The following is a 115,343-nucleotide window of genomic DNA, read 5'->3' on the forward strand; positions in this document are numbered from 1 at the left end:
GCGGATGTGGCGGACGGTCGATCTCGACACGGTGTAACGGCGGACCCTCCCGGCATCCGCTGGGAGGGCGCAGGTCAGGACGGCAGATCCAACTCCACGCAGCAGGCACCGGGGCGGGGGGCCAGCCGGGCCTCGACATCGGCGGCGCCGAGCCCTTCGAGCAGGCCGGTGAGAAAGGCGTGGTTCAACCCACAGACCAGTGCGGTGTGCCGAGTGGCCAGGGCGTGGAACGGGCAGTTGTGCAGCAGCACCCGCCGCTGCTGCTGCGCGTCGGGCCGCGGCTCGAATCCGAGGCCGTTCAGCGCCGACAGGACGTCGCGCCCGTCCTCGGCCAGTCCAGCGCCGAAGCTGCGGCCACGCTGCCCGGCGAGCCGCCGTGCGGCGTCGTCGGCGTGGGCCGGGTCGTCGACGACCGCGTCGGCGAGGATCTCGGCGATCAGTTCGTAGCGGCGTTCCGGGATCGTGACGGCGAGGCCGTCGCCGGCCGGTTCGTACACCTTCGGGCTGCGGCCCCGGCCCCTGGGTTGGTCGGGTGGGGCTTGGTAGCGGGCGCGCAGCAGGCCGGCGTCGACGAGCTTGTCGAGGTGGAACGCGGCCAGCCCGCGGGAGATCCCGGCGGCGTCGGCGGCCTGCTCGCGGGTGACCGGGTGATCCTGGTGCCGCACGTGGTCGTACAGCGCCCGCCGGGACGGATCGGCGAGCGCGGCCACGGCTGTCCACCGGTCCTGCATCTCACCGAGATTATCACCAGCATCAGCTATTGAAATTTTGCTGCGCGAGGTACAGCATGATTAACAACAATGCTGATTGGCGAAAATGGTGGGTGGTTGCCGTGGAACCGATGAAGCAGGCCAAACGACCCGTCGCCGCCATCGCCGGCCCGTACGGGCACCCTCTTCACCCGGCACTGGTCACGATCCCGATCGGGGCATGGATCACCAGCCTCGTCTTCGACATCGCCTCCCACGTCGTCCGCGACGAAACGTTCCTCGCGGACGGTTCCCGATGGCTGATCGCTGTCGGCGTACTCGCGGCCACCACCCTCGTCCTCGTCCTGATCACCGCCCTCGGTATCGGTGAAGGCTGACATGGCAGTCAACCCGCTACAGGTCGTCCAGCGCAGACCCGGCCGGAACCTGGCCGCCGCCGAACAGGCCGCGGCCGCGTTCCTGGCAGCACTCGGCGTGGACCTCGACGCCGACGGGCTGGCCGACACGCCGGGCCGGATGGCCCGCGCCTACGCCGAACTGCTCACCCCGCGCGAGTTCCGGCTCACCACCTTCGACAACGACGAGGGCTACGACGAACTCGTCGTAGCCCGGGCCATTCCGATCCGCTCGGTGTGCGAGCACCACCTGCTGCCGTTCGTCGGCGTCGCCCACGTCGGTTACCTGCCCGCCGACCGGATCCTTGGGCTGTCCAAACTCGCCCGGGTGGCGGAACTCTTCGCCCACGGTCCACAGGTCCAGGAACGGCTGACCAAGCAGATCGCCGACTGGCTCACCGTCCACCTGCGCCCGAGAGGCGTCGGGGTGGTCGTCGAGGCCCAGCACCTGTGCATGACCCTACGAGGGGTGCAGGCGGTCGGCGCCACCACCATCACCTCCACACTGCTCGGCGCGCTACGCGACGACTCGCGCTCTCGCGCCGAGTTCTTCACCCTCACCGGAGTCGGCACCCGCGCCTGACACGTCCCGCTAGGAGAAACCGTGACCGAGCAACATCCGTTCGTGATCGTCGGGGCTGGCCTGGCCGGGGCCAAAGCCGCGCAGACGCTCCGCGAGGAGGGATTCGACGGCAAGATCGTCCTGTTCGGCGAGGAGACCGAGCGCCCGTACGAACGGCCCGCACTGTCCAAGGGTCTGCAGCTGCGCACCACCACACGCGACAGCGTCTTCGTCCACGACGCCAGTTGGTACGACGAACACGACGTCGACCTGCATAACGACACCCGCGTCACGGCCCTCGACCGACAGGCCCGGCAGGTCACGGTCGCCGATGGGCGACGCTTCGGCTACGACAGGCTGCTGCTGGCCACCGGGTCACGGGCCCGGACCCTGCCCGTCCCCGGCGCGCACCTCGACGGTGTGCTCCGACTGCGCACCCTCGCCGACAGCGACCGCATCTCCGATGCCCTCGTCGACGGGGCGAGCGTCGTCATCGTCGGCGCCGGCTGGATCGGCCTGGAGGTGGCAGCCGCCGCGCGCACCCGCGGCGCCGCCGTCACCGTCGTCGAGGCCGCCGACCTGCCCCTGCAGCGCGTCCTCGGCGACCAGCTCGCGACCGTCTTTGCCGACCTGCACCGCGACCACGGCGTCACTTTCCACTTCGGCGCCCAGGTCCAGATGTTCCAGGGGTCGAACCGGGTCAGCGCGGTGCTGCTCGCCGACGGCACGGTCCTGCCCGCCGACCTCGTCGTCGTCGCCGTCGGCGTCCTGCCCAACACCGAACTCGCCGAACAGGCCGGCCTCGCCGTCGACGACGGCGTCGTCGTCGATCAGACCCTGCGTACCAGCGACCCGCGCATCTGGGCCGCCGGCGACCTGGCCAACGCCCGCCACCCCCTGCTGAACGTCCGGGTGCGGGTCGAACACTGGGCCAACGCCCTGCACTCCGGACCGGCCGCCGCCCGCGGCATGCTCGGCCGAGCTGTCAGCTACGACCGGCTGCCCTACTTCTACACGGACCAGTACGAGCTGGGCATGGAGTACACCGGCCACGCTCCGCCCGGCTCCTACGACCGGATCGTCGTCCGCGGCGAACTCGCCAACGGCGAGTTCATCGCGTTCTGGACGGCACAGGGGCGGGTGCTGGCGGGCATGAACGTCAACGTGTGGGACGTGACCGGCCCGATCGGGCAGCTGGTTCGCTCCCGGCAGCCCGTCGACCTGGACCGCCTGGCCGATCCCACCGTCGTCCTCGAAAGTCTGGTGGGGCGGGGGTGAGCCGACCCCGGTGAGGTGGTCGGTGATGGTGCTGGGAGGAGGAACCGCGTTCACCGCCGGTAGGTGTACCAGCGATCCGAAGGGGTACCCGCGCCCAACGTCACGCCAGAGAGGGAGGCGCCGTGGAAAGTCGAGCCAAGGCGATGGGCCACGGGATCCACCCCATGCTGATCGTTTTCCGCTGGGGCTGCTCGCCGCGGCGGTGATCTTCGACATCCTGTATCTGATCACGGACCGGGCCGGATTCCAGATCTCCGCCCGTACATCGTCGGTGCCGGCATCATCGGCGGTCTCGTCGCCGCGGTCTTCGGGTTCACCGACTGGCGGGCCATTCCGTTCGGCACCCGCGCCAAGCGGATCGGCGCGATCCACGGCATCGGCAACGTCGTCGTCGTGCTGTTGTTCGCGGTGAGCTGGCTGGCGCGGGCCACCGCGGCGAACTGGGCGCCGAATGCCCTGGCCCTGATCTGCGGCTTCGCGGGCATCCTTTGTCCGGAATGACGGCCTGGCTCGGCGGCGAACTGGTTGAACGGGTCGGCATCAGTGTCAGCGACGGCGCCAGCGTCAACGCGCCGAGTTCCCTGTCCCGCCGCCCCGTGCGCCGCTCCCGCGCCTGACCGGACCGGGGCGGCCTACCACGACGCCACCGGCCCGTCGACCCCGCGTGCCGATGGAGGAACCCATGACCGGGTTGCGTACCGACCTGTACGAGCTGCGGATGGCGGCCAGCTACCTACGCCGGGACATGGTGGAGCGCGCCACGTTCAGCCTGTTCGTCCGCCGCCTGCCGCCGCAGCGCGGCTTCCTGGTGGCCGCCGGGCTGGCCGAAGCGCTGGCATTCCTGGAAGGCTTCGCGTTCGACGAGGACGACATCGGCTATCTACGCGACACGGTCGGGCTCGACCAACCGACCTTGGCGGCGTTGGCCAAGCTGCGGTTCACCGGTGACGTCTGGGCCGTACCGGAGGGTCGCGTGGTGTTCGCCGACGAGCCGCTGTTGGAGGTCACCGCGCCGATCGCGGAGGCGCAGCTGGTGGAGACCGGCGTGCTGAACCTGATCACCTTCCACACCACGGTGGCCAGCAAAGCGGCCCGATGCCGCCTCGCGGCCGGCGACGCGCAGTTGGTCGACTTCGCGTTCCGCCGGACGCACGGGATCGAGGCCGGGGCGGCCGTGGCGCGGGCGTCGGCGATCGCCGGCTTCGCCGCGACCAGCGACGTCGAGGCCGCGCGACGCTACGGGCTGCCGCCGTCCGGGACGATGGCCCACTCGTACGTCGAGGCGTTCCCCGACGAGCGTGCCGCGTTCCGCGCGTTCGCCACCGACTTTCCCACCAACCCGGTGTTCCTCGTCGACACCTACGACACGCCCGCCGGAGTGCGGGCCGCCGTCGAGGTCGTCGCCGAGTTGGGCCTGACCGGCCCGGTGGCCGTGCGGCTCGACTCCGGAGATCTCGCCGCGCTGGCCGTGCAGACCCGCGCGATCCTCGACGACGCCGGGCTGACCCGGGCCCAGATCGTTGCCAGCGGCAGCCTCGACGAGGACGTCATCGCGGCGCTCGTCGCCAAGGCCGTACCGATCGACGCCTACGGCGTCGGCACCCGCATGGGCGTCTCCTTCGACGCGCCCTCCCTGGACAGCGCCTACAAGCTGGTGTCCGTCGGCGACCGACCGGTGCTCAAGCTGTCGCCCGGCAAGGCCACCCTGCCCGGCCCCAAGCAGGTCTTCCGTGATCCCACCGGCGCCAGCGGCGACGTGGTGGGGCTGCGCGACGAACCGCCACCGGGCAATCGAGAGCCGCTGCTCGTGCCGGTCATGCGCGGCGGTCGTCGCCTCGACGCCGCCGACCCGGCCGGCGAGGTACGCGCCGCGCGTCGCCGATTCGACGCGGACCTCACCTGGCTACCGGAGACGGCGCGTCGGCTGGCGGACCCGACGCCGCTCACCGCCACCGTCAGCCCGGCCCTGACCGCGCTGCACGACCGGGTGGCGGCGCAGGTGGCGCGGGGCGCGACCTACTAGTTGTCTTCACCCTGAGCAGCGCTGTGCTCAAGCCGGTTGGAGTACGAGAATCGCGGCGAGCAGTGCCATGGCGGGGAGTGGTGGCAGTACAGCTTGTTCGGGATTTTCCAGGTCTTGAGGGTGGCGGTGGCGCGTCATCCTCGGCCGCTCCCTCGTTCTCCGATCGCGCGAATCTCGCGTGGGAGCGGTTGACCTCGCGCATGGGCTGGGGCAGGTCCGGCCGTAGAAGCACGTGTTGGCGGCCGGGCCAGAGTCCGGATACCGGCGGACCGGAGGGGATTTGACCCCGGTGGGGCATGGCCCGCCAGCGGCCCTCCACACCCTTCGAGTCGCCCCGTGCGTGCCCCGCGTACGACTCTGGGTGCTGCAACAACCCGGCTCTGTCACCGGTCCAGGCCGAGTATGGGTGTCATCCGGCTACCCGAGCAGCTGGTTTCCGAGCGGCGTCCGAGCCCGGTGTCAGCGGCAGACGCGGACGTCAAAGGCTGCGGCGGTCGGCTTCCGTGCGGCCGAGATGTCGGCTGGCTCAGCGCTTGCAGGCCCTCGTCCGTACAGAAATTCCCGTGCCGGTGCGGCATGGCGGTGGCTAGCGTACGTGGATGAGCACTGTCCCGATGGCCGGACTGCGGCTGCGGTTCTTCACCGATCCGGGCGAGTTCCTGGCCGTGGCGGGTGACTACCTGGTCGCCGACCCGGTCGTCAGCACGGTCGTGACCACCCTCGCGCACCGGCTGTTGTCGCGGCAGGCCGAGGGGATCTCGCAGCCCGACCGTAACTGGTGGCTGGTGGTCAGCGACGACTCCGGCGCCGTGGTCGGTGCCGGGATGCGCACGGCGCCGTACGCGCCTTATCCGCCTTTCCTGCTGCCGATGCCCAACGAGGCGGCCGTGGCCCTGGCCCACGCGTTGCACGACCGCGGGGAGGAGATACTCGCGGTCAACGGGGCCCTGCCTGCCGTTGAACTGTCCGCCGCCGAGCTGACCCGGCTCGGCGGGGGCCGAGTCCAGGTCAGCCAGCACACGCGGCTACACGAGCTCGGCGAGCTGGCGTGGCCGTCACCTGTGCCCGGCGGCTTGGTGGTCGCTACCGAGGACGACGTGGAACTGGTCATGAAGTGGTTCGCCGCGTTCATGGGCGACGCCGACGAACAGGCGGGCCGCCCGCGCGGTACCAGCGCGCACGAGATGCCCGACCGCGCGGAGATGCTGCGCCGGCTCCAGGCCGGACGGTTGTGGTTCTGGGTCGACGAGACTGGCGAGCCGGTGCACCTCACCGGTGCCAACCCGCCGTCGTTCGGGGTGGCCCGCGTGGGTCCGGTGTACACGCCGCCGGCCCAGCGCGGGCGTGGTTGGGCCAGCAACGCGGTCGCCGAGGTTTCCCGGCGGATCCAGGCCGGGGGTGCGCGGGTCTGCCTGTTCACCGACCAGGCCAACCCGACCTCGAACAAGATTTACGCCGCCCTCGGCTACCGTCCGGTCGTCGACATGGCCAACCTTGTCATCGTCCGCTGATGCCAAACGCATCCCCGGCAGATGCGGATGCGGCAGTGATCAAGGGTTGACAAGCTCAAGCCAGCTGCGACAACCTTGCAGCCGACCACGCAATCGGCGTGGGCACTCTGCATGAGGGAATGACGCCTGTGATCCGGGTAGGCCGAGCGGCCGCCTGAGTGTTGACGACGCGACGAATGATCGTCGCGCGGCTCCATCACGGATGAGCGGTCCAACGCTTTCTTTCCGCGCACCGTAACTTCTCGCATGCATCGAGGTTCACGTTGATCATGGATGTCCGCATCCAGCAGTCCGTCGTCGCCAACCTGTCCAACCGACCCGCGCCCGTAGAGGTGGGGCCCTTCGTGATTGGGATGGATCCGACAACGACCAGTCCCTACATCAACTACGCGACGCCGCGCCCCGGTACTGCCATCACCGCGGCCGATGTCACCGCCCTGGTCGCAGCCTTCCACGCGGCTGATCGCAAGCCCCGCCTGGAGTACGTCACCAGCTGCGCCCCAAGCCTGGAAGCACTGCTGACCGCCGCCGGCTTCACCGTGGAAGCCCGGCACACCTACCTGCTCTGTACGCCCGACACATTGGAGACACCACCCACGCTCGACCACGTCAGTCTGTACGAACCGAGCACCGACTCTCAGCGCGCCGCGCTGATCAGCGCGCAGAACGAAGCCTTCGGCGGCGACCCGGTGGCCTCCGAGGCTGACGTAGCTCGCCTCCGGCGCCAACAGGGTGCGGGAGGCGTGGCCGTCATGGCCGTCACTGACGACGGCACCTGCGCGGGAGGTGGCGGGGCGGTCCCGCCCACCGGCGCGGTGAGCGAGGTCGCCGGCATCGCCGTTCGCAAGCCCTACCGCCGCCAGGGACTGGCGGGCGCGATCACCGCCGAAACAACCCGACGGCTGTTCACCGCGGGCGCGGAGATCGCCTGGCTGGAGGCCTCGGGCGAGGAATCGTGGCGGATATACGAGCGCGCCGGCTACCGACCTGCCGGTCAACGGCTCTACATCGCCTTGAACTGAGGTCCGACGCAGAACCCGGGCTGAGGTCACCGACCAAGGCCCGGGCCACCTCCGCGGTTCACTTCACAGCACGGAGCAACCGCTCATCGGGATGTGCGTGTGCCTGCTCCTTCCCGTTGTGGTCGGCCGGCCCCTGCCACTCCGGCTGGCGGCGTTGTTGGTCGGTGCGGATCGCATCAACGGCTACCCGCGTCTACTCGATGGCGGGCTGGCGGGCGGCAGCGGAGGATGACCTGGTGGCACCACCCGAGATGGTTCTGTCCGATCTTCGTGACGCGTGGAGTCCTGCGCTGGCCGGCAGGCTTCTGGGCCTGTACGTGCACGGCTCGCTGGTGGCCGGCGACTTCGCCGCAGAGCGCAGTGATCTTGATCTGCTCGCGGTACTCGACACCGACCCGGACGAGAACCTCCTCGCCGTGCTCGCCGGACTGCACGCGGACCTGGACCGGCGGCACCCGCAGTGGGCCGGCAGGACCGAGGTGGAATACGTGTCACTGGCTGCCGCGCGCGACGCGGCGCAGGGTGGCACCGGTCGGGACCATGTTATTGCCCGGGTCAGCCCCGGTGAATCGCTGCACCTGTTACCCGCCACCACCCACCGCATCGTGACCTGGTCCGCCGTCCACGACCACGGCCGCAGCCTGCTGGGACCCCCGGCCGACATCCTGCTACCCGCCGTCGACCCCGACCGCGTCCGCTCGGCTCTGCTGGACCACGTCCGCGACTGGCCGACCTGGGTGACCCGGATGAAGACCCCCGGAGCCCAGTCCTACGCGGTGCTCACCCTCTGCCGAGCCCTCCAACGCCTCGAGAACGGCCGGCAACTGTCCAAGCGGCAGGCCGCCGACCAGACCATCACCGCCCTCCCCCGATGGGCGCGCCTCATCATCTGGGCACGCGACTGGTGGTACGACTCCGGCCAGGACACCGACCCCGGCAGCGCCGACGACGTCCAGGCATTCGTGAACGAACTCAGCGCCACCATCCTGGCCTCGGAACGCGCCAGACACGTCGGCCTCACCCGATGACTGCCGGTCAAGGAGCCTACTGTTTTCGGCAGTGACGCTCGGTCGGCGGGCGCGGGTTGATCTTGCGGGTTCGGTGCGCTGTTCCGCCATTGGGTGTGGCATGGTGACCGGGTGATCGACAGCCGTGGGGCCTTGGAAGCCGTGGTCCGGCACGCTGTGGAGCTTGAGGACGATTACGACGCCATCGCACCGACTCTCAGAGAGTTGGAGGCTTGCGGGGACATCACGTTGGTGCCTCGGCTGGCCCAGGCGCTCGACCGGTTCCTCGACGAAGGGAACTTCTACGGTCGTGACCTGGTTGCTGGCATCTTGGCCGGCATCCAGGGCGTGGCGGCGCTCCCGGCGCTGCTGCGCGCCTCGGCCCGCGAACTCGGGGACGACCAGGACAGCTTGCAGACCGAGATCATCGACCTGCTGCGCGGGGACCGGCCGGCCGCCCGGCGCGCGGTGCTCGAGTTGGTCACCGGTGACGCGCTCGAGTTGCGCCGCGAGGGGCTGTGGGCACTCGGGTTCGTGGCCGAAGCGCAGGACGTCGAGCTGCTGGCCGCTGCGGCGACCGACGCCGATCCGAGAATCAGATCCGTGGCGATCGGCTCGCTTCCTGACTCAGCCGCTGACGACCGGGCCTTCGAAGTGCTCGTCGAGGCGCTACGTGACCTGGACGAGCAGGTACGAGTGTCGGCGATTAGCAGACTTGGCTACAGCGGCAGGGCTGACGCGGTGATGCCGCTCGTTGACCTCGCCACCGACCTGGCGTCGCGGGTACGGTCCATGGTCGCGTACGCACTCGGGCGCCTCGGCAGCCGCGAGGCGACCCCGGCCCTGCTGCGGCTACTCGACGACCCCGATTCGCACGTCCGCGAGAACGCCCGCAACGCCCTCGGCTCCGTCGGCGGGCCGGCCGCGGTCGACGCCCTGCTCGCGCTCGCAGCTGACGAAGATCCGGAACTGCGGGTCGAGGCCGCCGAAGCGCTCGCGAAGGCGGTCGACTCCGATCCGCGCGTGGCACCGCAGCTCACGGCACTGGCGCGAGACGACCAGGCAGCGGTACGGGCGGCCACCGTCCATGGGCTCGCCAGCGCCGGTGGCAGGCCCACGCACTGGCGGAAACTCCTGGTTGAGCTCGCAACCGACCCGGCCCCCGACGTCCGTCAGCGGGTCGCGGTCGCGGCGCGACATCTCGCGCCTGACGCGGCCCCGGACATCCTCCACCGGTATGCCAGCGACCCGGACCCGATGGTACGCCGGCTGGCCGGCACCGAACTGTACCGACTGACCGACCCCACCGCCCGCTGATTCGGCAACCAACGGTCGGTAGAGCACGCCCAGGGCGGCAGATCCGGACGACGGTTCAGCTGACGATTCGCCCGATCCGCCCCGTACGACGCGCGAACGGTGCCACGATGCCGGCAGGGCGTGCCGGCGTTGGCCGCCCCCAGTCGAGAGGGGCCGACGTGAGCACCGTCCCGCCGGGCACGCCCTGCTGGGCCGACCTGGCCACCCCGGATCTCGCCGACGCGCGACGCTTCTACCCGGGAGTTGTTCGGCTGGACCGGGCGGATCACGCCGGAGCCCGAGGCGGGCGGCCACAGCGTCTTCCTCGTAGAGGGCAGGGTGGTGGCCGGGGCCGGCCCACCGACCATCCGGACCAGGTGCCGATTAAGTCGATGTACGTCGCGACCGACGACGCAGACCTGGTGGCCGGCCGGGTCGAGCGGGCCGGCGGACAGGTGGTGGTGCCCCCGTTCGAGGTCTTCGATCGGGGGCGGACGGCGGTCTTCGCCGACCCGGCCGGCGCGACGCTCAGCGCCTGGCAGCCGATGGCTATGCCCGGCGCCGAGGTGTTCAACATCCCCGGCGCGATGGCCTGGAACGAGTTGGTCACCTCCGACCCGAAGGGCGCGGAGGTCTTCTACGAGCTGGTCTTCGGCTGGCACCCGGACGACCAGCCGATGGGAACGGTCACCCACACCGGCTGGCGGCTCGGCGCGCAGATCGTGGCGGGGATGATGCCGCCGCTCGGCGACGACTCCCGGAGGACTCGCCCGCCTACTGGTCGGTGTACTTCGCGGTGGTCGACGCGGACGCGGCGGCCGCCCGTGCCGGCGAGCCGGGTGGCACCATCCTGGTCCCGCCTCGGGACATCCCGGCCGGCCGCTACGCCGGCCTCCGCGATCCGCAGGGCGCCTTCTTCAACGTCATCGCCCTCGCCCGCACCGGTACCGGCTGGCAGCCGTCGGCTGTCGGGCCCGCCCGCGCCGTCCCGCCGAGAGTTGCCCGAGCAGAGGAAGCGAAGCCGAAGCCATGACAGATATTCCACCGGGGGCACCCGCCTGGGTCGACCTGGTCACCACCGACCTCCCCGGCGCGGCGCGCTTCTACGCGCCCTTGTTCGGCTGGGCCGTCGCCGAGGCGGACCGGCAACCCGCGGATGACGGTCACCTCGTCTTTCATCAGCAGGGCAAGCCGGTGGCCGGTGCCGGGCTGGGGGCCGGCCCGCAGCGGCCGCCTGCCTGGATGCCCTACCTGGCGACCGACGACGCCGAGGGGGCGTGCCAGCGGGTGACCGCCGCCGGCGGCCGGATCCTGACCGAGCCCTTCGACGTCCCCGGCTCCCGGCGGACGGCGCTCTTGGCCGACCCGGCCGGGGCGCCGTTCGGGGTGTGGCAGTCGCTCGGTATGCCGGGGGCCGAGGTGTTCGACGTGCCCGGCTCGCTGACCTGGGCCGAGCTGACCACGCGGGAGTGGGACCGGGCTAAGGAGTTCTACGGGTCGGTGTTCGGCTGGACGGCGGACGATCAACCGATGGGCCCGATCACCTACACCACCTGGCAGCTGGATGGCCGCCCGGTCGCCGGGATGATGCCCATGATCGGCGAAGATTGGGGTGACCTCCCGTCGCACTGGATGGTTCACTTCGCGGTGTCGGACACCGACGCCGTCGCCGACGAGGCGCAACGGTTGGACGGGCTGGTGTCCGTGCCGCCGACCGATCTGACGCGGGGCCGGTTCGCGGTGCTCACCGATCCGCAGGGGGCGTTCTTCTCGATCCTCGGGGCTACTTCGCCGGCCTGACCGTCTGCGGCTCCGGCGTACCCGCCGGCGGCGGAGAGGTCGTGCATCGTGGCGGGCAACCCCAGCCGACCGGCCTACAGCTGCTCCGCTCGCAACCCGTCCCGGTCGACGTTGTCATGAACGTCTACGCACCCGACCAGCAATGGTCGCGGGCTGAACCGCAAGGTCCGGTGCCGGCCGGTTGCTGCCGGTGCGGACATCCCGACCGACGCAAGCACTATCCCCGAGACGTTCGTTCATCGGCAGAGTCGGATGCGCTCCGCCGACGCGGGGGGCGCTGCGTGGTCGCGTGCAGGGATCCAGAACCTCTTGATCACGCGGCATGCCGTCCGGTGGCCGGAGCGATCAGCGGGCGGGCACCGGCTCGCGGGATCGGACCGCGCCGGTCGACCGAATGACCGCGCCTCAGGGTCGATGTAAAACTTTCTAGACACAAAGTCAAAGATTCGCTACCTTCGTGATGTCAAAGATTTCAGACATCCGAAGGGCTTGTCATGACACACGTAGAGAAACGCGCGTGGATCAGGCTGGTCGTCGCGGTGCTCGGCTACTCCGCCTACGTGGCCCTCGTTGTCAGCCGCGCCGATGGTCGTTCGCTCCCCGACGTGCCGTACGCGAGCGCCCTGTTGTGGACGGTCGGCGCGGCCATCGTCGCGTCGATTGTGGCGGAAGCTGGCATGGCCGTCGTGAATCCGGGCGCGCCGCGGGTCAAGGACGTGCGGGACCGCGAGATCGGTCGGCTCGGCGACCACGTCGGCCAGTCGTTCGTGGTCATCGGCGCGGTCGCTGCGATGTTCATGGCGATGGCGGACTGGGACCGGTTCTGGATCGCCAACGTCATCTACCTGTGCTTCGTGCTGTCGGCGATCCTCGGCGGCATCACCAAGGTCATCGTGTACCGCAGGAGCTTCCCGCAGTGGTGAAGCCAACGCAGGTCACCAACCGCATCCGCGCGCTGCGCTTCGCGCACGGCGAGATGACCCAGGCCGAGCTCGCCGAGCGCATCGGCCTGACCCGGCAGACCCTCATCGCCATCGAGCAGGGCCGCTATTCGCCATCCCTGGAAATGGCCTTCCGGATCGCCCGGGTGTTCGGCGTTCCGCTCGACGACGTGTTCCAGTACCCCGACTCCCCCGAGGAGAAGTCATGAAGGCGATCGCCCGCGACATCTACGGCCCGGCCGACGTGCTCGAGCTCCGCGAGGTCGACAAACCCTCGGCCGGAGACGACGAGGTGCTGATCGAGGTACGCGCCGCCGGCCTGGACCCAGGCGTATGGATCTTCATGACCGGCCGGCCCATGGCGGTGCGGCTCGCGGCCGGGCTGCGCCGGCCCAAGGTCGCGGTGCTCGGTCGGGCCGTCGCTGGTGTGGTGGTGACGGTCGGCGCCGGCGTGACCCGCCTGCGTCCCGGCGACGAGGTGTACGGCACCTGTCAGAGCGGCTCGTTCGCCCAGTACGCGATGGCGCGGCAGCACCGGCTGGCACCAAAGCCGGCCAACCTCACCTTCGAGCAGGCGGCGGCGATGCCCATCTCCGCGGTGACCGCGCTACAGAGCATCCGTGACGCACAAGTGCAGCCCGGACAGCGGGTGCTGATCACTGGCGCGGCCGGGGGCGTCGGGTCGTTCGCCGTCCAACTGGCCAAGGTGCATGGGGCAAGCGTGACCGGCGTCTGCAGCACCTCGAAGATCAAGCTGGTGCGTTCCATCGGTGCCGAGGACGTCATCGACTACACCCAGCACGAGATCGACCGTGGCGGCGCGCGATACGACATCATCGTCGACACCGCCGGCAACCGGCCGTTGTCGCTGCTCCGGCGCGCGACCACGCCGCGCGGGACGATCGCCCTCGTCGGTGGCGGCCACGCCACAGGCTGGCTGCTCGGCGGCTTCCAACGCCAGATGGCCGCGCCGTTGCTCTCACTGGTCGGCAGCCAGCGAGTGCGCGGTGTGACCGCTCGGGAGCGCTACGAAGATCTCGAGGAACTGACCACCCTCACCGAGGCGGGCTCGGTCACGCCGGTCATCGACCGCACCTACGCTCTCGCCGACGCGCCCGACGCGATGCGCTACCTCGCCCAGGGCCATCCCGCGGGGAAGATCGTCGTCACGGTGTAACCCAGCCGGGAACGGCACAGCACGACCCCCGCGACCGCGGATACCACCAGCCCAACCTCGACGGTGGTGACGACGGCACTGGACCCCCTGCAACGGCCCGCGGCATGAGCGCACGTGCCCTCGGATCAGAACCCGATCGAGTTGAAAGGCTCGGGATCGGTGCGGAAGAGTCGTGAAAGGGTGGCCAGGGCATCCGCTTCATGTGGGCGGATCTTGCCGGCGCGAGCCAGGGCGGCGGCGGACATCCCCCCGAGGTAGAGCGATCCGAGTGCCTGCATGTCCAGGGTCAGGTCCGCGGCGCCATCAACGCGCCGACATTCGCCCACCTGCTCGCCCAGCGCATCGGTTGCCCGGCGATCTGCCGGGACGAGATCAAGGAGGGCATGGTCCGCGTGGCCGGGGTGAGGTGCCGACTCGGCAGACGGCGCCGGATCACCTGCGAAGAGAAACCAGAGCCGCGTCGATGGCGTCGAGCAGTTCTTCTTGGCACTCGGGTTGGTCAGCACGGTTTACGTCGACACCGCACTCCAACTGCCGTGCACGGAGCAAATCCTTGTGGGAGTACTGCGAGATGTCCACGGGGAAGGCGAAGGGGTCGAGGCCTCGTTCCAGGAGCACGTCGACCGGGTCGCGCTCGCCGTCACCGACGTGAAGCCAACTGTCGTACGGTGAGCGGAAGTACACGTTTGCCGCGAGTCCGCTGGTCCATTCGGTGAACAGCGCAGCCAGGCTTGGGGAGGCGCGAACCGGGTTCCAGTCGTCGGCGCCGATCTGGTAGCGCCAGATCTCCCCCTCGTTGTCGCCGGCCAGCACGAACGTGAAAACGATGTGCTCGTACATGAACATCGGCAGCTGATGCCGCCAGTGGAAGGGGATCCCGACCGCGAAGGACAGGTAACCCAACAAGTCGTCGGCCTTGTCGAACACCAGCGGAAACGCGCCGCTGGGCAGGACCCGCCCATACGGCAAGCCCTGGGTGTTGAGCCAGATCGGTTGTTCGGCGACGCGGTCCACGTCGAAGACCCGGCAAAGCACATCGACAGGCATCCCGTCGATCCGGTCGTCCTCATCGACCCAGGGGACACCGGCGGCAGCCGCCGCCGCTCGGTAGTCCTCCACCGCACTGCGCAGCACGCGCATGTCGTCCAGCATCATGGCCTTCCCTTGGTCGAGACCAGGCACAGGTTAGCCCCGCCGCCGGAACGACCCGCAGCAGATGAGCGTTGCAGGGGACGACGTTGAAGGCGAGCAACCTCGGCGCGGGTTCGGCAACTCCCCTGCTACCAGCGATCACCTGTCGTAGCGCTCGGTCTGCGCATGAGCGGATGCTCGCTAAAGAAGCGGGGCGGTTGCCGTGGTCGGAACATCGAGCGTGACGAGGTGGCCTTCGCCGATTGCGTGTACCGGACCGTTGTCTGCGGGAACCAGCCGGTCAACCCGCGCCAATAGCCGTTCGCGGGCGACGGCGTTGCCGACGCGGTCGATGGTAGCCAGCGAACCGTCCGTGAAGGCGAACAGCGCGCCGCCGGGCACCAGGGCCGAGGCGCGGACAACGCCGTGCGGTAGATGCCGTACGTCGATGACGGCATTATGAATCAGGTCGATGACCGCGACACCGGCGTCTTCGACGAGCCACAGCGTGTCACCGTGAAGGATCGGCGTTTGTGGGCGGAGATCACGCTCGTGGTGCCACAACACCTGCACACCGCTCACCGGATGAAAAGTCATGACCGTGCGTCGACCGCTGAGGAACGTGACATGGCCATCGTTGCTGACTCCGTAGCTGCCGCCGGCATCGGAGATGACCACCGGCTCCGGCAGTGACCACTGCCTCAGAACGTCCCCGGAGGCGGCCATCACCAGTAGTTTCGGCAGACCGCCTGCAAGAAATCACCGACCAGGCCGATGCGGACTATCGACGGTATTGGCTTGCCGAGTCGCGGGTATCCCTCCTCGTGGCCACCACCCAGGAGGTGATCGATGCCGGTGACGTCTGGTCGATCAGCGCACCCCATCCGCCCGAACTTGTGGCCGCGCGGAGACTCGGCGGGCAACGCCAGGCCGTCAAGGACGGATTGATCCATCTACTTCACCTCGATGAGCATCAGCGCCGGCAGTGGCTGGACGGCCGCCAGCCAGCGCCTCGCGAGCGCGCTAACTGGTGGTTGTGCCTGCTGCTGGTCATCGATCAACACTTGAGGGACCGGTCGGCCCGGCGGCCGGACTGGGCGGAGCTGAAGCTCTGGCTGCTGCGGCAGGGACGGGCCCGGGGTGTGTTCACCGGAGCCGACAGCGCCGAGAAGCTGGCGTACTTCGCGGCGGACATGCGCCGTGCGGGGGTCGAGTTGGCGGCACTGCCGTCGGCTGACGAGATCGTCCGGGCCTGCCTGGACGCCCTCCCAGTCGGTCTGAACGAGGTGGCCACGCTCGCCGACCGGCAAGACCTCGGCGGTCTTGAGCTCACACAGATGCGCCACTCCCGGCAGGCGAAGAATCTCATCAGCGCAGCCCAGTGGCACCTGGACGAAGTCCACGACACGCACCTCGCCGCCCAGCTGCGCGAGTGGATCGACATCAAGCCGCGCCTCGTGTAGCAGCCGGCCCTACCCAACAAACAGAGGCAACGCCCGCCTCGGCCAATGCATCCTCATCGACGCAACGCGGTTATGCCTGGAAACAGCAGACGCACGGTCGGCGGCAGATCAGTGCACCGGCGGCGGCAAACGATCTGGCTCTTGGTCAATTGAGCGATTTACGCATCTGTTGTGTCACGACACGATAGCCGGAAGTCTCATACAGCCGGATCGCCCGGGCATTGTCGCGGAAGACGTTGAGCTCCAGGCGACCCACGCCACGGGAGCGCACTGCGTCCTCGGCAGCAGCCAGGAGCGCGCGTCCGTAGCCGGCTCCGCGGTACGCCTCATCGATCTCGATGTCGTAGATGAACGCGCAGTCGGGCGCACCGCGCGGGTGCGTCAAGCCCAGCCACAACACGCCAACGTAGGCGCCGTCGGGAAGCACGGCCCTCAAGAACAGCATTCCGGCAGTCGCAAAGCCCTCCGGCAACAGGACGTCGTTTGCCTTGGTGGCCAACTCGAGGGCCTCGTCCACCGCCAGTTACCGGCAGCTACCTGCTCATCCGCGAATGATCGGATGGTGCGGTCACGCCACTCCTCGAACTCGTTCCTCGTCATGTCCCGTACGATCAACTCAGGCACAGCGTGATGGTCCCACGCCAATCGGTGGACGGCTGCCCCCATTGTCCGCGCGAGCATCAGGTCGGCCGCATACACGGATCTGCGCATAATCGTGCGCATGCCGCTGCGCGCGTTCAGTTATCTGCGGCGCCTGGCAATCGTTGCCGCTAACCGCCGCGGGTACGGGGCACCGCAAAGGGATCCGCAGGAAGGAAGCAGCCATAGTCCTGCAGCGGCTGCGGATCATCGAGTACCACCTGTTGCAGCCAACCGGCGGGCGACAGACCGTCCGGCCGGTCGCTGACCCGAGTGCCAGGCAAGAGTCCACCAATGCCGACCGCCTCGCCGTCCACGGCGTCGGCGGCGAGCGCTCCGTCCCGATCGAGCAGGGCGTGTACGGCGTCGTGGACGTCGGCCACCGCCTCGGCTGCCTCGGCGCCGGTCAGACCCGGGTGACGGTCGCGCAGCGCCTGCCGTGCCGCGGCCAGAAACCGGTCCGGGTCTACCACGACGACATCGCGTCGTGTCCGGATGCTGATCGTCATGCCCACCTTCGGTGCCACGGCGCCCGTCATGTTGGGAGGGTAGGCCCAAGGGGCTGGCGGCCGAAGACAGCGACACCACATTGATCGATGTCCGCTCATCGGCTTCTCATCTACTGGTGTTACGACCGCAGCCCGGCCAGCCTGGGTCGAGGTGCGGCTCGGCCGTCGGCTGCGCGCTGGAGAAGTCGAGCGGGCACCTGAGCCTGGCCCGCCCGGACCCCGCCGGGTTCCTCGGGTTCGCGGCGGTCTTCCAGCACGCCCGTGGCACCGGCGCCGGACGGTCTCTCGGCACAGCCGTCATCAACTCGGCCGTGTCGGCCGGGTTCGACAGCGTGGTCACGGACTGGCGGGTGACCAACTGCTCTCCTCGCGGGCCTGGCCGGCGCTCGGCTTCAGCGAGACGTTCGTACGGCTGCACCGGCTGATCCGCTACTGACCAGCCGTGACCGTACGCCCGTCAGCGGCTGCGGGCTCGGCGCACGGAAAGCGGTATGTGCGGATCTTCACTGTCGCGCGACTGGAACTGTTCCGTAGCGCGCGGATCGCGGTAAATCAGGACGTCTCCGGGCAGTCGTGAACAGGCTCCTGGGATCATGGCAGCGTGGCCGGGTTCAGTTATAAGACGTCGTGGCTGGCTGTCCGAGACCGGACCCCTGGGGAGGTCGCCGATGCGCTTGAGCTGCACGACCGGGAGGTCCTCGACTGGGCCACCGGCACCGACCGGGCCTACCGGTACGGCGTGTACGTGGCCGCACCGGTGCCAGGCTGGACCCTCGCCCACAGCCGGCTGCATATGCCGACGGGTTTCGACGCGACCGAGCCGCCCTTCCCCGACTGGCTCAGGAAGCTGAGCCGACACCTGGGCGAGGTGCAGTTCTTCGTCAACGAGCGTGTCCCGGACTATCGCGCCTGGGCCCGGGCACTGGATGGTGAGCTGTTGCGCGCCTACTGCTTCATCGGCGAGCGAGGCGAGGTGCCGCTGTTCGTCGGTGATCCAACAGCCGACGAGATCGGGTTGGGCATCGGCATTCGCGGTACAGAGCCCGGGTGGGAACACTGGTCGGACGAGGAGTGGACAGCCTGGTACGCGACGACGCCGTCCGAGTCCGACGTGATGGCGATGGCCGGTCGCTGGAGCATCGATCCGAGCACGATCGACGATGCCACCGTGACTGCGACCGGCATTTACGGGCTACCGCCATCGGTCCCCCACACGTCTCCCAATGACAACCCACGTTGAGGGCATACCGCCCTTCCCCCCAGCCCGATCAGAGTCAGGCATCGCCGGTGGTACAACTTCGCGTTGCCCCACCCGGTGGGCATTCTCATCGGCACCACCGGACGTACGTCCAGTGCAAGCAGGCTCAGCGACAGTGGGCGTCGGGCTCGCGACGGGTAACGGCGAAGTCGTCGTTGCCGAGGGACAGCAAACACGTCGGTGGTGTGCGAGACGGCGTGGGTTCGACGCGAGTTCTCCCCCGCGGGCCAGCCGCTGTCAGGGCGCGTCACGCACCGTAGCCACAGCGGGCTAGCTTCGGCATCCGGTCTGCCGAATTGGGTGCGGTCAGTGTGTTTGGGTCTCCCAGGCCGGCTGCTGGGGCTCGTCGTTGTGCACGATGATGTTGGCGTGATGGGTCGGGCGGACCGTTGCGAAGTAGAGCTGTTGGGAGGGGATGTAACGCTCGCGCCAGCGCCGTTCGACGTCGGCTCGAGATAACACCCGGCGCTCCCGGATGGCGGCACGATCCACGGTCTTCTCGAGTGCCGTCGACACGAAGATGCGCAGGTCCCACCGATCAATCAGTTCCGGGCGCATGAGGAAGACGCCGTCGAAGACCAGCACGGCGTCGGCGGGGGCAGTCATGACCGGCGGGGACAGGGCAGTGTCCGCGGTGCGGTCGTACACCGCGTGTTGGAAGCGTCGATCTCCGCCTGGGCCGAGCGGATCGAGCAGAACCCGGTTCAACGCGTCGTAGTCGTGGGTGTCGAAGTAGCAGCCTTCGGCTGAGTACTCGCCGCGCGGATAGCGCTGCGCCCGGGGGAAGAGGAAATCGTCGATCGTCGCGCGGATGACGTTGCGGCCCTGTCCGCGCAAGAGGACGGCCAGCTCGTCGGCGAGGGTGGTCTTGCCTGCGGCTGGCGGTCCGTCGATGGCAACCCGCGTCGGATGTGCGACTGTGACGGACCCGACTGCCTCAGCCAGGCGGCCGAGCAACTCGTCGCGGGTGCCCTGGTCCATGTCCTGCCCCGTCCTAGTCTCGCGAAGGTCGCCATGTCGGGCCGACCTTATGCGCGCCAGCCCTTTCGCGCCTGCCAATGCCGGAGTGAGCGAGATTGCCGCATGTGGAAGTGACTGCGGTCGTGGCGCAAACGCACTGTCATGCCGGCGCTGGTTGCTCGGCATTGCGTGACTGTTCTGCCGCCGGTGGTGCGTCACGTTGAGTGATGGGCCGGCCGGCCCTCGACGCGCGGTCCTGTCGAGGATCGGGCACCGGACAAAATGGGGATGGCGTACCGCGTAGGCCCTCTGACATCGACCGTAGGCGTCGGACCGAGGCAGAATGTCGAAGGTGGTGAGCAGGCTGTGCCCTTTCGGCAACCTCGATTACCGATGCCTTTCCGCCTACCTCACCGATGGGCGAAGACGAAACCACCCTCGACGTTCGGGGCCGAGCGATGCAACATCTCCGCCTCGACAGTGAAGCCGGCAGCGTCCAGCCAGGTCGCGACCCGGGCCGGTGACCGACGGTGCACGTAGACATTCATTGGGTGTCCGCCGTAGCCCTCCGTCTTGAGCTTGCTGCCGTCGCCGGCATGGAAGCCCAGCAGCAGGGCCCCGCCAGGCCGCAGCACCCGAAAGAACTCGGCGATGACCGTGGGGACCTCGTTGTCGGGAACGTGGATCAAGGAGAACCACGCGAGCAAGCCGGTCAGAGAACCATCGGCCAGGTCGAGACCCGTCATGGAGCCGACCTCGAACCGCAGGCCGGGATGGTCCCGCCGGGCCACGTCGATCATCGCGGGCGACAGGTCGACACCGAACGCGTCCAGGCCGATGCCTCGCAGATATGCGGTGATCCGGCCCGGACCGCAGCCGACATCGGCGACCGGCCCGTTCCCCTGAGCGTGCACCAGCTCGGCGAAGAGCGCCAGGATGCCCCGCTCGAACGGCTCGCGGGCGAGGGCGTCCCGCAGCAGGTCGGCGTAGCTGACCGCCACGGTGTCGTAGGAGGTCCGGGTGTCGTCGAGCCAACCGGGAACGCGCATGCGGAGCACGATAGCCCCGACTCACGCGGTCGCGTCGTCTCGGGCAATGCCACCACCGATCCGCGCGAGTGCGACGGCCGTGGCCGTCATGTATATGCAGACCAGCGAGGTGTCAGGGTAGTGGGGTGTGGTCGCCGGCAGCGTGCACTGTGGCCGGCTCGCATCGAACCTCTCTGCGGGGTTTCCAGTCCCGCCAGGGTCATCCAGATCGCGCCAAACACCTTCACCGTGTCTGGGGCCACGTTCGGTCACAACTCCGCTGCGCCGGGCGCTACCGCCTGCCCACGCACTCCGCGACTTTCGATCAGTCACCCACCCGAATCTCCGGGAAGGCCCGGCGGCACATGGCCTCAACGTCGCGCAACCCTTCATCCTCCTCGTAGATACAGGCCGCGCAGATGGACAGGGCCTGACCATCCGGCCTCGGATGGATCCGCGGCGCATGCCCGCATTCAAGGCACGGCCAACCTTCGTCAAGGGCCATACGCGATCCTGGCACGTGCACTCTCCGCTTGGAATCGGACAAGATTGGCTCGGGGTACGCGTTTTTCCTCATCGACAGGGGTTGCCGATGGCCTGGGTTCGACCCCGGTAGACACCGGCCTGTAGCCCGCCAATGGCCCGTCGGCCGGACACATAGAACGCGTTTGTGTAGCCTGCATCCGACACGGGGAGGTTCGCAGGTGCCGAAGAGACCGCCGATGCCTGAGCACCCTAAGAGTCTCGGCGACCGGCCGACCAACGACCTGGCCGCGGGCCACTGGCCGGGTCCGGCGGAGATCGACGCCTGGGCCCGGCGCCGCACCCGACGCGCCGGCTTCGCCGTCCCCTTGGCGGTGCTGCTGGTCGTGGCCGTCGTATGGGGGGTGACGGTCGCCGCTGGTCGCGAGGGTGGCGAACGGCCGACGGCCGCTAGAGCACCGGCATCCGCCGGTGGCGGGACGGCGCCTCCGGCGATCGTGGTGCCCGGCGATCCGGCCCAGATCCCGCCCGAGGCGCTGCTCCAGCCGGACGACCTTGGCCCGGGTTACCAGGTGCACAACGAGGACACCTTCGAAGCGGGGACCTATCCGACCTGGACCTTCAACCACGGCGACAGCTGTCCCGCGTATCCCGACCTGAACGTGACCGCCTACCAGCGGTACCGGTACATGCGTATCAACATGGTGGGCAAGGACGTCGAGCACGACGGTGGCCAGGCCGTGCACGAGGAGGTCATGCGATATCCCGGCGCTACCGGGACGCAGGTGCTCGTCGACGTGCGTCGGGTGGTCCAGGCGTGCCCGCAAATCACCGGGGCGTCCGAGGCCTCGACGGAACAGCGTCCGGCCGTAGCGGTGCACCGGTGGACCCTGCTCGACGACAGCTTCGCCGGCGACGAGTCGCTCCTGCTGAGCCAGGAGGTCGTCGCCAGAGAGAAAGCCACCGGACGGCAGATCGGCGACGCGCTCGTCACCCGCTACGCCGTCGTGCGGGTCGGCGACCTGGTCGCCGTGCTGCAGACGGACGACTACACCGTGGAACGCATACGGCAGCTTGCCGGCCGGGCCGCCGCCCGGCTGTGCACGGCGGCGACCAGCCAGTGTTGAGCTACAGCGGGATGCTGCCGTGTTCCTTCAGCGGCAGCGTCTCCCGCTTCGTCCGCCGCAAGAGGGTCGACGGGTGTCGCGCTGTGCAGATCGAAAGCAGGCAAGGCGACACGTAGGCGCTCGCAGGCTGGGATTGATGTGCACGAGTAGCAGGTCACGGTGGCGGCCCGGACGGCTGGCGAGAAGAGCGTTGGGCGGCTTCTGCGACGGCGGTCGCGGACCAGGTGGCGAGGATTTTCAACCGCTCTTCGTGGATGGTTCCAGGTTCGGCGGTGTACACGCTCAGTTCGTGTACGGCGCGCGATGGTGTCGGCAGTGCGAGGGGCTGATAGGTCAATTCCAGTGCGCCGACGACAGGGTGCTGCAGACGTTTGACTCCTTCGTGCCGGATGCGGATGTCGTGCGCCGCCCACATTGTCCGAAACTCGGTGCTGAGGGTGCAGAGTTCGCCGACGAGTTCCCGCAGCAGCCGGTCTTCGGGGTGTCGACCGGCCTCGGCGCGTAGCAGGGCGACGGTCGCGGCGGCGCCGGACTCCCAGTCCACGAAAAAGTCTTGTGATGCCGGGTCGAGGAAGTGGTAGCGGGCGAAGTTCGCCCTGCCGTTGGCTGTGGTGGTGTCGCTGCTGAACATGGGTTCGTGCAGCGCGCGGGCGAGCGCATTGCTGGCCACCACGTCGAGGCGTCCGTTGCGCAGAAATGCTGCCGACATCGTGATGGAATCGATCAGCCACTGCAGGTGGGGTTCGACCTTAGCTTCGGCGCGTCGGGGATTTCGGCGGGCTTTCGGCCGGGCGGCATGGGCGAGGTCGAACAGGTAGGTGCGTTCTTCGTCGTCGAGGTGCAGTGCTCGGGCCACGGCGTCGAGGACGTCTTCGGAGATTCCGCTGATGTGGCCCTTCTCCAGTCTCGTGTACCACTCCGTGCTGACGCCGGCGAGGACGGCGACCTCTTCCCGCCGCAGGCCGGGCACACGGCGCCGGCTACCGGCGGGCAGCCCTGCCTGCTCGGGGCTGATCTTGGCGCGGCGGCTGATCAGGAAGTCACGAATAGTGGTGCGGTTGTCGTCCGAGTCGGGCATGTTCCCACGGTAAGCGGGGCCAAGCCTGCTTGAGGGGGGAGAAGTTGTACCCCCTATAAACGCCACCTTTCTCGTGCCCCGGTGCAGCGCTCAAATGGATGCGAAGACGCTTCCGAAGCTGCACAGGAGTTCATGTATGCAGGGAGAAACCACTCCCCTGAGCGGCGGTTCCCGGGCCGGCGCGAGCGCGGCCCGCCCCGCTGCGCTGCCCTTGTTGATCTACATCCTCGCTCTGGGGACGTTCCTGATGGGCACGACCGAGTTCATCGTGGCAGGTGTGTTGCCGGATATCGCCGGTGACCTGCAGGTCAGTGTCGCTCGGGCGGGCCTGCTGATCACGGTGTTCGCGATCGGGATGATCGTCGGTGCGCCGCTGATGGCAATGCTCACGCTGCGACTGCCGCAGCGCGTGACCCTGATCGTCGCGCTGGCCGTGTTCGCGGTGGGGCACGTCATCGTGGCAGTCGGTGACAGCTTTGCGGTGCTTCTGCTGGCGCGGTTGATCACCGCGTTCGCCACCGGCGCGTTCTGGGCGCTGTCCGCCGTGGTCGCGACCCGCGTCGCCGGGCCGGCGCGCGGAGCGCGGGCCATGGGTCTGGTGAACGCCGGAGGAATGCTCGCTACGGCGCTGGGCGTTCCGCTCGGCGCGTTCGCCGGGCAACTCATCGGGTGGCGGGGCACATTCTGGGCGCTCGCGGTGCTGGCGCTGGCCCCCACCGCCCTGATCGCCCGTCACGTCCCGCACGAGGAGGGACGCGCTCAGTCGGTGTCGGCGCGTTCCGAACTGTCCGGGCTGCGTTCCGGCCGGTTGTGGCTGGCCCTTGCCGGTTGCGCGGCGACCACCGGTGGTGTCCTCGCCGCGTACTCCTACATCTCGCCGCTGCTCACCGACCAGGCCGGTGTTCCGGCGAGGCTGGTGCCGCTGGCGCTGGTCGGGTTCGGCGTCGGAGCCCTGGTGGGGTCACTGGTCGCCGGCCGTCTCGGCGACGCTCACCCGCACGTGGTCACGCTTGTGGCGCCCGTTGCCACCGCGATTCTGCTGGTCATGATCTGCCTGGCATCGGGTATGCCGTGGCTGACCGCGGGTGTGGTCGTGCTGCTCGGGTTCTTCGGGCTGGGCGCGAACCCGGTGCTGATCGCCCTGGCCGTGCGTTTCGCCGGGCGGGCGCCCACGCTCGGGTCCTCGTTGACCGTGTCGGCGTTCAACGCCGGTACCGCCGTCGGCTCCTGGATCGCGGGCCTGGCGCTGGCCTCCACGCTCGGAGCCACCGGTCCCGCCGCGGTCGGCCTGGTCATCGTCGTCCTGGCGGTGATCCCCGCGGTGGCGTTGGCCCTCATCGCCCGCCGCTGCGCCGCCCGTACGCCCGGATCGGGCGACGCCACGACAACCAACGCGCTGGCCCGGGGCCAGCGCTGCCATCTCGGCAGGGTGCCGAACCTCCGAAATCAGGTGCCTGGAGTTCATCGTCCTCTGCGCATGTAGGCGCGGAGCGACAGCGGGACGAAGATCACCAGCAGCGCGGCCGACCAGAGCAAGACGGCGGTCACCGGATGCGCGAGTGGCCAGGCCACGTTTCCGGACGGGGCGCCCGGGTTGCCGAACAGCTCCCGGGTGGCGGCGGTGAGCGCGCTCACTGGGTTCCAATCGGCGAGGAAGCGCAGCCAGCCCGGCATGCCGTCGGTCGGGACGAACGCGTTGGACAGCATCGTGAACGGCAGGCCCAGCGGCACCATCGCGTCGGCGACCTGGTCGTTCTTCACCGCCAGGCCCACATAGACGCCCACCCAGCTCAGCGCGTACCGCAGCACGATCATCAGCAGTAACGCCTGGGCCGTGGGGATCAGGCCGCGGTGCGGCCGCCAGCCCACCAGCAGGCCCGCGCCCACCATGATGGCCAGCATCAGCAGGCCGGTCAGCAGGTCGGCGCCGGTCTGCCCGACCGGCACCGCCGAGCGCGCCATCGGCATGGAATGGAACCGGTCCATCACACCGCGGGAGGCGTCGGTGGCCACCCGCGTCATGACCCCCAACCACGCGGAGAAGGTCACCATCGCGAACAGGCCGGGCATGAGGTATTCGCGGTAGTCGCCGCCGTCCGGCACCTGGATCGCGCTGCCGAAGACGTACCCGAACAGCACCACCATGATGACCGGGAAGACCAGCGCGGCGACGATCTGCCCAGGCTCTTGCCGCAGCCGGCCCAGCTCGCGGCCGACCAGGGTCAGCCCGTCGGTGAGCGTCCAGCGCAGGCGGCCCAGTGGTGAGGTGACGACGGTCATCGCACGGTCTCCTTGCGGTCGGTGAGGCGCAGGAACACCTCGTCGAGGGTGGGGCGGCGCAGGCTCACGTCGGCGGCGGCGACTCCGGCGTGGTCGAGCTCGCGCACGACGTCGGCGAGCCGGAAGCTGCCGCCCGGCAGAGCGACGCTGAGCCGGTCGGCGCCCGTCGTCGTGGGATCGGTGCCGGTGAGGGTGTTCAGGACGGTCATCGCCGCAGGTAGCGCGGCGGAGTCTTCGAGGGTGACGTCGAGGCGGTCGCCGATCGTGGCCTTCAGCTCGTCGGGCGTGCCCGTGGCGATCACTTGCCCGTGGTCGATGACTGCGATGTCGTCGGCCAGGTGGTCGGCTTCGTCCAGGTACTGCGTGGTGAGCAGCACCGTGGTGCCGTCGGCCACCAGCTCGCGGATGCTGTCCCAGATCTCGCCGCGGCTGCGCGGGTCCAGGCCGGTGGTGGGCTCGTCCAGGAAGAGCACGTCGGGGCGCAGGATGAGGCTGGTGATCAGGTCGAGGCGGCGCCGCATGCCGCCGGAGTAGCCGGCGACCGGGCGGTCGGCAGCGTCCATCAGGCCGAAGCGCTCCAGCAGCTCGTCGGCCCGCCGGTGCGCCTCGCGGCGGGGCAGGTGGTAGAGGCGCCCGAACATGCGCAGGTTGCCGCGCCCGGTGAGCTTCTCGTCCACGGCGGCGTACTGGCCCGCGAGCCCGATCCGCTCGCGCACTTTGCCGGCCTCGCGGACGACGTCGTATCCGGCGATGCGGGCGTGCCCGGCATCGGGATCGGACAGGGTCGCCAGGATGCGCACCGCGGTCGTCTTCCCGGCGCCGTTCGGCCCGAGCACGCCGCAGACCGTCCCTGCCGGGACGCTCAGGTCCAGGCCTCGTAGTGCATGGGTGTCGCCGAAGGACTTGTGCAGCCCCTCGGCGACCACGATCGGGTCCGCCATGACCCCTCCACTGGGTACGTTGTACGCGGTTATGGCGGCCAGATTATGGGACTGGGTACTATGTACGCAACCAGAAGGGTGGAACGGTGGCCGACGCCGAGTACGTGAACATCTGGATGCGACCCGAGCGCCCGGCCTACGGGCCGAAGCCGGCCTACAGCCGCGCGCAGATCACCGAGGCGGCGATCCGGATCGCCGACGCCGAGGGGCTGGAGGCCGCCACCATGCGGCGGATCGCCGCCGAGATCGGCGCCGGCGCGATGTCCCTCTACCGGTACGTCCCAAGCCGCGACAACCTGGTCGAGCTCATGGCCGACCAACTGATGGGCGAGATCGACGTCACGGGCATGCCCTCGGGCGACTGGCGCGCCGATCTGACCCGCTACGCCGACGGGCTGCGGGCCATGTGGCTGAGGCACCCGTGGATCGCCACCGTGCAGCGGTCACTTCCCAGCTTCGGCCCCAACCAGCTCCTCTTGATCGAACGGCTGATGGGAGTGCTCGACGCCTTCGTCTCCATCGACGAAAACCTCGGCCTCGTAGCCATGCTGAACGGCTACATCGAGGGCACCGTCCGCGAGGAGATCAGCTCCGCCAAGGAATTCCGCCGCAGCGGGCTCAGCGAGTCGGAGTGGATGGCGCGGAGCTACCCGTACGTCGACCGGCTGGTGAAGAGCGGGAAGTACCCGATCTTCACCAAGATCGTGATGGAGGCGCGCCAGCCGCACCTGAGCCGCGACGACCAGTTCCGGTACGGGCTCCAGCGCGTGCTCGACTGCATCGCCGCCGCCCTCCCATCACGGCCGAGTATTCGACGTCAGCGCACGGAGAAGGGCGGGAAGGCGCTTGAGGACTAACGTTCGGGAAAGTCGCGCTAAGGGGTGATCTTGGCGTGGAGCGAGGGCGCCCCGGAACGCTCCTTCACGTCGCTGCCCATTGGTTTCGGGATCGGTAGCGGGGTGTCAGGGGCTTCCCGCCCCGAGCTGCCAACCCGGTCGTTTGTGGTCACCGCATTGATGACCTACGCAAGCAGCACCTCATCCGAGAGTCAGCGGATCGTCAGCGAACGCCGTACCGCGTGGCGACTCTCGATCATGCTCGACGGCACGACCGATGCGTCTGACCACGCGATACGGCACTTGATCACACTCGCTGCTACGTCAGGTCACTTTCCCCCCGACGGGGGTCGTCCATCCGCGAGCGTCTTCCGGCCCGGGTAAAGATCCGCCAAGTGCTACTCGGTCTTCCAGCCCTTGCGAGCAGGTTCACCCACTCAGCCCGCGCGCACGCCTGACACGCCGGTTGTCGAGCCAGAGCGCCAGCCCTTCGCGACAGCGGTACGCCGCGATGCCGGTCACCAGGACGGTGATGAGGATGGTCCAGAACCAGAATCGGGGGCCTACGCCGTGGGGCGGGTTTGCGTCACGGGTGCGACCGCTGCGGATCACGTCGTCGGAAACGTCGATGGCGACGACGTCTTTTGGGGCGGTGAGCAGGGTGGTGGGAGCGTCGGCGCCACGACCGAGGGCCAGCACCCGCACAGTGCCGACGTTGCCGTACGCCAGTCGCTGATCCATCTCGAGGGGCGCGTCGAACGCGGCCGGAGCGTGGGGTGCTGGTTGGTAAGCGACGACGCGCGCAGTCCCATCCACCGCCCACCCCAGCAGCCGAATGGCGGTCACACCGGGGACGGCCGGCGTGTCCATCGCGCCGAGGTCCCTGCCCGTGGTCGGGTCGACCCGCCGCAGGCTCCAGCTGCCGCCGTCCCGTCGGGTGACCGTCAGCGCCCGGCCGTCGGTGCTCCAAGCGCCCTTTCCCGCCAGCTCCGTCTCGGGCGCGAGGGTGAACGAGGAGAGCCGCCGGCCGTCGAGGTCGGCGACGGCAACCGTCCGCCCGGTTTGGAAGGCGAGCCGTGCACCGTCCGGGGCGAATGCGACCGGGGACCCGTTCCCCTCGTAATCGTCGGCCAGCCGGGTTCGGCGGTCGCCGTCCAGCCAGACGATGCTCAGCACCTGCCGGTAGGCGCTGCGCTCCGGGTTGATCGGCACAGTGTCGCGGACGACCAGCGCCCGACCGTCCGGCGACCAGCCCGCCGGTTCGACCATGACGGTGCCGGAGACCCCGCTGGCCACGGTACGGCTGTGCCCGGTCACCAGGTCGACGATCTCCACTCGGGTATGCGTGTAGCCGACTGATCTGAAGGCGACCCGGCGACCGTCGGGAGACAGCACCGTGTCCTCGCCGGCTTGCGCCTCGATTTCGCCTTTGATGATCCGGTAGCGGTCGGTGTCCGCACCGACGACCGCGATGATGCTGCCCTCGCCGCTGTACACCAGGCGCGGGGCCTGACCGGTGAAGATCACCGAGGCGGGACCGAGGCGCGGTCGATCGGTGGCGTGCAGGCTGCCGAAAGGCGGCACGCCGACCCGGTCGGGCAGCGCGGACTCAGCGCCGGCCGCCGCATCGACGGCGGGGGTACTCGCCAGCGGCAGCACCGCCCCGGCCAGGGCGACCAGCACCAGCGCCGCCACGGCCGCGAGCGCGGTACGGCGGCGGGATCGGCGGGCGGTGGCGAGCGACCGTTCGTAGACCGGGTACGCGGGAACGTCGGCCGCCGCAGTGTGCAGCGACTCGCGTAGTCGGGCGGTCATCGCGGGCTCCTCTCCGCCGCAAGGTCGACCAGGTCGGGGGCGACGGCGCGCAGCCGGCGTACCGCGTCGTGGCCGTGCCGCTTCACCGTGCCGACGGAGCAGCCCAACACCTCGGCGACCTGCGTCTCGGTCAGGTCCTCGTAGAACCGCAGCACGACCACGGCGCGTTGGCGCGGGGTGAGCTGGCGCAGCGCGGCCGCCAGGGTGAGCCGCAGGGCGGTCGCGTCCGAGTGGTCGTCGCCGGGCCGGTCGGTGGGCTCCGGGTCCAGTCGTTCGGCGAGGCGGCGGCGCCGCCACCAGGAGACCTGCTGGTGGTACATCACCCGCCGCACGTACGCATTCGCCGCCCAGAAGGTTGCCCGAACCGCCACGGACTATCCACGGACTGATCTTGGAGGAGTTGTCTTGGACTCGGCCCGTAGCAGCAGGTCATACGCCAAGCGCAGGCGTTAGCCGGTGAGGAGCGACGATGGCCGGGATGGTACGGCGACTGTCCCGAGTGTGGACGTGACTGGCGCGAGCACATCCCGCCGGAGCCGTGCAGCGAGTGTCTGACCGGGGTCCGTCATCGCGGCGCACAAGACGACGACATCGGCGGGCACATCCGGCGTGGGCCGGGTTGACAGGCAGCAGGAGATCCCCCGTCACGCCTCCCTGGCTGACGTCAAACCCGTAACCGGCTCGGGCGCGACGGCATTGGATCGCATCGGTTGAAGCTCGAACGGAGGGGGATCGACACTCACACGCCACCGCCGGCCTGCTGTCCGACCACCAACACACCGGCCGCAACGGACCCACCAAGCCCTTGAAGGCCCGACCAGCCCACACCCCGCCCCCGATGAAGCGGCCTATCCCCCGGGAGGCGACTCCAGCCAATCGCACACGAGGTCACTAATAGCAGGTCACGGAGATTCTCGTGGCCGCTGGCGCGCACGTTCACCTGCCAGACATGGGTGGTGTCGACGCGCTGCATCACGCACGCAGCCGCGGATACCCTGGGAACCTCGCCATCGTGTCACGCCGAGCACGGATAGGGCCAGCAGGCCATCTCCACCACGCGAGGCGACCGTTCCACACGATGCATGTTCAAGACCCGCGGTTTGACTCTGGGAGATTCTGTGGTTAGCGACACGGAGCTACGTCACCTCCGTCGGTGTGTCCAGCTGGCTGCCGAGGCTTTGGACAAGGGCGACGAGCCGTTCGGCTCGGTGCTGGTCGCTGCCGACGGAACCACTCTTGCCGAGGATCACAACCGCGTGGCGGGCGGCGACCAGACCCGCCACCCGGAGTTCGAACTGGCTCGCTGGGCCGCAGCGAACATGTCCGCTGACGAGCGTGCGCAGGCGACGGTCTTTACCTCGGGAGAGCACTGCCCGATGTGCGCCGCCGCGCACGGATGGGTCGGCCTCGGCAGGATCGTCTACGTGAGTTCTTCCGAGCAGCTGGCGGGCTGGCTGGCCGAGCTGGGTGTGCCTGCGCCGCCCGTCCGGCCTCTGCCCATCCGCGACATCGCTCCTGGTGTCGTGGTGGAGGGACCGGTGCTTGAACTCGCCGAGCAGGTGCACGACCTTCACCGCCGCTACCACGACGCACGCTGAGGAGCACGTTTCCCACCCGATGCCCGCGCAGCGGTCCGGGTGGCCGCTACGAGGGCGCGGGTGAATGGTGCTGGCGTCGCTCGCCGGCACACGTGCTCGGTCGAGGCCAAGACCCTGGAGGATTACCGCGTGGCGTTGCGGGCGTCGGTTGGGCAGCGCCTCATATGCCTGCGACCCGAAGGACGCCTTCAACCGGTGACTCAACGCCGGCCCCGCCGACGTGACCGACCAACTGGCCGCCCGCAGGTTGGCGGCCGAACCCGTCGCGCCAGTCGAGAGCGGACGTCGTTGAGAGGTCGAACAGTTCGTCCAGGACAATCTGGCACGCCGCGGTGAGAGCTGATCGGCTACGAACGGCCGCGTAGACGTGACGGGTCAACGGTCGGCGCAGCGGACGGGTGGCGACGTGGTAGCGACGGTCCACGGCCAGCTCGGGCAGGAGCGACACGGACAGGCCCGCCTCGATGTGCGCCAGCAGCAACTCGTAGCTGGCGAAGCGGCCAATCACGGTCGGCTCGAAGCCGGCCTGCCGGCAGGTGCTCGTCACGAGGTTGGACAGGTACGTGCCGGGCATATCGATGGACCAGGCCGCGTCGGCGAAGTCCGCCAGATCCGCCGGTGCGTCCGACGCAGCCTGCGACCGCGGCATCACGAGCACGATGGCGTCGGTAAGCAGGGGGATGGTGTGCACGTCAGGATGCAGCGGCAGGGACCCGTCGATGAAGTCCGCGGTCACGATGATGTCGTAGTCGCCGCGGCGTAGGGCCGGATGGCTGGCGTGCGGGTCGAGTTCGGAGACTTCCAGGTCGATCTTCGGATGCGCCTGCCGCAGCCGCGCGGCGAGCGGAATGACGACGGCGCGTATGGCACTGGAGAATGCCGCGAGCCGTACCGGCCCCGTCGGTTGTCCGGACAGGCCCTGCAAATCGGCCTCGGCGGCCTTGATCTGGTCGAGGATGATGCGGGCGTGCCGGGCGAGCGTGCGACCGGCGGTCGTGAGCTGTACGCGGCGGCCGGCGCGCCGCAGGAGCTCGGTGCGGGCCTCCGCCTCCAAGACCGCCAGTTGCGCTGACACCGCTGACGGACTCATCTGTAGGGCCGCGGCGACGGCCCGCACGGTGCCGAGGCTGTCCAACAGGCTGAGCATTTCCAGGCGCGCCGTGTGTAGCCGCATCGGAAGCTCCTTGTACGGAATTTCCGCACAGCCTAACCAGAAACTTCAGCTTTTCGCGCACAACGAACGGTCCTATCGTGAGCTCATGACGCTGACTGTTGATCAGATTTCCGCCGATCGGTTCTGGTCTGACGCGGACCGTCATCTGGTGCGCTACGGGGCTCCCTTCACGTCAGAGATCATCGAGCGCGCGGCCGGAAGCTTCGTATACACCGCCGACGGCCGGCAGATCCTGGACTTCACCTCAGGTCAGATGAGCGCCATCCTCGGCCACTGTCATCCCGCGATCGTTCAAACAGTGCAGCGGCAGATCGCCAGCCTGGACCACCTGTTCAGCGGCATGTTGTCGCGCCCGGTCGTCGACCTCGCGCGTCGGCTCGCCGAGTCGCTTCCCCCGCCGCTGGAAAAGGCGCTGCTGCTGACGACCGGCGCCGAGTCGAACGAAGCGGCCATCCGAATGGCCAAGCTCGTGACGGGCAAGCACGAGATCGTCGCCTTCGCCCAGTCGTGGCACGGCATGACGCACGCCGCGGCCGCCGCGACGTACAGCACCGGCCACAAGGGGTACGGGCCTACACCGCCGGGAAACTTCGTGATCCCCACGCCCAACCCGTACCGCCCCGACTTCACCACCCCGGACGGCGAATTGGACTGGCAGCGGCAGCTCGACTACGGCTTCGCGCTCGTCGACGCCCAGTCGTCGGGGAGCCTCGCGGCGTGCATCGTCGAGCCGATCCTCAGCTCTGGTGGCGTCATCGAGCCACCGCCGGGCTACTTCGCCGCCCTGGCACGCAAGTGCCACGAGCGCGGCATGCTGCTGATCATCGACGAAGCGCAGACCGGCCTGTGCCGCACTGGCACGTGGTACGCCTTCCAACGCGACGGCATCGTGCCCGACATCCTCACGCTCTCCAAGACGCTGGGCGCCGGCCTACCGCTCGCCGCGGTGGTCACGACCGAAGAGATCGAACAGAGGGCACACGAGCTGAACTACCTCTTCTACACCACACACGTGTCCGACCCTCTGGTCGCCGCCGTCGGCAACACCGTGCTCGACGTGCTCCAACAGGAACAGATGGACGTACGGACGCGAGAGCTCGGCGAGTTCCTGCGCGCCGGACTGCTCGACATACGAGACCGGCACGACGTGGTGGGAGACGTACGGGGACGCGGCCTGATGCAGGGGATCGAGCTGGTCGTCGACCGGGAGACGCGAGAAGGCTCTGACGCACTCGGCGCCCACGTCACCCGCCGCTGTCTGGAACTCGGCCTCCACATGAACGTCGTGCAACTGCCCGGCATGGGCGGCACCTTCCGGATCGCGCCACCCCTCACCACGACACGGGAGGAGCTGACCCTCGGTCTGGAAATCCTGGACCAGGCGATCGGCGAGGTGGCGCCGACCTAAGAGACCGATGAGCGTGTGTGCCCATCAGCGGCGGCTTGCACGATGAGGTAAAGGAGGCGGCGCACAGCGTCAGCCACCAGACACGGCTCCCACGGCGAGCTGAAGACGCTCGGCTCCGCTGGGATTGGCATCGCTCGTTTCTCCAGGTGGACGGTTGAACAGTGCCACGGTGGCGGCGGTCCGGGACGTCAGCGTCGACTCGACCATCGCGCGGGCGCATCAGCACGCCGCCGGCGCCCGTACCCGGCCTCGGTCGCTGCCCGCTACACGACCCTGACGACCGGCGCGCGCTGCGCCGGCCGAGCTGCGCGGGCGGCTCGGCAGGCATGGCTGGACACTCAACCCGGAACTGCGGTAGGTCGTCGAAGAGCCGTAACGGTCACGCCGCGGCTCCGGCTTGCCGGTACTCGCCAATTCCGCTGCCCTGATGCTGGGAACACAGCGAGCCATGACGTTGATGTGGCGAGAATTTGGCCTTTCGCTGGCCTACCCACTCGTCGTGCAGTAGCGGAAACGATCCTTTCGCCGCCCGCCCACCTGGCAACCCCGCGCCACTGATGCCGCACAAGCTTTCTAACTCTAACATTGCTTAGTGCGGTCTCCACGTGCTCGAAGCGTGGTCCAGGAGGGCCGTGGCCAGCAGTTCCCGAGATTCTTCTACGGATCTCTCCAGCGGGAGATGGGCGCCGTGGTCGGATGCCTCCCACACGTCCCTCATCAGCCTCCGGACTTCAGGAATTGCGTGCAGGTGCTCAAACCAGGCGTCGGCGACCCTGTTGACTCCGGTCGTGGAGTAGCGCTGCTCGCGTTTGCGCCAACCGAGCCGGTAGGCACTGCCTTGAGAAAAGGAGGAAACGCTCACCAGTTCATCTTCCACGTCGGCGATCTCCCTGCCGTCGCCGACGCTTCCGCGGATGAAGGAGTGTCGGCTCAGTCGCCTGTCTTCCCACATGGACCGCTCCGGGCCGATCGACGCGGCAGCGGTCCGCACACTCACGCCGGGGAGAATGCCTCGCCATCCGAGCCACGGATCGTATGTGGGCTGCCGAAATCCTGCGAAGCCCTGAAATGGGTCATCCTGGTGAAAGTCAGTCACGACGCAGTTGGTGCGAACGCCGAAGAGGAGGAGCGCCGGTGTATCGAAGACGTAGAAGACCGACCCCTGCTTCCGTCGCCGCTCGGCCGCGTCTCGAGCAGATCGCTGCTCCGAGAACATTGCAGCACTGCCCTCGTATGAGCGAATCCATGTGGAGTGCCACGCGTTTCGGCCCTCAAGGAGAAGAGTCACACGCTTGGGAGCAATTCCTATGAGTACGTCCCCTTCCTCGTCACCCTCGGGCCACGCGTATGGATTGATCCTCACCGCTTCCCCTTCGCTGTGGATCTTGAACGCAGATGGTACATACTGGGGGTGACCGATCGCGTCCTCGCGTGAGCGCGACTTTCGCTGCCTTGGTCAGCCAGGGTTCGGTGGCGCTTCCACGGTGACCGCTCCGCCGGCGACGCAAGTGTCGGGCTGCACCGCGAGCGGCAGGAGCGGTGGAGCCGTGTGCCGGGGTGGTGGCTGCTTTGTGGGTGCCTCCAGGCAGAATGACGCCGTGCCAGTCATCACCCCCGTTCTCGGTGACATCACGACGCAGGACGTCGACGCCATCGTCAACCCGGCGAACAAGGCTATGCGCGGAGGCAGCGGTGTGGATGGCGCCATCCATCGCAGCGGAGGCCCGGCGATCCTGAGTGACTGCATTGCCCGGTTTCCTAACGGCCTCGCCGCCGGCGACGCGGGATGGACAACAGCAGGCGACCTGCCCGCCCGGTGGGTCATCCACACGGTCGGCCCGAACTACAACGCCGGGCAGCGCGACCGCTCGGTGCTGGTGTCGTGTTACCGGCGCGCGCTGGAGGTCGCCGACGAAGTGGGCGCCCGCACCATCGCGTTCCCGTTGATTAGCACTGGCGTACGCGGCTGGCCACGCGCCGATGCCATCGCGGCGGCGATTGAGACCATCGCGGCTGCTGAGACGCGCGTTGACGAGGTGCGGCTCGTCGCATTCGACGAAGCCATGCACAAGCGAACCCGTGCGGCGGTTTGGGTTCGTTGTCCGGCGCCCGTCGGCAAAGACACCGTCGGCTCCTTGTTCGAGCGCGAGCCGATCCAGTACTCGCTGCGCGGCGATTTCTACCTGTGGCGAGAACTTCGCGCGCGGTTCGCCGACACGCCGCTGCCAGACGACTGGTTCCCCTTACGGACGCTCATCTTGAATACCATCGAGCAGGTTGTTGGCGAACCTCTCACCAGCCGCAGATCGGCACTGTGGCACGACCACGCCGGAGCGATATACGTCCCCGAGTTCGACCCAGGCCACGGCATGTCTGCCGGTGCCGTCCACGTTCCATGGTGGGTGCACACGGGAGTGCCGATCTTGCTCGACCGCTACGCTGCGGTACGCGAATCCAACGCATTCCAGGCTGACTGACACCGCGCGGTGCGGCCGGTCTGCGGCGGATACCACCGCCGCAGCCCAGCACGAGCGACGAAGGGCAGCAGCCTTTGCTATGCCTTCTTGCGCAACTGTTTCCCGACCGTGACGGCGACCGTGACGGCAGCCGACACGGCAACCGGGCTGTCCGCGCTCTTAGCAGCGACTTGCGCCACTGCGGACCCCGCCAATGCGGCAGCATCTGACCAACGCGTGGCCTTCCATGCCTGGCGGCTGTCGGAATCGATGCCGAGCTGGTCATGAAAGTCACGGGCAATAGCCGCGACATGGTTGCGGGAACGCACCACGGCCGGAGAGATCGCCGGGTGCAGCAGCACCTTGTCGTTGGCTGTGCGGGCAGCGGCATCCAAGCAGGCCAGAAGCGCCTCGGTACCGCGTGAGAGAAGGTCGAACCGCTCGGTTCGGGCTTCTGTGAGGGCGTGAAGATGCGCGCCCAGTTCCTCCGGCGACCCGTCCAAGACCCGGTCGAGGTAGAGCGAGTCGACCGCGTCCTGCAGGTATACGCAGAGAGCCAGAACCACCAGCCAGTCCACGACAAGCTGTTCTGCTTCTTCGGCCGCCTGGGCCAGATCGCGGACCGCACTCGCCTTATGCACTTTCTCTGTAATGGCGTTGAGCTGGCGCAGCGCGTAATCCTGGGTTGCCTGGATGATGGTCGGCGTGTGCTGCACTCTTGACCACGATTCCGATGAGAAGTGTCCGTCTAGCTTTTTCCGGATCGCCAGGGCCAGCTCGATCTCGTGGCGCACTCCGATCAGGTCCGACACCTTCGCGTCGTCCTGCTTCCGGAGGACGTCGTCGATCTTCACTTCTATCCTAGCGAGATAGGCGGTGATCTCGGCCATGGTTTGCTCCATGGCAACCTGGCCCATGATCCCCGCAATACCGGTCAGCGATGCCGGGCTCAGCAGCGACTGGGGACCCTTCAGGAACTCGACGAATCCGCCGATCTGGCCGGGCTTCTTCCCCTTGAACACTCCGGTGGGATTGCCTGACTTCGCGGCCTCCCTCAAGCCGGAAAGTTTCGTACGGCGCGCTGACTCTTTAGTCAGCAATACCCAACGAGCCGAGGTCGCTTGAATTTCAGAGCCGGCCTGCGCTGCCGCGGATCCCACACGAAGGAAGGGCTTGAGCCGCTGACCGAGGTCCTGCGACTTCGACCACAGGCCCTCCGCGACGAGGCGCTTCTCGACAGCCTCGGCCTCACCGATGACCATCAAGCCGTCACCGTCGCTGATCGGGTAGATCTCGCTGTCCATCGCCGGCTCCTCCTACTGGCTCCTGGCAGGAGAGAGTAGCCGGGGCGGTCGACGACTTTTCCTCGGCACGACAGATCAGAAGCGAGTTGGGCGGTTCGCGCATGAGTCGTCATCCATGGAGGAGCGAGGCACACTCCTTCATCCCATCAGGTCATGCAGTAGTAAGGCAGCCGCCGTTCGGGATCACGGCCGAAGTTCGAGGTTGAGTCGGCGGGTGCAGTCGGCTCGTTGGGCTCGGGCTTGATGCAGACGTCGCCAGCCTGACCAGTGCAGACGGTGGGCGAGTTCGCTGATCGGCCGGATGATGAAGAGGTTGATCAGGTGGCGGACGTCGTTGACCATGAGCTTGATCAGGCCGGTGGCGTCCTCGGTTGCGCGGGTGGCGGCCTCTGCGGCGCAGATCGTCGGGACGACGAGGGCGGCCAGGCCCAGAGTGGTGTAGCGGTGCCATGAGTGCCAGCGGCGGACCTGGCGCTGGTCGAGCCGACCTGGCTTCGGCGGCCTGGAAGCTCTCTTCGACTGTCCAGCGGATCCCGGCGACCCGCAGGAGTTGGGCGAGGGTGGCCGGTTGTGGGGTCCAGTAGCGGTAGAACGCCAGCTCACCGGTCGAGGCGTTCTTGCGGATCAGGAGGCTGTGCCGGCCTTCGATCAACCCAGTTGGGTCCGACACGGTCAGGTTGACTGCTCTGGGCGATGTCTTGCCCCTGAGACACCTCGAAGCCTCTGGAGAACCGTCCCGCTTCGGCTCGTGCACAAGGCCCGGACCTTCAGGCACCACGTCGACCAGTGCCGCGAGCATTGACGCGACTGGGCGGCGCAACACCGGCTCCGCTCCGGCGCCCGCCGGTGAGCGGGCGGGAGTCACCTCCAGCCCCCACCACGCCGGCCGCACGTTCCGCTCATCCTCCGCCACCCCCACGTCATCGTGGGAGACGCGGGCCGCCTCGGGCCCAGATCCGCGACAACGAATGGCGCCGGCGGATGGTCGTGGCGCGCGTGACGCTGGGCCGGGTGCCACGTGCAGGCGGAGGATCCTCGCCGCAGCTACCGACGGGCGATTCCTGGACGACGCGTTCAATCCGGAAGACCAGCCGCGGCCCGCAGCGCCGCCCGCTCCGGGGAGCAGAATCTCATGCGCCGCGTCGCGCGCTCAGGGTGGACGTACCGTCGAAGGGTGGACGTGCTGCTGCGCGGCGGGCCGGGTGACGGACAGGTGGTGCCCGGCGGCGGGGAAACCGTCGTGTGGCAGGCCTGCCTGTACGAGATCACGACCGAGTACGGCCACCGGCACGGCCGGGACCTGCGGGTCTACCGGCACCGCCCCGACTGCTGCGAGCCGTACGGCCGAGGTGCCGAAGACCGCTGCGAATGACCCACCCCCGATGGTTCGCTACCCCACCCCGCCGCGCCATCGAACATGCGTACGATCGCTGCGTGGATGCGGAGGTCCGCCGGGCGGGCGTCGGGACGTGGGCTCATCCGCCGCACGCGCTGGCCGGTGGTCGCCCCGGGCCGGGGACACCGGGAAAGGCTACGGTCGGAGTACGAGACGGAGCCGGAGGCGCTACGCATGGTGGATCGCCTGTTGCGCGCCGGCGGCGCCGGGCACAGGCGTGAACACGGGCGCGGAGGGTCTCCAGGTTCGCCGCGGGAGCGGCAGTCGGACCGGGAGGATCAGGAACGTAGCTTATGTGGTCGCGACCCGCCGCAACGACGACATGATCACCACGACGATGGGCATCGCCCGCTGCGCCGCCCCGCCGACGAGCACGTCCAGGAGCTGACCGTCGTTGACCGTCAACGACTGCTCGACTGAGCGACGGCGTGGGCGTCGCTGCCTCTGCCTGAAGCCCATCTCTGTCAGAGAACCCCCGCCGGAGGCATCGGTTCCGGGTACTTGGCGCAGTCTGCAAGGATCGGCCGGTTCGCCGGCCGATGCCAGCGCTCGCGCCGCCAGCAGGCCGAGCGCGGCCGCGCGCCCCGCTTGCGGGCCGCCTTGATTCGATAGGTAATTCGGCAACTCGCCCCAGAGCCCGTCTGGCCTGTCCCGGCTGATGCTTTACACCCGCGTCCCCCACCTGACGCTTGACATGATCGTGCGTTCGGCTCCGGTGCCGATGCTCTCGGAGGTGACGCTCGGCGATGCCCGTGCTTGCCCGCGGTCGTTACCATCCGGCGGTGGTTAACGCCCAGGCATATCGGCGGCTGGAGCCTCTGCACGTGGTGTTCGCGCTCATCTGGGGCTTGGGGATGTTGATTCCGGTACTCACCCAGTGGGCCAGGGGGCCTGGAATGGTGGCCTCCCTGCTCGCCTTGGACGCTGCCGGCCTCATTTGGGTCTACCTGGCTGCGCCGGCGGCTTCGATCGTCGTCACGTCGAGGCACGTGATCGTCAAGAATCCGTTCCGCCGGTATGTCGTTCCCCGTCACCTGGTCGGGGGCGTAGACGCCGAGACCCACCCGACCCCGCGCCTCGTGGTGCGCAACGCACCGTCGATTCGACTCGCGGCCCTCAACCTCAACTTGCCGCTGGGCTACCAGATGAACGCGGGCCGCCACCAGCGGAAGGGCGTGACGCCGATGCTCGACCAAATCCCAGAGGAACCGAACGACGGCCAGGTGGAACGCCGCATCCGCTACGGACACGTCGCGCTGGCCGCAGCAGCAGTGGGTGTGACAGTGGCAGCGGTTCGATACCAGCTGTCCATCAAGCAGCAGTGAGACGAGCAGGTGGCGCTAGTGCTGTGTCCATTAACGTTCACCGGGTTTCCGGTGGGGTGTTGTGGATCCTCGCTTGTTGGGCGAGCGACTCCCCACCAAACGGTTGGTGGGGCAGGCCACAGCGGGCCATCTGAACCCTCGCGCCGCCCGGGTGGGCGTGGCATCCCAGGACCCGGCTGGCTACCGACGTCTGACCGGAGACTTGACTTGCTCTATCGCCTTCGGGAGCGAGCCGTTGTCGATGCACAGGGACAGTGCGGGACGGAGGGACGCTCGTCGGGCGGGCAGCCACGCGTCCACATGGGACGAGAGCCAAGGAGCCTGACCTGCGTTTCCACAGGTCAGGCTCCTTGGATCTTGTGCGGCCGAAGGGGCTCGAATCCCTAGCCTTCTGATCCGTAGCAAAACGATCTGGCAGGGGGCTGTGTGGTCCGATGTGGTCCGGTGACGTCCAAACGAAGGCGGTCACGTCCTCGCAGGTGCGGCTGCACATCGCTCGGGCATGAGTTCTTGACTGCGCTGCCACGCAGGCCGATAGTCCGTCCCAATCCCGCCGCGTCCCTGTCAGTTCCCCGACATCCGAGCAGCCACGGAGCAACCGACTCTGACCATCTGACGCAAGCCCGGTTACGCGTCCCTCGAGCCCCCGTGCCGCCGCACCCGCACATACAACGTCCCACCTCGACCGACACCGCCGGCTCAGAACCCCGCACCGAATCCCGTCATCGATCTCGCCTCTAGGTGACTGGTGTTCAACGATGCTGCCACTGGCGCAGCGGCCATCGGCGGACCGGGTCGAGGGCTGCCTGTTCGGCAACGGCCAACACACCGACAACGTCGGCCTGGTGACCCTTCGCCCTTGGTGGCGGTTGACGTGCCCGAGTCAATGACCGCGGGCGATCCACTCGTCCAAGTGCGGGGCTTCGGCGGCGATCGTGGTGCCGTCACCGTGACCGGTGTAGACCCGGGTGTCGCCGGGCATGGTGAGTAGCCTTTCCCGGATCGAGGAGATGATCGTCGGGAAGTCCGAGAACGAGCGGCCGGTGGCGCCGGGGCCTCCGGAGAACAGGGTGTCGCCGGTGAACAGGACCCCGGCTTCGGGCAGGTGCAGGCAGATCGACCCGGGCGAGTGCCCCGGGGTGTGGATCACCCGCAGTTCCGTGCCCGCCACGGCGATCCGCTGCTCGTCGGTCGCCGGCCAGAACTTTTCGTCCGGGTGGCTCTGCCGCCACAGCTCCTCGTCGCCGGGGTGCAGCAGGACCGGCGCGTAGCACTCCTTGGCGAGACGCGGCGCGGCGGTGACGTGGTCGTTGTGCCCGTGAGTGCACATGACGGCGACGACGGCACGGGAGCCCACGGCCTCGGTGATCGACTCGGCGTCGTGAGCGGCATCGATGATGACGACTTCGTCGTCGTCGCCGACGAGCCAGACGTTGTTGTCCACCTCCCACGTGCCGCCGTCGAGCTGGAACACCCCGGAGGTGACCACGCGGTCGATCCGCAGCGTGCCACTCATAGCACCACGACCGATCGCAGCACCTCACCAGCGTGCATGGTGTGGAACGCCTTCTCGACCTCGTCGATCGCGATACGTTCGGTGACGAACTTGTCCAGCGGCAGCCTGCCTTGCAGGTACAGGTCGATCAGCATGGGGAAGTCCCGCTCAGGCAGGCAGTCGCCGTACCAGGAGGACTTCAGCGCGCCACCGCGGGAGAAGATGTCGAGCAGCGGCATCTCCAGGCGCATGTCCGGGGTCGGTACGCCGACGAGCACGACGGTGCCCGCGAGATCGCGGGCATAGAACGCCTGCTTCCAGGTCTCCGGCCGCCCTACCGCGTCGATCACGACGTCGGCGCCGAACCCGCCGGTCAGCTCCGCGATCGCGGCGACGGCGTCGGTGGCTGAGGCGTCGACGGTGTGGGTGGCTCCGAGGTCTCGGGCCCACTCGAGCTTGCGTGCGTCGCGGTCCACGGCGATGATCGTCGAGGCGCCGGCCAGACGAGCGCCGGCGACGGCGGCGTCGCCCACTCCCCCACAGCCGATGACGGCCACGGAATCCCCGCGCCCCACCGCACCGGTGTTGATCGCCGCGCCGACGCCGGCCATGACCCCGCAGCCGAGCAGGCCCGCGACGGCCGGGTCGACGGACGGGTCAACTTTCGTACACTGACCGGCGTGCACAAGCGTCTTGTCCGCAAATGCGCCGATACCCAAGGCGGGGGTGAGCTGCGTGCCGTCGGTCAGGGTCATCTTCCGCGTCGCGTTGAACGTGCTGAAGCAGTACTGCGGGCGGCCCCGCTTGCAGGCCCGGCACTGACCGCAGACCGCCCGCCAGTTCAGGATGACGAAGTCACCGGGTCGCACCGACTCGACGCCTTCGCCGACGCTCTCGACGGTGCCCGCGGCCTCGTGACCCAACAAGAACGGGTACTCGTCGTTGATCCCGCCATCGCGGTAGGTCAGATCCGTGTGACATACCCCGCAGGCAGCCACCGCGACCACGACCTCACCGGGACCGGGGTCAGGGATGACAATGTCCGTCAGCTCGACCGGCGCACCCTTGGAACGGGCGATGACACCGCGCACCTGCTGTGGCATGGAGATGGTTCCTCTTTCGATCGGCGGTTGTTGCGACAGCGACATTAGCTGCGCTTTCCCCGTACGCGACCTGGCTGGTGGACGAGAGAAACCTGGTCTTTCGGCTAGGGTGTTCGGATGGGAACGGAACTTGCCGGGCTGCGTGAGGTGATCGAGGGGCCGCTGCACGAGATCGCCGGGCGATTCTCCCGGTTCCTGGCCGACCGCTGGCCACATACCGCACTGATCATCTTCACCCGCGAGTGCACCGGCCGCCCTCGCAAGGTGGCCGGGGCGATCGAGACGATCAACAAGGTCACTCTCGCGGAACTGGAGGACCTCAAGGCGCGCATCGAACCCGGTCGTCCGCTCTGCACCACGGCGACGATAGCCGGGGAGTCCCGCGCGGTGTGGGTGGTGCGGGATCCGGTGGATACGCTGCTCGTCCTCGTCGCTCGCGGCGCGGCCAGGCGCTTTCCTCAGCCTGAGGTCCTGGCGGAGCTCTTCGGTATCGTCGCGACGTCGATCCGGCAGCAGGTTGCCCAGGCCAGTCCGGACTACCTCGCTGAATCGCGCGCGGCGTCGACCGAGCGGGCACGCACGATCGCGGAGATGGCCGCGGCCCACGAGACCGCGCTCGTCACCATTCTCACGACGCTGCGTTCCACCGGCCTCGACGATCGCCGCGCCCGTCTCGCCGCCACCGACTCCGCGTCCGCCGCGCTCGTGGCGTTGCGCACCGCTCAGGAGTCCGACCTGGCCTCGTCCGAGGAACCAGCGCCGGCCGTGTTCGCCAAGCTGCGCAAGGAGATCCGCCAGATGCTGCGCCACCACGACGCGCAGCTGGATTTCGTGCCACCGCCCAAGGACGTACGCCCAGTGCCCGGCGAGATTGCCCGCGCGGCGCACGCCATGACCCGTACGGTCGTGCTGGCCTTCACCGCCCAGCCGGGACTCGCACGGTTGCGTATCGCCTGGAACTGCGACGACACGTCGCTACGGGTCGATGTGCGCGACCAGGGCGCCGGCCGCCTTGACACCCACGCCTTGCGCCGCGAGCTCGACGGCCGTGCCCGTACGCTAGGCGCCGCCGTCGAGCTCGACGCCGTGCCCGACTGGGGCAGCCGCGCCACCATCGGCCTTCCACTCGCTCCAGCTCCCGATCGTTCCGACGGGAACAAGCTGAGCAGCCTGAACCGGCGGGAACTCGAGGTACTTCGCCTTGTCACCCAAGGGAAGCGCAACAAGGCCATCGGTATCGAGCTCGGCATTACCGAAAGCACCGTGAAGTTCCACGTCGCCGGCCTGCTGAAGAAGCTAGAAGTCAGCTCCCGCGGCGAGGCGACGGCACTGGCGCTCGACGCGGGCATCTAGCGCTATGTCCACCAGCGATCACCGGGTTTCCAATGGCTTGTTGTGGATCCTCGCTGTAGAGGCGAGCGACTCCCCACCGATGGTTGGTGGGGCGGGCCACAGCGGGCCAAACCGATCCTCGCGCGCCCGGTGAGCGGCGGGTCACGTCGGGACCGGCCGGTGCCGGGAAGGTGCCGGCCGGCTCGACGGTGCGTGACCGCCCCAGCCAGCACCACAGGTGTGGGGTGGTGCCAATGCCGACCCCCCACCACCCGCGCCCGAGCCCGGTACTGACGCCACCGGCGCGACCCGTGCGCACGTAGGGCCGCCCGCTCTTCGCCTGTTGGACGGCCTACGAAGGGTTCTCCTCCGGGCCTGCGGGCTCGTCGCCGTGGTCGGACACGCTGCCCAGCCAGGTTCGAACCGTCGTGATCTCGTCGTCAGTGAATGTGATCTCCGTAGCTTCAGCGCGGCTGAGAACGTTGCTGACGAAAGCCGCGCCGATCTCTGCGGCCGTCGGCGGCGGTTGACGGTGCAGCGGGCACCCGCCGAACGACGTGCCTCGCACGACGAACCCGACGGCGTTGCGGCTGACAGGCAGCCCCTGATCGCGAAGCTGATCTCGGGACCAGCTGGTGCACTGGGTCAGGTTGAACCAGTGGGAATGGGCGTAGTCGGACAGCGTCTGGTAGATCGGCGACCACCACGACTGGGGCAACCGCGGCAGGTCGAGCTGGACAACCAGGCGCTCGACGGGCTCCGGGAGCACGATGCGCTGCGGCGTGGCCGCGGCCGACTCCCGGGCCGAGTGGCGGCTGTCGTCCCACAGGAAGTGTTGCGACACCCGTAGGTTTGGCAACTTCAGGCTTGCCACGGCCCGGGCGAAACTGCCAAAGCCGAACCAGTTGCTGTCGCCAACCATCTGACCGAGCTGAGTACGTAGCCTGGCAGCAAGCGCAGCCATGTTCAACGGTTCGGACGCCTCGTTGTACTCACGGGTCATGACCGACCGGAATGCCTCGTACGCTTCGCTCTGATCAGAAGCAACGGCGTCGGCTCCGGCAACACGATCGTCAAACTCGGCGTCCACCTCGCTGTCCGTTTCGTCATCGAGATCAACCGACTCGCCTTGGACCAGTGCCAGCAACTGCTGGCTGTCAAGGACTTGGTCGGCGATCGCGGTGAAGGCCTCGGCCGCGTCGGCCGGTGACACGATCATGGTGCGTCGGTCAGAGCGGCGCAGTCGTTGCAGTAGCGGCGTCATGTCGGAGTCACCGGATGCGATGACGAACTCGTCGTACCGGGTGTCAGCCGACAGGGCGTCAAGGGCGTCGACGACAATCCTGATGTCAGCCGCGTTCTTCGTCCCGCTGTAGCGAGGACAGTCGATCACCTCGAAGCCAGCGCGAACAAACCAGGGTCGGAACCTCGAGAAGAACAACCGCGTCTGCTCTCCCGCCGAGTCGGTGTGATACACCCACCCGGCGGGATTGAGGTAGCAGCGTAGGAGCAACCAGCGCCGCTGAGCATCCGTCGTGGCCGTCGTCGACAACCGGCGCAGCCACGCACCCGGATCGCTTGCGAACTGGACCGCAACCTCCGGGTCCAGCTTGTAGAGCCCGCCAAACACGTTGTCGAAATCGAGGTAGAGCGCCGCTCGGACATGACTCACGGACGCAACCTACCAACGCCCGGCAAACACGCCGCTAAACCCTGCCGGTCCGGCAAGCCGAGCTTGCCATGACGATGGCGCCCCACGTCACGCGCAGTCCTCACGGACAGGGCGTCCCCCGACTCGGCCGTGGGCCTATGCGGAGGCCAGACCGCCGTCGGTTTTCGCCACGATCAGTTCACGTTGGAGCTCGGCCAGCGCGGACAGCATCCCAAACATCGTCCGACACTTCACTGTGGCGGTGTCGATGGGCTGCACAAGGCGTGCAGAGCGATCCCGCGCTCGCGCAGGTCGGTTCTCAATACCGCAGCGTCGGGACGAAGGGTGCCGCGCTGGACCCCCTGCCAATCCGTCCACACAGGAAGCTATAGTGCTAGGCAACTAGTTAAATGGAGGAACCGGTGATTGAGTTCCACCTGAACAGCCGGTCCGGTCTGTCCCCGTACCAGCAACTGGTCCAGCAGGTGCGACATGCCCTGCGCCTCGGCCTGCTGAAGGAAGGCGACAAGTTGCCGACGGTCAAGGACGTGGCGAAGCAGATGGCGGTCAACCCGAACACGGTGCTCAAGGCGTACCGCGAGCTGGAGCACGACGGCCTGGTGGCAGCCCGCCCCGGCGTCGGGACGTTCGTGACCCGGACGCTGGCCAACGCCACGCTCGCCGCGCACGGACCGCTCCGTAAGGACCTGCAGCGCTGGCTGACCAAGGCCCGCCTTGCCGGGCTCGACGAGGAGAGCATCGAGGCGCTGTTCATGAACACCTTTCGTAACGCCGCCGGAGAGGACGTAGCGTGAGCGCTGTCTTGCGCGCCCAGGGCCTGGGCAAGAAGTACAAACAACGCTGGGCGCTGCAGAACTGCGACCTGGATGTCCCAGCCGGGCGCGTGGTCGGTTTGGTCGGCCCCAACGGCGCCGGCAAGTCGACCTTGTTGAACCTGGCCTCCGGCATGCTGACCCCGACGGCCGGCACCATCGAGGTGTGCGGCGGCCGACCCGCTACGGGTGTGGAGCAGCTCGCCAAGGTCGGTTTCGTTGCCCAGGACACCCCGACCTACGCCGCGCTGAGCGTCGCCGACCACCTCGACTTCGGCAAGCGCCTCAACCCGAACTGGGACGACGCCGTGGCGCGGGAGCGGATCCGTCGCCTTGGCCTGGACCTCAAGCAGCGGGCCGGCAAGCTGTCCGGTGGCCAACGTGCGCAGCTCGCCCTCACCCTGGGCATCGCCAAGCGCCCGGAGCTGCTCATCCTGGACGAGCCGGTCGCGGCCCTCGACCCGCTCGCCCGACGGGAGTTCATGCAGGATCTGATGGAGGCCGTTGCCGAGTACGAGATGAGCGTCGTGCTCTCCTCCCATCTGGTCTCCGACGTGGAGCGGACCTGCGACTACGTCATCGTCCTGGTCGACTCCCAGGTGCAGGTGGCCGGCGACATCGATGACCTGGTCGCCTCGCATCACCGGCTCACCGGCCCGCGCCGTGCCCCGGACACGCTCCCCGCCGGTCAGCACGTCATCTCCGCCAGCCACACCGACCGCCAAACCACGCTGCTGGTCCGCACCCACACGGATGTCCACGATCCGTTCTGGACCGTCAGCCCCCTCGGCCTGGAGGACATCGTCCTGGCCTACATGACCCGCCCCGCAGACGCCGTCCGCGACTCCCGACCCGCCCTGAAGGTGCTGCGATGATCTGGCTGACCTGGCGCCAATTCCGTGCACAGGCCGCGGTGGTCTTCGCCGCGGTAGCGGCCCTCGCCGCACTCCTCGCGGTCACCGGCCCGCAGCTCGCCGACCTCTACAAGACCGCTGGAAGCGGCCTCGTAGACCGGCTCTCCAGTGCCGATCAGACCGTCTACTACGTCGGACTGACGGTCGTCCTTGCCGTGCCGGCCGTCATCGGCATGTTCTGGGGTGCGCCACTGCTCTCCTGTGAGCTGGAGACCGGCACCCACCGCCTCGTGTGGAACCAGAGCGTCACCCGCACGCGCTGGCTTACCACCAAACTCGGCTTCGCCGCGCTGGCCACCATGACCGCCGCCGGACTGGCCAGCCTCGCGGTGACCTGGTGGGGCGGGCCCATCGACCGAGCTGTCAACAGTGGCGGTGAGAGCAGCACCTACCTTCCACGACTCGATCCCGTGGCCTTCGCCGCACGTGGTGTCGCCCCCATCGGCTACGCCGCCTTCGCCTTCGTCCTCGGCGTCACCCTCGGCGTCCTCATCCGCCGCACCCTGCCCGCGATGGCCACCACACTCGCCATCTACACCGCCATACAGATCGCCGTGCCGATGTGGGTCCGACCCCACCTGGCCGCCCCGGACCAGACCACCGTGCCGATCGTTGCCGGCACCCGCCTCGGCATCCACGAGGACGGCAAGGAACTCGTCGTGCCACTCGACGAGCCCGGTGCCTGGCTCACCTCCGAACAGACGCTGAACGCTGCCGGCCAGCCGGCCCCCGTGCCGCCGTCCTTCGCCGACTGCCTGCGCACCGAGTCGGGCCTGCCCCCCATGGATCAGGTCGACCGCTGCGTTGCCGACCTCGGCAAACTCGGGTACCAGCAGCAGGCGACCTATCAGCCCGCCGGCAACTTCTGGGCCCTGCAATGGGCCGAGACCGGGCTCTACCTCGGCCTCGCCCTGGCCCTGACCGGGTTTTGCGTCTGGTGGATCCGCCACCGACTGAACTGACAGACGGCACCCAACACGGGACGACCCGCGACAGGGGCAGCCGGGTCCCGGCTGCCCCCTCGCGGCGCTGCTGCGGGTTGTGAGCGGTGTCGATGCTGGCCACCGCCCGATCTGTCGCGGATCTCCCGACACATTCACAGGCGGCGAATCCAGCGCAGCAGGGCGATGGTCCGCTCGACGACCCACCGTCGGGTGTGCGGAGCGCGCCCGACGGTGGGTCGGGCGATGACGCCGCACATGCGTACCCGCCGGGAAGTCGTCGCGGTCGCCCGCAAGGAAAAGGGTGCGGGTCAGCTCAGCCCGTCTCTGCTCGGATCGCCGACAGCATGACGTCACGGGCCGGTACGGGTGAGTCCTCGGTGATGCGGGTGAGCCCGGCGAGCCCGACCCCAAGCATGAGGATCCGCCAGGCGGCCGTTCGCGCGTGCGCGGCGTCGGAGTCCCCGGCCAAGACCGAGGCGAGGACGTCGGCCAGCCGCGTGAGCGTCTCGACGTAGCTCCTCGCGACGAGGGGACGCTGCTGCGCGTGTGCGTTCGCCTCGGCCCACCGCGCAAGCGCGTGCCCGTCCCCGTCGGCACTGACGAGGTCGGCGAAGAAGAGCACGAGCGCGTCGTGCGCATCGAGGCCGTCGACCTCGCGCTCGTACTCATCGATCTGCTGCGCGGCGTAGTGCCGCCAGGCCTCCCCGGCGAGTTCGTCGGTCGACGCGAAGTGGTGGTGGATCTGACCCTGCGACCCGCCGAGTTCGTCCGCCACGATTCTGGCCGTCACCGCGCTCAGGCCGTCGCGCTCGACCACGGCGGCCGCCGCCTCCACGATCGATCGGCGCCGCTCTGCACGCGACAGGTACGCCATCATCCCCTCCCTCGTACGGTTCGCGGAGTGCTCGACACCGAGCGTAGGAACGAGACGGTACGCGCCCGCAGCCCCTCCCTGCGCGCCTGAATGATCTCGTCGATCGGTGGGTCGAACGGCCCGAGGACAGGCGCGCTGTGCACCTTCGTGACGCAGTCGAGGTCGGTGCACACGAGGATGCCGAGCGTGCTCAGCCGCTGGCGCTTGTCCGCAGAGGGGCGCGGCGCGGCGAAGAGAGCGACCTCGTTGAAGCGGCGCATGAAGTGGCACAGCGAGCACATGACCGCTCGCCCGCCGAGCTCAGCCCGGCTCGGACTCTGGCGGAGCATTGCGCCCGACGCCGTGCCGTCGATGTCGGTGACCAGGTAGGCGCGCAGTGGCGCTCGGGGATCTCGCCACCCGAGGTAGTCGAGCTTGTCCCACGCGACCTCGTCGAACCAGGCCGGCAGACGCACCTTGCTCTCGACCGCGTCCAGGTTCGCGATCGCACCCCGCACCTCGTCCCGGCTCATGGCCCGCACGACGTCACCTCCTGGCCGATTCTGTACACGGTTACAAATTGTAAGTCGGTACAAGTTCCTCGTCCAACGGATTCCGGTGCGACCCACCGTCCGAACTCCTTTCACCCCGGCAGGAGCCGACCCATCGCCTCCTGCGCCCCGCTTGCACCCTCAACCTGGCCGCACGGCCTGAGGCGGCCGTCGACGCACCCGGACTCACCGAAAGGGTCGGTACCGCCGCGCCCCGATCCTCACCTCATCGATCGTCGACGGAACGCCGCGCTCACGACGGTGCCGGACCCGTCGCAGCGAAAGCACCCGACCTGATCGGCCGGAACATCGCAGCCCAGGCCCGAACCAACGCCACGTCGGCGACATCACCTACCTGCCGGCCGGTGAACGCGGATTCCTCTACCTGGCCACCGTCATCGATCTGGACGCGATCCGGGTCAACGATCCCGGGCCCGGCCGGCCCCGCAAGCGACCGGATGTGCTGATCGCGGACAAGGGGCTACGCATGGCTCGACTCGTCGAGCCTGCGGCAACGCGGGATCCGGCAGGTCATCCCGCCACGATTTGACCAAGTCACCCGCAGGGCCGCCAAGGGCAGCGCCTGATCGCCGCCACCATCCGGCTCCCGTGATCGACACCGACTGCCCTATGCGGCCACCTGACCAGAGCTGACGAACCAGGTATCCGATCCCACATCAATCGGCTCATCGATCCGAGGCCCGCACGATCGCGGCGATCTCTGCCGTCATCGGCCACATGTCCATGACCCAACCCTCAGGCCTCACGTCGACGGTTGCGCGCAGTGGCCCTACGACATCTGATGGCAGATCCCAGGACCGCTCCAGGAAGCCGTCCGCACCGAACTTCTCCACCATGTTGACCACGACCACGGCCAAACCCAAGCTCGCAGCCTCCCGCCACATGCCTCCCAAGATCGGCAGGACAGGCCTAGACGATCATGTTGCTGGCCTACTCGGGGGCTCGGAGCCAGGTAGTGTGCAGGCGCTTGTCCTCGGCCGAAGATCTGGAGGTGCGACGTGGGCGCGAAGACAGCCCTGCTAGCGTTCGCCGACGGAGATATCCGCCCCGCCTTGCTTGGTGCGACTCGCTCTAACCGAGCCGAGACCGAGGCGTTAGTACGTCAGGTCCACCCGGGCTACGTCGTCGAGCCCGCCGACGACGGCACGTTGTTCGAGGACATCTACCCGCCAGACGACGTCACGTACGCCACGGTGGTGGCTGGGGTCGAGCTGTACTGCGACCGGCGGCTCATGCTCGACCGCCCGTCTGAGCTGCCAGAACACCTGCGCCAAGCGGGAGCGGGCAGGCGAATCATCATGCACGGGATGCACTCGGTCGTGGACTGGCTCGGCTTCGCGGTCTGGGAAGACGGCGTGCTCATCAGATCGCTGAGCCTGTCGCCCGACGGCGGCATCCAGGAGAACATCGGCACGCCCTACGACTTCGAGCTGCCGTACTGGGCAGGCGAGCACCCCGTGAAGCCCGCACCAGGCTGGCCTAACCAGGGACCGTACCCGCTGCCGTTCCATCCCCTTGAACTGGGCGAGGAAGCCCTGCGCGCGCTGTTCGGTTTCGTCATCGAGGGTCGTCCCAAGTCGGACGACATCGACACGGAAGCTGTTCATCTACACGGCTTCCGCGTGACCGACCCGTCCGGCGAGGAACAGGCCGCGCGTGAAGCCATGTACGCGCAGGCACTACGCGCCATGGGCCCGCCGCAGAGGTTCCGAATGGGAGCGGACGGGACGTGGCACGAGGTCAGCCTCGACAGTTTCTGATTGCCTGTCCGTCGATCGGCAGAGTGTCACGTAGGTCCTGATACCGATCTATCGCGCAGGTCATGGGACCGGACAGCCGGCTGCCGGCGATGTCGGGTCTCAGGGGCCTGTGTGACAGATCAGTTCCGGGGCCCGAGTGACACGTGCGGCTTGACCGCCGCCTACTGGCAGCCGTAGGACAGGGTGGAGACGGCTAGGAGGGTGCGCGGGTCGAACCTGGTCGTCCAGGGCTCGCCGGCCTCGGTGCGAACCTCGATCTCGTGCTCGCTCAGGAATCGAGCCGTACCAAAGGTGTCCTCGGGGCCAACCGGATCGAACGGCGTGGCGAAGCATGCCAGGTCCTGGCTCGCTTCCCGGCTCCTCAGCCCGGCCCGTGACCGGATCCGTAGGACATCGAAGCCCGCCATGAACTCCGGGTAGTGCAGCAGGACAACCTCGAACGAACCTCCCGGGGAAACGCCTACAACCCGGGTGTTCCCGTCTGGCTCGTAACCGTAGAGCGATGCGCCCAGAGAAAACTGGACGCCGCCCCAAGCCATGACCAACGCCAGGACTGTCGCGACCACAGCCACCACCCGCGCCAGCACTCGCCGTAGCACAAGCCATGCCGCGACGCCGAGTAGCACCGGTACGGCGAACAGCACAGTCGCCACGACTGACGAGCGGCCGAACGGCATCAGGTGTACGTAGTGCCACGGATTGCGCGAGGCAACGAACACGGCCGACACCGCAACCACGACCAGGCCGGTGATCACCATTGCCAGCACGCGCCGATGGACGACGGTCATCGGTCGCTGCTCGAATCCCCGCTCGATCACTCGCTCATCGTGGTTGGCCGCCGAGGCCCCGGCTACCCCCAATCTGTGTCGTCAGCCTGCCGGTGTGCTGCCCTTGGCCCAGCGGCGCAGCCGACGCTACCGCCCACCCGGTCCTCACCGCCGCCCACCGCCCGCGCGAAAATCGGCAGGGAGACCCGCCGCAAGCCCCGACCCGCGCAGATGATTCAGCCCGGAAGGCGCTGCCGGCTTGGCCGGCTGGCGGCCTGACGTCGATCCCCATGCAGGACGGGGCGGCGGCGTGGTCGGTCACGGTCGGGCAGCCCTCAGGGACATCGGTGTCAGGATCCAGTCCTGGCCGGTTCGCTCGCTGCCTGGTTGGAAGGCGACGCCCTCGCAGGATGGCCGTTGCTGCTGTTGATCGTCGGCATCATTCCGGCCGTCATCGCAGTGCATCTGCTGTGGCGGCGCCACGCCGAGCGAAGCCGTTGACCGGACCGCGGGGCACAGGAAGCAGCCCCGCTCACGCTGACCAGAAGGAGATCCGCCGTGCTGGGCTGGCTGGAACGCACCGCGCTGGCCGAGGCGATCCGGAGCAGCATGTGGGCCTATCCCGCCCTGGAGATCGTCCACCTGCTGGGGCTGGCCCTGCTGGTCGGCACGGCCGTACTGTTCGATCTGCGGCTGCTTGGCGCGGACCGTACGCTGCCCGTTCGGCAGGCGGCCGCGCGGCTGCTGCCGCTGGCCCGGACCGGTTTCGGCGTCGCTGCCCTCTCGGGGGCGCTGATGTTCGTCACAGGCGCGAACGAATTCGTCGGCAACCCGGCCTTCCAGCTGAAGATCGTCCTGCTGGCGGTAGCCGGCGTGAACGTCCTCGTCTTCCACCTCGGGATCTACCGGAACGTGCGCCGCTGGGAGACCAGCGGCAGCCCGCTGGCGGCCCGCGCCGCCGCCGGGATCTTCCTCGCGGCCTGGACCGCCATCGTGGCCTGCGGGCGGCTCATCGCGTACGTATAGGCGAACGATCTGCTGCGATGCGCCCAGCAACTCCAGCGTCTCCGCGCCGGTGAGGTCCGGCCGCAGCGCCACATCGGCTGGCACGTACGCGGTCGCCGGTGCGCCACGCTCCATCACCCGAAAGACGAGTACGAGCAAGCCCTGCGCCCCCTGACCGTGGGCAAATTGGCGGGCACAACAGGCAACGCCTTCGGACACGCCGGGCCGTGACGCTCGCGTGACGGCCCGCACCCGTCATGGTCGGAGCGATCGACTGCCGCGCCGCCCCCGACCGCCCGAACCCGGCGGCAGGCAACCAGTCGCCTGAGCCGTGAAACAGGCGACGTGACTGTCAACGCCGAGCTGACCGGCCCGGACCCAGTGTGGGGTCATGTGGCTACCCGAGGAGCTGGGTCTCCGAGCGGCGTCCGAGCCCGATGTCAGCGGCGGATCCGGATGCCGGCCCGGTCAATTGGCTTGGTCACCGATGGGAGGATCGGCGGTGTGCTTGAACTGCCCGAAGGACCGTGGTGGGACTGGGACGTGCTGCACTTCGACGGCTCTCAGCTTCGGATGGCCGCGGGACTCGACCTGACCTACCACCACGGTCTCGAAGTGGTCTTCACCGACGTCGCATACCTGGCCTGCCCGACCCAGTTCTGGGATCCTCGGTTCCGAGAACCCACCCTCGACGAGCGTGCACTGGTGCGTCGGCATGTCGGTCAAGAATCACCAGTGATCGTTGCCTTCGACGTCGATGCACCGGACGGGGGCGATCCCCTTTCCTGTCTCGTCGCAGCAGAGTCGGTTGGCGTGGTACCCGGCCTGGTCTACCGCTACTGGCGTGACAACCTCGCTGCTGGAGAACGCCTGGCTCCGCACGTGCGGCCGTCGGAGACATCGTGAGGCCCGCACTTCTGCCGAACCTTCGCCTGCTCACAGCAACGCCCAAGTCCCAGTGGACCGAGGCTGTCGGTCGGCGCTTCTATGATCACGGCCATGTCGGCTGCCTTCACCAGTTGTGGACCCATGACGTCTGCCGCGAGCTCAAGAAACATCGCGTCGGCGAGCGGCCCCCGGTAGCGTTCAGCGGGGTGCAGCAGTCACTTCCCCGTTGGACCAGGGGGAAGTACAGCTCTCAATCGGGCGTGCCGAACTGCAGCCAGACGCGGATCCGCTCGGTGACCTTGTCGCGCCCTCCGAGGGCGTCACGGACCTCGGCGGTAAACGAGGCTCGGCCCTGCATCGAGGGCAGCCGGTCGGCCGACATGGCGGAGAAGACGCCGCCAACCATGTCATCGACGGTGAGCGGTGCGTCGTACTGCACCGACGACTCCGCGTATCGGTAGCCGGCACGAACGAGGGCGTCCTGGTTGCGTAGGCGGCCGGCCTCGTCGGTTTGGCAGGTCGCTGTGACGGGGTGCCCGAGCAGCCGTTCCAGACATTCGCGCAGTGCCCCGGACCACTCGGCGTCCTGCAGCCACAGCGGCGCTCCGTTAGTGACCACGGCGACGCCGCCGCCTGGACGCAGCAGCGGCCGGACAGCCCTGAACAGCGCGTCGCGGTCCATGAAGTGGATAGCGACAGCGACGGTCAGCGCGCCGACCGTCCGTTCGCCGAGTAGCCGACCCAGCGCCGGCAGGTCGCTGTCAGCGCCGAGCATCCACGTGGTGTTGACCGTTGCATCGTCGAGGGCGGCCCGGCGGGCCAAGGCCAGCATGTCCGGCTCCGGGTCCACGCCGATGACGGCCCCGACCCGGGCGGCGAGCGGCAGGCTCAACTGGCCGGTGCCGCAGCCGAGGTCGACCACAGTGTCTCCGGCGCCGAGGCCGAACGCTTCGACAAGGGCGTCGAGCACCTCGGGCGGGTAACCCCGCCGGTGCCTCGCATAGTACGTCGCCACCTCACCGCCGAAGCTCGCTCTCATGTCGACAGCCTGCCCGCAGCACAGCTCGGGAAGCGAGCGATTCTGCCTAGGGCATGGTCAACGTGTTGCTGCTTGCGCAACGCCACGGCGAGGTCCTCGGTTGGGGGAGCTGCAGCCATGAGGTTGTGCTCAAGCCGAGTGGCGCTGCTCTTCCACGGGCTGAAGGACGAAGATCGCGGCGAGCAGGGCGGTGGCGCGGCGTGGGCAGCAGCGCAGCTTGGTCAGGAGTTCCAGGTTTGGCAGAAGATCCGTTTGAGGGTCTTGTCGCCGCTGGCGGCCCGGCGTAGGAAGGGCCACTGTTCGCCCGTGTCGCGAGTGACAATGTGGGATCGCTCTGGTCGGCCTCGACGAGGAAGACTCGTCGACCTCGACGACGAGCTACGCGCGGCGTTCCGTGAGCTGGCGATCCCTTCACCTGTGGGCGTCGCCAGGGGTCTGCAGCAACTCTCCGACGCGCGCCGGTACGACGTGCCCGCCACCGTCGTCGCCTGCGAGTTCTCGAGCACGACCCTCAGAGATTGGATGGAGCAGGGGGACCCGAACCTGCAAGAGCTCGCAAAGCTGCGCGACGTCGACTACGTCGACCTGCCCACGGACCATTGGCCGCAGTTCACCCGGCCCGAGGATCTGGCGCGGGCGATCCTCGACGCGTCGGCCCCGCCTGATCGCCCGACTCGTGGATTCAGCTCACGCTGCCGGTAAGGGCTCATCACGCTCGTCAGCGCGAGCGCGTGGCGCAGCACGCCCGGCGACGTAGCGCCCGCTCGGCGGCAAAATGAGCACGTCTTGCTTCGGTCACTCGTTCGGGCCGTGCGCTGATGGAAAGTCAGTGGCTTGCCTTGGCACCTGACGGAAGGATCTTGGCATGACCATGCACCAGAACGAGGTCCCGGTCGACGAGGGAGTTGTCAGGTCGCTGCTGAATGAGCAGTGCCCGCAGTGGGCCGATCTGTCGCTGTCGCCAGCGGGCGCAGGCACCGACAACATCATGTACCGGCTGGGTAGTGATCTGCTCGTGAGGCTCCCGCGAACCGCTGACAGGGCGCGGTCCCTGCGCAAGGAGCAGGAATGGCTTCCTCGTCTGGCACCGCTGATGCCCTGTTCGGTCCCGGAGCCACTGCATGCCGGCATGCCTACCACCGCCTACCCGCTCCCTTGGTCGATCTACCGGTGGATCGACGGCGACGAAGCCCAGCCGGAAACCGTCCAGGACTGGTCGACCTTCGGCACCGATCTGGCGACCGTCGTACGCGAACTGCACGATGTCGACCTCATGGGCGCAGCCCGCACGGGTGACCTCAGTTGGTACCGCGGGGGACACCTGCGGGACTGCGACGAGTGGGTCAGCAGGTCTCTTACGGACTGCCGGGCCAGCGTCGGCGGCGAAATCGACGTCGAGACCCTGGAACGGTTGTGGCGCGAAGCGCTCGCCCTGCCCGAACCCTCAGGACCTCATGTGTGGCTCCACGGCGATCTCAAGCCCACCAACCTCCTTGTACAGGACGGCAGGTTGCACGCGGTCATCGACTTCGGCGGCCTGTCGATCGGCTTGCCCGACGCCGAGCACTCCACGGTGTGGGACCTGCCGCCCCAGGCGCGACACGCCTACTGGGACACCATCGAACTCGACGATCTGACCTGGACGCGCGCCCGCGCCTGGGCCATCGCGGTGGGTGCCAGCGGCATCTCGTACTACTGGCACACCTACCCGGCATTCGTCGCCGAGTGCCGAAGCCGCCTCCAGGCGATCCTCACCGACGCCGCCACACGCTAAGTGGTCGGCTACGGAAGTCCGTCGGGGGTTGGCTCCCGGAGGCGGTCGTGGGCGCGCCGCACCGGTCGCAGTGATGAGGATCGGTGATTTGGGTGCGGTTCGTTTCGAGTTGAGCCCGCGATCAAGTGCTGATGCCGCGCACGCCCGCTCCCTCTTCGCAATGTGACGCGGGTCATGTCAGCGCCCATGTTACGAACGGAACGGCAGCTTGCGTCTGCTGGTCGTCCGCACAGCGGAACGACCGACACGAAAGAGACAGCAGAGCGATGAACGCGACGACAACGCAGCAGGACGAGGTCCTGGTCCTGGGCGCCGGCTACGCCGGGCTCTCCGCCGCGATCCAACTCGCGGCCCGCACCAGGAAGCGTGGGAACCTGCGAGTGACGCTGGTCAACCCCTACGACACCTTCACCGAGCGGCTCCGACTGCACATGACTGCCACCGGCCAGGAGACCGCCGAGCTGAACATCCCGGAGCTGCTGGACGGCACCGGCGCCGGCTTCGTCCGCGGCTGGGTCACCGCCGTGGACGCCGAGGCGAAGACCGTCCGGATCGACGACAACCGGGTCCTGCGCTACGACACCCTGGTCTACGGCCTGGGCAGCATCGCGGACACCGTCGCGGTCCCCGGCGTGGACGACCACGCCTACACCCTTAACAGCCCGGAGGACGCCGCCCTCCTCGCCGACCGGCTGACCCGGCTCGACGGCGGGACCGTCGTGGTCGGCGGCGGCGGCCTCACCGGCGTCGAGGCCGCCGCGGAGATCGCCGAGCGGCACCCGGAGCTCCAGGTGGTGCTGCTGGGCCGGCAGGAGCCGGGCGCGAGCATGCACCCGAAGGCCAAGGCCTACCTGGACGCGGCGCTCGCCCGGCTCGGCGTGCGGGTGCGCAACGGCGTCGAGGTGACCAAGGTGCTGCCGGACAGCGTCGAGCTCGCGGACGGCTCCAGCATCCCGGCGGCCGCGGTGCTGTGGACCAGCGGCACCCGCGTCTCGCCGCTGGCTGCCGCCGCGGGCCTGACCGTCGACGAGCGCGGCCGGGTGGTCACCGACAGCGCGCTACGCTCGGTCTCCCACCCGGACGTCTACGCCGTGGGCGACGCGGCGGCGATCCGTCAGGGCTACGGCGTGATGCACGGGACCTGCCAGGGCGGCATGCCCACCGGCGTGCCCGCGGCCCTGTCGATCCTGCGGGTGCTGGCCGGCAAGGAGCCCAAGCCCTTCCGCTTCGGCTACTACCACACACCCGTCAGCCTGGGCCGCAACGACGCCGTCGTGCAGTTCACCCACCCCGACGACAGCCCGCGCCGGATCGTGCTGACCGGCAAGCGGGCCGCGAAGTACAAGGAGGCGGTCACTGCCGCCCCGTGGCCGACCTTCGCCCGCATGAAGAGGATGCCCGCCTCGGGCGCGTTCTGGCCGCACGGCGGCCGCTACACCCGGATCCGGAGCGCCAAGTGACCCAGCCGCAGCAGGCCAGCCCCGACCAGCTCGCCTTCCAGCAGTACCGCACCCTGCTCTTCTCCGTCGCCTACCGCATCCTCGGCACCGCCGCCGACGCCGAGGACCTGGTCCAGGACGCCTGGCTCAAGTGGTCGTCGGCCGACCGTTCCCAGGTCGCCGACCCCAAGGCCTATCTAACCCGGATCGTCTCCAACCTGGCGATGGAGCGGCTTCGTTCGACCCGCCACCAGCGCGAGACCTACGTCGGGACATGGCTCCCCGAGCCCATCCTCACCGGCCCGGACACCGCCGACGGCGTCGCCACGGCGGACCCGGTCTCCATGGCCCTGCTGGTGGTCCTGGAGACGCTGAGCCCCCTGGAGCGCGCGGTCTTCGTGCTGAAGGAGGTCTTCGCCTTCAGCTACGCGGAGATCGCGGAGGCGGTGGAACGTTCGGAGACGGCGGTCCGGCAGGCCGCGCACCGCGCCCGCGAGCACGTCCAGGCCCGCCGGCCCCGTTTCACCGCCGACCGCGCCCGCCAACGCGACGTCACCGAACGCTTCTTCGCGGCGACGACGGGCGGCGACATCAACACCCTCATGGAGGTGCTCTCCCCGGACGTGACGCTGTGGACCGATGGCGGCGGCAAGGTCCGCCAGGCCTTCAAGCCGGTCGTCGGTCTGGAGACCGTGGCCCGTTGGTTCGCCGCGCTCGGCACCGTGACCTACCAGGGCATCGAGCCCGGGCAGATGCGGGCAGAGCTCACCTGGATCAACGGCGGTCCGGGCGTGGTCTTCCGCAGCCCGGACCGCGTGGTCGCCACCCTGACCTTCGACTTCGACCCGGAGGGCCGCATCTCGACCATCCACAACGTGGCCAACCCCGACAAGCTCCACGCCGTCGCCGACGGAACTCGGCACGAACTCGCGTGACCCGCCCGATCGTTGTCGACGCCCTCCAGAATCCCCGTGAGCGCCCGGGCCCGCTGCCCCAACATGGCCCGGGCCCAGGTGGAAGCAGATGCGGCAGGCTGTGGCCGTCGTGAGTCCATTTCGGCTGATCGGCTTTCCCGCCTTGCCTGTTGCCGCCGCGCGCCCGATAGTCCTGACCGCTGCCGAGCGGTACCGGTTGAAGGAGGCGGCGTCGCACTTGTGTGACGAGCGCTTCGCGGCAGGTCCGGATAACAGATGGCGAGGCGGACAGCTACGCGTCATTGTTGCGCGGTGATCACCATCCAACGAGTGCGGGTGCGGTGGAGCGCTGCAGCACGCGGCGCTCGGCAGGCCGACCTCCGTCGTGGCCTGAGCTGCCCGGTGCCTCTTCCTGCCTCACTTCCGATGTGTGACGTGGCCGTTCACGAGGTGCTGTATGACGAGGCGACCGGCTACGTGCGCCATGACGAGGTGCTCAGTGGGGGCGTGGAGCGAGCCCGCGACGTGGGCTTGTGGCTCATCCTTGAGGGTTCCGCGGTGATCGTGGAACGGTTGCCAGGCCGGGCGGCATTTCCCCGCGACCGTGGTGCAGCCCGCCTGTTCCCACTCGCATCGGGGCAGGTGGGCCGCTACCGGGCCAACTTCCGGTTCACATTCACCGAATGCGCCTGCAATCCCAGCTGGTTCTACGAGGACTGGGCAGTGCATGTCGCCAATGGTCCAGTGGGGCCCGAAAGGTTTGTCCAACGCGAACCCGACCATGACGCCGACAACCGCGTGCATCTTTACGGCGGCACGATCAGGCCCGCCGGAGGCAGCCGCCACCGCTAGGACCGGTCGGCGCGCGGCCAACGGCAGATCCGGATACTCGGTTACCCGCCAACCGAGGCCTACGAGCTCAACTGCTCCAGCGCCACTTCCCCTCGACCGGGGTCCGCCAGGTCCGGGTTCTGAGCCGCGAACGCTTGCTCCAACGTCCCCCACCCGGACTTCTGGATCACCTCAGCTTCACCGGTGGTGATCGGAACCAACCACGTCAAAACCACCTGCACGGTTTCGGTGTGGCAGACAGCAAAGGGCTCCGGCAAGTACCTCGGGCTGATCGCGACCATGGCCGTGGTCTGACTGCCCGGGAAGAGTGGCCCACGCGGACCGATCACCTGCCCATGCTGCAACCCGGCCCTGCGGCGCACCATCTCACCGGCCACCTGGAACAACAACCCTGCCGCCCGAGCCGGATAATCGTCGGTTGGAACATGCATCACCAACTCTTGGTGCAAAGCCTCCCCGGCTGCCAGGCCGAGATGACGCCGCGACAGCCCAACGGTCACCAAGGTCGTGACCCCGCCGAACGGCACGTCAGGGCCAAACCACGCCACCTGAACGCCTTCCGGCGTCGCATCATCGCCCCGACTTCCGCCCGCGATAAGCCCAAGGAACGACTCCAGGTGTTCGATCAAGCCAGCCACTCGATGATCATCCCCGATGCGTCGACGACGAAAGGCTCCGACCCAGTCACCATGCAGCGGTTCCAGCGCAACCTCGATCCGCTGACCATCGCAAGTGCGCTGTCCTCGGCAGGTCCGGGCGTTCTCAGATCCGCCAGCCAACTACCGGCGGTAACGCTAGATCGGCGGCATGACAGGGCGTTCGATCAGCAGCGCGTCCCTGTCCGTCCCGCCCTAGCGATCTGCCGTGGACGGCGTTACTGGCTCGCAGGTGCCCGATGCCCGTAGTGGTGCTCGTGTAGCAGCGGGTCGGTCGCCACGACGAAGTCGATCACTTCCCAGAACTCGCTGAGTTTCGGGTGGGCCAAGGCCTCGGCTCGAGTGAGCTTGTAACCGTAGAGGGGGCTATCTGGTGCCACCGAGGCAGCGTCTACCGCGGTAGCCCCAGGCAGATCGCTGCCGGCGCCTGGGCCGAAGCGGCAGCCGAAGGTGAGGTGGTCGTCGTAGTCGGCGTCCCGACCCCACGTACCGAATACCACGTCAATCCAGCTTTCGCGTACGCCGGCGTGGTTGTAGCAGGCGGCAAAGAAGACCGCGTACGGGAGCCTGTCACGAGTCACCATGCACCAGGTGTGGCGGCTGGGTTGCCCACAGCACTCACAGGTCTTCTCGGCGCCGCCACGGTAGGACTCATCGGTCTCCAGCACTGCAAGATCTTCCCAGCCGCGGCACCGCGCCGCAACGCCATGATCAGCTGACCGTTGAGCGTCCTCAACATTCGGATTCCTGCGGCTTGGGCCAGGTGCTTGAGTCGGCGGGTGGCGGCGTGCCGGTCCATTCGCACACCGAGGGTGTTGCGCAGGATCGGCCCGCTGGTGCGCTCATCGACGACTCTGTCGATGGCTCTGGCGACTGCGGGTGGCAGCGGGACGAGGACAACCTTGCCGCCCTTGCCGCACACACGCAGGACCCGGTGGCCGTGCTCCTCGCCCAGGTCGGCGATGTTCGACCCGCAGGCGCGTCGATGACGCAGATTCGGTAGAAGCCGACCACGACGGACAGGCGCCGTGAGACCGTCGAGGGCTGGTGCCGGCGGACGTCTTGCAGCCAGCGCACGTACCGCTCGACGGGTTCTTGCCGAGCATCGAGCCTGACCACGACTGAACACGCGCTTCTCGGCACGAGCGCGCGCAGCGGGCAGCCTGCGTGCACGTCACGCCGCGTGACCGCCTCTGCAGGCTGCCGCGCAAGCTCGGCGGCATGAGCGCGCACCCGATCATGGAGGATCGTTCGGGAGCCCGCCTACACCGTTGGTTCAGTCCTTCATCGGGTCAGCCAGCGCGGGCCGACCGGATGCTCCCACGTCCACCGCCGCTGCTCCGACGGACGGTCGGCCTCGGGACCGGCGCTCGTCGTCACCCCGCGACCCTACCGGCTGGAGACACCGCAACGGGGCGTTCGTGGACACCGAAGCATCGGCACCCGCAACGTCAACGCATCCGCTCATCGACCAGTAATCGTGCCCGGGTCTTGCAGCCTCCCCGGACGGGACGGGCCGAACGACCATCCGGGGAGGCTGCTGGCCCTTGGGGTGCCGCAGGCCGGGGAACGGAGACCCGACGGGAGACGGTCGTCTTCTCTCCCGTCGCCGAAGGTCTTTCGTCCGGGGCGGATCAGGGTTCGATCGGCCGGACCTGATCCCGGTACCGCTCATAGAGGCCGCGATTGTGCGCGTCGCCCTGAGCGAGATTCGCGGATACGTGGACGGGCGGGTCGATGCCGCGGGCCAACAGCCGGCGGCAGACCAGTTCGGTGAGGAGTTGCGCGATGAGGACTCCGGTGAGCGACGACACCGCCCCTGTCCGCACTCCTGGGGTGATCTCCAGTGCCGCGTCTCCTGCCGGCGCGTGGTTGTCGATCACCACATCCGCCAGGTCGGCGAGATGCGGTCCCTGGGTGGAACGTGCACCGGCCGAGCGCGTGTGGGCGAGTGAGGTGACCGCCACGATCGGATGCGCGCGGTCGCGGGCCAGCGCCGCCATCTCGGTGACGGCGGCGTTGATGCCGGAGTTGGAGACGATGAGGAAGGCGTCGTGCTTGGACGGTGCGGCGAGGCGGTAGATCCGCTCGGCCAGACCGGACTCGCGCTCGTACGTCGGGTCGAGGATCGGCCCCGGGTCGGCGCCGCCGAACATGACGAGGTCCTTGACCGCCAGCATGCTGACGGCGGCGAGCCCACCGGCACGCCCCGCGAGTTCGAGGGTGACGATCCGCGAGTGGCCGGTCCCGAACGCCTGTAGGACGCCGCCGGCGGCGATGGCGTCGGCGACGAGCCCGGCTGCGGCCTCGATGGCGTCGAGTTCCGCGGCCAGAACCTGTTCGAGTGCGTTCCGGGCGATGGCGGCGTAGGCCGGCTCAGGCACTGATCCTCCTGGGGTGTTCCCGGTCGCCGACGGCTTCGACGGCGGCTTCGACGGCAGCCTCGACGACGATCTCGCCGCTGCCCGAGGTGACCGGACTGACATAGGTTTCGTAGCAGGGTTGCGTGTCGCGGGCGGGTAGGTAGCCGAGGTAGCCGTTGGCATAGCCGAGGACCACGATGTCCCCCACCTGGTCGGGCGCTGCCGAACGGATCGTTTCGCCCAGCTCCAGGAACAGCTCGCCGGGTACGGCCACGACCGTGACCCCGTCGAGGTCCACCGCCTCCACGTCGACGACGTACGGTTCGGTGCGCCGCCGGGCGGCCTGTTCCTCCGCGATCCGCCTCCCCTGTTGCAGGACCCAGCGGATGCGTTCGTTCCTGCCCTCTGGCAGCGGCGGCTGCCGCAGGGCCGCGTCGAGTTCCGCGGGCTGCTTGGGGGCGAGGGTGACGGTTCGCGAGATCGGCGGCCGTACCGGCGTCGGGGTGCCCCCGCCGACGTGCGGCGGCACAGGTTGGACCCGGTCGGCCAACCAGGCCCCGAGCCGATCCACCTCGTCGAGCCCCCGCCCCTGACGGGTCTGCCGGGTACTGATGTCGCCGGCGGCACCGGTGGCGACGACCACCCACCTGCCTGGCGCGGACAGCGCCCGGCGGATGCCGCCGTTCAGGTCCGCGCTCACATGGTTGTTGTCGGCGGGAAGGATGGTCGGGTGGACCGGGGAGATCACGACCAGCCCCACCACGTCGGCACCCGCGGTGACCGTGATGGTGTCGACGGGGATGTCCAGCGGGCCCGCGTCGGCGACGTTACGGCGCCCCGCCAGCTTGGGAACCAGTGTGCGGACGTAGCCGAGTCTGGCGGCGCGCTCGGACGCAATGGCGGACCGTGCGGCCGCCAGCGATGCGGCTTCGAGCCGGTCGGCGACATGCCGTGGCGTGGCCTCGCCGCCGGGGCTGCAGCCCGCCTCGGGACTCGCGTGGGTGTGGGTGGCGGCGACCCAGCAGGATTGCACGCCGATGTCCCGCATGGCGCTTCGGATCCGCTCGACGACGTCGACATTGACGCAGATCAGGTCCGCGACCACCAGCGCGAACCGGTGGCCGTCGTCGGCGAACGTGACGGCGTGGACCTCCAGCGGGTCGAGCACGTTCTGGACGCCGTCGGAGCGGTCGGCGTAGCCACCCATGGGTTCTCCGGGCACGACCTCGAGCCGCGCCACCCCGTGTCCGACCCTCATGCGTCGCCACCGCTTCCGTGGCTCGCCAGCAGGCGTGCGTAGGGGTCGGCACCGCTCAGCAGCGCCGGACCGCCATCGAGCGGCTCCGCTCTGGGCGTGACCAGGGACAACACCCTGGCCTGGAGTTCCGCCGCCAGCGCCTGGTGGAGCGCGTTCCCCGGGGCCAGGAGCCGTCCGCTGAAGGACACCCGCCGGGCCGCCCCGCTGAGACCGAGCCGGACGGCTGCCACCTGCGCCGCGTCGGCGAGATCGGCCGCGGCCCGGGCACAGATCCGGCCCGCCACCGGGTCGGCCTGCACGGCCGCGTCGAGCACGTCGCGGGCGAAGGCCGCGGTACGGGCGACCATGGCGGGGTCCCGGTAGTAGCGCTGCAGCGACGCCAGGTCGATGCCGCCGAGCGCGGTGACGAGACGGTCGGCCAGTACGGTTGCCGGCCCGACCTGGTCGTGCGACGCGGTCGCGGCGCGCATTCCGGCCAGTCCGATGGCGTACGCGCTGCCCCGGTCGCCGAGGTGGGGGCCCCATCCGTCGAGCCGGGCGTGGTCGCCGTCGGCGTCCACCGCGAGCACGGTCGTCCCGGTCCCGACACACAGCAGTACGCCGGGACCGCCGAGAGCGCCGGCGTGCGCGAGGATGCTGTCCTCCACGACCACAGCCCGGCCGCCGAACTGCCGTTCGAGGGCGAGTGCGAGACGTCGGCGTTCAGCGTGCTCCCCCGGTACGCCGGTCAGGCCGGCTACCACGCCGGCCACCTGTGCCGGTAGGGAGATCGTCGCCGCGGCGCCACGAACGGCGGCCAGGATCCGTTCGACGCCGTCCTCGTGAGGCTGGTAGGAGAAGCCCGGGCCGACGCCGAGCCGGCGGCCCGCCGGGGTACGCAGCAGCAGCCGAAGTTCCGATTTGCCGCCATCGATGGTGATCGTCGTGGTCATCGTGACATCCCTGCGGTCAGCCCTGCGACAATCTGCTTGGTGGCGAGCGCGAACACCACGGCCAGCGGTACCAGGGCGATCACGAGTCCGGCGAACAGGGTGCCGCGGTCGGCGGCGAACTCGCCGAAGAACCGGGTCAGCCCGACCGGAATGGTGTACTTGTCGCCGCTGCGCAGCAGTACCAACGGGTAGAAGAAGTCGTTCCAGGTCGGCGCGAACTGGAAGACGGTGGCCACCGCGAGCGCCGGCCGCATCAGGGGCAGGGCGACCGACACGAACAGCCGGCCCTCGTTCGCCCCGTCGATCCGCGCGGCCTCCTCCAGTTCACCGGGCAGTCCCCGCATGAAGCCCATGATCACGAAGACCGAGAACGGGATTCCGCTCGCCGCGTAGAGCAGCACCAGCCCGATCCGGCTGTCGATCAGACCCATCGACTGGAACATGTAGAACACCGGCAGCAGGCCGAGTTTCGCAGGAATCATCAACCCGGACAGGAAGAACGCCGCCAGCAGGGCGCGGCCCCGGAACTTCCACCTGGCCAGGGCGTACGCGGCCATCGCCGACACGCTGACGCACAGCGCAACCGAGGCGCAGGTGACGGTCAGGGAGTTGATGAAGTACGTCGAGATCGACGCGGTCTGCCACGCGCGGGTGTAGTTGCTCAGGTCGAACGAGCTGGGCAGGCCGACCGGCGCGCGGAGGATCTCCGCGTTGGGCCGGAGCGAGCCGATCAGCACCAGCAGCAGCGGGCCGAAGGCGATCGCGGCATACGTCCACAGCAGGAGTTGGCTGCCCGCGCCGTGCAGCAGCGACCGCTGGCGGGTGCCGCGCCGACGTACGGTCTCGGCTCTGACCTTCCGTGCCGGGCGGGGGGCGGTGCGGAGGGTGGTGCTCATCAGTGGACCTCCCGACGGCGCAGCGCCCGCTCCAGGGCCAGGGAGACGCCGAAGATGAGCACGAAGATCAGCATGGCCAACGCCGACGACTCTCCGATCGCGTTGCTGCCGCCTTGGAAGGCGGTCCGGTAGTAGAGCAGCCCCAGCACGTCCATGGCGCCGCCGGGCCCGCCGTCGGAACCGCCCAGCGCGTAGACGAGGTCGAAGATGTTGAAGCAGCCGATGAACGTCAGCACGGTGATCACTCCGACGGCCGGCATCAGAAGTGGGAACCGGATGCTCCAGAAGGTCCGGGTCGGTGACGCGCCGTCCATCGCGGCTGCCTCCTCCAGCTCCTGGGGAATGCCGGCCAGAGCGGCGCCGAAGATGAGCATCGGTCCGCCGATCCACTGCCAGGCGTTGACCAGGATCAGTACGGGCAGCGCGAGGTCCGGCTCGCCGAGCCACGGGCGCGCCCAGGCGTCCAGGCCGACCGCGCTGAGCGCGAAGTTGATCGGGCCGAAGGTGGGGCTCAGCAACAGCGACCAGATGTACCCGACGATCAGCGGGCTGATCAGGTACGGGAGCGAGAAGAGCGTCTGGAACAGCCGCTTGCCCCAGGGGTTGCGGTGCAGGAGCACCGCCAAGCCGAGCCCGATGGTGTTCTGGATCGCCATGGTGCCGACGAAGAAGAGCATGTTGTGTCCGAGCGCGGCGGGGATCTCGTCGCTCAGCGGGTAGCGGGTGAGGATCTCCCGATAGTTGCCGATCCCGACGAACTCCCCCTGGCGGGTGCCGTCCCAGCGGAACAGCCCGTAGTAGAAGGCGGTGACGAGCGGCACCACCAGGAACAGCCCGTAGAGCGCGATCGCCGGCAGGCAGAACGACGTGATCCACCCTGCCGAGACCCGTCCTGCCCGGCGGCGTGACCGCCGGGCAGGACGGACCGTCAGTTCTTGGGCCGGAACCACTGATCGACCCCTCGTTGGATGTGTGCGGCCACGTCCGCGGCGTTGCTTCGACCCAGGACGTAGTCGGAGAACGCCTCGGAGGCGAGGTCCCAGGCGGTGGGTGTGCCGCCGGAGAAGTACGCGTAGGTGACGTACGGGCTGGGGTTCGCCTGGTACCCCTTGAGTGCCTGCGCCAGGAGTTCGTCCTGCGGCTCGACGCCCGGTACCGGGGAGATCTGCTGAAGCTCGTTGGACAGCGCCTTGCCGAAATCCTCCGTCGCCATCCACCGCACGAGGTCCAGCGCCGCGTCCCGGTGGCGGGACTTCGTCGAGACGCCGAACGACCCGTCGACGTAGCCGGGCACCAGCGTCTTGTCGACCGCCGCGCCGGGTGCCGGCGGCACGTTGAAGATGCCCATGTCGAGCTGTGGGTTGGCCTTCTTGAACCCGGCGAGCTCCCACACGCCACCGGGGAACATGGCGGCCCGGCCGGAGGTGAAGAGGGCCTGCGCGTCGCTGTAGTTCACCCCGGACGCCTGCGCCGGCCAGTACTTCTGGGTGCCCTTCCAGGTTTCGAGCGACTTCACCCAGGGCGCGTCGGTGAACTTCGCCGAGCCGTTGAGCATCTTGGTCAGGTAGTCGGGGCCGCCGTACGTGGTGGCTCCGAAGATCTCCTGCTCGATCGGCAGCATCCACTTGTCGGTGACGGTGTTCGCCAGCGGGGTGACGCCGGCCTTGCTGAGCTTGTCGAAGCCCGCGATCATGTCCGCCCAGGTGGTGGGGGCGGCGATGCCGTTGTCGGCGAAGATCTTCTTGTTGTAGATGACGTGCAGCGTCTGGATCGCGAACGGAACGCCGTAGACGCGCCCGTCCTTCTCGCCCTTCGCGCCGTCGAGGATCGGCTTCGGGAATCCGCTCAGCTTGTCGACCTGGTCGTCGAGGGGCACCAGGCTGCCGGAGCCGACCAGCGGCTGGAGCAGTCCGTAGGAGCGCAGCTGCGCGACGTCGGGGCCGTTGGCATCGGTGAGGCCGGTCTTGAGGATCGTGTCGTACTCGGTGTTCTTGTAGGGGACGTACTCCACGGTCACGCCCGGGTGGGCCTTCTCGTAGATCTGGAAGATCTTCTTGTACGCCGCGACGTCCTCCTGCCGCCAGCCCCAGACCTTCAGGTTGACGGCGTCGCCGCCACCGTCCCCGCTGTCGCCCGGCGCGCAGGCGGCAAGGGTGACGGCGAGTGTGGCCGCCACCCCTATCACACCAAATTTTCTGGGCATCTCGTCTCCGATCGTTTGGCCGCCCTCCAGACCTGCGGACGCGCCGAGCGTAATACTGGTATAGACCGGAGGTCAACGGGTCGCATCGATGTCGACGGCCGGGCGGAATCTGCCCGTAGGATGGCTCCAACTGCGGGGAAAGGGGATCGGGTCCGGTGCCAAGGAGGCGACACGAGCCGAGCGACGGGGCACTTGAATCGTTGCTGGCGGAGCACAACCGCGGCAAGGGTGAGCACATCAGAGACGTGCTCACCGCCATGGTCCTGAGCTCGCGGGACGGCGCGCTGCTTCCCTCGGAGCGGGTCCTCGCCGAACGGTTCGGCGTCGCCCGGATGACCGTCCGGGGCTCCATCGACGCGCTGGAGTCGAAGAGAATGGTCCGGCGGGTGCCCGGGCGCGGGACCTTCGTGCAGCACCCCACGCTGACCCACTCGGAGATCTTCCGCTCCTTCAGCGAGGACATGCGGATGCGCGGCATGACACCGGGCGCCAAGTCGTACCGCGCCCGTACCCGCCCGGCCACCCGCGCCGTCGCCGCCAGCCTCGACATCGCCCCGGGCGAGCCGACCCACTACATCGAGCGGATCCGTACCGCGGACGGCATCCCGATGGCGCTGGAGCGGACCAACCTCGCCGCGACGCGGTTCCCCAACCTGCTGGCGGTGATGGGGCGCGACGACTCGCTGTACGAGGTGCTGGGCCGCGTCTTCGGGGTGCGGCTGGAATCGGCGCGGCAAACGGTCACCATCGCCCGGCTGACCGACGCCGAGGCGAAGCGGCTCGAAGTCGCGGAGGACAGCCCGGCGTTCCTGATCGAGCGCATCTCGGTGGACAACATGGGAAAGGTCGTGGAGTTCGGTCGGTCGCTCTACCGCGGGGATCGTTACGCCATCCAGATGCACGTCAGCCCCCCGTCACCGGAGGGCTGACGCACATCGGCGGAGGCCGGTCAGCCGAGACCGGTGAGGTGGTGCGCCTCGAGTTCGGCCGCGGTCAGGGCCCGGTCGTAGATCGCCGCCTCGTCGAGGTCGCCCTGGAGCCGCTGGTTCGCGTCGTCTCCGCGGCCACCGAGCTTGACGCTCGCCGTACCGCTGCCTGGCGATACCGACGTCGCGACGCTGTTGTCCGCCACCCCGTCGAGGTACACGGTCAGTCGTGACCCGTCGAAGACGGCGGCGACGTGGTGCCACGTGTTGGGTGTCAGCCGGGTACGGCCGGTCACCAGGCCGTACCCCTTCCCGGCGGCGCCCAGCGACCACGCCTGCAGGACGCCGTCCGTCACCCGCAGCGCGTACCCGTTGACCGCCGGCCCGGTGTAGCTTTCGATGATCGCCTGCCCCGGCGCCGGGGCGAGCGTGTCGAGCTTCACCCACGCCTCGAGGGTGAAAGCGCCCTGGAGGTCGGTTCGCGGGCTTCGCGGCGCCTCGACGTACCCGGCGGAGAGGTCCGCCGCCCGGTCACCGGTGATCGCACCGTCGGCGCCCGGGTGGCCACCGGCCAGGTACGTGCCGTTCTGCCCGCTGGCGGAGCTGTCCACGGCGGTGCTGGAACCGGTCACGTCACCGAGCCGCCAGTAGCCGGCCGGGTTCGCCCCGGTCACGAGGTTCGGGTAGCTCTGCTCCCCGACCAGGATCGGGAGCGACACGTTCACCGGTGACGCGCCGTCCTCGGCGAAGGAAACCGTCACCTGGTGGCGTCCCGTCTCGGCATCGGCCGGGACGGTCACCTCCACCGGCACGCTCGCGACGATGGTCCGGCCACCCGGCTGGGCACGGAACACCTGCGTCGCCGGGTCGGCGGTCCAGCCGGCCGGGCCGGTGACGCTCACCTGGCCACTGATCTGGTGATCCGCGAACACCTCGAAGGTGACCTGGAACCGCTTCGTCTTCCCGGGCGCGATCAGCGATCCCGGCGGATCGACCGAGACGGTGCCGCTGAACACGTCGGAGTAGTGCGGGACTATCTCGTAGATGCGCGGGGCCGCGCTGCCCGGTGTCCACCGGATCCGTACCGCACTGGCCGCGAGGTCCGCGGCCGACACCTTGGTGAACCCGTCAGCGAGCGGTCCGAGATCCACCCAGGCGCCGTCGACCAGCGCCTGGATCATGCCGTCGGCGGGCGCGGTCGCGTCCTGCACCACGGTCACCGCGGACAGGCGGTGCGGCTTGGTGATCGGAACATCGATCGCGTCGCCGTCCCGCGGCTTGCCGGCGGCGACGTAGGCCGTGTCGTCGCGCCGGTCGGTCAGGTTGCCCAGCGCCGAGCCCTGGGTGGCAGCCGGCAGGCCCGTGGGAGCCCCGAGGTCGCCGTACCATCGGTCACCGATGTAGCCGTCGCTCTGAGCTGCCGCGAAGCTGAGCAGCTCGTCGACCGGGCCGGGACTGATCTGGTGCCACGTCCTGTCGAGGATGCCGCGGGCACGCGCCTGGTCCCGTCGTGCCAGCCAGGCGGCTTCGCCGTCCCCCCGGTCCTGGGCCCGGAGGATCGCCACGGCCGCCCGGCCCGCCTGGCCGGTCATTCCGACGCGGTCCAGCCAGGGCCCGATCTGCTTGAGCAGCGCGGGGTTGTCGAGCCGCGCCCGGAGCGCGGCGGGCAGTTCCGCCAGTCGGCGCATCTCACTGTCGAGCTGCTCGAGCTCGTCACCCACCGGCCGGCCCGCCGAGTAGTCGGCGATGAGCCGGTTGATGAGGGCGGCGAACTGCGGCCGTGCGGTGTTGTCGAGGACGCTGGCCCGGTTGTTCTCCGCGAACAGCCGCAGCTCCTGGTACGCGTCGCCGCCGACGATCTGCAGCGTGCGCGTCCATGAGCGCTCCGGGTCGTAGGCCCCGGGGTTCCAGGCGTAGTCGGCCTGCGTGCCGAGGGAGATAAGCGAGGCCTCCTGGTGCTGGACGAGTTCGTTGAACGAGATGCCGATGACGTCGTCCGCCATGCTGGCGTCGCGGTTCACCAGTGGGCCCAACAGCAGCCGGTTGGGGCTGTAGTCGTTGACCGGGTAGTTGTCCCAGAGCATGATCCGGTGCCGCGGCCAGGCGGCCTGCGCGGCCCGGAGGTCGTCCCTGGTGATGCTCGGCGAGACCACTTCCGGCCCGGTCCAGTAAAGGTCGACGTCGGCGCTCACCAACTCGTCGAACCGGTTCTTGTACGGCGTACGGGTCATGCCCCAGTACTCGGTCGGCACGGTCACCAGACGGGTGGCGCCGGGGTGCTTCTCGATGAACTCGCGTTGGACCAGGTTGGTGACCCCGGCCTGGGCCGCGGCGAGCGGCGACGAATCGCCCTGGTAGGCGTCCCGGTCCTCCTGGCACGCGAAGTTACCGGACACGTCGTCCCAGGCGATGACGTAACTGCGGACCCCGATCTCCCACAACTGGGTGAAGCGGGCCAGCAGCTGGGCCCGATCGGACTCGCGCACATGGCAGATCCCCTGACCGGGCGCCAAGGGCGCCTCCGGCGAGACCCGGTACACGAAATCGACGTGACGCGACCGCGCCAGGTCCACGATCTCCTTCAGCCGGCCCAGTTCCGCCTCGTCGTACAGGGAGTCCCAGTTCGATCCGGTACGCAGATCGTCCGCAGGCCCGTAGAAGAACTGGTTCATCTTGTGCCGAGCCAGGAACTCGATCTGCGAGCGCCGGTCCTCCTGCGACCACACCGGCCCGTAGAACGACTCCATGCCGCCGCGAATCCGGTAACCCGGCCAGTCGCGCACCGCTACGCCGTCAACCGATACCCGGGAGCCGTCCGACACGAGCAGCTGACGCAGTGATTGAACGGCGTAGAAGGTGCCGGCGCCGTCCACGCCCGCGAGGACGATCCGCGGTCGCCCGAGACGATCGTGCCCGGCCGCCAGGACGTACCCCTCACCGGGCAACCCCGCCGGCCCCTCGACCCCGAGGGCACCCAGCACCGCGGTGCTCGCCGACGTCTCGCCCGGTCCACCCAGAAGGATCAACGGGCGCGACGTCGACATGTCCGCGGTACGGACGACCCTGGCTCTGACACCGTGCGCCCCGAGCAGATCCACGAGCGATTCCTCGGCCGCCGAATCCACGGCCGCGCCCGCGACGACATCGACATCGCCGGGCACGACGACGGACCCGGGACGCGGCGCCACATGCTGCGGCACCGGAAGAATACGGGCCACCTCCGCCCGATCAGGAGCCTGGGGCTCGCCCCGAGCAGGCGGAGGGTTCACCAGCCCAACGGCGAGCCCGACCAATCCGGCGAATATTCCGACGCGGCGAAAGCCACGAAACGAACGCGACAGAAACATCACACCTCCACTCCTGCAATTCGGCTGGCGCTTGGTCTCGGCATACATCCCGGCGTGGCGCCCACCGAGCGGGAGCGCCGCGAAGGCTGAGGCCCGATCTCCGCCGCTCAGGTGGGTCAGAGCCAGACCGGTCTATACCAGTAACAAGAATCCATGCCAGGCCTGGCCACGTCAACCCTGCCGCCGAACCGCGGATGCAGGCGGCTGGCCATCAACCGTCACGCGCAGCACGCGGGGGAACGAGCTCGCGACCCGGCACGGCGCCGAGCCGACTCACATCGGCCCGCACGAGCTGGGCCAGTACCAAGCTGCTGCTCAACTGCCTGCCGAACCGGCGTACGCGGCGATGACGCTCGTGTGGGCTCCGCCGTTACCGTTGCAGGGCGGCGCTGAGCGCGGCCAGGTACGCCCCGGCCTGCGCCCCGTTGACCAGCCGGTGGTCGTAGGCCAGCCCGAGGTCCGCCACCATCCGCTCGCGCACCTCACCTCCGACACCCAGCACGACCTCGCGGTGCACGTCAGGCACCGACAGTGCACAGGTGACGCCGGGCGGGATGATCGGCTGGGCGTAGATCACGCCGGGGGTGCTGTTGAGCGCGACCAGGAAGTTCATCCCGGCCATGTCGTCCTCGCGCAGCCGGTTGCGCAGCGCCTTCATCCGCAGCTCGACCACGGTGTCGGCGAGGTCGCCCAGGTCCAGCTTCGCCGCGTCGCGGATCACCGGCAGAAACAGCCCGGCGCCGACGTCCACGGTGAGCCCGACCGACGGCTGTGCCGCGTCGATGACCCGGCCGTCCCCGGTGAGCTGGGCGTAGAGGGCAGGGAACTGCTCGTGCAACGTGGCCACGGCAGCGATGACGACCTCGGTCAGGCTGACATCGGCGCCGGTCTCGTCGGCGGCCCGGCGCGCGAACGCGAGGGCGGCGGTCACGTCGACCCGCACGGCGGTGAAGGCGACCGGGATCTCCCGGTGCGAGGTCGCCACCACGTCGGCGATGCGGCGTTGCGACGGCGGCAGCGGCCGCCCCGTCAGCGCCGGTTGCGTCGCCACGGACGGCTCAGCGACCGGAGGCGCCGCGGCAGGGAGGGCGCCCGCGGGCAGGATGTGGCCGATGGTCGAGCCCGGGACGCAGTCGGCCCCGGCGGCAACATCCTGACGCAGGACGCCCGCGTGCGTCGCCGCCAGCTCCTCGATCGCCTTGGAGGTCTCGACCGCCGCGATCGCCTGTCCGATCTCGACGGTGGCACCGGCCGGGACCAGCCATTCCAGCAGCACATAGCTGTCGTCGTTGTTGTTGAGCTTGGGTACGCTCACCGCGACGCCCTGCTCCGCCGCCCGCGCCGGCGCAGCCCGATCGCGACTCGCCGCTCCCGACGCGGCAGACTCACCGGTGGAGCCGTGCGTGATCCGTTCCAGGATCGTGTCCGCGCTGAGCAGGACCGCCCGTTCCAGATGCGGCGCCGACGGAATGACGCTGGCGGCCGAGCTGACAAGCTCGATCGGCCGACGCAGCAGCGGCCACGCGGCGGCGTAGAGCCGAGTGGCGACCTCGCTCCCCCACGTGCCGCCAGCCGTGCTCTCCTCGGCGACGATCACGCCGTCCGCACCGTCGAGCAGGCCGAGCACACCGTCGACATCGAAGGGGTAGAGCCGGGCCGGGACCAGCACCTCGACATTGCGCCCCTGCTCCCAGGCCTTCCTGGCGGCGGCGATCGCCCGGTTGGCGACCCCGCCGGGCGCGATGACCAGCGTCGGCGCGGCAGCGGCGGCCGGGTCGTAGACGCGGGCCCAGTTGCCGTCCGCGCCCAGCAACTCGAAGGCGAGGCGGTCGTCGACGCGGTTGCCCACGTACCTCGGCTGGGTGTAAAGGATCTTGTCCTCGAACAGCATGGACGGTTCGCCGCGGCGCAGCGCGGCGGCGAGCACGTCGGCCGCGTCGTGCAGTGGCGACAGCTCGAAGAGCGCGAGGTGCGGGATGCCGATGAAGTGCTTCTGCACGCTCTGGCTGTGCGTCGGGCCGTAGCCCCGCCCACCGCCGACGGGGCAGCGGATCACGACCCGCATCGGGATGTGCTCGCCATACATGGCGACGGATTTGGTGAGGAAGTTGATGATCTGGTCGAAGGCGAGGCCGACGAAGTCGCCGAACATGATCTCGACGATGACCGTGTCACCGCAGAGCGCCAGCCCACCCGCGACGCCGGTGATGCCGTTCTCGCTCAGCGGTGTCGACAGCACCCGGTCCGGGTAGGCCGTCGACAGACCCTGGGTGACCTTGAAGGCGCCGCCGTAAGGATCGGCGACATCCTCGCCCAGCAGCCAGGCCCGCTCGTCGGCGGCGAACAGCTCGTGCAGGGCGCGGTTGAGGTTCTGGCTCACTCGTTCGGCGCGCGTCACGCCACGCCTCCGCTCACCAGGGGTCGGGCCAGCGCCGCGGCCGAGATCTCCGCGACCCGCTGCCGGGCCTGCGCGTCGGCGGCCGAGAACTGGGGCGGGTACGCGGCCGCGTACCGCTCCAGCCAGTCGAGGTGGCGCAGCCGGCGAATCTCGTCGGCCGGGCGGGAGTCGTCGCCCTTGCTGTGCGGGCCGAGCCGGACCGTGTGCTGCACCAGCACATGCGGCTGCCGGGTGGCGCGGACCCGCTCGATGTGCGGCGCGGCGGCGGCACGCACCTCGTTGAGGTCCAGCGAATCCGACTCGCTGAAGGTGATCCCGAACCCGGCGGCCCGGCCGCCGATGGTCCCGGCCAGCTGCTCGGTGGTCGGGGTGGACTGGGCGATCCGGTTGTGCTCGACCACGACCAGCAGCGGCACCCGCCACAGCTGCGCCATGTTGAGCGCCTCGTAGACCGCGCCCTCGCCCCAGGTGCCGTCACCGATGTAGGTCACCACGATCCCGTCCTGCCCGGTGCGGTTGAGGTGCAGCCCCACGCCGACCGCGGCGGGCAGACTCTCCCCCTGCACGCCGGTGGACAGGAAGCGTTCCCGGCGTAGGTGCTGGCTGCCACCACGCCCGTGGCACACCCCGCCCTCCCGGCCGAGCAGTTCCGCCAGCAGGCCGTCCGGGTCAGCGCAGTGGGCCAGGTAGTGCCCGTGCCCCCGGTGGTTGCTGAACACGAAGTCCCCGGTCAGCAGCGGGGCCAGCGCGACCGGGATGTATTCCTGGCCGAGGCAGGTGTGCGTGGTGCCGCTGATGTGGCCGTCCGCGTACAGGCGGAGCAGTTCCTCCTCGAATCGGCGGATGAACAGCCCGGTGCCGAGGTCGGCGTCGCTCAGCGGAGACGGCGCGGCGGACGTCATTCGTCGACGCCCCGCTGCGCGAGCAGCTCGCGCAGGTCCGCCACCGACCGGACGGCCCGGATCTCCCGTGGCGTGATGGCGATCCCGTACGTGTCCTCGACCGCCGCGACGATCTGGAGGTGGCGCAGGCTCACCCAGGCCGCTGTGGTCGCGGGACCGGTCTGCGCGTCGACCTGATCGACCGGCAACGCCAGCACGTCGGCGACGAGCCGCACCAGGCGACTGGACATCCGGTGTCCCTTTCCAGAACGGGTGTCAGGCGGCAGCGGCGGCGCGCTGTCAGAACCGATCGGGCGATCGATGCTTATGCCTCGACGATGGTACAGGCCCAGTGCATGCCCCGGCCCAGCGAAATCAGCGCGACCCGGTCGCCCTCGCGGAGTTCACCGGCGGCGCGCAGGCGGCTCAGCCCGAAGAGCTGGTCCGCCGCACCGAGATGCCCGTGCTCGGCCGCCAGTTCCCGGTTGGTACGCGCCAGCGGCACCCCGTGCGCCCGCGCCAGGGACGCCATGGCCCGCTCGTTGTCGCTGACGAGGATCAGGCGCGCCAGGTCGGCGACCTTGACGTCCGCCCGCTCGCAGGCCCGCTCGGTGACCCGCACGGCCCGCTCGTCGAGGTCCCGGGCGAACTGCTCGAACTGCTCGGCGTCGTAGTCGAAGAACTCCATCACGTTCCACACGTCGCGTACGGCGGGCGGCTCGGCACCAGGGCCGAAGGGTGCCGCCGCGCCGCCCACGTCGAGCCGGTGGAACGCGGCGTAGCGGCCGTCGGTGGCGGCCTCCGTGGCGAGCCAGCGCAGCCGAGGATGCCCGCGCCGAGCCACCGTGGCGACCGCGCCGTCGGAGAAGACCATCGGCTGCGTGTCCATCCGGTTCCAGTACGCCTCACAGGTCCGGTTCGCGGCCACCACCAGGGCGCTGACGTACCGCGGGTGGGTGGCGAACTTCCCCGCGACAGTGTCGAAGCTGAGCACACCCGTCGTGCAGGCCTGGGTGAGCAGCACCGCTTCGGCGTTGACCGCGCCGAGCCGGTGCGCCAGGTCGGCGGCGGCGTCCCAGTAGAGGTACTCGGTGAGGTCGGTGACGGCCAGCACCAGCAGGTCCACCTCGGCGGCGTCGAGCGTGGCGGCGTCGAGGGCCTGGCGGGCGGCCCGCTCGGCGAGGTCGGTCAGGCCGACCTCCGGGGCGCTGCGGTGCACCTGGCGGTAGCCGTACCCGAGGACCCGGTTCACGTCGTCGGTGTACTGCCCCACCACGTCCGCGACCGGTACCGGATCGCCGAGCGCCTCGCCGAACGACACCAGCCCGAAGCTCATGTTTGCCCGTCCCACCGCAGGTCCATGGATGCATACCATTGCCGGATGCCCCAGGAGCATCTCACGCCCCTCGCCGGAACCCCATGGCACGTGTGGCGCTCAGCGCTGCTACGGTCGGCCGGATTTCCAGTGGCCGGGATGCAGCGGTTCGCCGCGCCCACGCTCGCGGCGGCCGCCGACGGCTATCTCACCGGTGCCTGCGGCGCGGACGCCTTCGAGGCCGCCTTCGACGCCGCCGCCACGGATCTCGGCGGCGCCGTCTACGACATCGCCTGCGACGACACGTTCCGCACTGCGCTGACCTGGCAGAATCCGGCCGTCCTGCTCGCGGTCGACGCGATCCGGCGCGACGGCCCGCACGCCCCGCGCAATCTGCGCCGACGGCACCGCGAGGAGGTCATCGCGAAATACTGGCAGCGTTACTGCCTCAAGAACGACACCGTCGGTTTCTTCGGTCCCATCTGCTGGACAGAGCTGGGCGGCCCCGGTCCCGTCGCCACGGTGCGCCCGGGTACGGCTCTGACGCGTACCCGCCGGGTTTTTCTGGAGCGGTGGGCGCTGGACGCGCTCGGCGAGGCCTTCGCCCGCGCGGAGGGCGTGCGGGACTGGCTGCCGGTGCGGCTGGCGCCCCAGCTGACGATGCGGGACGGGGTGCTGCTGCATCCGCACCGCGCGCCGCAGGCGCTGCCGGCGGGAACGGCCGCGCTGCTCACTCTGGCGCAGCGGCGACCGTGCGTCGCGGATCTCGCCGCAGCGCTGGTCGCGGACCCGGAGAGCGGGTTCCGCCGCACCGCCGACGTGCACGCGCAGCTCGACGAACTCGCCGAGCGCGGCGTGCTGCGGATCGGTTTCGACCTGCCGATCGACCTCACCGCCGAGGATGTGCTGCGCGAGCAGCTCGCCGCGATCGGCGACGACCTGGTCCGCGAACGGGTGCTCGGTGAGCTGGCCTCCGTCAGCGCGCTGCGCGACGCGGTGGCCGCCGCCGACGGCCCGGACGCCCTGGCCGCGGCCATGTCCGCACTCGAGCGGACGTTCGTCGAGCTGACGGGTCAGGCCGCGCGGCAACACCCCGGCGAGGTGTACGCCGGGCGCACTCTGTGCCACCTGGAGACCGTGCGCGACCTGGACATCAGCTTCGGTGACCCGCTGCTGGAACGGCTTGCTCCGCTGGAGCCGCTGCTGCTGTCGGCCCGGTGGCTGACGGCGGCGATCGGCGACGCGTACGCCGAAGCGTTGGCCGCCCTCTACCGCGACCTGTCGGCCGAGTCGGCCAGTGCGGACGTTCCCCTGCCCGACCTGTGGTTCCTGGCTCAGGCGGTCGTGTTCGGGGCAAACCCGCCCGGCGCCGCCGTCATCGCCGATTTCCTGGCCCGGTGGGCGAAGGTGCTCGGCCTGGCCGACGCCGATGCCGACGCCCGGGAGCTGCGGTTCGGCGCCGCCGAGCTGACCGAGCGGGTCGCCGCGGCGTTCCCGGCCACCGCGCCCGGCTGGGCCGCCGCCCGGATCCACAGCCCCGACGTGCATCTGTGCGCCCCGGACGAGGCGGCCCTGCTGCGGGGAGACTTCACCGTCGTGCTCGGCGAGTTGCACGTGGCCCTGGCCGCGTTCGACACGCACTTCTTCGCGTACGGGCACCCGGAACCGCAGCGGTTACGGGAGGGTATGCGGGGCGACCTGCCCGAGGGCCGGGTGCGGCTGCTGGTCCCGGTGGACTGGCCCCGGCACACGGCCCGCATCGCGGAATGGCTGCACGGACCCGCCGACGTGCAGCTCGGCTTCGTCAGCGCCCCCGGCGCCGACCCGGACCGCGTCGTGCCGATCACCGGCCTCACCGTGCGACCCGAAGCCGACGGCAGCCTGCGGGTGCACGCGGGCGACGGACGGCAGTGGCCGCTGCTGGAGGTGTTCGCGCAGCTCTTCGACTACCAGGTGTTCGACACGTGGAAGCTGGCCGGGAACGCCGGGCACACCCCGCGTGTCACCGTCGACAACCTCGTGCTGGTCCGCGAGACCTGGCGCACCACCGTCGGCGACACCGGGCTGCACAAGGTGAAGGGCGAGCGGGAACGCTACCTCGCGGTGCGGCGCTGGAGGCTCGCCCTCGGCCTGCCCGAGCAGATCTTCGTCCGGGTCGACACCGAGCTCAAACCCAGCTTCGTCGACCTGACCAGCGGCGTCTACGCCCGGCTGCTGTGCACCCTGCTGCGCGGCGCGCACGCCAAGGGCGGCGACGGGGTCGGGCTGACCATCACCGAGATGCTGCCCGGCCCGGGCGACGCCTGGCTGACCGACGCGGCCGGCCAGGCGTACGCCTCGGAACTGCGGCTACAGATCGTCGACCCGGCGGCGGCGCAGCTGCGGTAGCCACTCGGTCGCGTCCGCCGGAGCGTCGGGGGTCTCGGTGTCGAACAGGCGCAACCGGCGCTGGCCGTAGGCGACCAGCGACACCACGGCCAGGGCCAGCCCGGACACGACGAACGCGAACCCGAGCCCCCGGCCAGGGCCGGTCCCGATCAGGGCACCGACGCTGTCGGCCAGGGCGCCGCCCGGAGCGAACATCGGCTCCAGCACCGACCCGCTCAGCGGCACCAGTACGGCGAAGCCCAGCGGCAACGTCGCCCAGGTCATCGTCTGGATGATCGCCAGCACCCGGCCGTGGAACCGCTGCGGCACCTTCACCTGGATGATCGACAGGTAGATGCCGTTGTGCAGGCCCAGGCCCAGTCCCACGCCGAAGCTGCCGAGCGCGACCAGCACGAGGTTCGGGCGTACGCCGCTGAGCACCAGGCTGATCGCGACCCCGAACGCGATCGCGATCAGGGCGGGCATCCGGCGCCTGGTCGGGCCACCCCACACCGCGATCACGAGCCCGCCCAATACGGTGCCCAGCGCCTCGGCGAACGCGACGGTGCCGACCTGGCCCATCGTGCCGAACGCGAGCACCATCGGTGGCACCAGCATCAGGCTGGCCAGGCAGAGGTTGTAGAGCGATAAGAAGCCCAGCATGGCCCGGAACCCCGGCTCCGCCCACGCCATCCGCGCCCCGCCGATCAGCTCGGCCAGGAACGGCTCCTTGCGGCGGCGGCCGAGCAGCTTGGGAAACTTCACCACCGCGAGCACGCCCATCGCGACCACGTAGCTCACGATGTCGATCAGCAGGATGCCGGTCAGGTCGATCGCCGCGAGCAGGCCCGCCGCCAGCAGCGGCACCGCCAGCGAGCTGAGCCCCACGGCCAACTGGGCGATGCCGTTGGCGTGCCCCAGGTAGCGCTTCGGCATGACCTGCGGGATCGCGGCCAGGTAGGTGATGCGCTGGAACACCGACGCCGCGCCGAGCACACAGACCAGGGTGTAGACGGCGGCCAGCCCCAGCTGATCGGTCCACAGCAGCGTGGCCAGCAGCGCCGCCGCCGTCACCGCGGCCGCGCACGCGGCGAGCAGCACCTTGCGCCGGTCGAACCGGTCCGCGACGGCACCCGCGACCGGCAACGTCAGCAGTGCCGGGAGGTAGGCGATCACCCCGGACAGGCCGAACCACAGCATCGACCCGGTGGTCAGGTAGACCCAGACGGGTACGGCCCACTGGGTCAGCGCCGAGCCGGTGGCCGAGATCAGCTGGCTGGCGGTGAGCGCCAGGAACCGGCGTACGCCGGGCTGCACGCTGGCACCGGCGGTGACCGGGTCGGCGCTGGTGGCGGCGAGTTCCCAGGCGTCACCGGCCAGCCGGTCGGCGGTGGCCTGCGCGGCGGCGGGCTCGGCCAGCCGGAGATGGGTCTGGGTGACCACCTCGGCGAGCGCCCTGGCCCGCTGCTTGACGAAGTAGTGCCCGGCCTGGTCGAGGACCACCAGCGCGGTGGATTCGCCGAGGAAGCCCCACTCGCGGTAGCGCTCCTCGTAGTACTCGGTGAGGATGTCGTGGGTGCCCACGACGGAGATCACCGGCGCGGCCACCCGGACCGGGTCAGCCTCCAGCCACTCGGTGAACTTCTCCTGCGCCTCGGCGGCCTCCCGCCGCACGTGGTAGACGAACCGGTCGACCTGCGCCTGGTCCAGGTCGGCCAGCTCGGCGCCGATCGAGCGCAGAAACGTCTCGTAACGCCGGTCCGCGCCACGGGAATCGACCCAGTCGACCAGGCGGCCGAGCATGTTGTCCGGCCGGGCCGTCGGGAACACGCCGCCCACGTAGATCGCCTCGATCGGGCGGCCCCGCTCGTGCAGCCGCCGGGCGATACCGGTCAGCAGGGCGCCGCCGACGCAGTGGCCGTACAGGACCAGCGGGCCGTCCACCCGGTCCTGGATCTCGGCCACGCACCGGTCGACCAGCTCACCGAAGGGCAGCTCCGTGTCGCTGACCCCGACGTCATGCCCTGGGACCGCCACCGAGAACAGCGTGTGCCCGGGCGGCAGCTCGTCCGCGAGCGGCTGGTAGATGCTGGCCAGCCCGCCACCATAGGGTACGCACACGTAGGACCGCACCCGCTGCCCCGCCGGGACCGGCGTGGTCAGTTCGTAGAGCAGCGGCCGCCGGCGCTCCCGGTCCGCCGGGCCGTCGATCAGCGCGGCCAGCCCCTGCACGGTGGAGTGCTGGAACAGGTCCATCACGCCGACGTCGATGTGCCCGTACGCGTCGCGCAGCGTGGCCAGCATCCGGATCGCCAGCAGCGAATGCCCGCCCAGTTCGAAGAAGTCGTCGTCGAGCCCGACGTCGGTGACCCCCAGCACGTCCTGCCAGGCGGCCGCGACGGCCTGCTCGACCGGGGTGACCGGTGGCCGGCGCACGGCGGCGGGGTTGCCGTCGTGCACGGGCGCGGGCAGCGCGGCGGTGTCCAGCTTTCCGTTGGAAGACAGGGGCAGCGCCTCCAGCGCCACGATCGCCGACGGCACCATGTATTCCGGCAGCCGCCGCTTCAGCGCCTCCCGCAGCGCTGCCTGGTCCTGGGCCTCGGTCCCCGCTGCCGGCGTCACGTACGCCACCAGGCGCTGTTCGGCGGGCGTGGCACCGCGTACGACGACGGCGGCGGAGCCGATGCCCGGCTGCTCGCGCAGCACGGCGGCGATCTCCCCCAGCTCGATCCGTAGGCCACGCAGTTTCACCTGGTCGTCGATGCGACCGAGGAACTCCAGCGTGCCGTCGGGCCGCCAGCGGGCCAGGTCACCCGTGGCGTAGAGCCGCCCGCCGGCGTCGCCGAACGGGTCGGCGACGAACCTGCGGGCGGTGAGTTCGGGGCGGTGCAGGTAGCCCCGGGCCACCTGCACCCCGCCGAGGTGGAGCTGCCCGGCGACGCCGACCGGCACCGGCCGCAGCGCCTGGTCGAGCACGTAGGTACGGACGTTGCGGATGGGCCCGCCGATCGGCACCCGGGTGACCCCGGCCAGCGCGACAGGCGTCACCGCCCAGGCGGTGACGTCGATCGCGGCCTCGGTGGGCCCGTAGAGGTTGTGCAGCGCGGCGACCGGGAGGGCGGCCACGGCCCGGCGGGCGAGTTCGAGCGGCAGCTCCTCGCCGCTGCACACGATCCGCCGCAGCGACCCGCACCGGGCGAGGTCGGCGGGACCGGCCGTGGCCAGGAAGGCATCCAGCATAGACGGCACGAAGTGGACGGTGGTGACCCGCTCCCGCTCGATCAGCTCCCGCAGGTACGCCGGATCGCGGTGTCCACCCGGCTGGGCCAGCACCAGCCGCGCACCCACGACGAGCGGCCAGAACACCTCCCACACCGACACATCGAAACCGATCGGCGTCTTGTGCAGCACGGCGTCGTCCGGCCCGAGCCCGAAGGTGTCCTGCATCCAGTCGAGCCGGTTGACGACGCCGGCGTGCTCGTTGACCACGCCCTTCGGTCGCCCCGTGGACCCTGACGTGTAGATCAGGTACGCCGCGTTGCCCGGCCCGGCGGCGGTGCCGGCAGCGGTCTCGGGCTGGTCGGGGCCGGTCAGCGGCAGCACGACGCCCGGTACCGCCAGCCCCTCCGGCACCTCGTCGGCCAGCAGCACCCCGGCGCCGGCATCCGCGAGCATGTAGGCCAGCCGCTGCGCCGGATAGTCCGGATCCAACGGCAGGTACGCCGCACCGGCCCGGTGGATGCCGAGCAGCCCGACGACCAGGCGGCTGGAGCGGGGCTCGTGGATGGCGACGATCGACTCGGGCCCCACGCCATGCGCGATCAGCCGCCGTGCCACCTGCTCGGCTGCGGCGGACAACTCGGCGTAGGTCAGCCGGGTGCCGCCGTCGACCAGCGCGACCGCGTCCGGCGTACGCCGGGCCTGGGCGTCGAACAGCTCCGCCAGGGTGGTCTGGCGCACCGGGGCGTCGGTGGCGTTCCAGCCGGTCACGACCTGGGTGCGCTCGGCGTCCGACATGATCGGCAGCGCGCCCACCCTGGTCCGCGGCGCCGCGGCGGCGGCCGCGAGCAGCAGCAGGTAGCGGTCCGCGAACGCCTCCATGGTGGAGGGGTCGAACAGTGCGGTGTCGTACTCCAGCCGCAGCTCGTCGCCGGCGACCTCCAGCGACAGGTCGTCCATGGCGCCGCCGAACGCCTCGCCGCGGCCGGTCGGCAGATGGTGGAACGTGACCTGGTACAGCGGCGCTACGCCGGGGTCGCGCCGCACCGCCAGGTCCTCGACGAGCTTCTGGAACGGCATGTCCTGGTGGTCCCACGCGTCGAGGACGACGCGGCGCACCCGGCGGACCAGGGTCAGGAACGGCGGATCACCGGAGACGTCGACCCGCAGCACCAGCATGTTCATGAACATGCCCAGCAGCGGCTCCAACTCGGCACGGTCGCGGCCCACCACTGGCATGCCGACCACGATGTCGTCGCTGCCCGACAGCCGGTGCAGCAGCGCGACATAGGCCGCCAGCTGCACCATGAACGGGGTCGCGGCGGCCTGCTGGGACAGCTCGGGTAGCGCGTGCGCCACGCCTTCGGGCAGGGTGCGGCGTACGTCGCTGCCGCTGAACGTGCGAGTCGGCGGGCGCGGACGGTCGGTCGTCAGCGCGTGCACGGCGGGCAGGCCCGTCAGCGTCTCCCGCCAGTAGTCGCGCAGCTGACCCCACCGAGGGCCGTCGAGGCGGTCGCGTTCCCAGGCGGCGTAGTCGGCGTACTGGATGGGCAGGTCGGGCAGGTCCGGCGCCCGACCCGCGACGGCGGCGGCGCACAGCTCGGTCAGCTCGGCGCGCAGGTTGAGCAGCGAGGTGCCGTCAAGGATGACGTGGTGCCCGGCGAACAGCAGCCACCAGGTGTCCGCGCCGAGCCGCAGCAGCCGCGCCCGCCACAGCGGTGCGCTGTCCATCGGCAGGTCGAGGCGGGCGTACTCGGCGACGATCTCCGCGCGGGCGCGTTCCCGGTCCGGCTCGGTCAGCCCGGACAGGTCGGTCACCGGCAGCTCGATCGGCACGGTGGGGTGGATGTCCTGGTGGAGCTCGCCGCCGGCCAGGCGCAGGGTGGTGCGCATGGCCTCGTGCCGTTCGGTGACCGCCCGCAGCGCGGCGAGCGCCTGCTCCGGCCCCGCGCCCGGTGGCAGGGTGACCGCGTCGGTCATCGTGAACAGCGGCTGCCCGGGGCTGAGCTGGGCGGTGAACCAGACCCGCTCCTGCGCGTAGGAGGCGGGCACGGCGTAGACGCCGCCCACCGCCGTGAGGTCCTGCCGCGACTCGGTCATGATGTTTGCCCTGCCCTGCGGAGGCGCGGGATGGGTGCCTCCGCGTCGGCGGCCGGTGGGGCGCCGCGCAGCGACTCGATCCGGGCGGCCATCGCGGCGACGGTCGGCGCGTCGAACAGCACCCGCATGGACAGCCGGGCGCCGACGGCCTGGCGGATGCGCAGCACCAGCTGCGCCGCCACCAGCGACGTGCCGCCCAGTCGGAAGAAGTCGTCGTGCGGGCTGACCTCGGCGACACCGAGGACGTCACCCCAGATCCGGGCGATGGTGGCGGTCAGGTCGGCATCAGCGGCGGCCACGGTGGAGGTCACCGTGGCGGCGGCCGAGCCGAGTCGCCGCTCGTGGCCCGTGACCGCGGCCACCGTGTAGGCGCCGATCGCCACCGAGCCGGTGCGGCCCTCGGCGAGGACCCGCTGCCCCGCGGCGACCGCCGCCGCGGCGGGCAGCCCGTCGTGGTCGGGCACGCCCTCCTCCTGCCACGCGCCCCAGGCCAGCGACACGAGGCGGGCCGGCCAGCCGTGCGGGCTGCGCGCGTACGCGTCGAGGAACGCGTTGGCGGCCGTGTCGTCGGCCCGGCCCAGGCCACCCGCGAGCGCGGTCACCGACGAGGTCAGCGCCACGAAGTCGAGCGGCAGGTCACCGAAGACCTCGCGCAGCACCAGCGTGCCGGTGACCTTCGGCCGCAGTTCCGCCGCCGCCTCGGCCAGCCGCGACCCGGCGGACAGGCCCGTGTCGGGCAGCTTCGCGGCGTGGATGATGCCGTCGAGGCCGCCGAGATCACGCAGGACTTCGGCGCGTACCGCCCGCATGTCGTCTGCGTCGGCCACGTCGGCGGTGAGGTGACGCACCCGGGCGCCCGCCTGCTCGAGGGCCTCGATCGTGGCCGGCGGCGGCTGCGCGGCGCGGCTCACCAGCACCAGCTGCGCGCCACGCCGGGCCAGCTCGGCGGCGAACGCGCCGCCGACCCGGCCCAGCCCGCCCGTGATCAGGTAACGCCCGCCGTCGCGGACGCCCAACCCCGAGGAGGTACGCCCACCCGGCCGGACCGGAACGAACTCGCGGGTCCAGCGGCGCCCGCCCAGCCGCAGCGCGACCGCCTCGACCCGCTCGTCGCCGAGCAGTTCGTCCATCACCGCGTCCACGCCGAGGTCGCCCGGGTCGGCGTCGACCCAGTGACAGCGCACCTGCGGGCGTTCCAGCGGCACCGAGCGCACCACCCCGGCCACCGTGGCGTGCTCCGGGCGCACCAGGTCGGCCCCGGTCACGTCGGCCGCTCCGGCGGTGACCACGTCCAGCTCCACGCCGGCGGCCGGCAGCGCGTCCAGCAGCGTCAGCAGCGCGTAGTACCCGTGCTCCTGCGCCGCCGACACGGCATCCGCATCGTTGCCGGCCGGCTCGCCGTCCAGCGCCCACGCGTGCACGATCCGGGCGGCCCGAGCGTCGTCGGCGCACTCGTCGAGCAGCCGCCGATAGTCGGCGGCGTTGGTCGCACGCAGCTGGTAGCCGCCGGGGCGGACGGCGAAGGCAGCCCCGGGGCGGACCACGGTGACGTCGGTGCCGCGCTCACGCAGCCGGGCCGCGAGGGCCGTTCCACGCTCACCGGAGGCGAAGAGCAGCAGCTGACCGGGCGTCTCGGCGGGTGCCGTGTCGGGCAGTTGGTGCCAGACCGGCACCTCGACGACCCCGTCGTCGTAGCGGCGGTCGGCGGCCGGTTCGGCAGGTGCGGCCACCGGCGCCGGGTCGATCCAGTGCCGGGTCCGCTGGTACGGGTACCCGGGCAGGGGCACCCGGCGTGGCGTGCCGGGCGCGGGCAGGCGTACGGGGACCCCGGCCGTCCACAACCGGCCCGCCGCCTCGTAGGCGGTCTGCCGGTCGGTCAGCCTCTCCCCCGGCGCGGGCAGCGTACGCAGCGGCGCCCTGGCCCCCTGCGGCAGGCTGAGCCGGGCGAGGCCGGCGAGCTGGCGGCCGGGACCACACTCCAGCAGCAGCCACTCGTCGGCGGCACCCGTCGCGGCGAGCCCTGCCACCGTGGCCCCGAACCGCACCGGCCGGCACAGCTGCTCCCCCCAGTACGCCGGATCGGTGACCTGCCCGTCGGTGAACGGCGCGGCGGTCGCGGCCGACCACACCGGCAGGCTCGGCGCCCGACGCGGCACCGCCGCCACCAGCGCCGCGAACTCGTCGCGCACCGGGTCCAGCAGCGGCACGTGCATCGCGTACGGCGACCGCAGCAGCGTGCAGCCGACGCCGCGTTCGCGCAGCGTGCCGGCGAAGGCGGTCACCGGCTCCGGTGCGCCGGCCAGCACGCAGGTGTTGGGCGCGTTACTGATCGCCACGGCGACCCCGGCGGGCAGCAGGGGCGAGATCTCGTCGGCGCCGCGCTGCACGGCGAGCATGCGGCCCTCCGGCGCGGCCTGGACCAGACGGCCCCGGGCGGCCGCGAGCCGCAGCGCGTCGGGCAGGTCGAAGACCCCGGCCACGGTCGCCGCCACCAGCTCACCGATGGAGTGGCCGATCATCGCGGCGGGCGTGACACCCCAGTGCCGCCACAGCATCGCGGTGGCGTACTCGACGGTGAACAGGGCGGGTTGCAGCACCGCGGGTTCGGCCAGCCGCTCGTCGGCACCGGGCTCCGTGCTGAAGATCAGCTCGTGCGGGTCCCAGCCGAGGATCCGGCCGCACTCGTCCACGGCGGCCGCGAACACCGGCTCCGTCGCGGCGAGACGCGCGCCCATGCCGGGGTGCTGCGAGCCCTGGCCGGAGAAGAGCAGGCCCACCCGGGGCACCGTCGCGGCGTCCCCGCTGGCCCGACGCTTCGGGTCGGCCAGCGCCGCGGCCGCCTGGGCCCGGTCCACCGCGACGACAGCGGCCCGGTGCTGATAGACCGGCCGTCCCTCCCGCAACGTGTACGCCACATCGGGCAGCGCCAGCTCCGGCCGGTCGGTGAGCCGGGTGGCCACCTGGGCGCACGCCGCCGCCAGCGCGGCCGGGGTCGCGGCGGACACCTGGATCAGCTCGCCACCACCGTGCCCCGGCGCCGTGGCGGGTGCGGGAGGCGGTGCCTCCTGGAGCACCAGGTGCGCGTTGGTGCCGCCGAGGCCGAGCGAGCTCACCCCGGCCCGCAGCGGCCGCTGCTCCTCGGGCTCCCACTTGGTCAGCGTCGACACCACATAGAACGGGCTCGCCTCGAAGTCGATCTCCGGGTGCGGCCGGTCGTGGTTGATGCTGGGCGGGATGAGCCGGTGCTGCATCGACAGCACGGTCTTGATCAGGCCGATCACGCCACCGGCCGCACTGAGGTGGCCGATGTTGGCCTTGGTCGAGCCGACCCCACACCAGCCCCGCTCGGTGGCGCGCCGCCCGTAGGCCGCCGTCAGCGCCGCGATCTCGATCGAGTCGCCGAGGACCGTACCGGTGCCGTGCGCCTCCACGTAACTGACCGAGCGCGGGGCGACGCCGGCGACCGCGAGGGCCTGCACGACGACCTCCAACTGCCCGCTGACGCTGGGCGCGGTGAAGCTCGCCTTGGTCATGCCGTCGTTGTTGACCGCGTTGCCGATGATCAGCGCCCGGATGTCGTTCCCGTCGGCCAGCGCGTCGGACAGCCGCTTGAGCACGACGACCCCGACCCCGCTGCCGTAGACGGTGCCGTTGGCCCGCGCGTCGAACGGGCGGCAGTGCCCGTCGGCGGACGTGTACCCGTCGTCGGCGACGTACCCGACGGCGTGCGGCAGCTCCACGCACACCCCGCCCGCGAGCGCCGTGTCGCACTCGCCGTTGCGCAGTGCCTCGCTGGCCAGGTGTACCGCGACCAGCGACGACGAGCAGGCGGTCTGCACGGTCATCGCCGGGCCGCGCAGGTTGAGCCGGAACGACACGGTGCTGGCCAGGTAGTCGGGCTTGTTGCCCAGCGACACCCGCAGCTCACCCGCGCCCGCCAACGCCTGCGGGTTCCGCCGGACGTTGAGCCACTGGTAGAGGTCGGCGTTGCTGCCCGCGTAGACGCCGATCTCGCCGTCGTAGCGGGCCGGGTCGCAGCCCGCGTCGATCAGAGCGGCGTGCGCGTGCTCCAGGAACAGCCGCTGCTGCGGGTCGGCCAGCTCCGCGTCGCGCGGGCTCATTCCGAACAGACCCGCATCGAAGTGGTCGAACTGGTCGAGCACGGCCGCCACCGGCACGTACGCCGGATCGTCGAGCTCGTCCTCGCCGACCCCGCGCGCCAGCAGCTCGGCCCGGCTGAACCGGGTGAACGACTCGGTGCCGTCGACCAGGTTACGCCAGAACTCCTCCGCCGACGATGCCCCCGGTACGCGCAGGCTGAGCCCGATGATCGCGATCGGCTCCACTGTCTCGTTTGTCACGGCGTCCTCTCCGGCTCGGCCACATCGCTGATGTGCAGGCGCAGCTCGCTGACGTAGTGGCGGCCCTGGCCGTCGGGCAGCCACGCCTGCGGCAACCCGGGCAGCAGCTCCGACACCGTCACCGGCACGTCGTCGCCGCCCGCCTGGTGTGCCGCCCGCAGCATCAGGCAGAGCCGGTTGGCGTAGAGCGGGCTGGTCAGGTCGGCGTACGTGGGTTTGAGCTCGGTGGCCACCCGGACGAAGACCCGCTCCGGCAGGCCCAGCGCGGCCCGCCACCGGCGTACCGCGAGGTAGCGCTGTGCCTGGTCGACGGCGCTGGTCAGGCCGGTCTGCCCGACCGAGGTGCGCCACGTCTCCCGGGCCAGCACCAGTTTGTCCACGGTGACCCGGGGGCTGTGCGGGCGCTCGGTCATCAGCTTGAACGCGTCGGCGGCGTGCACCGCGATCAGGTCGGAGAACACCTCGACCAGCGGCCAGCGGGTGCCGTCGGGCCCGGTCGCCACCACGGCGCCGTTCACGTCGGACACCAGCGCGGCGTTGGCGGGCACGAGCCGGTCCCGCCAGGCACCCGGCGCGTCGGCGAACGCGAGCTGGTGGTCCCCCGGCCCGAACAGCGACGCCGACAACCGGCCACCGACCCGGGGAAATCCGACGGGGTAGAGCGGACGCAGCCGTCCCGAGCCCAGGTCCGCCGCGTACGCGCGCCGCAGCCGGTCCAGGTCGGGATGGCAGTGCGTGAACAGCTCGGCGTTGAACGTCGCGTACGCCGCGTGCAGCTCGCCCAGGACCGCCCCGAACTCGCCGGCGGCCAGCGCCTGCGGCGACTCGGCGAAGATCTGCAGGTCCGGGCTGTGCACCCGGCCCGCACTCCAGCCGGGACTCCTCGCCGGGAAGTGCTCGGCCACCCGAGGCGCCAGCTCGGCCGAGCTGACCTCCAGCCGCGCGGCGTCGGCGGGCAGGTCGGCGAGCCCGAGCACCCGTTCCCAGCGGGAGGCGAATTCGTGCGCGACCCGGTCGACGGGCCGGTCGCCGGGCCCGAACAGCGGACCCTGGGCGAGGAACCACAGGTCGCCGAGCCGGACCGGCCCGTCGCCGCTCAACTCGGCGTACAGGTCGCGCAGCGCGTCGTCGTACGCCGTGGCCAGTTCGGCGGTGAGCCAGCGCGCCGCCTGCAACGCACACGCCAGTGCCGGGGCCAGGGCGTCGAGCAGGCCGGTGCCGATCGTGAACTCGACGTCGCGGGCGGTCTCCTCGTGGCACAGCGCCCGCCCGGCGTAGTTCTGCCCGGCCCGGCGGCGCGGCGGCAGCCCCGTCAGCTCGGTGAACTCGGCATCCAGTGCGGACAGCGCGGCGGCCAACGCGGTGGGGTCGCCGGCGGCGTCGGCGACCCGGGTCCGGGCTCCGGTCAACCGGTCCAGCCCGGCCAGGGCGTTGTCCCGGAGCGCCGGGTCGCCGATGGCGCCGATCCGCTCGCGCAGGCGCGCCTCCGCGGCGAAGCCCTGCGGCAGGTCGAAGTCCCAGCGCAGCAGGCCCCGTTCGGCCAGGTGCGCCAGCAGCAGGAACCCTTCCTCGGCCCGGCGTACGCCGGTCTGCTCGTCGCGGACCAGGTCGTCGACGATCTCCCGCGCGGGGCGGCTGCCGTCGCACCACGTCAGCGCGATCGACTCGGTCAGCGACACCGGCGTCGGGCGTTGGGCGGGCCGGTGCACGACCCGCCCGTCCAGGTGGGCGTGCGGCGCCAGGGCCGGGGGCAGCCACGCCCGCACCAGCGGGTCGGCGGCCAGTCTGTCCGCGTACGCGGACAAGGCCCAGTATTCGAGGTGGACGGCGCGCTGGCGGAGCAGGCCGGGGCCGGGCCTGGTGGTGATGGTGGCCGGGCCGGGTTCGACGGTGCCCCAGCACACCGGCCCGAAGAAGCCGATGGTTTCGCACTTGGCGACGTAGCGCTGCCAGTACCCGGCGACGACGTTCTCCCGGCCCCGGCGGCGGACGTTGCGTGGCCCGTCCGGGCCGTCCTTGACCAGCCCGTCGAGCGCCACCAGGACGTCCGGGTTCTGCCAGGTCACGGCCTCACGGAACAGCGGGTCGGCGGCGAGCTCGCACACCGCCGCCGAGGACGCCCGGGTGGCGTCGGCATACGCGGCGGTGAACGTCGACGCGTCGAGGTCACCGGCGAGGTGACGGTCGGCGGCGTCGGCGCAGTCCGGTGCGGCGAAGCGGTCCAGGCCGTCGGCGGGGAACCCGGCGCTGCGCAGCAGCGCGTCCCGCCAGACCGACCAGCCGGTGTCGCCGAGGGGGACCAGGTGTGTCACGCCGGATCCCCCTCCACGGCGGGCTCACCGGTCGAGCGGCGCCGGGCACGCTGGAGGCGGGTGGCACCGCGTCGCGTGGCTCGTTCCACCGCCGCGTCCTCGGCGCTTTCTCCGGGCGGCTCCGTGGACGCGCGAGCGCCGTCCAGGTGCGTGGCGAGCGTGCGGACGGTCGGATGGCGGAACAGGTCCACCAGCCGCAGGTTCGTGCCGAGCAGCCGGTTGAGCTGCCGCTGTACGACGGCGACGGCCAGTGAGCCACCGCCGACGTCGAAGAAGCTGTCCGTCGCCGCCACCTCTGGCACGCCGAGCACGTTGCACCAGACCGACGCGATCTGGCGTTCGGTGGCGGTGGCCGGGCGCTGGGTGATCGCGCCCGACCGGCCCACGGCCCGCTTCATCCGGGCGGCCCGGGTCACGTCGCCGGGCGTCCCGGCCGGGATGGCCGTCCAGGCGGGCAGCTGTGACACGGGTTGCCGCGGATCGGCGGCTCCGGCCCGCAGCATCTGCTCGACCTCGCCGAGCACGGCCGCCATCAGGTCGGTGCCGTAGATGTCCGGGTTGAAGACGATCTCCACTCGCAGTTGCCCGTCCCGGGTCACGCCGTAGAGGGTGAGGTCGAACGGCGACCCGGGCGCGGCCACCGGCACCGGTTCGCTGCCGAGCCCGGCCAGGTCCAGCTTCGGCTCGTCGAACGTGTACATGTTGAACAGCACCTGCACCAGCGGGCTGCGGTCCAGCAGGCCGCCGAGGCCGAGCCCGCCGACGATGCGTTCCACCGGCGCTTCCGGGTGCGCGAGCGCGGCGAGGAGTTCCTCCCACGCGGCGCGCACATGCTCGGCGAAGCCCGCCTCGGGGGCCTGACGCAGCCGCAGCGGTGCGATCTCGATGAAGAACCCGATCATCCGCTCGAAGTCGGCGGCTCGCCGGTCCACCGTGGGTGTGCCGATCACCAGGTCGGGGTGGCCGGTGCGCCGGGCCAGCACCAACGCGAACGCGGCCAGCACGGCGGCGGCCGGGGTCGCGCCGAGCACGCCGGCGAGTTCGGTGAGGGCGGCCGTCGCGGCCCGGTCCAACCCGGTGGTCACGGTCGCGCTGGTGAAGGTCTGTTCGGCGGGCCGGTCTCGTCCCCCGGGCAGCTCCAGCACGACGGGTACGCCGGTCAGGTGCTCCAGCCACCAGTCCAGGTCCTGCTCGGCGCGTCGCTGGGCACGGTCGGCGCGCCACGCGACGTAGTCGCCGTAGGTGGCGGGCAGTGGCGGCAGCGGCGCCCCGTCGCCGAGCGCGGCGCGGTAGGCGGTGGCGAGGTCGGCGTAGAACAGCGACTGGGACCAGCCGTCGAACACCGCGTGGTGGGCGTAGACGGCCAGCACGTGCTCGTCGGTGCCGGTCCGGATCAGTTCGGCCCGCCACAGCGTGTCGGTGGCCAGCGTGAACGGTGCCGCCGCACCCGCCGCGAGGTGTGTGGCGAGGTCCGTGCCCGGGGCCAGTTCGCGCACGGGCAACGGCACCGGCGCGGGCGGGTCGGCCACGGCGTACGGGACGCCGTCGGTGTCCGGGATGCGCCAGCGCAGGATCTGCTGGCGGTCCGCGACGGCGGTGAGCGCCGTGGCCAGGGCCGCGACGTCGAGGGGGCCGGTGAGCCGTTCGGCGAAGGCGACGTTGTAGGCCGACGCGGCGGCGAGGAAGTAGCGGTCGAGGAACCACAGCCGCTGCTGCGCCGGAGACAGGGCCGGTGGACGGCCCCGGGTGACGGTGGCCGGGCTGGCCTCGGCGGCGGCGTCGGCGCGGGCGGCGATGCCGCGCAGCGTACGCCCGAGCAGCACGTCCTCGATCGCGATGTCGCGGCCCAGCCGCTCCCGCAGGTCGGCGACCAGCCGCATCGCGGTGATCGAGTGTCCGCCGTGGTCGTAGAAGTCGGCGTCGCGGCCGGCGGCCGGCTCGTCCAGCAGCACCGCCCAGGCCTGCGCGATCAGGCGCTCGGTGTCGGTGGCCGGTGCCTCGCCCTGCGGTGCCGGGGCGGGTTCGGCGGCGGTGAGTGCGGCCAGCCGCTCGGTGTCGATCTTGCCGTTGATGGTGATCGGCAGCGCGGCCATGGTGAACATCCGCGCCGGGACGGCCGCGGCCGGCAGCAGCCGCGCACAGTAGGCGCGCAGGTGCGCCACGTCGAGGCCGGTCGCCACGTACGCGACGAGTTCCTGGCCGCCGGGGCCGCCGCGCGCCTGGACGCTGGCGTTGTCGACCTCAGGGTGGCGGCGCAGCACCGCCTCCACCTCGCCCAGCTCGATCCGCTGTCCCCGGATCTTGACCTGCCGGTCGGCCCGGCCGAGGAATTCCAGGCTCCCGTCCGGCAGCCATCGGGCCAGGTCACCGGTGCGGTAGAGCCGCTGCCCGGGCTGTGCGGTGAACGGATCCGGGATGAACCGTTCCGCCGTGCGCGCGGCGTCGAACAGGTACCCGCGGCCGAGCCCCGGCCCACCGGCCAGCACCTCGCCGATCTCACCGGGGCCGACCTCGCGCAGGCTGTCGTCGACGAGGTGGATGCGGTGGTTGGCGGCGGGCTTGCCGATCGGGATGGGCCCGGTCCAGAGGCCGCTGCCCTCGAACCAGGTCACCAGCACCGTCGCCTCGGTCGGGCCGTAGACGCTGATGAACCGGCGGCCCCCCTCGGTCCACCGGCCGACCTGCTCCGGGCCGGTCGCTTCCCCACCGGTCATCACCAGTCGTACGCCGGGCAGCCGGGCCGGGTCCAGCAGCGGCAGGATCGGCGGCGGCAGCACCACGACGTCGACACCCTGCTCGGCGCACACCCGGTAGAGCCGGGTCGGGTCGGCCCGCTCCGCGTCGCCGGCCAGCACGACCGTGCCCCCGGCGGCGAGCGGAGCGAGCAGGTCGGCCACCGACGCGTCGAACCCGATCGAGGCGAAGGCCAGGCACCGGGTCTCCTCGCCGAAGTCGGCGAAGTCCGCGATGTTGACGACCTTCTCGGTCAGCGCCCGGTGCTCGATCACCGCACCCTTGGGCTGCCCGGTCGACCCCGACGTGAACATCGCGTACGCCGTGGTGGACAGCGTCGCGGACGTCGGCTGCCAGGGCGCCGTTTCGGCTGGTACGCCCAACACGGTCAGGTCGCCGAAGGCTTCGGCGGCGGTGGGCGTACCCACGATGACGTGAAGGCGAGCCTCGGCGGACAGTTCGCGCAACCGCTGCGGCGGCAGCGCCGGGTCGAGCGGGACATACCCCGCGCCCGCGGCCTGCACGCCGAGCAGGGCGACCACCAGGTCCGGACGGCGATCCACGCAGACACCGACGAGGTCGTCCGGGGCGATGCCGTGAGCGCGCAGCAACGCGGCGAGGGCGCTGGCCCGGCCGACAAGTTCGCCGTAGCTCAGTGTCAGGTCACCCTGCACGACCGCGGGCGCGTGGGGACGCCGCTGGGCGTGCCCGGCGATCAGGTCGGGCAGGCACAGCTCGGGATAGGGCAGGTGGGGGCCGTTCATCGCCCGGCCTCGATCCAGTGTCTGGTCCGCTGGAACGGATAGCCGGGCAACCGCACCCGCCGCCCCCGCACCACGGGCAGGTCGTCGCCGTCCAGCCAGGAGCGCGCAGCGGCGTCGTCGGCCACCGGTCCACCCTGCGCGAGCGCGGTCAGCTGCCCCACCGCCTCCCCGGCGTCGGCGCACCCGACCGCACCCCGGTACCCCAGCCGCCGCCGTCCCACCGCTAGCGTGTGCGCCACATCCGCCACGGCGAGGTCACCCACGGCCAGCCGCTCGGCCAGCCGCCGGGCCAGCTCCCGCAGCGCCGCCGGGCTCCCCGCCGACAGCCCCAGCACCACCCGATCATGACGTCCACGCTCGCCGCCGGAACTGTCCGACTCGTCATGGTCGTTCGCACCGGGCGCCTGCTCCACCAGCACGTGCGCGTTGGTGCCGCCGAGGCCGAACGAGCTGACCCCGGCCCGCCGCTGTCCGGTCCACGGTCGGGTCTGCGCGCTGACCTCGGCACCCGCCGCGGCCAGGTCGATGTCGGCGTGCGCGCCGGTGAAGTGGGCCGTCCCCGGCACCTGTCCGGTCTGGACGGCGTACACGGCCTTGATCAGGGAGATCACGCCGGCGGCGGCGTCCAGGTTACCGAGGTTGCCCTTCACCGAGCCGAGCAGCAGCGGGCCGCGGCTGCCCCGGCGTGCCCGGGTCAGGGCGTCGACCTCGATCGCGTCCCCCACCGGGGTGCCGGTGCCGTGACCCTCCAGATAGCCCACGTCGGCCGGGTCCCAGCCCACCGACGCCAGCGCCTCCGCCAGCACCGCCGCCTGCCCCGCCACGCCCGGTACCGTGAAGCCGGGCCGGTCGGCGCCGTCGTTGTTCACGGCCCAGCCCGGGAGAACGGCGTAGACGTTGTCGCCGTCGGCACGCGCCTCGGCGAGGCGCTTGAGCACCACCGCACCGGCGCCGTTGCCGAACACCTGCCCGGTCGCGGCCGCGTCGTAGGGACGGCACACCCCGTCCGTGGCCAGCAGGCCGCCCGGCCGCAGGCGGTAACCGGCCTGCCGGGTCGAGACCACCGCCGAGCCACCCGCGATCGCCACGTCGCAGCGGTAGTCCAGCAGGCTCTGCGCCGCCTGGCACACCGCGACCAGCGATGTCGAGCAGGCGGTCTGGATCGCCACGGCCGGTCCCGCCAGCCCCAGCGCGTACGCGGTGCGGGTCGGCAGGTAGTCGCAGCTCGAGCCGGTCAGCGCGTCGTCCCAGTCCTCGGCCAGGCCACCGAAGCCGGGCTTCAGAGCGGGATTGCCCAGCAGGTGATGGTGCAGGTAGCGGTTGGGGCCGCACCCGGCGAACACGCCGACCTGGGCCGGGTCGCGGTCGGGATCGATTCCGGCGTCCTCCAGGGCGCGCCAGGCGACCTCGAGGAACAGCCGGTGCTGCGGATCGAGCAGCGCCGCCAGCTCGGCGGGATAGCCGAACAGGTCCGCGTCGAAACCGTCCAGGTCGTCGAGCCGCCCGAACACCGGCACCCAGTCGGGGTCGGTGGGCGCACCCTCGGCAGCGGTCAACCGACGCACCGAGTCCACCCCGGACAGCAGGTTCCGCCACATGGCGGGGGCGTCGTCCGCCCCGGGCACCCGGCAGGACAGGCCCACCACCGCGATCTGGTCGTCCTCGCTCACGCCTCACCCTTCCCGCCGCCGCCCCGCGCGGCTCTGCGCTGCGCCATCCGGTGCCCGACTGCCGCCAGACGACCATCCGCCGGTACGCCGTCAGCGCCCGCCGCCACCCCCAGGTGTGCCGCCAGCGCCGCCACCGTCGGAAACTCCACCAGCCGGGCCAGCGGCACCCGCCGGCCGAGGCGTTCCTCCAGGTGCCGCTGCACCAGGGCGAGCTGGAGCGAATGCCCGCCCAACTCGAAGAAGCTCACCTGGCGGTCCACGGCGGGCAGTCCCAGCGCCGCGCACCAGCCCGCCGCGATCGTCTCCTCGACCGGCCCCGACGGCGGCCCGCCAGCCCCCGCGACGGTTCGCGCGGCCTCGGCATCCGGGTCGGGCAGGGCGGCCTGGTCGAGCTTGCCGGTCGGGCCCATCGGCAGCTCCGCCACCGCCACCACGGCACGGGGCACCATGAAGTCCGGCAGCACCGCCGCCAACTGCCGCCGCAGCCGTCCCGGCTCGACGCTCGCCCCCGTGGCCGGGACCGCGTACGCGATGATCTCGTGCTCGCCGGTGCCGGACGCGGCCGCGCTGCGCCGAGCCACCACGGCCGCCTGGCCCACCCCGGGCAGCCCGGCCAGGTGGGCTTCGATCTCGCCCAGCTCCACCCGATAGCCGCGGATCTTCACCATCCGGTCGCTGCGGCTCAGGTACACCAGCATCCCGTCGGGCAGCCGCCGCGCGATGTCCCCGGTGCGGTACGCCCGCACTCCGCCGTGCTCGACGAACCGGGCCGCCGTGAGCTCCGGCAGGCCGAGGTACCCCAGCGCGACGTGCGGTGTACGCACGATCACCTCGCCGGTCAGGCAGGTCGGACGCCCGGCCGGGTCGGCCAGCAGCACCTCGATGCCCGGCAGCGGGTGCCCGATCGGCACGACGGCCTGCTCCAGCTCCGCACCGGGCGGCAGGTGGTGCTGCGCGGCGAAGCTGATCTCGGTGGTGCCGTACCCGTTGACGAACACCACACCGGGCGCGAACGACCGCCGGGCCAGCGCCACGTCGTGCCTGGTCACCTCCTCGCCGCCGAGCACGACGGCGCGGATCGACGGCAGCCGCCCGCCCTCGCCCAGGCTCGCCACCACGTACCGGTAGACGGTCGGAGTGGAGTGGTAGATCGTGACGCCCCGGTCGGCGAGGGCGCTGGTCAGGTGGCCGAGGCCGTGTGCGCGAACGTCGACGGGGACGGCGGCGGCGCCGGACAGCAGGGCACTGAACGTGTCGGTGACCGCCATGTCGTAGCCGAACGAGGTGAGCACGCTGGTGCGGTCGTCCGGCCGGATGGCGAAGTTGCGCACGTGATTGCGTACGCCGAACAGCACGTTGCGGTGGCTCTGCACCACACCCTTCGGCTTCCCGGTCGACCCGGAGGTGTAGAGCACGTACGCCGGGTCGTCCGGCCGCGCGAGCCCCCGCAGCACCGCCAGGTCGGCCTGGGATGTGCCCGGCTGGAGGCGCACGATCGGCAGCTCCGGCAGCCCGGCTTCGGCGGCCAGCGTGGCGGCGAGCCGCGCGTGCTCGGGGTCGGTGACGATGGCCCGTACCCCGGCATCACGCAGCATCCCGGCCAGCCGGACCGCCGGGAACACGGTGTCCAGCGGCACGTACGCCGACCCCGACGCCAGCACCGCCAGGATGCCGGTGACCGTGGCGACGCCATGACGGCACAGCACCCCGACCGGCGCGGGCGGCGCTCCGACGTTGCCCGGATCAGCCAGGGCCACGGCGGTCGCGGCCACGGCGGCACCGAGCTCGCGGTAGGTCACGGTCGCGTCGTCCGCCAGCACCGCCACCCGCTCCGGGTACGCGGCGACGACCGATGCGAACGCGGCCGTGATCGTGTCACCACGTACGCCGTCGGCTTCGGTGCCGTCGCCACCGTGCAGCCGGGCCAGTTGTGGTGCCGGGCGTCGCTCGTAGCGGGCCGACGACAACACGTCAGCCGACGACGCGGCCGGGTCCAGCGCGGACAGGAACTCGGCCAGGTCGGCGCACAGGTCGTCGGCGTAGTCACCAGGCAGCCCCGACAGGACGCCATCGCTCAGGTCAGGGCCCAATCGGACGCTGGCGTCGGCGACGGCACCCTGCGGTGCCGGGCGCACCGACCGCCACAGCTCGCGGATCGGGGCGTCGGCGGTCAGGTCCAGCGCCACCAGGTCGTCGCCGTGCCGCAGCGTCACGACCTGGGCGCCGGTGTACCGGCGTACCAGCAGGGCGGTCGCGGTGAGGACCACCGCAGCCGGGGTGACCCCGGCGGCGTGGGCCTGCGCGGCAAGCCAGGCAGCCCGCTCGGGTGAGAGGCCGAGCGGGCGGTCGGAGTACGCCAGGCTCACCATGTGTTGAGGACGGCGGCCGCGACGTCGGCGACCGTGGACACCTCGGCGTCCGCCTCGGCGACGGGGAAGTCGTTGGAGTAGCTCCCGGTGCCGTGCACCACGATGTCGTGCCCGGCCGGCACCAGGCCGCGGTCGATGGCGTTGCAGACACCGGTCAGCGCCATCACGATCGACCACTCCCGCAGCCGCTCGGGGTCGGCGGGCAGCTTGAGCCCGGCGTTGGCCAGCCACTCCCGGGCCACCGGATAGCGCTGGGCGCATTCGCGCCGCGACACGACGATGCCGTCGCCGCCGTGCCGCTCGATCAACGCGTTCATCGCCGGGGAGGTCACCGGGCGGTGGGTGTAGAAGGTGGGGTCGAGCACCTCGGCCGGGTCATCGGTGACGGCCGGGAAGCGCGCGTCCTTGTCCTGCGTCCAGGCGCCCACGCCCTCGTCCAGCGTGTAGGCCGGGCAGTTGTCCCGCTCGAACGAACCGTGGCGCAGGCTGAGCACCATGTCGGGCGTACCGAGGTGCTGCACGAGCAGGAAGCCGGGGCGGTCGGCCCGGCTGGCCTTGCCCGCCGCCTCGAGCACGTCGCGGCCCAGGTTGTAGCCGAGCAGGCCGAAAGCGCTGGAGACGGCGTGCGCGTGCCAGCGCGGGCGGGCAGCGCCGGCCGGGGCCACGTCAGCCTCGAAGGCGGCCCGGGCGGCGTCCGCGACCAGGTAGTTCTTCAGGTCCAGGCTGTACCACAGCGTGACGCCGTGCTTGTCGTACATCGTGGCGGCGTGCTCGTCGACGAACGCGCGGCCGAGCGCCTTCACACCCTCCGGGTCGCTGCCGGTGTACCGCAGCAGCGGGTTCACCCGGCGCGACCGCGGGTCGGCGGCCAGCGCGTCGTGGCGGAACTTGTGCCGGGTCGACTGCGGTGCCAGCACCACGATGGACAGCTGCTCCGGCGTCACCAGCCCGGCCGCGTAGGCGCGGGCCACCGAGTCGCGCAGTGCGACCCCCTTGTTGCCGGAGGTCGGTGTGAAGATGCACAGCCGGGTCCCGGTGCGCCGGACGTGTTCCACCGCGCGGGCGACGATCACCATCGACGCGAACGTCTTGGTGGTCTGGGTGCCCGGGTTCGCTGTCAGGTCGAGCAGCTGGAGGTGGTGCCCGCCGTACTCGCCCAGCCGGGACCAGCTCGCGGTGGCAGCGGCGTAGTACTCGCGCACCGCCGGGGTCAGCTCGGGCAGCTCGAAGCCGGGCGCGAAGCCGGGAGTCCCGGCAGGGCCGCCCGCGACGGCGCCGCACCGATCCACCGCCGAAGCGATGACGTCGTAGTAGTCGGTGATCAGGTTGCGTGTGGTCGGGGCGGTCACGGGCATCGGGGTTCCTCCAACACACGAGGCGCCGGCGCCGGCGGCACCGTTCGCAGATGGTCGCGCAGGGCGATGAACCGAGCAAAGACCTCAGGCAGCTCGGTCACGTGCCAGCCCTCGGCCAGGTCCGGCTGGTACGCCGACAGCGCCGCCCGGGCACGCTCCGGATAGCGCACGTGGCCGTCGCTGACCTCGACGCCGTCGCGGTGCCCGGCGGCGGTGTTCCAGGCGACGGCCTGCGCCGCGCTCACCTCGGGCGGCAGCCGCAGCTGGGCCCGGCCACCGCTGAGCCGGACCGGATAGCCGCCCGGCAGCCCCAGCGGCCCGGGCAGGCTCGCCACGACCTCACCGGCGTCGGCGGCGAGCCCCGCCACCAGGGCGGCGGCGGCATGCCCGGCCAGCGCGTTCAGCTCCGGCCGGGGCAGGGCCCGGTAGCCGGCCAGCAGCCCGGTGACGTCCGGAACGGGCAGGCCGTCCAGCCAGGCGCGTACCTCGGCGGTGTCGTCCCCCGTGCTGTCCGGGCCGGGCGCGGCGAGGTGGGCATGGTGGCCGAGCACGGCCAGCCGCCGCGGCCCGGGACGGCCCAGCGCGGCGTCCAGACACGCGGCCAGGGTCGCCACGTTGCCGATGCCGCACAGCACGGGCAGATTCAGCGCTGCCAGCAGCGGGTTGACCGCGTCCGGGAAGCAGCCGTTGACCAGCAACGCGTCCGGTGCGCCGCTGGCCAGCGCGGCGGCCAGCCGGGACACCAGCTCGGCCTGCAACGCCAGCGTCACCCCGAAGCCGGCTGTGGCGACCAGCTCCGTCCAGGCCGACGGCGCGTGCACCCGCTCGTACGGCGACTGGGTCGACGCGGCGCAGACCAGCACGTCAGGGCGGAGCCGGGCCATCGACGCGGCGTCGGCGGCGTACCCGTCGCCGGGGTCGGTGAACGGTTCGGAGGTGAACGGCTGGGCGGTGAAGGTGACCCCGGTCCCGGCGACCGTGGCACGCACCTGCGCGCCCCGGGCCGCGCCGACTGCCGCGGTCAGGTCGCGGGCCAGCACGGTCACGCGTACCCGTTGGGGGGTTTGGATCGAGGCCAGGGATTCGCACAGCGAGCGGGCGAGCTGGCCGCTGCCCACCACGACGACGTGCCGCGGCGCGTCACCGAGGGGGGCTGACATCGCGTCTCGCGTCCGTGACCCGGGCCAACCAGTCGGCGAAGGACCCGGCGCGCAGGCAGCTCGCCGGGGACACCTCGACGTCGGCCATCTCGCGCACCCGGTGCGCCACCCGCAGCGCGGTCAGCGAGTGCCCGCCGAGGGCGAGGAAGTTGTCGTCGTCGTGGACGGCATCGACGCCGAGCGTGACCCGCCACGCCTCGCGCAGCCGGTCGGCGAGGGCATTGCCCTGCTCCGGGGCCGCTTCCGCGTGCCGCCGGGGTGGCGGCGGCAGTTCCAGCCGGGCCACCTTGCCGTTGGGCAGGCGGGGCAAGCTGTCGACGAGGACGAGCTGGTCCGGGTGCATCGCGGGCGGCAGCACCGACGCCAGGTAGCCCTGGAGCAGCCCGGTCGTCAGCAGCTGGTCGGCGGGCTCGTCCCAGGGCGAGGCCGCCGGCGGCTGATCCTGCGGCCGCATCGCGTAGACGTAGCTGACATCGGCGTCCGCGCCGACGTTCCAGTCACCGATCTCGTGCACCTCGAACCCGGCCGCCGACAGCAGCTCACGCACCTGCGGCGCGGTCACACTGCTGCGCTCGACCTCCAGGCACACCTGGACGATGCGGGGCCAGTGCTCCGGGCGCAGGCCGCGCAGGACACTCAGCTCGGCGCCCTCGGTGTTGACCTTCAGCAGGTCGACGCGGTCCAGCCCGAACCGGTCCAGCAGCTCGGACAGGGTCACCGTCGGCACCACGTGCGCCACCGGGGTCAGGCGGCGGTGCGCGTCGGCCAGCAGCGCGGCCTGCTCGGCCTCGTCGGCGTCGCCGCCACCCTGCCGGTAGTGCGACCGGACCAGGTCCGAGGCGGCGTCGGCCCGGTCGGCGCCCAGGCCGGACAGGTAGCTCAGCTCGGGAAACGAGATCAGCTCGGCCGTGCCCGCCACATCGGTCACCGCGGCCTCGATGATGGACGCGGACTCGGCGTAGAGGCTGAGGTTGGCCCGAAGGTAGGGCACCGTGTCCGGGTTCGGCTCGACCGCGATCAGGTGCACGTCGCGCGCCTGCCGGGTCGCCCACAGCGAGAACAGGCCGATGTTGGCGCCGACATCGACAACGACCGCACCGTCACCGAGGCGTACGCCGAACCGCGCATACTCCGCGTGGTCGAAGATCTGCCGGTAGAGGAAGACCGCCTCGTCCGGCGACGCCGCCGTCACCGCCATGCCGTTGGGCAGCCGGAACCGGGGCAGCCCGCCGATCGTCGGGGCCCGCCGTGGCTGCGGCACCACGTACCCGACCAGACGCGTCCCGGAATCCTCGTCGGGCACGGCCACGACCACCGCGTCGTGCACGGCGGGATGCTTGCGCAGCACCGCGGCGACCTCGCCCGGCTCCACCCGGATGCCCCGGATCTTGACCTGGTCGTCGACCCGGCCCCGGAACTCCAGGAAACCCTCCGGCGCGACCCGCACCAGGTCACCGGTGCGGTAGAGCCGGGCACCCGGCTGTGCCGGATCGGGCCGGAAACGTTCCGCTGTCCGCTCGTCGTCGCGCAGGTAGCCCAGGCCGACGGCGACCCCGCCGATCCACAGCTCACCGGTCTCGCCGTCGGCGACCGGCCGGAACTCCTCGTCCAGCACCCGCGCCGACACCCCGCCGATGATCCGGCCGACCGGGGCGATGCTGCCCGCGTACGCCTCGGAGCAGTCCCAGTAGGACACGTTGATCGAGGTCTCGCTCGGGCCGTACCCGTTGAACAGCCCGCACGGCAGCGCCTCCCGCAACCGCCGGACGAGCTGCATGTCCAGCGCCTCACCGCCGCACAGCACCCGCCGCAACGTGACGCATCCGGCGAGTTCCGGCTCGTCGAGCACGTGCCGCAGCATGGTCGGCACGAAATGCGCGGTGGTGACGGCTTCCCGCTGGATCAGCCGGACCAGGCCGAGACTGTCGAATTGCAGGCCCGGCCCCGCGATGACCACGGTGCCACCCGCGATGAGCGGAGAGAAGATCTCGTGCACCGACGCGTCGAACCCGATCGACGCCTTGTGCAGCACCCGGTCGTCGGCGGCGAACCCGAACCAGTCGTGGCCCCAGGCCAGCCGGTTGACCAGCCCGGCGTGGTGCAGCACGACACCCTTCGGCTGGCCGGTGGAGCCCGAGGTGAACAACACCAGTGCGGCCTGCTCCCCCGGCGGCAGCCAGCCCGCGCGGTCCCGCAGATCGGTCCCCGCCACCACCTTGGCGGTACGCACGTCGCGCCAGCCCGTGCCCGCCGGCGCGGCGACGGTGGCGGGCCGGTCCGCGTACAGGACGAGCCGGGGTGCGGCTATGGCGAGCATCTGCTCGGCCCGGCCGGAGGGCAGCTCGGGATCGACCGGCACCGCGACCGCGCCCACCGCGAGCGTCGCCAGCAGCGACGTCACGTAGTCGGCGGACCGGTGCAGGTAGAGGCCGACCAGGTCACCCGGCCTGATTCCGGCCCGGCGCAGCAGTTCGGCCGTCGCGCCGATCCGCTCCCACAGCTGTGCGTAGCTCAGATCCCCGTCGGGGGCGACGATCGCGGGCCGGTCGGCGTCGGCACCCGAGGGCCGGTGCACCAGATCGAGCAGGTAGCGCGGGCTGGACATGGAGGTCATGCCGTCCTGGTCGCGACCGCGACGATCGCCATCCGGGGCACCTCGACGACGAACTGCCCGTCGGCCCGGTAGACCACCGGCCGCGCCGGGATGCCGTCACTGCCACCGAGCGCGGCCAGGTAGCCGGTGTGGTCGAAGTGGTGCGTCAGTAACCGCCACACCTCGTCATCGCTCAGCGTCGCAAAAAACTCCCGTACGCCGTACATGTCGCCGACATAGTCGCGAATCCGAGCGTACGCGGATTGTGCGGTGTCGGCGCGCACGATCAGCGGGTCATAGAGGTCGACGATGCGCACCGGCAGATCGACCTGGGCGAACAGGCTGGTCAGTTCCGCCCGGCTGAAATGGTGGTAGTCGTGGCCGCCGGAGGCGTGCGAATGCACCACCTCACTGAAGAATCCGGCCATCGGGCTCGACTCGTCGAAGTCGTGCAGCACGATCCGGCCACCGGGGCGGACCGCCCGGGCCGCCTCCGCCACCGCCAGCGGCCGCTGGTGTGCCGGGATGTGATGCGTTCCGTAGGCGAGCAGCACCGCATCCAGGCTGGCGTCGCGCAGAAACAAGAAGTGCGCGGCCTGGCGTACGGCGGGCAGGCCGTGCGCGAGCGCCCTGTCGACCATGTGGCCGGACAGGTCGCCGGTGATGAACGCCAGCTTGGACTCGAAACAGGCGGACTGGCTGCTCGCCGCGCGCGCCACGGTGCCGTCGCCGCCGAGCACGTCCAGGATGAGGGTGACCGGCTCGGATCCGGCCGGAGCGGCCAGCTCCAGCAGCTGCCGCATCCCGGTCCAGCGCACCAGGGCGTCACGCTGGGCCCGGCGATAGGAGTCGCCCCGACCGGTGGAGTCGGTGTCGAACTCGCTCACCGTGGCGGCCAGCGCCGCCAGCGCCGCAGCGGCACCCGGGCGCTCGAAGTCAAGCACCTCGCGTAGCTGGGGGTGGACGGTCGCCACCGCGTGCAGGTACTCCCGCAGATTCAAAGACGGCAAGTACGACGAGCTCATGAGCACCTCGGCGCACGCAACGGTTTGCCGCCTCGTCAGCGACGTCCCTTGATGAACGGATGGCGAACTGTAGCACCGCGTCTCGCCGGCCCGCCAGGTCGAACACCCGACACAATGGAAGCCCCGATGTGGTCGAGAGTCCTTACACGTCCTTTGTCGATGATTGCGCCACAGCGGTGTGACCGGCGACAATGCGACGCATAAGGTCCAAGATTTCCGACTGGTAGTCAGTCAGGAAGAAATGCCCGCCGGCGAACACATGTCGCTGCGGCGGGGCCGCGCATTCCAGCGCCCACCCGGCCGCCCGGTCCAGGTCTACGTGCTCGTCCCCGTCGCCGAGCAGCACGTGCACCGGCAGCTCCAGCGGCGGCTCGGCCCGATAGGCGTACCGCTCGGACAGGGCGAAGTCGGCCCGGATGCCCGGCAGGATGATCTCCATCATCTCCCGGTCCGCCAGCAATCCGGCCGGGGTGGCCCCGAAGTCGCGCAACGCCTCGATCAGGCCGGCGTCGTCGAGTTCGTGACAGCGTCGCTTGATCAGTCGGGTCTGCGGCGCCTCGGCCCCGCTGACCAGCAGCGCCAGCGGATCGGGCGCGCTCCGGCGGCGCAGCTCCCGGGTCACCTCGAACGCCACCAGCGCACCCAGGCTGTGCCCGAACAGCAGGAACGGCCCCGACGCCCGCTCGATGACCGCCGTCGTCAGCTGATCCACCAGCTCCGTCACGTCGTCGACGGGCGGCTCGTGCATCCGGATCCCCCTGGCCGGCATCAGCGCGACCTGCAACGACAGCTCCGGCTCAGCCATCGCCTGCCACTCCATGAACGACGCGGCGATGCCACCGGCGTACGGGAAGACGAAGACCTGCGCATCGCCGGTGGACTGCGCCACCGGCCCGAACCAGCGGCTCGCGCCGCCCGCACTTCCCAGGGACATGACCGCGAGCATAGGTCAACCAAGGAGCGGAGCCGCCCAGGCTGCGGCCCCGCCCGGCTCCGCAAGCTTCCCCCAGCCCGGCCAGCGGTACGCGCACGCCGGAAAGCCGCATGCAGTGCCACAGGCTGGCCTCATTCGGAGGCGCGGGGCGACTTCAGTCGTCGCGCCCGACACCGCGATCGGGTGCGCTCATGTCCCCCGTCCCGGGCGTGCCGTCGGCGAGCCCGTAACGCAGGTACACGGTGCCCTTCGGACCGGCCACCGGCGGTTCGAGGAGCGTGACGTTCGTGGGCACCGCGCCACCGTCGAACACCTTCTTCCCGACGCCGAGCACGATCGGGTGCACCCAGAGGTCGAGACGGTCGAAGAGCTTCTCGCGCAGGAGGGTCTGCACCAGGTTCAGGCTCCCCACGACCTTCACGTGCTCGTGCCGGTCACGGATCTCGCGCACCGCGCCGGCCAGGTCCGGGCCGAGCTGCGCGGACCCGGCCCATGAGAGGTCGGGCCGGCCGCGGGAGGCCACGTACTTCGGGACGCTGTTGAAGAGCGTGGCGATCTCCTTGTCCTCGCCGCCCTCCTGGTACGGCCAGTAGGCGGCGAAGATGTCATACGTCCGCCGCCCGAGCAGGAGGGCGTCCGTGCCCTCGTACGCGGCACCGATCTGCGCCCCGGCGACCTCGTCCAGCAGCGGCGCCTGCCAGCCGCCGAACGGGAACCCCACCGGGTCCTCGTCGGGGCCGCCGGGCGACTGCCCGACGAGGTCGAGGGTTGCGAACAGCTCGATGTGGATGAGGCCCATGCCGTACTCCCGATGAGTTGGTCGTCTCGGTCGGGAGGTAACCCGTGGGCGCCGGCAGGCTCATCGCTGCGACGGCACCCGGCTTCGACTCGTCGACCGCCTCGCCCCGGTGCATCGGTCACCACCCCGTCCCGCGGGGCTCGGACTCGCCCCTCACCATGTTCCTCAACAACAGCGGACCGCGCACCCCGCCGCGCGAGCCAGCCCACCGACACTTTTCCTGGTCGCCGGCCATCTGCCGGTCAGTTCCGGTCGCGTAGCGGCGCCACCCGGTCTACCCGGTTGGTCCAGACCACCCCGGTGTATCCGGCCGGGAGGCGTTTCCAGTCGTCGGCGCTGTCGAAGCCCTCGGAGAAACCGCCATCACCGGCGACGATGACGACTCGGCTGTTGTGCTTGGTCATCCGGTCGACGAACTTGTTCGGCCAGCCCCACAGCCATGGGCCGTACGTCTCGGGGATGTGCAACTGGCGGTTCCGGCAGGCCGCCGGTACGTGACCGGTCGCGCCGACCGCGATGTAGCGGTACAGGCAGTCTTTGAGGGTGGCCATCGACAGCACCCGCACCTGCGGCAGCCGGGCCGCCAGCGCGGCGATGGGTGCGTCACCGCCGTACACGGTGATCGTTTTGAGCCGCTCGGTGGGTAACGTGGCCAGGTAGTCGGCTAGTCGTTCCCCCTCGACCGGGTCGCCGCTCTTGACGTCGATCAGTAGTTCCCGGTCGGGGAAGGCGCCGATGACCCCGTCGATGGTGGGCATCAGACCGACGCCCTTGCCGCGGAACGGGAACGTGGCGCCGCCGTCGGGGGTGTAGTTGTAGCCGATGTCCAGGCGGCGCAGCTCGGCGAGGGTGTGGTCGCGGATCTTGCCGGTCCCGTCGGTCCGGCACTCCAGCAGGTGGTCGTGGAAGACCACCAGTCGATCGTCCCTGGTGAGTTGGATATCGAACTCGACGATGTCGGCGCCCGCGTCGAAAGCGGCCCGCATCGACGTGATCGTGTTCTCCAGGTACGGGTGCTCGGGCGGGTGGATGCGCTCCGCGGTGCAGGTGTCGCCGGTCATCCCGTCGAATCCGAAGGTCTGGGCCAGCCCTCGGTGCGCCAGCAGCGTCGGGCGGGCTCCGTCGGTGTCGGTCAGCAGGTTGGTGTTGTTGATGTAGCAGGAGGCGGTCAAGACCAGTACGCCGACCAGCAGGCCGCGCAGGATCCGTCGCCGACGGGAGGCGGGGCGAGGATGGGTCGGATCGGACGGGGACACGGTGCTCCTCACGGATCAGCGATGGACCCGGTCAGCATTGCGCTCCCCAGCCGTCTCCAGAACCGGCAAAGGACATAGCCGGTCTACGTCTTTTGGGCCGGCCCTCGGGCGTGGGTCCAGCCGCCGACTTGGTCCGGCAGGTCCCGGGCCAGCAGGGCGGCTTGGGTACGGCTGGTCACGCCCAGTTTCGCCAGCACGCTGCTGACGTGCGTCTTCACCGTCCGCTCGGCCAGGTGCAGGACGCGGGCGATCTCCTGGTTCGCCAGCCCCTGGCCGAGCAGGTCGAGGATCTCGCGTTCCCGGGCGGTGAGCGAGGCGACCCGGGCGGCGGGCGAGTCCGCGCCGCGTCCCGCCGTACCGTCCGTAGTGGTCGCCGCGGCGGGGCGGCGCTGCGGCCAGAGCGCCTGCGTGACCGAGGAGCTGAGCGCGGTGACCCCCGCGTACGCGCCCCGGATGGCGGCGGCCAGCTCGTCCCCGGTGGCGTCTTTCAGCACGAAGCCGTCCGCCCCGGCGGCCAGCGCCCGTTGGATGTCGGTGGCCCGGCCGATGGTGGTCAGCATCAGCACCCGCGCGGCCGGTGCCGGTGCGCGTGACCGAAGCTGGTGCAGCACCTGGACGCCGTCCAGTCCCGGCAGATAGAGATCCAACAGAATCACGTCGGCGGGCTCGTCGGACTGCCGCATCAGGTCAAGCAGGGCCGGACCGTCCGGCAGCACGGCCACCACCTCGATGTCCGGTTGGGCGTCGAGGATCAGGGCCAGCCCTTCCCGGACCAGGGCCTGATCGTCAACGATGGCAAGCCGGATCACCGGCAGATGGTACCGATCCGGCGGAAGGAGACGTGATGCCGGCAGTTGCCCGACAACCCCGGCTGGTCGACCAACTCCGGGACCGGACGACGCGGTGGCTACGGCGCCACTGGCAGCTCGTGGTGGACCTCGCGCTGCCCGCGCTGGCCGCCGGCCTGTTCCTGGCGAGTGGCGTAGCCTCCGGGGGGCCGCTGTCCGTGGTGCTGGCGGTGGAGCAGATCCTTCCGCTGGTGGTCCGGCGAGCTGCCCCGGGGCTGGTGCTGGCCGTGGTGGGGCTGGCCACCTCGGTTCACATGCTCGTCGGTGTGTCCCGCACGATCGGCTACCTGCCCGCGATGCTGGCGCTCTACACGGCGGCGGCCAACGGCCGGTCGGCGGCGGTGCGGTGGGGCCTGTGCGGGGCGGTGACGGTGGGCGTGGCGGTCGCGAGTCTCCCGCACCGGGGCCTGGTCGAGGGCGGGCTGCTGGCTTTCGTGGCCTTCACCGTCGCCTGGTTGGCCGGCGTCGAGCGGGGCAGGCAACTGCGGCAGCGTACGGCGCTGGCGGCGGAGCAGACTCGGCTACGGCTGGAGCGGCGGATCGCGGCGAAGGAGCGCACGGCGGCGCGCGAACGGGAACGCCTGGCACGCCGGCTGCACGACACGCTCGCCCACACCTTGACGGTGATGCTGGTGCAGACCGAGGCGCTGCGGGTCGGCGGTGGACTGGCCGCGCCGCAGCGGGACCGGGTGGAGCGGGTACTCGGCGCGGGACGGGCGGCCCTCGGTGAGATCCGGCAGACGGTCGCCGCCCTCGACCGTCAGGTTGCGGCAGCGACCAGAGACGATCTCACCGAGCGCTTGGACCAGCTGCGTGAGGCCGGGTTGGACGTACCGGATGGGCTGCCGCCGACGCTGGCCGCGCTCCCCGAACCGGTGCTGGTGGTGGCCCATCGGCTGATCGGTGAGGCGGCCACCAACGCGCTGCGCCACGCTGGCCCCGGCACCCGGCTGACGATCCGCGTGGAGCGGGACGCCGAACGCACCCGGTTGTCGGTGCTGAGCACCCGCCCTCCCGACGACGGCCCAGCCCACCCGGAGCCACCACCCGGCGGCACACCCGGATACGGGCTTCGCAGCCTGTCCGCAGACGTCGAGGCGTACGGCGGCACACTCAGCTCCGGCCCCGTGAGCACCAGCCAGTGGCACGTGACCGCCGTGTTTCCCCACGTCAGCGACGCGGAACCGCCCGCCTGACCAGCGGCGCCGTGTACGCCTCGGTCAACCTGATCATGCTGGTCGTAGTAGCGGCGGTTCACAGCGCGTCGATCTCCCCGGCAACAGCGGCACTTGATCGAATATCGGGCCCGCCCGTTTGGCGAATCCAACCTCCGGGTACCGCCGCATCTTGACCTTGCACGCGTGCATCCGCCCCACAGGTTCCGTCAGGTGAGCAGAGGAGTATCCCCACGGTGTCGAAATGTCCCCGCAGAACCTGACGCCCAGGCGGCGCCAGGGGCTCCTGGCGTTCATCCGCCGATATCCGCTGGTCCACCTTGCCATCGGCCTGGTCGGCAACATCCTCTTCCTCATCGGCAGCGTGCTGTTCGTGGCGAACGTCTCACACGTTGCGAAGTACTTCTTCCTGTCCGGCAGCTTCGCGATGGTTGTCGGATCACTGGGCGAGGTGGTCAAGGCCCTCGGTCGGCGGATCCTCCAGCACCATGATGTCGACCCGTCGACCGCCGGAGTGGTGACCCACCCCAGCGAGATCACGAACTGACGCGGCCGCGACCTCGACGCTTGCAATCGCTTCGGCGATTCGGTTGATCTGTTCATGTAGTTTCGCGAGAGGGGTCGACAGGTCGAGACGGTGCACCACGATGTGCAACCCGCTCCCTGCCAGGTGGTACGTCACCGGTCCTGCTCCTGCCGACGCGTACACGAGGTGGCCGTGGGTCAGTTTGAGCGTGGTGCAGTAGGCGAGCATCTGATAGATGTCGTCGCGGGGTGGAGTGTTGCCAGGTGCCTTGTATTTGGCGTCGATGACGGCGCGGCAGTGGCGACCGTCCCACCAGGTGATGTCCGGCCGTACCAGGGGTAGCAGGTGGTCGTGGTCGAGGGGCATCTGGTGCTGGCCGGTGACGGTTCCGCCGTAGCGTGTCTCGACTGCGTGTCGCAGGGCTGTGGTCAACCAGTCTTCGAACACCGTGTTGAGGTCGAAGACGAAGCCGGCCGCGCGAGTTGGGCCATGGGCGTGTTCGATGCTGGCGCCGGCCAGGATCAGCCGGGCGAGCCGCAGGGCGGGTTGGAAGCGGTTGTTGACGCGGTCGGACCGGGTCCGGGGTACTGGTGTCCCAGGGGTGAGGGGCGTGACGTCGGCGAATGCGGCCGCGATGCGGTGCAGGGCGTTGCGGGTGGCCGGCGGAACGCCGGGTAGGCGGTGCAGGCGGCGTACGGCCGACAGCAGGATCTGGTTCTCTGGTATGTCGGCGTTGTAGTCGTCGTAGCGCACTTCGACCGGCAGGGCCAGTCCCGGCCGGGTGCGCAGCTGGTCTGCCTCCCGAAGCCGGCCGCGCACCAGCGGCAACGCCTCCTCGACGGTTCGGTATCCCTGCAGTACGCCGCCGGCGAGCGCCTGGGAGGTGACGGCGGCGAAGGCGACTGCCATCGCCGGCACGAGGTCGTGTTCAGGGGTCAGGCCGACGGGCTCGGCGCGCCAGCCGCGGGGATCGCGGGCGTAGCCGAGCAGCCACAGCAGCCGAGCGATTCCGACCTTCGGCCGCACGTGCAGCTCGACGTGTTCGTCGCCGGCGACGATGCGGGCGGCGCCGACCAGGGAGCCGGATCGCAGCCGGAGCTGCCCGTCGAGGGTGAGTGAGGTGTCGACGAGCTTGGTGGCTGCCATCGCCCGGGCGATGGCCGGTGTCGTCGGCGCGCACTCGTGCGTCTGGTGCTCGCGTAGGCTGATCAGCCTCACTGCGCTGTGTCCCCGACGCGTTCCCGTGGTGCCGGTACCGGGGTGGAAGCTGCCGCCTGCTTCAGGCGTTTGCGGAGTGCGTCGAGGCCGTAGCGGAGGTTGATGTCGACTCCGTCGCCGAGGTGGCGTTCCTCGAGCAGAGGCATGATGGCGTTCTTCCAGATCCTCGCCAATCCCTTCTCGGTGGCGGCCTGGGTTGTCATCAGGTAGGACGGGCCGACCGCGGCGTCGCGGTCGCCGATCACGCGGTTGAGTTCGTCGAGTAGGTCCGCGCGGTCGACGGGGAGATTGTGCTTCTTCAGCCAATCGCGGAGCAGTCCGTCAAGTGGTGGCTCACCGGGGAACAGCGGCTGGAAGTAGAACCGGCGGCGCATGGCGGCGTCAACGAGCGCGATGGATCGGTCGGCGGTGTTCATGGTGCCGATGAGGTAGACGTTCGGTGGGAGTTCGAAGTCCTCGGTGGGCGAGTACTGCAGTTGGATGCTGCGGTTGCGGTACTCGAGCAGGAAATACAGCTCCCCGAAGACCTTGGCGAGGTTGGCTCGGTTGATCTCGTCGATGATGAGGATGTAGGCCTGGGACGGGTCGTCCTTCGCGTCTGACACCAGCTGCTTGAAGGGCCCGGGCTCGAGTGCGAAGCCGATCCCGCCGTCGGCGGTGGCCCGAGGGCGGAAACCTTCGAAGAAGTCCTCGTACGAGTACGACGGGTGGAACTGGACCAGCCGGTGCGCGTTGTCGGCCTGCCCGGTGAGGAACTGGGCCAGCGCCTGCGCGAGGTAGGTCTTTCCGGTGCCGGGCGGGCCGTACAGCACGATCTGCTTCTTCTCCCGCAGCAGGTCAACTGTCTCGGCGAGCCACTCACGATCGATGAGCAGTTCGTCGGCCAGCTCGACGGTGGGCTCGGGCAGCTCCACCTCGGCTATCTCGAGCTGATCGTCGGCGTCCTCCTCCCCCGGCTGGCCGTCAAGTTCGGCGAGGGCCGCGAACTCGGCGGCGTAGGTGCCGAGGTCCGTCACTGTCAGCTGACCGGACAGCTTGTTCCGCGCCTCGGCGGACAGCTCGTTTCGGGTGAATGGCGCGTCGGGATTTGCCCAGGCGACGTTCCGGCGACGGTTCGACAGGTCGTCAGGCGTGTCCACCCAGGTGCCGGGGCCGGTGATCGCGCCGACATACACCTTGGGCCCGTCGACGGTGACGACGATGTCACCCTCGCTCATCCGGTTGAGGAAGCGGTCGAGCACCCCCACGTGAAGACCACGCTGGGACGGCGAGAAGTCCGGCAGCGACTCCCGTAGCTGCTGGTCCAGCTCCGCCTTCGACAGGCCGGGCTTCAGATCCGGCAGCCCGGGGTAGGCGATGGAGCAGAACCCTTCCGTGAGCCATTGGCCGATCAGGTTGTGACCGTGCACCTTCGCCCCGCGCACCAGCCAGCCGCGCGGTCCCTTGCCGTCGCCAGCCGGCCCGGCCTGCTGCCGCCAACGGTCGACCCAGGGTGGTTGATAGAAATGAACCGGCGTGCTGGCCTTGGCCGACAGCACCGTCCGCAGCTCCGCCAGATCCCGATCGATGTCGCCGGCCCGATGGGGCAGTTCGTCGGCGAACGCGTCCACGATGAGCTTCTTGTGCCGTCGGGAAGCGACCGGCGGGAACGTGTCGGGAAACGCGAGGTTCAGCAGGATGTTGCGTTGGCTGTAGGCGCTGTTGATCGGAATGGTGTCCAGGACCTCCTTGAAGGCCCACGGGTCGCGCAGTGCCGCCTGCCGACGGTCGACCGGCAGGCGCTTCCACGCCTGCACAAGCCGCACGAGCCACGCGATCTGCCGGTCCCGCTGCGTCATGTAGGCGGTGCCGGCCCGGACTACGCCAACATCGAGAACCATGTCGAGGTCTGCGGGAACCTCGACCGGCTCCGGCAGCAAGGACAGCGCTCCGTTGATCACGGCACGTTTCGCCGGGCCGCCGATGTCCCGTGGCAGGAGCAGATGCAGGTAGATCAGCTCGCCCATAAGCTGCACCGCCGTGGGCGGCGCTTGGGCGAGCTGCCCCTGTAGCTTCCTGACGAAGCTGCCCCTGCCCGCATCCGGCTGCCGGACGAACCTCGCATACAGCTGGTCCGCAGCCTCCGATGTCCACACAGCGCGGCCAGGGGTGAAGGCCGAGCCGTTGCCGGCCAGGCCGGCGTCGATCACCCTACGGGCAGCAGCGTAAACAGCATCCTCGTTCACGGCACTCCCTCTCGCTTCGAGACGGCCGGCGCACATCTGGCTATCAATACCCTAGGCACTCGGCGAACCCGCGCCCTGCGACCACCGACATGGTTGGCGGGCCTAGCCTGCCCACCTGCGCTCAACGGCTGCCCGCCGCTACTCCCGCGCCGAGCTGCTCGGCCACCCCCAGGTCCTGCCGCCCCGTGCCCTCGCCGCCCCGGTCTCCTCCGGCGGCCAGGACCTCGGCGAAGAACCGCAACCGGACCTCGTCCTGCACCGACTCACCGCCTTCGTGTCCGTTGAACGGATACACCTCCATCCGGCGCGGGCCGGCATAGTGGTGGTAGGCGCCGAACACCGTCGACGCCGGGCAACTGGCGTCCATCAGCGCCACGCTGAACAGCGCCGGGCAGCGCCCCCGGACGGCGAAGTTGACCCCGTCGACATAGCTCAGCGTGTCGAAGACCCGCTCCACGTTGCCCCGGTGGACCTTCAGGTAGTTGACGATCTCCTGGTAGGGACCCGCGGTGGCCACCTCGGCGCCACGCCGGAAGTCACAGAGGAACGGCACGTCGGGCGCGACCGCGCGCAGGCGGGGGTCGAGGGCCGCGACCGCCAGCGACAGCCCCCCACCCTGGCTGATCCCGGTGGCCACCACCTGCTCCGGGTCGACCAGCGGATGCGTCCGGGCCGCCTGTACCGCGCGCACCGCGTCGGTGACCAACCGCCGGTAGTAGAGGGTCCTGGGGTCGAGCACGCCGCGGGTGACGAAGCCGGGCTGCTGCGGGTTGCCGCCCGCCGGCTCGTGGTCGGGGGTCGCTCCGGCGCTCCACCCGCTGCCCTGGCCGCGTACGTCCATGAACAGGTGGGCATAACCCGAGGCGGCGTAGAGCAGGTTCTCGTGCGGCAGGCCCCGGCCGCCACCGTAACCGGGAAACTGCACCACGCACGGCAGCGGCTTTTCGGCACCGGCCGGAACGGCGAGCCACGCCTTGATCCGGTCGCCGCCGAAGCCACTGAACGTCACGTCATGGACGGTGATCACCCGCAGCGGCGAGTCGACCGGCTCGAAGGTGGCGTCCAGCTCGCACCGGGCCGCCTCCGCCAGGGT

General features: G+C 70.3%; 95 protein-coding genes and 2 pseudogenes (1 of these 97 running past the window's edge). 41 read left to right on the plus strand and 56 right to left on the minus strand.

Annotation, left to right across the window (positions count from 1 at the left end):
- Nucleotides 1–74 precede the first annotated feature (74 nt).
- Nucleotides 75–731: a helix-turn-helix domain-containing protein gene (locus tag ACFY23_RS25165; RefSeq protein ID WP_350686568.1), complete on the minus strand. Its 657-nt coding sequence runs from the start codon at nucleotides 729–731 to the stop codon at nucleotides 75–77.
- A gap of 56 nt (nucleotides 732–787) precedes the next feature.
- Here ACFY23_RS25165 and ACFY23_RS25170 point away from each other — a divergent pair, with 56 nt between their 5' ends.
- From ACFY23_RS25170 to ACFY23_RS25235, 14 genes and pseudogenes are all read left to right on the plus strand, one after another.
- A complete protein-coding gene (locus ACFY23_RS25170) occupies nucleotides 788–1,087 on the plus strand; it encodes a DUF2231 domain-containing protein (protein WP_350819275.1) in 300 nt (99 codons plus the stop codon).
- Between the two features lies 1 nt (nucleotide 1,088).
- Nucleotides 1,089–1,688, plus strand: a complete 600-nt coding sequence (gene folE, locus ACFY23_RS25175; RefSeq protein WP_350686570.1) for a GTP cyclohydrolase I FolE — start codon at nucleotides 1,089–1,091, stop codon at nucleotides 1,686–1,688.
- Nucleotides 1,689–1,709: 21 nt separating this feature from the next.
- The gene (locus ACFY23_RS25180) at nucleotides 1,710–2,945 is read left to right on the plus strand and encodes an FAD-dependent oxidoreductase (RefSeq protein WP_350686572.1); all 1,236 of its coding nucleotides are present in this window, start codon (nucleotides 1,710–1,712) and stop codon (nucleotides 2,943–2,945) included.
- Between the two features lie 282 nt (nucleotides 2,946–3,227).
- Nucleotides 3,228–3,446: a DUF2231 domain-containing protein gene (locus tag ACFY23_RS25185; RefSeq protein ID WP_350686579.1), complete on the plus strand. Its 219-nt coding sequence runs from the start codon at nucleotides 3,228–3,230 to the stop codon at nucleotides 3,444–3,446.
- Nucleotides 3,447–3,627: 181 nt separating this feature from the next.
- Nucleotides 3,628–4,968 carry a nicotinate phosphoribosyltransferase gene (locus ACFY23_RS25190; protein ID WP_350686574.1) on the plus strand — a complete coding sequence of 447 codons (1,341 nt, stop codon included), beginning with the start codon at nucleotides 3,628–3,630 and terminating at the stop codon, nucleotides 4,966–4,968.
- 599 nt (nucleotides 4,969–5,567) lie between these two features.
- Nucleotides 5,568–6,479, plus strand: a complete 912-nt coding sequence (locus ACFY23_RS25195) for a GNAT family N-acetyltransferase (protein ID WP_350686576.1) — start codon at nucleotides 5,568–5,570, stop codon at nucleotides 6,477–6,479.
- Nucleotides 6,480–6,748: 269 nt separating this feature from the next.
- Complete coding sequence (locus tag ACFY23_RS25200; protein WP_350819277.1) at nucleotides 6,749–7,501, plus strand: GNAT family N-acetyltransferase; 753 nt, start codon at nucleotides 6,749–6,751, stop codon at nucleotides 7,499–7,501.
- Nucleotides 7,502–7,737: 236 nt separating this feature from the next.
- Entirely contained in the window at nucleotides 7,738–8,529 is a 792-nt protein-coding gene (locus tag ACFY23_RS25205; RefSeq protein WP_350676716.1) for an aminoglycoside adenylyltransferase domain-containing protein, read from the plus strand.
- Between the two features lie 111 nt (nucleotides 8,530–8,640).
- A complete protein-coding gene (locus ACFY23_RS25210) occupies nucleotides 8,641–9,825 on the plus strand; it encodes a HEAT repeat domain-containing protein (protein ID WP_350676714.1) in 1,185 nt (394 codons plus the stop codon).
- A gap of 158 nt (nucleotides 9,826–9,983) precedes the next feature.
- Nucleotides 9,984–10,732, plus strand: a pseudogene (locus ACFY23_RS25215) (VOC family protein); the annotation flags it as partial.
- A gap of 101 nt (nucleotides 10,733–10,833) precedes the next feature.
- Nucleotides 10,834–11,604, plus strand: coding sequence for a VOC family protein (locus ACFY23_RS25220; protein ID WP_350676711.1), 771 nt, complete (start codon nucleotides 10,834–10,836; stop codon nucleotides 11,602–11,604).
- A 539-nt stretch (nucleotides 11,605–12,143) separates the two neighbouring features.
- Complete coding sequence (locus tag ACFY23_RS25225; RefSeq protein ID WP_350676709.1) at nucleotides 12,144–12,527, plus strand: hypothetical protein; 384 nt, start codon at nucleotides 12,144–12,146, stop codon at nucleotides 12,525–12,527.
- Nucleotides 12,521–12,754 (plus strand): helix-turn-helix transcriptional regulator, encoded by a 234-nt coding sequence (locus ACFY23_RS25230; RefSeq protein WP_350676706.1) that lies wholly within the window; start codon nucleotides 12,521–12,523, stop codon nucleotides 12,752–12,754. The genes ACFY23_RS25225 and ACFY23_RS25230 overlap by 7 nt, the downstream gene beginning before the upstream one ends.
- A complete protein-coding gene (locus ACFY23_RS25235; RefSeq protein WP_350676703.1) occupies nucleotides 12,751–13,722 on the plus strand; it encodes an NAD(P)-dependent alcohol dehydrogenase in 972 nt (323 codons plus the stop codon). The genes ACFY23_RS25230 and ACFY23_RS25235 overlap by 4 nt, the downstream gene beginning before the upstream one ends.
- Before the next feature lie 125 nt (nucleotides 13,723–13,847).
- Here ACFY23_RS25235 and ACFY23_RS25240 read toward each other — a convergent pair whose 3' ends face one another.
- The 3 genes from ACFY23_RS25240 to ACFY23_RS25250 all read right to left on the minus strand — a co-directional run bounded on the left by ACFY23_RS25240 (nucleotide 13,848) and on the right by ACFY23_RS25250 (nucleotide 15,579).
- Complete coding sequence (locus ACFY23_RS25240) at nucleotides 13,848–14,228, minus strand: sterol carrier protein domain-containing protein (protein ID WP_350676701.1); 381 nt, start codon at nucleotides 14,226–14,228, stop codon at nucleotides 13,848–13,850.
- Nucleotides 14,155–14,877: a hypothetical protein gene (locus ACFY23_RS25245; protein ID WP_350676699.1), complete on the minus strand. Its 723-nt coding sequence runs from the start codon at nucleotides 14,875–14,877 to the stop codon at nucleotides 14,155–14,157. Before ACFY23_RS25245 ends, ACFY23_RS25240 begins: the two co-directional genes overlap by 74 nt.
- 177 nt (nucleotides 14,878–15,054) lie before the next feature.
- Nucleotides 15,055–15,579 (minus strand): hypothetical protein, encoded by a 525-nt coding sequence (locus tag ACFY23_RS25250; RefSeq protein WP_350676697.1) that lies wholly within the window; start codon nucleotides 15,577–15,579, stop codon nucleotides 15,055–15,057.
- Between the two features lie 98 nt (nucleotides 15,580–15,677).
- Here ACFY23_RS25250 and ACFY23_RS25255 point away from each other — a divergent pair, with 98 nt between their 5' ends.
- Nucleotides 15,678–16,316, plus strand: coding sequence for a hypothetical protein (locus ACFY23_RS25255; RefSeq protein WP_350676694.1), 639 nt, complete (start codon nucleotides 15,678–15,680; stop codon nucleotides 16,314–16,316).
- A gap of 145 nt (nucleotides 16,317–16,461) precedes the next feature.
- Here ACFY23_RS25255 and ACFY23_RS25260 read toward each other — a convergent pair whose 3' ends face one another.
- Nucleotides 16,462–16,833 carry a GNAT family N-acetyltransferase gene (locus ACFY23_RS25260; RefSeq protein ID WP_350676692.1) on the minus strand — a complete coding sequence of 124 codons (372 nt, stop codon included), beginning with the start codon at nucleotides 16,831–16,833 and terminating at the stop codon, nucleotides 16,462–16,464.
- A 253-nt stretch (nucleotides 16,834–17,086) separates the two neighbouring features.
- On the minus strand, nucleotides 17,087–17,494 hold the full coding sequence (locus ACFY23_RS25265) for a hypothetical protein (protein WP_350676690.1): 408 nt from the start codon (nucleotides 17,492–17,494) through the stop codon (nucleotides 17,087–17,089).
- 571 nt (nucleotides 17,495–18,065) lie between these two features.
- Here ACFY23_RS25265 and ACFY23_RS25270 point away from each other — a divergent pair.
- Nucleotides 18,066–18,704 carry a hypothetical protein gene (locus tag ACFY23_RS25270; RefSeq protein WP_350676688.1) on the plus strand — a complete coding sequence of 213 codons (639 nt, stop codon included), beginning with the start codon at nucleotides 18,066–18,068 and terminating at the stop codon, nucleotides 18,702–18,704.
- A gap of 324 nt (nucleotides 18,705–19,028) precedes the next feature.
- Here ACFY23_RS25270 and ACFY23_RS25275 read toward each other — a convergent pair whose 3' ends face one another.
- Together ACFY23_RS25275 and ACFY23_RS25280 are read right to left on the minus strand one after the other, a co-directional pair.
- On the minus strand, nucleotides 19,029–19,703 hold the full coding sequence (locus tag ACFY23_RS25275; RefSeq protein ID WP_350676686.1) for a cytidylate kinase family protein: 675 nt from the start codon (nucleotides 19,701–19,703) through the stop codon (nucleotides 19,029–19,031).
- A gap of 389 nt (nucleotides 19,704–20,092) precedes the next feature.
- Entirely contained in the window at nucleotides 20,093–20,731 is a 639-nt protein-coding gene (locus ACFY23_RS25280; RefSeq protein WP_350676684.1) for a class I SAM-dependent methyltransferase, read from the minus strand.
- 701 nt (nucleotides 20,732–21,432) lie between these two features.
- Here ACFY23_RS25280 and ACFY23_RS25285 point away from each other — a divergent pair.
- Nucleotides 21,433–22,320, plus strand: a complete 888-nt coding sequence (locus ACFY23_RS25285; protein ID WP_350676681.1) for a hypothetical protein — start codon at nucleotides 21,433–21,435, stop codon at nucleotides 22,318–22,320.
- A 154-nt stretch (nucleotides 22,321–22,474) separates the two neighbouring features.
- Here ACFY23_RS25285 and ACFY23_RS25290 read toward each other — a convergent pair whose 3' ends face one another.
- Nucleotides 22,475–23,398: a helix-turn-helix transcriptional regulator gene (locus ACFY23_RS25290; RefSeq protein WP_350676679.1), complete on the minus strand. Its 924-nt coding sequence runs from the start codon at nucleotides 23,396–23,398 to the stop codon at nucleotides 22,475–22,477.
- A gap of 136 nt (nucleotides 23,399–23,534) precedes the next feature.
- Between ACFY23_RS25290 and ACFY23_RS25295 the strand changes: the two genes are divergently transcribed.
- Complete coding sequence (locus tag ACFY23_RS25295) at nucleotides 23,535–24,881, plus strand: MFS transporter (RefSeq protein WP_350676676.1); 1,347 nt, start codon at nucleotides 23,535–23,537, stop codon at nucleotides 24,879–24,881.
- Here ACFY23_RS25295 and ACFY23_RS25300 read toward each other — a convergent pair.
- Together ACFY23_RS25300 and ACFY23_RS25305 are read right to left on the minus strand one after the other, a co-directional pair.
- Nucleotides 24,860–25,678, minus strand: a complete 819-nt coding sequence (locus tag ACFY23_RS25300; RefSeq protein WP_350676673.1) for an ABC transporter permease — start codon at nucleotides 25,676–25,678, stop codon at nucleotides 24,860–24,862. The genes ACFY23_RS25295 and ACFY23_RS25300 overlap by 22 nt on opposite strands.
- The gene (locus ACFY23_RS25305; RefSeq protein WP_350676671.1) at nucleotides 25,675–26,619 is read right to left on the minus strand and encodes an ATP-binding cassette domain-containing protein; all 945 of its coding nucleotides are present in this window, start codon (nucleotides 26,617–26,619) and stop codon (nucleotides 25,675–25,677) included. The genes ACFY23_RS25300 and ACFY23_RS25305 overlap by 4 nt, the downstream gene beginning before the upstream one ends.
- Before the next feature lie 86 nt (nucleotides 26,620–26,705).
- Between ACFY23_RS25305 and ACFY23_RS25310 the strand changes: the two genes are divergently transcribed.
- Entirely contained in the window at nucleotides 26,706–27,476 is a 771-nt protein-coding gene (locus ACFY23_RS25310; protein ID WP_350676669.1) for a TetR/AcrR family transcriptional regulator, read from the plus strand.
- Between the two features lie 408 nt (nucleotides 27,477–27,884).
- Here ACFY23_RS25310 and ACFY23_RS25315 read toward each other — a convergent pair whose 3' ends face one another.
- Together ACFY23_RS25315 and ACFY23_RS25320 are read right to left on the minus strand one after the other, a co-directional pair.
- Complete coding sequence (locus tag ACFY23_RS25315; RefSeq protein ID WP_350819278.1) at nucleotides 27,885–29,114, minus strand: hypothetical protein; 1,230 nt, start codon at nucleotides 29,112–29,114, stop codon at nucleotides 27,885–27,887.
- A 152-nt stretch (nucleotides 29,115–29,266) separates the two neighbouring features.
- Nucleotides 29,267–29,641 (minus strand): sigma-70 family RNA polymerase sigma factor, encoded by a 375-nt coding sequence (locus ACFY23_RS25320; protein ID WP_350676664.1) that lies wholly within the window; start codon nucleotides 29,639–29,641, stop codon nucleotides 29,267–29,269.
- Nucleotides 29,642–30,352: 711 nt separating this feature from the next.
- On the opposite strand from ACFY23_RS25320, the gene ACFY23_RS25325 reads away from it, so the two are divergent.
- Nucleotides 30,353–30,868: a nucleoside deaminase gene (locus tag ACFY23_RS25325; RefSeq protein ID WP_350676662.1), complete on the plus strand. Its 516-nt coding sequence runs from the start codon at nucleotides 30,353–30,355 to the stop codon at nucleotides 30,866–30,868.
- Between the two features lie 160 nt (nucleotides 30,869–31,028).
- Here the strand turns inward: ACFY23_RS25325 and ACFY23_RS25330 are convergent, their stop codons facing one another.
- On the minus strand, nucleotides 31,029–32,042 hold the full coding sequence (locus ACFY23_RS25330; RefSeq protein ID WP_350676660.1) for a LysR substrate-binding domain-containing protein: 1,014 nt from the start codon (nucleotides 32,040–32,042) through the stop codon (nucleotides 31,029–31,031).
- An 85-nt stretch (nucleotides 32,043–32,127) separates the two neighbouring features.
- On the opposite strand from ACFY23_RS25330, the gene ACFY23_RS25335 reads away from it, so the two are divergent.
- Nucleotides 32,128–33,450: an aspartate aminotransferase family protein gene (locus ACFY23_RS25335; RefSeq protein WP_350676657.1), complete on the plus strand. Its 1,323-nt coding sequence runs from the start codon at nucleotides 32,128–32,130 to the stop codon at nucleotides 33,448–33,450.
- Between the two features lie 589 nt (nucleotides 33,451–34,039).
- Here ACFY23_RS25335 and ACFY23_RS25340 read toward each other — a convergent pair.
- A complete protein-coding gene (locus ACFY23_RS25340) occupies nucleotides 34,040–34,813 on the minus strand; it encodes a hypothetical protein (protein WP_350676654.1) in 774 nt (257 codons plus the stop codon).
- Between the two features lie 235 nt (nucleotides 34,814–35,048).
- Between ACFY23_RS25340 and ACFY23_RS25345 the strand changes: the two genes are divergently transcribed.
- Nucleotides 35,049–35,927 (plus strand): macro domain-containing protein, encoded by an 879-nt coding sequence (locus ACFY23_RS25345; RefSeq protein WP_350676652.1) that lies wholly within the window; start codon nucleotides 35,049–35,051, stop codon nucleotides 35,925–35,927.
- Between the two features lie 77 nt (nucleotides 35,928–36,004).
- Here the strand turns inward: ACFY23_RS25345 and ACFY23_RS25350 are convergent, their stop codons facing one another.
- Nucleotides 36,005–37,210 (minus strand): hypothetical protein, encoded by a 1,206-nt coding sequence (locus tag ACFY23_RS25350; protein ID WP_350676649.1) that lies wholly within the window; start codon nucleotides 37,208–37,210, stop codon nucleotides 36,005–36,007.
- Between the two features lie 183 nt (nucleotides 37,211–37,393).
- Entirely contained in the window at nucleotides 37,394–37,552 is a 159-nt protein-coding gene (locus tag ACFY23_RS25355) for a hypothetical protein (RefSeq protein WP_350676647.1), read from the minus strand.
- Between the two features lie 832 nt (nucleotides 37,553–38,384).
- On the opposite strand from ACFY23_RS25355, the gene ACFY23_RS25360 reads away from it, so the two are divergent.
- Together ACFY23_RS25360 and ACFY23_RS25365 are read left to right on the plus strand one after the other, a co-directional pair.
- Nucleotides 38,385–38,582 carry a hypothetical protein gene (locus tag ACFY23_RS25360; RefSeq protein WP_350676646.1) on the plus strand — a complete coding sequence of 66 codons (198 nt, stop codon included), beginning with the start codon at nucleotides 38,385–38,387 and terminating at the stop codon, nucleotides 38,580–38,582.
- An 806-nt stretch (nucleotides 38,583–39,388) separates the two neighbouring features.
- A complete protein-coding gene (locus tag ACFY23_RS25365; RefSeq protein ID WP_350676644.1) occupies nucleotides 39,389–39,931 on the plus strand; it encodes a hypothetical protein in 543 nt (180 codons plus the stop codon).
- A gap of 883 nt (nucleotides 39,932–40,814) precedes the next feature.
- Here ACFY23_RS25365 and ACFY23_RS25370 read toward each other — a convergent pair.
- Together ACFY23_RS25370 and ACFY23_RS25375 are read right to left on the minus strand one after the other, a co-directional pair.
- Nucleotides 40,815–41,447, minus strand: coding sequence for an MBL fold metallo-hydrolase (locus ACFY23_RS25370; RefSeq protein ID WP_350676642.1), 633 nt, complete (start codon nucleotides 41,445–41,447; stop codon nucleotides 40,815–40,817).
- Nucleotides 41,444–42,529: an S-(hydroxymethyl)mycothiol dehydrogenase gene (locus ACFY23_RS25375; protein WP_350676640.1), complete on the minus strand. Its 1,086-nt coding sequence runs from the start codon at nucleotides 42,527–42,529 to the stop codon at nucleotides 41,444–41,446. The genes ACFY23_RS25370 and ACFY23_RS25375 overlap by 4 nt, the downstream gene beginning before the upstream one ends.
- A gap of 117 nt (nucleotides 42,530–42,646) precedes the next feature.
- Here ACFY23_RS25375 and ACFY23_RS25380 point away from each other — a divergent pair, with 117 nt between their 5' ends.
- On the plus strand, nucleotides 42,647–43,882 hold the full coding sequence (locus tag ACFY23_RS25380) for a LuxR C-terminal-related transcriptional regulator (RefSeq protein ID WP_350676638.1): 1,236 nt from the start codon (nucleotides 42,647–42,649) through the stop codon (nucleotides 43,880–43,882).
- A 331-nt stretch (nucleotides 43,883–44,213) separates the two neighbouring features.
- Here ACFY23_RS25380 and ACFY23_RS25385 read toward each other — a convergent pair whose 3' ends face one another.
- Nucleotides 44,214–45,533: an NYN domain-containing protein gene (locus ACFY23_RS25385; RefSeq protein WP_350676636.1), complete on the minus strand. Its 1,320-nt coding sequence runs from the start codon at nucleotides 45,531–45,533 to the stop codon at nucleotides 44,214–44,216.
- 401 nt (nucleotides 45,534–45,934) lie between these two features.
- Here ACFY23_RS25385 and ACFY23_RS25390 point away from each other — a divergent pair, with 401 nt between their 5' ends.
- From ACFY23_RS25390 to ACFY23_RS25400, 3 genes are read left to right on the plus strand one after another with little or no spacing between them, the layout of a single operon-like run.
- On the plus strand, nucleotides 45,935–46,327 hold the full coding sequence (locus ACFY23_RS25390) for a GntR family transcriptional regulator (protein WP_350676634.1): 393 nt from the start codon (nucleotides 45,935–45,937) through the stop codon (nucleotides 46,325–46,327).
- Complete coding sequence (locus ACFY23_RS25395; protein WP_350676632.1) at nucleotides 46,324–47,220, plus strand: ABC transporter ATP-binding protein; 897 nt, start codon at nucleotides 46,324–46,326, stop codon at nucleotides 47,218–47,220. The genes ACFY23_RS25390 and ACFY23_RS25395 overlap by 4 nt, the downstream gene beginning before the upstream one ends.
- A complete protein-coding gene (locus ACFY23_RS25400) occupies nucleotides 47,217–48,221 on the plus strand; it encodes an ABC transporter permease (protein ID WP_350676630.1) in 1,005 nt (334 codons plus the stop codon). The genes ACFY23_RS25395 and ACFY23_RS25400 overlap by 4 nt, the downstream gene beginning before the upstream one ends.
- A 295-nt stretch (nucleotides 48,222–48,516) precedes the next feature.
- Here the strand turns inward: ACFY23_RS25400 and ACFY23_RS25405 are convergent, their stop codons facing one another.
- The 3 genes from ACFY23_RS25405 to ACFY23_RS25415 form a co-directional block, all read right to left on the minus strand.
- The gene (locus tag ACFY23_RS25405) at nucleotides 48,517–49,077 is read right to left on the minus strand and encodes a TetR family transcriptional regulator (RefSeq protein ID WP_350819280.1); all 561 of its coding nucleotides are present in this window, start codon (nucleotides 49,075–49,077) and stop codon (nucleotides 48,517–48,519) included.
- A complete protein-coding gene (locus tag ACFY23_RS25410; RefSeq protein WP_350676724.1) occupies nucleotides 49,077–49,589 on the minus strand; it encodes an FBP domain-containing protein in 513 nt (170 codons plus the stop codon). Before ACFY23_RS25410 ends, ACFY23_RS25405 begins: the two co-directional genes overlap by 1 nt.
- Nucleotides 49,590–50,293: 704 nt before the next feature.
- Nucleotides 50,294–50,479 (minus strand): hypothetical protein, encoded by a 186-nt coding sequence (locus tag ACFY23_RS25415; RefSeq protein ID WP_350676626.1) that lies wholly within the window; start codon nucleotides 50,477–50,479, stop codon nucleotides 50,294–50,296.
- 147 nt (nucleotides 50,480–50,626) lie between these two features.
- Between ACFY23_RS25415 and ACFY23_RS25420 the strand changes: the two genes are divergently transcribed.
- Nucleotides 50,627–51,388 carry a DUF6928 family protein gene (locus ACFY23_RS25420; protein ID WP_350676624.1) on the plus strand — a complete coding sequence of 254 codons (762 nt, stop codon included), beginning with the start codon at nucleotides 50,627–50,629 and terminating at the stop codon, nucleotides 51,386–51,388.
- A gap of 161 nt (nucleotides 51,389–51,549) precedes the next feature.
- On the opposite strand, the gene ACFY23_RS25425 is transcribed toward ACFY23_RS25420, so the two are convergent.
- Complete coding sequence (locus ACFY23_RS25425; protein WP_350676622.1) at nucleotides 51,550–52,206, minus strand: hypothetical protein; 657 nt, start codon at nucleotides 52,204–52,206, stop codon at nucleotides 51,550–51,552.
- Nucleotides 52,207–52,713: 507 nt separating this feature from the next.
- On the opposite strand from ACFY23_RS25425, the gene ACFY23_RS25430 reads away from it, so the two are divergent.
- Both ACFY23_RS25430 and ACFY23_RS25435 read left to right on the plus strand, forming a co-directional pair.
- Nucleotides 52,714–53,181, plus strand: coding sequence for a hypothetical protein (locus ACFY23_RS25430; RefSeq protein ID WP_350676620.1), 468 nt, complete (start codon nucleotides 52,714–52,716; stop codon nucleotides 53,179–53,181).
- Between the two features lie 483 nt (nucleotides 53,182–53,664).
- Nucleotides 53,665–54,066 (plus strand): hypothetical protein, encoded by a 402-nt coding sequence (locus ACFY23_RS25435; RefSeq protein WP_350676619.1) that lies wholly within the window; start codon nucleotides 53,665–53,667, stop codon nucleotides 54,064–54,066.
- 232 nt (nucleotides 54,067–54,298) lie between these two features.
- On the opposite strand, the gene ACFY23_RS25440 is transcribed toward ACFY23_RS25435, so the two are convergent.
- Together ACFY23_RS25440 and ACFY23_RS25445 are read right to left on the minus strand one after the other, a co-directional pair.
- Nucleotides 54,299–55,087, minus strand: coding sequence for a class I SAM-dependent methyltransferase (locus ACFY23_RS25440; protein WP_350676617.1), 789 nt, complete (start codon nucleotides 55,085–55,087; stop codon nucleotides 54,299–54,301).
- Between the two features lie 129 nt (nucleotides 55,088–55,216).
- Nucleotides 55,217–55,312 (minus strand): annotated as a pseudogene (locus ACFY23_RS25445) (IS5/IS1182 family transposase); the annotation flags it as partial.
- A 192-nt stretch (nucleotides 55,313–55,504) separates the two neighbouring features.
- Here ACFY23_RS25445 and ACFY23_RS25450 point away from each other — a divergent pair.
- The 5 genes from ACFY23_RS25450 (at nucleotide 55,505) to ACFY23_RS25470 (ending at nucleotide 60,066) form a co-directional block, all read left to right on the plus strand.
- Nucleotides 55,505–55,789, plus strand: coding sequence for a hypothetical protein (locus tag ACFY23_RS25450; RefSeq protein ID WP_350676615.1), 285 nt, complete (start codon nucleotides 55,505–55,507; stop codon nucleotides 55,787–55,789).
- 163 nt (nucleotides 55,790–55,952) lie between these two features.
- The gene (locus tag ACFY23_RS25455; protein WP_350676613.1) at nucleotides 55,953–56,861 is read left to right on the plus strand and encodes an aminoglycoside phosphotransferase family protein; all 909 of its coding nucleotides are present in this window, start codon (nucleotides 55,953–55,955) and stop codon (nucleotides 56,859–56,861) included.
- A 266-nt stretch (nucleotides 56,862–57,127) separates the two neighbouring features.
- Nucleotides 57,128–58,321 (plus strand): FAD-dependent oxidoreductase, encoded by a 1,194-nt coding sequence (locus ACFY23_RS25460; RefSeq protein ID WP_350676611.1) that lies wholly within the window; start codon nucleotides 57,128–57,130, stop codon nucleotides 58,319–58,321.
- Entirely contained in the window at nucleotides 58,318–59,235 is a 918-nt protein-coding gene (locus ACFY23_RS25465) for an RNA polymerase sigma-70 factor (protein ID WP_350819282.1), read from the plus strand. Before ACFY23_RS25460 ends, ACFY23_RS25465 begins: the two co-directional genes overlap by 4 nt.
- Nucleotides 59,236–59,640: 405 nt before the next feature.
- The gene (locus ACFY23_RS25470; RefSeq protein ID WP_350676721.1) at nucleotides 59,641–60,066 is read left to right on the plus strand and encodes a hypothetical protein; all 426 of its coding nucleotides are present in this window, start codon (nucleotides 59,641–59,643) and stop codon (nucleotides 60,064–60,066) included.
- Between the two features lie 59 nt (nucleotides 60,067–60,125).
- On the opposite strand, the gene ACFY23_RS25475 is transcribed toward ACFY23_RS25470, so the two are convergent.
- The 8 genes from ACFY23_RS25475 to ACFY23_RS25510 all read right to left on the minus strand — a co-directional run bounded on the left by ACFY23_RS25475 (nucleotide 60,126) and on the right by ACFY23_RS25510 (nucleotide 68,347).
- Nucleotides 60,126–60,704 (minus strand): suppressor of fused domain protein, encoded by a 579-nt coding sequence (locus ACFY23_RS25475; RefSeq protein ID WP_350676607.1) that lies wholly within the window; start codon nucleotides 60,702–60,704, stop codon nucleotides 60,126–60,128.
- A 236-nt stretch (nucleotides 60,705–60,940) separates the two neighbouring features.
- Nucleotides 60,941–61,390, minus strand: a complete 450-nt coding sequence (locus ACFY23_RS25480; protein WP_350676605.1) for a hypothetical protein — start codon at nucleotides 61,388–61,390, stop codon at nucleotides 60,941–60,943.
- 966 nt (nucleotides 61,391–62,356) lie between these two features.
- Nucleotides 62,357–63,106 carry an SIS domain-containing protein gene (locus tag ACFY23_RS25485; protein WP_350676603.1) on the minus strand — a complete coding sequence of 250 codons (750 nt, stop codon included), beginning with the start codon at nucleotides 63,104–63,106 and terminating at the stop codon, nucleotides 62,357–62,359.
- A complete protein-coding gene (locus tag ACFY23_RS25490) occupies nucleotides 63,099–64,253 on the minus strand; it encodes a hypothetical protein (protein WP_350819284.1) in 1,155 nt (384 codons plus the stop codon). Before ACFY23_RS25490 ends, ACFY23_RS25485 begins: the two co-directional genes overlap by 8 nt.
- 86 nt (nucleotides 64,254–64,339) lie before the next feature.
- Nucleotides 64,340–65,275, minus strand: coding sequence for a BadF/BadG/BcrA/BcrD ATPase family protein (locus tag ACFY23_RS25495; RefSeq protein ID WP_350676599.1), 936 nt, complete (start codon nucleotides 65,273–65,275; stop codon nucleotides 64,340–64,342).
- Nucleotides 65,272–66,171, minus strand: a complete 900-nt coding sequence (locus tag ACFY23_RS25500) for a carbohydrate ABC transporter permease (protein WP_350676597.1) — start codon at nucleotides 66,169–66,171, stop codon at nucleotides 65,272–65,274. The genes ACFY23_RS25495 and ACFY23_RS25500 overlap by 4 nt, the downstream gene beginning before the upstream one ends.
- Nucleotides 66,171–67,121: a sugar ABC transporter permease gene (locus ACFY23_RS25505; RefSeq protein ID WP_350676595.1), complete on the minus strand. Its 951-nt coding sequence runs from the start codon at nucleotides 67,119–67,121 to the stop codon at nucleotides 66,171–66,173. Before ACFY23_RS25505 ends, ACFY23_RS25500 begins: the two co-directional genes overlap by 1 nt.
- Nucleotides 67,100–68,347, minus strand: a complete 1,248-nt coding sequence (locus ACFY23_RS25510; protein WP_350676593.1) for an extracellular solute-binding protein — start codon at nucleotides 68,345–68,347, stop codon at nucleotides 67,100–67,102. Before ACFY23_RS25510 ends, ACFY23_RS25505 begins: the two co-directional genes overlap by 22 nt.
- A 182-nt stretch (nucleotides 68,348–68,529) precedes the next feature.
- Here ACFY23_RS25510 and ACFY23_RS25515 point away from each other — a divergent pair, with 182 nt between their 5' ends.
- On the plus strand, nucleotides 68,530–69,303 hold the full coding sequence (locus ACFY23_RS25515) for a GntR family transcriptional regulator (protein ID WP_350676590.1): 774 nt from the start codon (nucleotides 68,530–68,532) through the stop codon (nucleotides 69,301–69,303).
- 20 nt (nucleotides 69,304–69,323) lie between these two features.
- Here ACFY23_RS25515 and ACFY23_RS25520 read toward each other — a convergent pair whose 3' ends face one another.
- Nucleotides 69,324–72,488: a beta-N-acetylglucosaminidase domain-containing protein gene (locus tag ACFY23_RS25520; protein ID WP_350819289.1), complete on the minus strand. Its 3,165-nt coding sequence runs from the start codon at nucleotides 72,486–72,488 to the stop codon at nucleotides 69,324–69,326.
- Between ACFY23_RS25520 and ACFY23_RS25525 the strand changes: the two genes are divergently transcribed.
- A complete protein-coding gene (locus ACFY23_RS25525) occupies nucleotides 72,378–72,737 on the plus strand; it encodes a hypothetical protein (RefSeq protein ID WP_350676726.1) in 360 nt (119 codons plus the stop codon). The two genes, ACFY23_RS25520 and ACFY23_RS25525, sit on opposite strands and share 111 nt — an antisense overlap.
- A 280-nt stretch (nucleotides 72,738–73,017) precedes the next feature.
- Here the strand turns inward: ACFY23_RS25525 and ACFY23_RS25530 are convergent, their stop codons facing one another.
- From ACFY23_RS25530 to ACFY23_RS25545, 4 genes are all read right to left on the minus strand, one after another.
- Entirely contained in the window at nucleotides 73,018–75,045 is a 2,028-nt protein-coding gene (locus tag ACFY23_RS25530) for a 2-oxo acid dehydrogenase subunit E2 (RefSeq protein WP_350676586.1), read from the minus strand.
- On the minus strand, nucleotides 75,042–75,947 hold the full coding sequence (locus ACFY23_RS25535) for a thiamine pyrophosphate-dependent dehydrogenase E1 component subunit alpha (RefSeq protein WP_350676583.1): 906 nt from the start codon (nucleotides 75,945–75,947) through the stop codon (nucleotides 75,042–75,044). Before ACFY23_RS25535 ends, ACFY23_RS25530 begins: the two co-directional genes overlap by 4 nt.
- A complete protein-coding gene (locus tag ACFY23_RS25540; RefSeq protein WP_350676581.1) occupies nucleotides 75,944–76,177 on the minus strand; it encodes an acyl carrier protein in 234 nt (77 codons plus the stop codon). Before ACFY23_RS25540 ends, ACFY23_RS25535 begins: the two co-directional genes overlap by 4 nt.
- Nucleotides 76,178–76,251: 74 nt before the next feature.
- Complete coding sequence (locus ACFY23_RS25545; RefSeq protein ID WP_350676579.1) at nucleotides 76,252–77,277, minus strand: 3-oxoacyl-[acyl-carrier-protein] synthase III C-terminal domain-containing protein; 1,026 nt, start codon at nucleotides 77,275–77,277, stop codon at nucleotides 76,252–76,254.
- A gap of 30 nt (nucleotides 77,278–77,307) precedes the next feature.
- Here ACFY23_RS25545 and ACFY23_RS25550 point away from each other — a divergent pair, with 30 nt between their 5' ends.
- Entirely contained in the window at nucleotides 77,308–79,629 is a 2,322-nt protein-coding gene (locus ACFY23_RS25550) for a lantibiotic dehydratase (RefSeq protein ID WP_350819286.1), read from the plus strand.
- On the opposite strand, the gene ACFY23_RS25555 is transcribed toward ACFY23_RS25550, so the two are convergent.
- The 14 genes from ACFY23_RS25555 to ACFY23_RS25620 all read right to left on the minus strand — a co-directional run bounded on the left by ACFY23_RS25555 (nucleotide 79,591) and on the right by ACFY23_RS25620 (nucleotide 109,067).
- Nucleotides 79,591–84,927: an amino acid adenylation domain-containing protein gene (locus ACFY23_RS25555; protein ID WP_350676576.1), complete on the minus strand. Its 5,337-nt coding sequence runs from the start codon at nucleotides 84,925–84,927 to the stop codon at nucleotides 79,591–79,593. The genes ACFY23_RS25550 and ACFY23_RS25555 overlap by 39 nt on opposite strands.
- Nucleotides 84,924–89,288: a type I polyketide synthase gene (locus ACFY23_RS25560; RefSeq protein WP_350676574.1), complete on the minus strand. Its 4,365-nt coding sequence runs from the start codon at nucleotides 89,286–89,288 to the stop codon at nucleotides 84,924–84,926. The genes ACFY23_RS25555 and ACFY23_RS25560 overlap by 4 nt, the downstream gene beginning before the upstream one ends.
- Nucleotides 89,285–91,600 carry a lantibiotic dehydratase gene (locus ACFY23_RS25565; RefSeq protein ID WP_350676573.1) on the minus strand — a complete coding sequence of 772 codons (2,316 nt, stop codon included), beginning with the start codon at nucleotides 91,598–91,600 and terminating at the stop codon, nucleotides 89,285–89,287. Before ACFY23_RS25565 ends, ACFY23_RS25560 begins: the two co-directional genes overlap by 4 nt.
- Nucleotides 91,597–95,097 carry an amino acid adenylation domain-containing protein gene (locus ACFY23_RS25570; protein WP_350676570.1) on the minus strand — a complete coding sequence of 1,167 codons (3,501 nt, stop codon included), beginning with the start codon at nucleotides 95,095–95,097 and terminating at the stop codon, nucleotides 91,597–91,599. The genes ACFY23_RS25565 and ACFY23_RS25570 overlap by 4 nt, the downstream gene beginning before the upstream one ends.
- Nucleotides 95,094–96,767: a beta-ketoacyl synthase N-terminal-like domain-containing protein gene (locus tag ACFY23_RS25575; protein WP_350676568.1), complete on the minus strand. Its 1,674-nt coding sequence runs from the start codon at nucleotides 96,765–96,767 to the stop codon at nucleotides 95,094–95,096. Before ACFY23_RS25575 ends, ACFY23_RS25570 begins: the two co-directional genes overlap by 4 nt.
- Complete coding sequence (locus ACFY23_RS25580; RefSeq protein ID WP_350676565.1) at nucleotides 96,764–99,136, minus strand: non-ribosomal peptide synthetase; 2,373 nt, start codon at nucleotides 99,134–99,136, stop codon at nucleotides 96,764–96,766. The genes ACFY23_RS25575 and ACFY23_RS25580 overlap by 4 nt, the downstream gene beginning before the upstream one ends.
- A complete protein-coding gene (locus tag ACFY23_RS25585; protein ID WP_350676562.1) occupies nucleotides 99,130–100,491 on the minus strand; it encodes a DUF6002 family protein in 1,362 nt (453 codons plus the stop codon). Before ACFY23_RS25585 ends, ACFY23_RS25580 begins: the two co-directional genes overlap by 7 nt.
- Nucleotides 100,482–101,651, minus strand: coding sequence for a potassium transporter TrkA (locus tag ACFY23_RS25590; RefSeq protein ID WP_350676560.1), 1,170 nt, complete (start codon nucleotides 101,649–101,651; stop codon nucleotides 100,482–100,484). Before ACFY23_RS25590 ends, ACFY23_RS25585 begins: the two co-directional genes overlap by 10 nt.
- Nucleotides 101,632–104,265 carry an amino acid adenylation domain-containing protein gene (locus ACFY23_RS25595; RefSeq protein ID WP_350676558.1) on the minus strand — a complete coding sequence of 878 codons (2,634 nt, stop codon included), beginning with the start codon at nucleotides 104,263–104,265 and terminating at the stop codon, nucleotides 101,632–101,634. Before ACFY23_RS25595 ends, ACFY23_RS25590 begins: the two co-directional genes overlap by 20 nt.
- Nucleotides 104,262–105,269: a methyltransferase domain-containing protein gene (locus tag ACFY23_RS25600; RefSeq protein ID WP_350676556.1), complete on the minus strand. Its 1,008-nt coding sequence runs from the start codon at nucleotides 105,267–105,269 to the stop codon at nucleotides 104,262–104,264. Before ACFY23_RS25600 ends, ACFY23_RS25595 begins: the two co-directional genes overlap by 4 nt.
- 142 nt (nucleotides 105,270–105,411) lie before the next feature.
- The gene (locus ACFY23_RS25605) at nucleotides 105,412–106,203 is read right to left on the minus strand and encodes an alpha/beta fold hydrolase (protein ID WP_350676553.1); all 792 of its coding nucleotides are present in this window, start codon (nucleotides 106,201–106,203) and stop codon (nucleotides 105,412–105,414) included.
- A 154-nt stretch (nucleotides 106,204–106,357) separates the two neighbouring features.
- A complete protein-coding gene (locus ACFY23_RS25610; RefSeq protein WP_350676550.1) occupies nucleotides 106,358–107,002 on the minus strand; it encodes a dihydrofolate reductase family protein in 645 nt (214 codons plus the stop codon).
- A 242-nt stretch (nucleotides 107,003–107,244) separates the two neighbouring features.
- On the minus strand, nucleotides 107,245–108,270 hold the full coding sequence (locus ACFY23_RS25615) for a glycerophosphodiester phosphodiesterase family protein (RefSeq protein ID WP_350676548.1): 1,026 nt from the start codon (nucleotides 108,268–108,270) through the stop codon (nucleotides 107,245–107,247).
- 71 nt (nucleotides 108,271–108,341) lie between these two features.
- Nucleotides 108,342–109,067 carry a response regulator transcription factor gene (locus tag ACFY23_RS25620; RefSeq protein ID WP_350676545.1) on the minus strand — a complete coding sequence of 242 codons (726 nt, stop codon included), beginning with the start codon at nucleotides 109,065–109,067 and terminating at the stop codon, nucleotides 108,342–108,344.
- Between the two features lie 35 nt (nucleotides 109,068–109,102).
- Here ACFY23_RS25620 and ACFY23_RS25625 point away from each other — a divergent pair, with 35 nt between their 5' ends.
- Nucleotides 109,103–110,302, plus strand: coding sequence for a histidine kinase (locus tag ACFY23_RS25625; RefSeq protein WP_350676543.1), 1,200 nt, complete (start codon nucleotides 109,103–109,105; stop codon nucleotides 110,300–110,302).
- Nucleotides 110,303–110,525: 223 nt separating this feature from the next.
- Entirely contained in the window at nucleotides 110,526–110,828 is a 303-nt protein-coding gene (locus ACFY23_RS25630; protein WP_350676541.1) for a YrhK family protein, read from the plus strand.
- On the opposite strand, the gene ACFY23_RS25635 is transcribed toward ACFY23_RS25630, so the two are convergent.
- The 3 genes from ACFY23_RS25635 to ACFY23_RS25645 all read right to left on the minus strand — a co-directional run.
- Nucleotides 110,721–111,833: a restriction endonuclease gene (locus ACFY23_RS25635; RefSeq protein WP_350676538.1), complete on the minus strand. Its 1,113-nt coding sequence runs from the start codon at nucleotides 111,831–111,833 to the stop codon at nucleotides 110,721–110,723. The genes ACFY23_RS25630 and ACFY23_RS25635 overlap by 108 nt on opposite strands.
- A gap of 188 nt (nucleotides 111,834–112,021) precedes the next feature.
- Entirely contained in the window at nucleotides 112,022–114,250 is a 2,229-nt protein-coding gene (locus ACFY23_RS25640) for an AAA family ATPase (protein ID WP_350676535.1), read from the minus strand.
- A 121-nt stretch (nucleotides 114,251–114,371) separates the two neighbouring features.
- Nucleotides 114,372–115,343 carry the 3' portion of an acetylxylan esterase gene (locus ACFY23_RS25645; protein WP_350676533.1) on the minus strand. Its footprint extends 90 nt past the window's final position, so only the last 972 of its 1,062 coding nucleotides appear in the window; its start codon lies beyond the right edge, outside the window — the gene reads right to left on this strand; its stop codon occupies nucleotides 114,372–114,374.

This window comes from Micromonospora sp. NPDC000121, from assembly GCF_042899165.1.
GTDB lineage: Bacteria > Actinomycetota > Actinomycetes > Mycobacteriales > Micromonosporaceae > Micromonospora.

Excerpts from the sequence above, each read along its gene's own strand:
- ACFY23_RS25165 (WP_350686568.1), bottom strand. The coding sequence starts at position 731 with ATGCAGGACCGGTGGACAGCCGTGGCCGCGCTCGCCGATCCGTCCCGG.
- ACFY23_RS25170 (WP_350819275.1), top strand. The coding sequence starts at position 788 with ATGATTAACAACAATGCTGATTGGCGAAAATGGTGGGTGGTTGCCGTG.
- folE (WP_350686570.1), top strand. The coding sequence starts at position 1,089 with ATGGCAGTCAACCCGCTACAGGTCGTCCAGCGCAGACCCGGCCGGAAC.
- ACFY23_RS25190 (WP_350686574.1), top strand. The coding sequence starts at position 3,628 with ATGACCGGGTTGCGTACCGACCTGTACGAGCTGCGGATGGCGGCCAGC.
- ACFY23_RS25195 (WP_350686576.1), top strand. The coding sequence starts at position 5,568 with ATGAGCACTGTCCCGATGGCCGGACTGCGGCTGCGGTTCTTCACCGAT.
- ACFY23_RS25200 (WP_350819277.1), top strand. The coding sequence starts at position 6,749 with ATGGATGTCCGCATCCAGCAGTCCGTCGTCGCCAACCTGTCCAACCGA.
- ACFY23_RS25220 (WP_350676711.1), top strand. The coding sequence starts at position 10,834 with ATGACAGATATTCCACCGGGGGCACCCGCCTGGGTCGACCTGGTCACC.
- ACFY23_RS25235 (WP_350676703.1), top strand. The coding sequence starts at position 12,751 with ATGAAGGCGATCGCCCGCGACATCTACGGCCCGGCCGACGTGCTCGAG.
- ACFY23_RS25245 (WP_350676699.1), bottom strand. The coding sequence starts at position 14,877 with ATGATGCTGGACGACATGCGCGTGCTGCGCAGTGCGGTGGAGGACTAC.
- ACFY23_RS25250 (WP_350676697.1), bottom strand. The coding sequence starts at position 15,579 with ATGGCCGCCTCCGGGGACGTTCTGAGGCAGTGGTCACTGCCGGAGCCG.
- ACFY23_RS25265 (WP_350676690.1), bottom strand. The coding sequence starts at position 17,494 with ATGACGGGCGCCGTGGCACCGAAGGTGGGCATGACGATCAGCATCCGG.
- ACFY23_RS25275 (WP_350676686.1), bottom strand. The coding sequence starts at position 19,703 with ATGGACCAGGGCACCCGCGACGAGTTGCTCGGCCGCCTGGCTGAGGCA.
- ACFY23_RS25280 (WP_350676684.1), bottom strand. The coding sequence starts at position 20,731 with ATGCGCGTTCCCGGTTGGCTCGACGACACCCGGACCTCCTACGACACC.
- ACFY23_RS25285 (WP_350676681.1), top strand. The coding sequence starts at position 21,433 with ATGCCTGAGCACCCTAAGAGTCTCGGCGACCGGCCGACCAACGACCTG.
- ACFY23_RS25290 (WP_350676679.1), bottom strand. The coding sequence starts at position 23,398 with ATGCCCGACTCGGACGACAACCGCACCACTATTCGTGACTTCCTGATC.
- ACFY23_RS25295 (WP_350676676.1), top strand. The coding sequence starts at position 23,535 with ATGCAGGGAGAAACCACTCCCCTGAGCGGCGGTTCCCGGGCCGGCGCG.
- ACFY23_RS25300 (WP_350676673.1), bottom strand. The coding sequence starts at position 25,678 with ATGACCGTCGTCACCTCACCACTGGGCCGCCTGCGCTGGACGCTCACC.
- ACFY23_RS25305 (WP_350676671.1), bottom strand. The coding sequence starts at position 26,619 with ATGGCGGACCCGATCGTGGTCGCCGAGGGGCTGCACAAGTCCTTCGGC.
- ACFY23_RS25325 (WP_350676662.1), top strand. The coding sequence starts at position 30,353 with ATGTTCAAGACCCGCGGTTTGACTCTGGGAGATTCTGTGGTTAGCGAC.
- ACFY23_RS25330 (WP_350676660.1), bottom strand. The coding sequence starts at position 32,042 with ATGCGGCTACACACGGCGCGCCTGGAAATGCTCAGCCTGTTGGACAGC.
- ACFY23_RS25335 (WP_350676657.1), top strand. The coding sequence starts at position 32,128 with ATGACGCTGACTGTTGATCAGATTTCCGCCGATCGGTTCTGGTCTGAC.
- ACFY23_RS25350 (WP_350676649.1), bottom strand. The coding sequence starts at position 37,210 with ATGGACAGCGAGATCTACCCGATCAGCGACGGTGACGGCTTGATGGTC.
- ACFY23_RS25355 (WP_350676647.1), bottom strand. The coding sequence starts at position 37,552 with ATGGTCAACGACGTCCGCCACCTGATCAACCTCTTCATCATCCGGCCG.
- ACFY23_RS25370 (WP_350676642.1), bottom strand. The coding sequence starts at position 41,447 with ATGAGTGGCACGCTGCGGATCGACCGCGTGGTCACCTCCGGGGTGTTC.
- ACFY23_RS25375 (WP_350676640.1), bottom strand. The coding sequence starts at position 42,529 with ATGCCACAGCAGGTGCGCGGTGTCATCGCCCGTTCCAAGGGTGCGCCG.
- ACFY23_RS25380 (WP_350676638.1), top strand. The coding sequence starts at position 42,647 with ATGGGAACGGAACTTGCCGGGCTGCGTGAGGTGATCGAGGGGCCGCTG.
- ACFY23_RS25400 (WP_350676630.1), top strand. The coding sequence starts at position 47,217 with ATGATCTGGCTGACCTGGCGCCAATTCCGTGCACAGGCCGCGGTGGTC.
- ACFY23_RS25405 (WP_350819280.1), bottom strand. The coding sequence starts at position 49,077 with ATGGCGTACCTGTCGCGTGCAGAGCGGCGCCGATCGATCGTGGAGGCG.
- ACFY23_RS25410 (WP_350676724.1), bottom strand. The coding sequence starts at position 49,589 with ATGAGCCGGGACGAGGTGCGGGGTGCGATCGCGAACCTGGACGCGGTC.
- ACFY23_RS25440 (WP_350676617.1), bottom strand. The coding sequence starts at position 55,087 with ATGAGAGCGAGCTTCGGCGGTGAGGTGGCGACGTACTATGCGAGGCAC.
- ACFY23_RS25455 (WP_350676613.1), top strand. The coding sequence starts at position 55,953 with ATGACCATGCACCAGAACGAGGTCCCGGTCGACGAGGGAGTTGTCAGG.
- ACFY23_RS25460 (WP_350676611.1), top strand. The coding sequence starts at position 57,128 with ATGAACGCGACGACAACGCAGCAGGACGAGGTCCTGGTCCTGGGCGCC.
- ACFY23_RS25470 (WP_350676721.1), top strand. The coding sequence starts at position 59,641 with ATGTGTGACGTGGCCGTTCACGAGGTGCTGTATGACGAGGCGACCGGC.
- ACFY23_RS25495 (WP_350676599.1), bottom strand. The coding sequence starts at position 65,275 with ATGACCACGACGATCACCATCGATGGCGGCAAATCGGAACTTCGGCTG.
- ACFY23_RS25500 (WP_350676597.1), bottom strand. The coding sequence starts at position 66,171 with ATGAGCACCACCCTCCGCACCGCCCCCCGCCCGGCACGGAAGGTCAGA.
- ACFY23_RS25535 (WP_350676583.1), bottom strand. The coding sequence starts at position 75,947 with ATGACGTCCGCCGCGCCGTCTCCGCTGAGCGACGCCGACCTCGGCACC.
- ACFY23_RS25540 (WP_350676581.1), bottom strand. The coding sequence starts at position 76,177 with ATGTCCAGTCGCCTGGTGCGGCTCGTCGCCGACGTGCTGGCGTTGCCG.
- ACFY23_RS25550 (WP_350819286.1), top strand. The coding sequence starts at position 77,308 with ATGCCCCAGGAGCATCTCACGCCCCTCGCCGGAACCCCATGGCACGTG.
- ACFY23_RS25555 (WP_350676576.1), bottom strand. The coding sequence starts at position 84,927 with ATGACCGAGTCGCGGCAGGACCTCACGGCGGTGGGCGGCGTCTACGCC.
- ACFY23_RS25570 (WP_350676570.1), bottom strand. The coding sequence starts at position 95,097 with ATGAACGGCCCCCACCTGCCCTATCCCGAGCTGTGCCTGCCCGACCTG.
- ACFY23_RS25580 (WP_350676565.1), bottom strand. The coding sequence starts at position 99,136 with ATGGTGAGCCTGGCGTACTCCGACCGCCCGCTCGGCCTCTCACCCGAG.
- ACFY23_RS25585 (WP_350676562.1), bottom strand. The coding sequence starts at position 100,491 with ATGCCCGTGACCGCCCCGACCACACGCAACCTGATCACCGACTACTAC.
- ACFY23_RS25590 (WP_350676560.1), bottom strand. The coding sequence starts at position 101,651 with ATGTCAGCCCCCCTCGGTGACGCGCCGCGGCACGTCGTCGTGGTGGGC.
- ACFY23_RS25595 (WP_350676558.1), bottom strand. The coding sequence starts at position 104,265 with ATGACCTCCATGTCCAGCCCGCGCTACCTGCTCGATCTGGTGCACCGG.
- ACFY23_RS25600 (WP_350676556.1), bottom strand. The coding sequence starts at position 105,269 with ATGAGCTCGTCGTACTTGCCGTCTTTGAATCTGCGGGAGTACCTGCAC.
- ACFY23_RS25605 (WP_350676553.1), bottom strand. The coding sequence starts at position 106,203 with ATGTCCCTGGGAAGTGCGGGCGGCGCGAGCCGCTGGTTCGGGCCGGTG.
- ACFY23_RS25610 (WP_350676550.1), bottom strand. The coding sequence starts at position 107,002 with ATGGGCCTCATCCACATCGAGCTGTTCGCAACCCTCGACCTCGTCGGG.
- ACFY23_RS25625 (WP_350676543.1), top strand. The coding sequence starts at position 109,103 with ATGCCGGCAGTTGCCCGACAACCCCGGCTGGTCGACCAACTCCGGGAC.
- ACFY23_RS25630 (WP_350676541.1), top strand. The coding sequence starts at position 110,526 with ATGTCCCCGCAGAACCTGACGCCCAGGCGGCGCCAGGGGCTCCTGGCG.